This is a genomic window from Haloprofundus salilacus, from assembly GCF_020150815.1.
GTDB lineage: Archaea > Halobacteriota > Halobacteria > Halobacteriales > Haloferacaceae > Haloprofundus > Haloprofundus salilacus.
Genome location: NZ_CP083723.1, coordinates 1112906 through 1223235, shown reverse-complemented (window position 1 = coordinate 1223235; position 110330 = coordinate 1112906). Strand labels below are relative to the sequence as shown.

Here is a 110330-nt window from a genome sequence, read left to right as displayed (position 1 = left end):
CGAGTACGAAGGGTAATCGTCCGAACCGAGGTTCAAGCGCCGTTTTCATCGCCGAACCGTCCCGACCTCCTGAAATACAGTTATATCCTGACCTAGCATCGTCATTATCATGAATATTCGTGATGGACTAGTGTTCGGTGTCGTAACAATTGTCGTCCTCTCGATGTTCGGCGGGTTCGTCGGCGTCGCCGCGGGGCAGTCTGACGTAACCGAGATAGACGACTGTATGGTCCTCACCGAACCGGGACGGTACGTCCTGACGAGCGACGTGAGAAACAGCGAAGGGTTGGCGTACGACGACTACAGCGCCTGTCTGGTCGTTAACACCGACGGAACTGTCGTCATCGACGGCGACGGTCACGTCGTCGACGGGCAGGGTGGCGACGCCGACGCGGACGAGGACGACCACCGGACGGCCGGACTGGAGGCAGGCGGATACTTTGGCAACCTGACCGTCACCGACGTTACCTTCTCCGACTGGGACACCGGCATCTCCTCCGAAGGAGGCGCCGAGAATCTCACGCTCGAACACGTCACGCTGACAGACAACACCGTCGGCATGTTCGGGTACGGCGGGATTTTCGTTATCCGCGATAGCACCTTCAGAGACAACGGTGTCGCCCTGTACACGGAGTTCGCCACGACTACGGTCGAGTCGAGCCTCGTCGAGGGCAACGGCGGGGGCCTCGTAGTGAACGAGGGACAGGGAGTGATCGTCGGGAACGACGTGCAGAACAACGAACGCGTGGGAATCAGCTTCGCCGTCGGCGGCGGGAGCGTCGTCAGAAACAACGACGTCACCGACAACGGGGTCGGTATCCAGATCTGGTCGCACAACGCCGCCGTCGTCGAGGACAACCGGGTCACCAACAACGACCGCCACGGCATCCTCGTCCTCGGCGCCGACGACTTCGGCGACTCTGACGGGAACGTCATCCGCGACAACGAGGTCGTCGGTAACGGCGTCAACGGTATCTACCTCGTCGACTTCACTGTCGAGAACGTCGTCGAGCACAACGTCGTCCGCGACAACGGCAACGACGGCATCGGCGTCCAGGGCTTCAACGAGAACGGCGAATACGGTCCCGCCGAGCGTAACGTGGTTCGCTCGAACCTCGTCGAGAACAACCGCGACGACGGCATCAGCCTCGGCGAGGGTGCTATCGACACCGACGTCGTCGAGAACGAAATCAGCGATAACGGCGGTGACGGGGTCTTCGTCCGCGGCGCCGAAGGAACGACGCTCGACGGCAACGAAATCGTCGGGAACGGCGTCAACGGCGTCAACGCTGTCCGCACGTCCGACCTCACCGTCGTCGACAACGTCGTCGACGCGAACCGTAACGACGGCATCGGCCTCACGAACACCGACGGCGCGACCGTCGAAAGCAACAACGTCAGCGACAACGGTGACGACGGCATCGGGGTGGGCGAGAGCGACGGCAACGAGTTCGCCGACAACGACGTCACCGGTAACGGCGACGACGGGTTCTTCGTGCGCGGGTCCGACGAGAACACCCTCGAAGGTAACGTCGTCCGCGACAACGGTGACGACGGTATCTACCTCCTTCGCGCCGACAGTAACGACATCGTCGACAACGAGGTCGTGAGCAACGACGACGAGAGCATCGAACTCGACAACTCCGACGACAACCTCGTCGAAAACAACGACGTTAGCAACAACGGCGGTCGTGAGATACTTGTGCGTAACGGCTCGAGCGGCAACGTCGTTCGCAACAACTGAGTTCGACCTGTCTTTTCTGCTCGACGTTTGCTAAGCTGATTGTAGAAAATCGCCGCTCGCCGGTCGAACGACGCCCGCACGACCGCGTTCGACCCAAGCCACGCTCTCGCTTCCGCGGAAGCAAGAACTATGCGGACGGCCCGCACGGATACGAGCATGACGGAGTTCTCCGAGCGAGTCGAGCGAATCTCTATCAGCGGCATCCGGAAGGTGTTCGAGGCGGCGGGCGACGACGCCATCAACCTCGGCATCGGCCAACCGGACTTCCCGACGCCTGACCACGCGCGAGCGGCCGCCGTCGACGCCATCGAGTCGGGAAAGGCCGACGGCTACACCCCGAACAAGGGCGTGCTTCCGCTCCGCGAGGCCATCGCCGCCAAACACGAGACGGACCAGGGCGTGAGCCTCTCGCCCGAGCGGGTCATCGCAACGGCCGGAGGAAGCGAGGCGCTCCACATCGCACTTGAGGCGCACGTCGACGAAGGAGAGGAGGTCATCATCCCCGACCCCGGCTTCGTCTCCTACGACGCGCTGACGAAGCTCGCGGGCGGCGACCCCGTCCCCGTGGCGCTCCGCGAGGACCTGACGCTCGACCCGGCGGCGGTCGAAGACGCCATCACCGAGAACACGGCGGCGTTCGTCGTCAATAGCCCCGGTAACCCCACGGGGGCAGTTTCTCCCGAGGAGGACATCCGCGAGTTCGCCCGCATCGCCGACGAACACGACGTGCTCTGCATCTCCGACGAGGTGTACGAGTACACCGTCTTCGACGGCGAGTTCCACTCGCCCGTCGAGTACGCCGAGACGGACAACGTCGTCGTCGTCAACTCTGCCTCCAAACTGTTCTCGATGACCGGATGGCGACTCGGCTGGGTGTACGGCTCCGAGCGACGCATCGAGCGGATGCTCCGCGTCCACCAGTACGTGCAAGCCTGCGCGAGCGCCCCGGCGCAGTACGCCGCGGAGGCGGCGCTGTCGGGACCGCGCGACATCGTCGACGAAATGACGGCGTCGTTCCGCGAGCGTCGCGACCTCGTCGTCGACGGTCTCACCGACGCCGGACTGGAGGTGCCGACGCCCGGCGGCGCGTTCTACGCGATGCCCAAGGTTCCCGACGGCTGGATCGACGAGGTGCTCTCGAGCGGCGTCATCGTCGTCCCTGGCGACGCCTTCGGCGAACACGGCGCGGGCTACGCCCGACTGTCGTACGCGACGAGGACCGAGGACCTGAAGGAAGCCATTGAAATCATGACCGACGCTGCGCGCGCGGTCCGCTGAGCGCTGCGTTCCGACGAGGGGGTTTCGCCCCCGCGCGGACAGGATTTATCCCTCCGTTCGATGGCGACTAGCCTATGGCAGTCGCACGACACGGAACTGGACCGGTAGCGGCGCTTCGGGCGTTCGGGTCGCAGGTGCATCCGGTGTTTATGCTACCGCCGGTCGCCGCGTCGTGGTTCGGCAGCGTCCTCGCCGGGGAGTTCTCGCCTGTCGTCGGCGCGACGCACGCGCTCGCCGTCTTCTTCGCCGTCTACACCGCCCACGTCAAGGACGGCTACGTCGACTTCCACCTCCGCGGCGAGGACGACGACCACCCGCTGTCGGTCGGCGGCTGTCGCCTCGCGCTCGCCGGCGCGACGCTCGGGTTCGCCGCCTGTCTCGTCGCGCTCTGGTCGCTCGTCGGTCCCGTCGCCGCCGCGGTGACACTGCCGTGTTGGGTGATCGGTTACCTCCACGCGCCGCAGATGGACATGCGCGCTGTGACGACGACGCTGGGCTATCCGACCGGCATCGCGCTGGCTATCCTGGGTGGGTACTACGTCCAGACCGGCGCGTTCGCGTCGACGCCGCTGGCGTTCGCGCTCGTCTTTCTCGTGATTCTGACGGGCGTGAAGATCATCGACGACTCGAAGGATTACGAGTACGACCGCTCCATCGACAAACGAACCGTGGCGGTCGTACTCGGACGACGCGACGCCCGGCGACTCGCCTACGCGTTCGTGGTTTCGGGGTTGGGTCTCGTCGTCGGGTTCGCGCTGGTCGGCGCGTTCCCGGTCGGAACGATCGTCGCCGCCGCGGCGTTTGGCGTCGTCGCCACCGTCTCCGCTAGGACGACGGATCCGACGCTCGCGACGATGGTGTTGGTCCGCGGGTCGTACGTCTTTCTGGCGTTGCTCCTGGTGGCCGTTCGGTATCGACCGCTCTCGTGAATCACCGTCGACTCGCGAACGGTTCGTTCAGTCCGCAATCGAGGGCTCGTCGCCGAGTTGGACGTTCTCGTTGATTATCGCGACGAGATTCGCGTACGGGATGAACGCGATGAACTCCTCGTCGTCGGTGAAGATGTTGACACCGTACTCGTCGCGTTCGTAGTCGGCGCACTCCATGTCGCCGTCGGGGAGGATTGCTCTGTACATACGATAACAGCGGACGAGGAGATACTTGAAACGTCGGTCCGTGTAGCGTCGTTCAAGTTACTTTCTGTGAATTAACAGAACTATAATATATTTTACGCGTGACCGAGGGTCGTCGAATCGAAAACAGCGAGAGCGATGAGAACAGTGAGCCACGAACCGGTCGGATTGCCCCCGAGCGAGCAGACGTCGCGCGTTTGCGAACGTCGTTGGAGAGCGAACGGAGTGAGCGAATCCGACGGGAGGACACCACGTGTCGACGACTGCGATTAGAGTGATCGCGGTTCTGTTGGTTGTGATGGGCGTCGAGTCGACGGTGTACCTCTGGCAGCTAAAGGAGGTGCAACTCAGGGGGACGGAGGTCGATATCTGGGGACCATCGCGGTCGTGTTCTTCGCCTGCTGGATACTCATCTTCTCGGCGGTGCTGTTGCGGTTGGCCGTCGGTGCGGGAACGTACAACGCGTAACCGCGTTCGACGGTCGTCGTCGGGTTCGAGATCGGAGAACGGTCGGCAGCGGCGGGTGCCGACAGGAACTCCTCCTCACACCCCCCGACCACCTGAACCGATGCCGAGCGACCGTTTTCGAAAATCGCCCGACTGAACGGGGTTGAAACGGTTCGAAACGGTCGAAACGGTCCGAGACGAACCGCGACGAACGGTCGGCGACGAACGCAAGGAGTTACTAATTTCGCGGCGATTTCGGCGTCAGATTGCTTAGCAGCCCGATAACTAACATCCTGAGTGTCGTCCGCGTTGATGTGAACGACCTAACTGGCTTCCAACGAGACCTACTGTTCGTCTGCGCGGGACAGGACCACCCCTCTGGGCAGGAGATCAAAGTCCACATCGAGGAGTACCTCGGCGGCGAGGTCAACAACGGGCGTCTCTACCCGAACCTCGACATCCTCGTCGACGCGGGACTTGTCGAGAAAGGAACCTTGGACCAGCGGACGAACTACTACGAACTGACCGAGACGGGCCGTCGCGCCATCCGCCAGCGCTGGGCGTGGGAGCGGCGCCAGCACAACCGCGCGTCGGACGCGAGCAACGACACGACGGTCGGCAGCAGCGCCGACTGAGCGCGGTCTCCCGAGCCCTTTCTGAGCGTCGCAGTGGATCGAGCGAGGTGTCGGTCTCGGATTCCTCTCCTCGAAAGTCGAAGTAGCAGCTCACTGAGACCCGCTAGTGTACGTTACGCGTTTTCGAGATACGCTTCGAGTCCGTCCGCCGCTACTTCGCCGTACTGACGATTTTGATGACGTCGCCTTCCGTCAACTCGTAGGAATCCGAGATGCGTCGCTTCGATTTCGCGTCGACGGCGTGGAGGTAGCCGTCGCCGATGTCGGAGTGGACGGCGTAGGCGAGGTCCGCGGGCGTCGACCCGCGAGGGAGAAGAAACGCGTCGGGGAGGACGTTGCCCTGCCCGTCGGTCCACTTCGACTCGTTCTGAACGGGGTACGCCGTCAGGTGGTCGAGTAGGTTGTACACCGCCGTGTTTATCGCCTGCTGAACGCCGGTGCCGCCGTACTCGGCCATCACGTCGCGAATCTGCTCGAGTCCCTTCCGCTGAGCGTCATTCACGTCGCCGACGAGTTCGAAGTCCTCGTCGCCGGGGTCGTAGTCGACGATGCCCGCTTCGGCGGCGCGCCGAAGCGCGAGTTCACCGTCCGCCGTCGCCGGGACGACGAGATTCTCCGTTTCGCGCAGCCGTTCGACGTTCTCCTCGGGGGCGATGTCGACTTTGTTGGCGACGAGGACGATCGGTTTCGTGCGCGCGCGCACGTCCCGGGCCAGCGCCTCGCGGTGGTCGTCGGTCCACTGCATCGGGTCGGCGGGGTAGTCGAGTTCCCGGAGGCTGGCGGCGACTTCGTACTCCGACGCGCCGAACCCCGTGAGCAACTCCGCGAGCACGTCGTCGATGTCGAAGTCGGGCGAGCGCGACTTGCGCTCGATCGACTCCCAGTTACGCTCGATGATGCCCGCTAGCCACTGGTCCATCTCCTCCTCGATGAAGTCGACCTCGTCGAGCGGATCGTACGTCCCGACTTCGACGGGTTCGCCCTCCTCGTTCGTGCCGCCGGAGGCGTCGACGACGTTGACGATGACGTCGGCGTTCGTCAGTTCGTCGAGGAACTGGTTGCCGAGGCCCTTCCCCTCGTGCGCACCGGGAACGAGTCCGGCCACGTCGAGCAGTTCGACGGCGACGTAGCGCTTGCCGGCCTCGCAGTTGCCGCAGCGCTCGTCGTGTTCGAGACAGGGACAGTCGGTCCGCGCGTACGTGACGCCGCGGTTGGCGTCGATGGTGGTGAACGGGTAGTTCGCCACGTCCACGTCGGCCATCGTGGCCGCGGTGTAGAATGTCGACTTGCCCGCGTTCGGCTTGCCCGCGAGCGCGATAGTGAGCATACGCTCCGTTCCGTCGTCTCGGGGAATTTCCTTTCGGTTACGTCGGGAAACCTACTCGATCTCACGCGTCATGTCGCTGCGGACGAGGCGCACCTCGCCTCGGGCGCGCATCGACCCGTCGACGGTCGCACCTTCGTGGACGACGAGGTCCGAACAGACCACGTCGCCGAGGATGCGCGCGCCTTCGTCGATGCGGACGGTTCCGGTGCGGGTAGTCACATCGCCGTGTATGCGGCTCTCCGACCCGACGAAGATGTCCTCTCGCGCGCGGAGGCTCCCGAAGATGTTGTTTCGCTCGCCCACGTCGACGGACTCCGCGCGGACGTTGCCGTGGAGTCGGCAGTCGTCGCCGATGCGGGCCGGCGTCGAGACGCGCCACGCGTCGTCGGAGACGTGGCCGCCGCGGGGGACGACGAGCGGGTCGCGCTGTTCGTCGCCGTCAGCCATCGCCGCCGCGAGTTCGTTGGCTGCGTCGCGTTCGCCGAGTTTCAACAACTGCGAGAGGACGATGAAGTAGAAAACGAGCGTCGGCACCGGGTTGCGGATGACGATCCAGCCGCTGGCCTCGAACCCCTCGTCTATCTCGACGTCGTCGCCGATGTCCAAGTCGCCCGACACCATCAGCCGACCGCCGATGTGGACGCGCTCGCCGAGGTAAGCGTCGTCGCCGACGAGGACGTTACCGGCGACGTCGCACCACATATCGAGTCGGCAGTCGCCGTCCGCTTCGATGTCGCCGCCGAACGACGCGCGTTCGCCGGCAGCGAGGTTCCGGCCGCGGACGCCGAAGTCGACGGTGGCCTGGCTCCCGACGATGACGTCGCCGTCGGTCACCAAGTCGTGTTCCTCGACGGTCGTTCCGTCGGGGATGCGGAGGGCGTCGAGCGGGTCCTGACCGGGTGGCACAGTGCGCACCAGAACGTAGGGGATAATAAACAGTCCGCAAGACGCGCGGCAGACGACGAGCCACGCTTTTACGTGACGGTGGCCAACGGCGGGGTATGACCGCCCTTTCCTTCGACGAACAAGGCGTCGACGTCGTCTACGACGGAACCGAGTTCCGTCTCGAAAAGAAGCTCATCGAGGACGCGACGCAGAAGTCCTACCCCGACGTCACCGACCACGAAGTGCTGAAGATAGTCGAGAAACAACCCGAATTGAACGGCGAACCGCGACGCATTGGCGACATCCTGGCGTAAGCAACGTCTCAGTCTGTTTCCGCGACCGAAACGCCGGGTTCCGACCCGACCACGTCCTCTAACGGCGGTATCGAACGTGGGCGGACCGTCCGTTCGTCGGCGTCGAACTCGACGAGCCCCGCCTCGTCGAACTTCGGGAGGTGGACGTGATACCCTCGATCATCCGATACTGCGACGGACGTTGCAGCAAACGTCCGAGACGAAAATCGTGTGGGAACGGTCGGACGCCGTCGACGACGACCGGGTGCGTATTCTCGTGTGGGCGGAGACCGACGACTTCGAAGCCTTCGAACGGGTCGCCGAAGAGGACTCGACCGTCGGTTCGCTGTCGCAAGTCGCCACCCCCGGTTCTCGTCTCTATCAGACGGAGTTGCGCGGCGAAGGTCTCGAGTCGAGCATCTATCCGCTGTTGGTCGAGGAAGGGGACGTCGTCCACACCCTCACGGCGACGCACGAGGGGTGGCAGTTTCGTGCCGGGTTCCCCGACCGCGAATCGTTCGCCCGATTTTACGCGTTCTGCCGCGAACGCGGCGTCGACTTCGAACTTCACCGGCTCTTCGAGGAACGAGAGGTGTCGACCGTCGAGGAGTACGGGCTGACGACCACCCAACGCGAGACGCTCGTCACGGCAGTGAAGGAGGTCTACCTCGAGATTCCGCGCGAACAGTCGTTGGCGGGGCTGGCCGACGAACTGGGTGTCTCCGGAAACGCGGCGTCGGAGCGGTTCCGCCGAGCGGCGAAGACGTTGATCGAGAACACGCTCCGCCCGGACGACGAGCGCCGGCGACCCGGCGACGAACGGCGCGACGGACGGCAGGAGGACACGCGGGCGAACTGAGGTCTGCTCACAACGGGGACTGTACGTCCGCAAATACGTCGTCGTGGAGGCGGGAGGAAACGTCATCGGCGAGTGTCCGAAGGTTCACCGTGTCGTCGCGGTTGTACGAGACGAGCGTGTCGAGTGCCTCGTCGTCGCCGCGTTCGTACTGTCGCCAGAGGCGGACTGCGTCGCGACCCGAGAGGTCCGGCCGGTCGCGCTCGATACCGACGTCTTTCTCGATTTGCTTGAGACCGCCGGAGAACCCGAGTTGCTTGCAGGGGTACATGAGGTCGAGATGCGGGGCGTCGACGTCAATTCCGAACGAGTCCTCCAAGAAGGGCGCGTCAAATCGGATGCCGTTGAACGAGACGAGAAGCGGCGCGTCGGCGAGATGCTCTCGAAGCGCCTCCGCCGAGAGGTCCTGCCCCCGGACGAGCGTCGTCGTCTCGCCGCGTCGGTGGATGCTCACCGTCGTCACGTCGGCGTACGACGAGTCGAGTCCAGTCGTCTCGATGTCGAAGAAACACGCCTCCTCGCGGAAGTTCTCGTATAGTCTCCAGCGCTCGCTGCTCGGAAACGACGCGTCGAAATAGCGCGAGTCGCCGGCGTCGAGGCGGTCGGTCGCCTCCGCGATGTAGGTCTCGATGCGGTCGGCGGTGGTCTCGCCGACTGCCGAGCGCTCGAACTCGTCCCAGTGGGTGATGCCCGCCTCCCAGAGTTGGCGTTCGGTCTTCTCGCCGACGCCGCGGACGGGAATGAAGCTGTTCTCGATTCGCACGCCAGTACGACGGATACGGGCGAACCTAAACCCGTCGCACCGTCACGACGCGCGGACGGCCAGATGACCCGCACCGACCCGACGACCTAACTCGCTCGGCGTCGTCGACTAGCGTATGTGTGGTCGGTACAGCCTCTTCACCCCGCAACCCGAACTCGAAGATCGGTTCGACGTGACCGCCGAGCGCTCGCTCGACGCGCGGTACAACTGCGCGCCCGGCCAGCAACTGCCGATCATCACGAACAACGCCCCCGACGCGCTTCGGTTGGTCCAGTGGGGGTTCGTTCCGTCGTGGGCGGATTCGCGCTCGAAGTCGTTCATCAACGCCCGCGCCGAGAGCGTCGCCGAGAAGCGAAGTTTCCGTGACTCGTTCGAGCACCGGCGCTGTCTCGTTCCCGCCGATGGCTTCTACGAGTGGACTCAGCGCGAAAACGGAGACGGCAAGCAACCCTATCGAGTGGCATTCGAGGACGACCGACCGTTCGCGATGGCCGGCATCTGGGAGCGGTGGATGCCGCCGGAGACCCAAACCGGTCTCGACGAGTTCACCGACGGCGGCGCGGGCGACCCCGAGCCGATAGAGACGTTCGCAATCATCACGACGGAACCGAACGGGGTAGTCTCGCCGCTGCACGACCGGATGGCCGTCGTTCTCGCTCCGGAAGAGGAAAACGATTGGTTCACCGCCGATACAGACGTGGCGTCGACGCTGTTGGACCCGTATCCCGAAGCCGAGATGCGCGCGTATCCGGTCTCGACGCGGGTGAACAGCCCGGCGAACGACTCTTCGGCGTTGGTCGAAAAAGTGAACTCGGCGTGACGGGGGGACTGCACCAGTTTAGATATAGCGACATACAGTACATACGTTCGCGTGGCGACGGACGGTACCTTTGGATCGGCGGTGCGTTCGACAGAAGATATCGACTGGACGGGCGAAAGGACGGGTCGGAGCCTTCGAGGCCGAGTCGGTTGCAGCGAAGAGGGGATAGACTGGTCGGTGTCGCGTAGCGACCCCCGAACGTGACGACCTGCGTCGGAAGGTTCGAGAGGTGTCTCTCAGGTCCGATTCGAGAGTGCGAGGCAGTTCGTCGCCAGCTATTCTAACAAATCACCGGGACAGCCATTTAACTAGCTAGCCATACAGACAACCATCTAGAAATATATCTGCACAGATATTCAGATATCTACCGAACCTGCGGTCGAAACAGCGGTCGAGCGCGTCCGACCACCGGTTTCACGGAAAGTCGAAGGTGTCGGTCAGACTCGATGCCGACTCAGAGTATCGAGTAGATGTTCGACTCGTACGTCTCTCGAACCTGTCCACCCCAGTTGTGCGTGTAAGTGTCGATGATATCTGTGGCGACGTCGCCCCGGAGATATTTCACGATACCGCGGTCGCCGGTCCGGTCGCGGAGGTGGGTGGTGAAGAAGTGTCGAAAGTAGTGCGGGGTGACGTTCTCCGTCGCGCCGCCGCCGGAGCGGTACCACCCTGCCTCGTCGGCGTAGGTGGTGACGACGTTGTGGACGGCGTTGGGCGTCAGCCGTTCGCCCCATCCTTCGCTCGTTCCGACGAACAGCGGGTCGGCGGGCGAGACGGTGTCCGGCCGAATCGCCAACCACGACTTCAGGAGGTGTGAGAGCTCTTCGTCGATTGGGATCACTGTGTCGCGCTTTCGTTTGTTCGACGCCGACCGAACCTCGCCGTTGTGTCGTTCACCGACTGTCGGTTCGGCGGAGACGAAAAGCGAGTTCGGGCGGGCGTCCAACTGGGGCCGACCGCCGAGGTCGTAGGCGTTCGTCAGCTGGGGGTCGTCGAGCGACACGTCTCGGAGGTCGAGGTTACAGAGTTCGCCCACCCGGATACCCGTCTTGAGGAACGCTCCGACGAGCGCACGGTGCAGCGGATGTTGGACATCGGCGACGAACGCCCGCATCGTCGGCACGTCGATGTCGCGACGGGTCGGGTCTTTCTCGATGGACTCGTCCATCTCCTCGGTGACGAGTGTCATCGGATTCGACTCGAAGACGCCGACCTGGGTCATGTAGCCGTAGAATCGGTGGAGGTACGCCGCGTAAATTGCGACCGTACTCGACGCGACGGTACCGCGAAGCGAGTGCACCCACGCCATGCAGTCGCGGTGCGTCGCGTCGGCGGGCGCGACCGACCGGCCCGTCGGGTTCGTCTCGGGGTCGGCGAGAAATGACTCGAATCGACGGAGCACTCGTTCGTACTCGGTCCGCGTTCGTTCGGACTTTCCGTGGTACACCATATCTTGTAGGAAGTAGCCGACGGGGTCGTCGGTCTCCCCGGCCGACTCACTCGCCATCGGTCACCACGTACCCACCCTCGCGTCCGTTGTACCGAATTCGGTTCGCCGACTGCAACGAGTCGAGAGCGTCTTCGAGGCGACTCTCGAAGTCGCCCGAGAGCGCGTCGACGAGTTGGTCCCACGACATGACCCCGCGCCGATGGAGCACTTCTTGGACCCGGTCTTCAAGCGCGTTACCCCGGGGGTTCGAGGGGTGAACACACCCCTCCGGATTCTCGTCCGGCGCGTCGAGATCGAAGTCTCGTCGACCCGCCTGTACCATCGTCCGAACGAACTCGCTCTGGGTCATCCCGAGTCGTTCGGCGTGATCAGTCCACTGTTCTTTCTGGTACGTAGGCACGTACGTCTTCACCGACGACCGACTGGTGTCCGATTCGCTCACGGTTCGTGGTCGGACCGGCGGTACATCAACGTATCCCTACACACGAATCTTAGCCCACTAAGATTCTCACGTAGTACCCTCATTCGGCAGGCGAGACGCACAAAAGATTGAGTTATATCACTACCCTCCCCCAAAATAGCCCCATAATTCAATCTGTGTCTAGAGGTGCGTAGCTAGTGTTTCTGCGCCGAGTATCCCAAAGCAACACCGGAGTAGAGTTTCGTCGACAGCAGCTCGAGGCGGAAAGGTCAAAAATCGCTGAGGAGAGAGTCCGAGAAACGATTCGAACCACCAACGCGCCGAAAACAGCTATCGGCCGCTACACTCGAAGCGCCGTCTCCGCCGACGTTTCGGACAGCAGCGCCTTGATCTGGTCGGCCGCGCTGCTCCGCTCGGCGTCGTTCTCCATCAGCACGGTTTCGCTCGGGAACAGGTGGTCGCCGAGGACGAGACCGTGGTCGCGCGCCGTCGACCCGGTCATCGTGAGGTAAACGCCGAGACCGGTGTCGGCGATGGCGGCTTCCTCCTCCCGCTCGTCGTCGGGGTACCGGAACTCCACGTCTTCGATGGCGTCGGTTCCGAGGACGGCCTCGACGAGTCGTTCGTACCGGGGGGAGATGCACAGCGGGCCCTCGTAGTCGGCGACGAACGACCGGTCGAGCGTCGCTCCGGCGGTGAGAACCTCCGGCGTCGCCATCAGCGTGTGGTAGACGGTGTCGCCGAGCCCGGCGACGACGCGAACGTCCGACTCCATCGGATCGATGCGGGCGTTGATGTCGTCGATACTGCCGATACCGTCGGATTCGAGGCTGACCACCTCTTCGAGGACGAGGTCCGCACTGTCGAATCCGAGAGCGAACTCGTGTGTTCGAAGCGCGCGGAACGGTTCCTCGCGGCCGACGAGTTGCACGTCGACGCCGTCGAGCGAGAGCGTCACGCTGTCGAAGACGATTCGGCGCGGATGTCCGGCGCGACCGTCCCGCAGGAGGGTGTACTCGGGGCGTTTCGGGTCAGAGAGGTCGCTGTACTCGGCGAGTCGCTCGTAGACGGTTCGGTCGTCCTCGGAGTTTCCTTTCGTGACCGACTTCTCGTACCGGAGCGTTGAGGAGATGTCGTCGGCGACCGAATGCGAATGCGTGCCCGCCACAGTCGCGAGGCGTTCGAGTACCGCTTCGAGCGGGCGTCCCTTCCGTGGGACGGCGACGGACACGATCTGTCTCATTGTCCGCTCAAGGGGGTGGCGTCGTATACCGATTACGTTTCGAGAGATTCTCCGAAAAGTTCGCGACAGCTCGCGAGAGGTTACTGTTCGCCGCCGAAGGCGCTGCTGAGACGGTCGCGGAACGCGTCAAGCGCTTCGAGCTCGTCCTGAATCGCGTCGAGTTCGGCTTCCAGTTCGGCCCGCTCGTCCGCGCCGAGTTCCTCGACGGAGACGATGCGGGCGTCGAGGTCCGCGAGGTCGCCTCTCACCTCTCCCATCTCGTGGTCCAGCGATTCGACGTCGGCGGCGACGGCGGTGACGGTCTCGTCGACGCCGTCGAGCCGACCGGAGACGCGTTCGACGCGTCCGTCTACGTCTTCGACCGCCGAATCGAGATCGTCGCGCTCATCGCGAAGGCCGTCGAGTTCGGTCTCCAGTTCGTCGGTCGCCGCGGACAGCGATTCGAGGTCCGACCGGAGTTCGGTGACGAGTTCCTCGGCGGTGCCGTTCTCGTCAAGGAACGCCGCGAGCGCGTCGGAGTACGCTTCGAGGTCGTCCATCTTCGACTGGAGACGCCGGATTCGGACGTCGACGCTCCGCGGAACCCCGAGGTCGAGTTCCTCGCGGAGGAGTTCGAGGTCCTCGTCGTCGACGCTTCCGGAGCGAATCTCGTCGGCGAGCGCGGCCGCGACGCCCGTTTCCTGCCGGGGGACCGCCGCTTCGACCACTTCGGCGGATTCGGCGGATTCGGCAGATTCGTTAACTTCGACCGGTTCTGGCTCGGGTTCGGCGTCGAACTGCGCGCCGAGTGGGTCTGAATCCGCCTGATAGGAGACGACGGCGGGTGTGAGGTCCGACGAGAGCGAACGCGGCGTGGAGGCAGGTTCGTCGCCCGCGTCGGCGTCGAGAGCGTCGGTGTCGTCGAAATCCTTAGAGTCGTCGAGTGTCTCCGCGTCCGCCGCAGCGTGATCGTCGGACGGTTCGGCCGTCTCCGGCGAATCGAGCGGTTCGGGGTCCGGGTCGTCCTCGTCGGGTGCCGAAACTGGATCTTCGAGCGCAATCGGCTCGGATTCGTCGTCTTCGGCCGCCTCACCTGAGTCGCCGTCAGTCTCGACGTCCGGAACGTCGGCTAACGTGTCGTCCGCGAGCGGGTCGTTGGCTAATGGGTCGGCGAGTTCGATTGGTTCCGGAGGTTCGTCGTCGTCACCCGATTCGAGGCCGTCTGCCAGCGGGTCGTCGCCGTCCAATCCGGGTAAGCCGGTCGCGTCGTCAGCCAGAGCGTTGCGCACGGGGCGAGAACTGTCCGATCCGATCACGTCTTCGACGGTGTCGCTGCCGTCTCCAGGGACGATGGTCTCGAGCATCGGTTCGGTGAGGAACGCCGTCGGATCGTGATCGTCGTCGAGACGAATCCCGTAGACGGTCAGTACCTCTTCGGACGGTTCGAGCGAGCGTTCGTACTCGACGAACTGGTCCTCGTAGGCGGTCCAGTTCGCGCTCTCGTAGTCGGGGTGAAAACCCACGCGTTCCATCGAGAACGACTCGGGAATATCGTCGGAGAGGCGGACGTCGACGGCGTCTTCGCGTTCCGAACGGACGACGAACTTGATGGCGGGGACCGGAAATTCGTCGGCTGCGAACGTTTTCTCGACGGTCACGCCCCCCGCCGACACCGTCAGCGATTCGCCGTGGTCTGGCTCTTGACTCATATACCGGGTAATCCCATAGGTGCTACATAAAACAACCGGCGAATTTATCGGTATCAACGAAACTAGGCGCAGTCGATACGGACGGAACCGAGCGGAAAAAGGCGTCTCGCGGCGGGCGTTCAGAGGTCGACGCGGTCGCCGATGGAGACGATAGTCAGCGCCCGCGGGTACGCGTAACTCGCGGCGTGGTCGTGCAGCGCCGTCGGGTCGGCGGTCATCCCGCGCCACATGTCCCAGTGACTGGGCAGGAGGCGGTCGAACTGCAGGCTGCTGGCCGTCTCGATTATCTCGTTTTCGGTGCTGTACCACTTCGTGCGGACCATCTCGCCGGTCTCCTTGTTCGGGATGTTGCCGATGGAACCGAACGCGAGGATGCCGAGGTCGATGTCGTACTGCTCGCCGATGTCGTCGAACGCGTCGCTCGGTTTCGTGTCGCCGCCGTGGAATATCGTTCCTGCATCGTGCTCGACGACGTAGCTCACCGGGTGCGTCGCGTCCGCGTCCGCGGCCAGTTCGACGTGGACGGTGAACTCGCCGACCTCGAACGTGTCGCCCTCCGACACCTCGGTGAACTGGTCGTCGCTCACGTTCCAAACGTCGGTCCAGTTTTCCTCCTCCTGTGCGACGGCGAGGCTGTCGTCGGGTGCGTAGAACTGTGCGCCCGTGTTTTCGAGAATCGGGGCCTGACTCGGCCCGTGGACGTGGTCGGTGTGCTCGTGGGTCGCGAAAATCGCGTCGGCTTCCTCGATGTCCTCGGGGTCGAACGGAACCGGAATCATCCGGACCGTCCGCGGCGGGTCGCCGACGCCGAGGTACGGGTCGATGAGCAGCGTCGTTCCCTGATTCCCCTTTACGACGAAGCCGTTACAGCCGAGATACCAGACGGCGACGGTCTCGGGTTCGGCCGTCGCGACGGCGCGCGGCAGCCAGTCACCCCAGTCACTACCGGTCATATCTCTCCATGCGAGGGGAAACGGGCTAAGTGTTGTGGACCTGGCTGCCGGTTAGAGCGGTTCGCCGCCCTCGATGATGCGCATCGCCCGCTCGCCGAGCGCGGGCACCTGCGTCTCCATCTGCGGGTAGAGGTCGTCGTCGGAGTTGCCTTCGAGGTAGCGCCGGAAGAACATCTCGCCGAGCGCCGCGAGTTTGTACACCGCGAGCGCCCGGTAGAACCGGTCGTGCTCGTACTCGAAGCCGGTCGCGTCCTCCCACCCCGAGACGAGTTCGCGGCGCGTCGGATAGTCGGAATGTTCCATGAACGTCGTCGTCAGGTCCGGAACCGCGGGGGCGGGGTCCTTGGCGTCGCGCCAGTACGAGAGCATCCACCCCAGATCCGTCCGCGGGTCGCCGAGCGTCGACAGTTCCCAGTCGAAGACGGCGGTGATATCGGGCGGCGTGCCGGGGGAGTACATCACATTGTCCAACTTGTAGTCGCCGTGGACGAGCGTGTGGGGGTACTCCTCCGGTACGTTGTCGGCAAGCCACGACATGACGTCGTAAAGTACGGGAACTTCCCGTTCGTCGGTCGTCCGCGAGAACGCCCACGTCAACTGTTCGGACCACCGCTCGACTTGCCGCTCGGTGAACCCGTCGGGGTAACCGAACTCGTCGAGACCGACGGATTCGGGGTCGATGGCGTGAATCGTCACGAGCGTGTCGACGAGTTCCGTCCCGATTCGTTCGCGGTGCTCGGGAGTGGCGAACCGCTCGGGTTCGGACTCGCGGAGCACGTCGCCCTCGACGCGCTCCATCACGTAGAAGTCGCTGCCGAGAACCTCGTGGTCCTCGTAGGCGAGGACGGTGTTCGCCAGCGGAACGTCGGTCTCCTGCAGCGCGTCGGTGACGCGGTACTCGCGAAGCACGTCGTGGGCGTTGGAGGCCGTCTCACCCGGAGGCGGCCGGCGAATCACGAGTTCGCGGTCGCCCCACGTGACGAACAACGTCTCGTTGGAATGGCCCTCCTGGTGGTGGTCGACGGCGTACGCGCCCTCGTCAACGGAACCGAGTTCTGCGGCGAGATACTCGCGGAGGCGTTCAGTGTCGACGAGACGGGTGAAGTAGTCGCCCTCGCGTGTCATACGTGTACACGTACATCGAAGGCATGAATAACTGTGCGTTGGGGCGGTGCGAAAGCCGAACACTGGCCGGGGCATTCCTCCTCGGCGACGGTTTCCGGGAGAATCGACGTTCGTCGACGAACAGATAAACTATATTTCGCTGTATAGAATTGGGTCGACGTCTAGCCACCGAAGGTACGTTCAGAGAGGCGTTGTGGAGTGGAGTAAGAAGGCACGTGGAGCGTGTCTACGGAGTGGTCGGCAGTCGTCGCGTACAAGGCGACTCAGATCCACCCCTGACGGTGGAAGTGGACGAGCATCGTGCCGGCGAGCAGTCCCATCCCGAGCATCGTCGCCGGATAGCCGTACGTCCAGTAGAGTTCCGGCATTGCGAACGGGGTGTCGGCGAAGTTCATCCCGTAGACCCCGACGACGAAGGTCAGCGGAATGAAGATGGTCGCGACGACCGTGAGCGTCTTCATCACCTCGTTGGTCGATCGCGTGACGGCGTTCAGGTAGATATCCCGGGACCCGCCGGTGAGATCGCGGTATGTCTCGATGAGGTCGACGACCTGGACGAGGTGGTCGTACACGTCGCGAAAGTACTTCTCGTTCTGTTCTGCGACCTGCGAGATGTCACCGCGAGAGAGCTCCGAAATCGCTTCCCGAGCGGGCCAGGCGACTTTTCGGAACGCGAGGAGGTCTCGACGAACGCCGTTCAGCGTCACCAGCATTTGCGGGTTCGGGTCCTCGAGGACGCGTTCTTCGACCCCTTCGATGTCGTCTTCGATATCGTCGAGGACGTCGAAGTACTCGTCGACGATGGCGTCGATGATTCGGTACGCGAGAAAATCCGTCCCGCGGTTCGCGAACCGTGAACCGTTCTTCGTCCACTGGGGGGAAGCGGGGTCCACGACATCGACGTCGACGGTCGACATCGTGACCAACCAATCCTCGCCGATGAAGAACCCGACGGGGTGCGTTCTCACCTCTTTGTGAAATGCGACGTCCTCGCGCTGGCTGAGCTGAGCCGTTTTCATCAATATGAACGTGTGTGCGTCGTACGCCTCCGTTTTCGGCCGCGTTTTCTCGGAGAGGACGTCTTCGACGGCCAGCTGGTGAATGTCGAAGCGTTCTCTGAGCGCCTTCATCTCGGCCGATTCGATATCGTCCGCGTGGATCCACGTCTCGCCCCTCGCAGAGAGCGCGGTGTCGAGGTCGTCGTACCGTTCGACACCGTCGGCCGTGTAGACCATCGCGTGGAGGCTCATGCGTCTCTCCTTGATGCCGACTGCCGTCCGGTCGCCGCGAGTGCGATGCCGAGCATCACCGCGGTGATCGAAAACGCCCGACCGGGATACGCGGTGGAGATGCCGACGACGTACCCGGCGAGTCCAGCGACGAACAGACCGATTCCCGCGAGCGTGCGTCGATTCATGAGCGTACCGAAACCACCAGTACAAAAGAAAATACCGTGTCGACCCGCTTTTCCGGACCGAATCGAGCGCCGATACGCCAGTCGAGAGGCGGTTTCGCGCCGGTCGGAAAGTTGGGACGACAAAGCGACTCACTTCCCTCTGTCGAAGGAGGAGAAGGCGTGTGTCAGCTTCGTCTGTCGAGGGCACAGCACCCAACGGGGCAATCGCTCGCTGGCCGATGCGACGGCGTAGCTGCGGATCGAGAGGCTGACGAAACCGACGCGAGTTCAAACGAGCTGTTGGACGTCGACGTCGGTTTGTCTCGTCGTAGAGACAGTATTGCGCTGATCATGCAAACAATTTTGCACGCTCGTCCCGTACCGCCGCTAACCGATGGCTAACTCGATGGGCGAGATGCTCCGACAGGATATGCAGTGCGAGGGGCTGCTTGAGTGTTTCCACGATCTCAAGGAGATCGACAAAGACGTGTTCAGACTGCTGAACGAGACCGACGATCCGCTCACGGTCGACGAGATCGCCGACGAAATCGACCGCGAACGGTCGACGGCCTACCGCTCCGTCCAGCGACTGCTGCAGACCGGGTTCCTCCAGAAAGAGCAGGTCAACTACGAGCAGGGCGGCTACTACCACGTCTACCGCCCGCGCAACGCCGACGAGATCTCGCAGGAACTGCAGCGGATGCTCAACGCTTGGTACGCGAAGATGGGCCAACTCATCGGCGAGTTCAACGAGAAGTACGCCGAGGAACCGCCTCGCTCGCCGCCGGTCGAGAGCTAATGAAGTTCGTACTCCGTCGGTCGTCACGACGCGAGAATCCCTCTAAGCTGAATCGACGCCGGGGGCCGCCGACCAGTCGAACGCGCATCGAGTGCCACGTATCACGCAATTTTTCGGCAGCCGTTCCGTTCCGAGCGTGGCGTCTGTCGCGGCGAGATGTGCGCTTCGGTAGTTCCGTCTCCGAACAGCGATTCGGCTGATAGGGGCGAGTTCGGACGGGCGACTCAGATTCCTGAGGGAGCGACGTCTCTGACCTCTCGGAACGCTCCCTGGACGACCTCTGACAGCGCCGGGTGGACGTGAATCGTCTCGGCGATAGTTTTCGCGTCGGCGTCGGCGGCGACGGCGGTGCTCACCTCGTGGATAAGTATCGATGCGTGCGGGCCGACGATGTGGCAGCCGAGAACCGCCCCGTCGGAGCCGACGATGACCTTCGCAAAACCGCCGTCGTTGTGAAGCGCCGACCCGAGCGCGGTGTCGTCGTAGGCGTACGTACCGACCGCATAGTCGGCCCCGTCGTCGAGTTCCTCCTCGGTCTCGCCAAGGCTCGCAACCTGTGGAGAGCCGAACACCGCGTGCGCCATCCCCGGATACGCCACCTCGGCGCGACAGCCGTGAACGACGTTCTCGACGACGTACTCAGCCTCCTTGTCGCCGGAGTGTTTGAACATGTAGTTGCCCGCGATGTCGCCGATCGCCCAGACGCCGTCGACCGACGTTCGGAGGTAGTCGTCAGTCTCAACGAACCCCTTCTCGTCGGTGTCGATTTCGGCGGCGGCCACGTTCCAGCGGTCGCTGCTGGGTTGTCGCCCAGTGGCGAGGAGCACCTCGTCGCCCCGGAGTTCGACCGTCTCGCCGTCTTCCGACTCGGCTTCGACAACCGTCTCGTCGCCGTCCGCCGCCAGCGCCGTCACCGAGTAGCCGAGGCGGAGTTCGTAATTCTCGGCGTAGACGTCGGTCAGATGCTCGGCGACGTCGCGGTCCTCGCGGGCGACGAGCACGTCCCCGCGGCCGACGATGGCGACCTCGGTGCCCATCGCGCCGAAGAAGTGCGCCATCTCGACGGCGATGTATCCCCCGCCGACGACGACGAGGCGGTCGGGTCGTTCGTCGAGACGGAGCGCCTGGTCGCTGGTCAGAAACGACACCTCGTCGGTGCCGTCGATGGAGTCGGGGACCAGCGGCCGCGACCCGCCCGCGAGGACGACGTTCTCGGCGGTCAACTCCGCGTCACCGTCGTCGGTCGCTACCGCGACCGTCCGTTCGTCGACGAACCGGCCCTCGGTCTGATAGAAGGTGATGTGCTCGTGCTCGCGGGCGTCCTCGGCTTTCCGATCGGCCTCGTCGGTGACCGACGAGATTACGTCGTCGACGATATCCGCGAACGCGATGTCGTTCACTGCGGCGTCGATGCCGAGCGAGTTCGCCTGCTGGACCGTCTCGACGACGCTCGCACGGTGGATGAGCTTCTTCGAGGGGTTGCAGCCGCGGTTGAGACACGTCCCCCCGAGTCGGTCGCGTTCGACGAGCGCGACGTCGAGTCCTTCGTCTGCCGCCGCCGACGCGACGATGTTTCCTGTCCCGCCACCGAGCACAATGAGGTCGTACTCGTTCATGGGAGGCAGTATGACACAGAGGTCCCAATAAGTTCTGTGCGGCGGGGTCCGCGCCCCTCGGCCGACGCTCGGACAGCGACTCTCGCCCTGTCGGCGGCGAACGCGACGGGGCGACGCTCAGTCTCGTTCGTGGATCCCTTCCTCGAACTCCTCGACGATTTTCTCGCAGAACGCGTCCAGATCATCCGGGTTTCGGCTGGTCACCACGCCAGCATCGACGACGACTTCCTCGTCGACCCACTCGCCGCCTGCGTTGCGGATGTCGGTCTGCAGGCTGGGGTAGGAGGTGAGCGTCCGTCCATCGACGACGCCCGCCTCGACGAACGTCCACGGACCGTGGCAGATGACGCCCATCGGTTTGTCCGCCTCGAACATCTCGCGGACGAACGTCACCGCGTCGTGGTCGGCGCGGAGTCGGTCCGCTCCCACGCAGCCGCCCGGAACGACGAGCGCGTCGTACTCCTTGGCTGAGACGTCGGCGAACGTCTCGTCCACCTCGAAGCTGTCGCCCGCGTCGAGGTCGTTGTTGACGGCCTGGGCCTCGTCGGTTTGACTGCTGATTACGTCGACGTCGGCGCCGGCGTCCTCGACGGCCTGCTTGGGTTCGGTGAACTCGACCTGTTCGGTGCCCCGCTGTGCGATGAACATCGCGACGTTCGTCTCGGTGAGTACGTCTGCCATCGTGTGCTAGCGGTCTGCGTCCACATGTGTAAACGGCGTGTCGGGGAATACAAGCAACGCCGGAGGCAGCGTTTTCCGGCCGGTGGTGGATGTCGGAACAGTCGATTCATCTCACTCCGTCTCCAATGCGCCCTCGTGACCGACCGACTCGCTTCGCTCGCCTCGGAGCTCCGCGACGCAGACAAGTCCGTCGCGCTCACCGGCGCGGGAATCAGCGTCCCATCCGGAATCCCGCCGTTCCGCGGCGACGGCGGCATCTGGGGCGACCAGTTCGATCCCGCCACCTTTCACCGGTCGCGCTTCGAGCGCGACCCCGCCGGGTTCTGGGCCGATCGCCTCGACCTGCACGACGCGATGCGCCCGCCGGGCGTCGAACCGAACGTCGCCCACGAGGCGCTGGCGACGCTCGAAGGCGAGGGATTCCTCGACGCCGTCGTCACGCAGAACACCGACGGACTGCACGCCGAGGCGGGTACCCAGCGAGTCGTCGAACTGCACGGCAACGCCGAGCGCGTCGTCTGTCAGCGGTGCGGCGAGCGAACGGCCGCCGAACCGGTGCGCAAGCGAGTCCGCGAGGGCGAGAACCCGCCGCACTGCGACTGCGGCGGCGTCTTCAAGCCCGACGTCGTGCTGTTCGGCGAGCAACTCAAGAGGGAGACGCTCGGCGAGGCGCGGACGCTGGCCGAGGAGAGCGACGTGTTTTTGGCTGTCGGGTCGTCGCTGCAGGTCGAACCTGCGGCGTCGCTTCCAACGGCGGCGACGCGGAGTGGATCCCTCGCCGTCGTGAATCTCGACGAGACGCCCTGCGACGGCCTCGCCGACTACGTCTTTCGTTCAGACGTGACCGAGGTGTTGCCCACGTTGGTACGGACACTCGAAACGGCTTGAGTTTCGGCCGGTCGAACGGCGGTCGAGAACCGCGACGCGGCGAGTCAGAGTCGTCGGCGACCGACACGACCGTCGAGAGCGGATACCACAACGGCTACCGCTCCTGTCCCGGCGTCGTGAACGGGAGGGTCGCGGCGGTCCGTTGCGTGACCGTCGCCGTCCGGAGGATGAACGAGAACAGGAGGACCAACGGTACGAATCCGGCGACCGCGGTGACCGGAAGCACCGCGAAGCGGACGAGTGGCGGGATGTCGCCCGGCGACGTGGTCAGTGACAGCAGTACGAGAACCGAGATAACCTCGGCCGGAACCCCCGCGTACAGAAGGACCCGCGACAGCGACGACAGTTCCTCCTGCAGGTAGACGCTCTTGAAGTACTGCCGGGCGATGTCGACCTCCTTGAACCGGTCGACGAGTCGGTCGAGCGCTTCGTCGGTCTCCGCCGAGAGGTCGTGCGCCGACTGGATCTTCCGCGCCCGGTATATCTGCTCGGCGTAGTTGGTCGTCAACGTCGCCGAGAGCGCGCGAAACGTGCTCGACTCGGGCGACGTCAGGAGTTCCGTCACCGAGTCGACGTGGCGCGTCACCGACGTGACGAGATCGTCTATCTCGTCCCATGCGTCGTCACTGTCCGGACCGATGCCGAGACCGCCAAGTCGCTGGGGTTCTTGGCGCATGTTCTCCATGAGGAGATCCAGAAACGGCGACGGCCGCACGGGCGCGATGCGACCGGCCGCGTCCTCGACACGGTGTTTGAACTCGCCGACGTTCTGTATCTGCGATTCGAGTTCCCCCGGCGTCTGTAGTTCCCGCGACAGCAGCAGTTGGTTGATGGAGACGACGACGGTGATGAGCGTGAGATTTCCGCTTATCAACCCGCCGAAGACGTAGTAGACTGGCTGGAGGCGTCGGAATCTGACGACTCGGAGGGCGACGAGGAGGTAGAATACGGCGAGCAGTCCGAACAGGATCAGACCCGCGAGGACAACTCTGTTGCCCTGCAGCAGTAACCAAGACCGGAGGCGGATGATTCGAGACCGTTCGCTTATTTCGGACAGTGCTTGCTTGCTCGTATCTCGCTCAGTCACGACTGGAGATGGTACAACCAGTCGACGGAAGAAGCTTGGTCGGTCTCTCGACGAAGTCCGCGCTGTCACCTTTATTTACCCGGCAGCCGTGAGATTTGCTATGTCCACTGACAGGTTCAGCGTCACCGGCCAGACCGCCATCGTCACCGGCGCGTCGAGCGGCATCGGGAAGGCCATCGCGGAGACGTTCGCCGCCGACGGCGCGAGCGTCGTCGTCTGCTCGCGCGAGCAGGAAAACGTCGATCCCGTCGCCGAGGGAATCCGCGAAGAGGGCGGAAACGCGCTGGCCGTCGAGTGCGACGTGACCGACCGCGAGGCCGTCGAGGCGCTCGTCGAAGCGACCGTCGAGGAGTTCGGCGGCGTCGACGCGCTCGTCAACAACGCGGGCGCGTCGTTCATGGCCTCCTTCGAGGACATCTCGGAGAACGGCTGGAACACCATTGTCGACATCAACCTCACCGGTACGTTCCACTGCACGCAGGTCGCCGGCGAGCACATGCGTGATAACGGCGGCGGCAGCGTCGTCAACCTCTCCAGCGTCGCCGGGCAGCAGGGATCGCCGTATATGAGCCACTATGGCGCGGCCAAAGCCGGCATCATCAACCTCACCACCTCGCTGGCGTACGAGTGGGCCGACCACGACGTACGGGTCAACTGCATCGCGCCGGGGTTCGTCGCGACGCCCGGCGTCGAGAGTCAGATGGGCGTCTCCGGCGACGATATCGACCGCGACGAGGTGAAACGGCGCATCGGCGTCAGCGAAGAAATTGCAGACATTGCACAATTTTTGTCCTCGCCCGCGTCGTCGTACGTCGTCGGCGAGACCATCACCGCCCGGGGCGTTCCCCAGGTGATGGAGTCGCCGGACGTCTGAGCGGACGCGGCCGAGGCGACCTGACCCGACGGACAAAAGTCGTCAGCGCGGTTCCGTCGCACGGTTGGTCGCTGTCGGGGGCGCGTGGCTCACGTCCAATGGTCGAAGATGCACGCGGGTGACTCCTCACCTGGAAAATACAAGCGGACGAACGAGGGGCGTGGCGACCGTCGATTCGAACGAACCATGGCGATGTGTCCAATCTGTGAGTCGTTGGTCGACGAGAACAACCCGACCACACAGGGTCACTACCAGGACGAGACGTACTACTTCTGCAGCGTCGAACACCAGTCGGAGTTCGAAGACGAACACATCCAGTGAACCGAACGTGGGCGGACGATCGCCCGCGAACTACTCGCTCGTTTTCCCGTCCGTCCGGTCGCGTTCGCGCGCCTCGGGGTCGCGGTCGTCGGGTTCGCCGTAGCCGCCGCCGCCCGGCGTCCGGACAGTGACCGTCGTTCCCGCGGAGATCTCCCGAGTGGTCTTCGCCGGAATCGACTCGTCGGCGACGAGGTTCTCGCCGACTGCACCCGGTTGGCCACCGGCGACGCCCGCAGGAGCGGTGCGTCGTCGCTCGGTAAGCAGCGAGACGGTGGCGTCGACGCCGACGGTGACGGCGCGTTCGATACCGAGACCGCCGCGGAACTCGCCGTCGCCGCCGCTGTCCGGGCGGAGCGCGTAGCGTTCGACGCGAAGCGGGTACTCGGCTTCCATCGCCTCGACGGGCGTGTTCAGGGTGTTGGTCATCCCGACCTGGACGCCGTCCATCCCGTCTTTGGTCGGGCGCGCGCCGAACCCGCCCGCGATGGTCTCGTAGTAGGTAAAGCCGCCCGCCTCGCGGTTGCCGATGATGAGGTTGTTCATTGTCCCCTGCCCCTGCGCGGGGACGCGGTCAGGGGCGGCGTCCGCAAGCGCGGTCAGCACCACGTCGGTGACGCGCTGGCTGGTCTCGACGTTGCCGCCGACGACCGCCGCCGGCGGAACGGGGTTGAGGAGCGATCCCTCGGAGACGTAAACCGAAATCGGGTCGTAACAGCCCTGGTTCGGCGGGATGTCCGGGTCGGTCACCGCGCGGATGACGAAGTAGACCGCGCTCTTGGCGACGGCCAGCGGCGCGTTGACGTTGCCCGCGACCTGGTCTGCGGTGCCTGAGAAGTCGACGCGGACCTCGCTGCCGTCGACTTCGACTTCGACCTCGATGGGCACGTCGTCGTCCGTCACGCCGTCGCCTTCCATTGCGTCGGTCGCCCGGTAGGTGCCGTCCGGGAGGTCGGCAATTTCGGCCGTGATGCGCTGTCGGGAGTAGTCGATGACCGTGTCGAAGGCGGCGAGCAGGCGGTCGCGGCCGTGTTCGGCGACGAGGTCCGAGATTCGAGACTGGGCGCGGTCGTTGGCCGCGATTTGGGCGCGGATGTCGGCGCGTCGCTCGCTTGGACTCCGGACGTTCGCCAACAGGAGGTTCATCACGTCGTCGACAAAGTCGCCCTCCGAGACGAGTCGGACGGGCGGCAGGCGGAGACCTTCCTGGAAGATTTCACGCGCGCCAGCGGGCATACTCCCGGGCGTCATCCCGCCCACGTCGGCGTGGTGGGCGCGGGAGACGGCGTAGCCGAGAATCTCGCCGTCGACGGCGACGGGCGAGACCATCGTCACGTCCGGCAGGTGCGTGCCGCCCTCGAACGGGTCGTTGAGCACGAACACGTCCCCCGGTTTCGGGTCTCGGTCGAGGATGGCCGCGACGGAGGCGGGCATCGCGCCGAGGTGGACCGGGATGTGTTCGGCCTGCGCGACGAGTCGACCCTCGGCGTCGAACAGCGCCGTCGAGCAGTCGCGGCGCTCCTTGATGTTCGGCGAGTACGAGGAGGTGATGAGCACCTGCCCCATCTCGTCGGCGACGCCCTCCAGTTGGTTGCGGACGATTTCGAGCGTCACTGCGTCGATTTTGGCGTCGGGAGAACTCATCGGTTCTCACCTCCTTTCGTGAGGACGACGGTGCCGTCGACGTCGACTTCTCCACTCCACGTCGGCGGGACGACGGCGGTGCTCTCGTCCTGTTCGAGAACCGCGGGACCGTCGAACGTCGTCCCCGGAGAGAACGCCTCGCGGTCGTAGACGGTGGTCTCGCGGAACTCGCCGTCGCCGCCGAATCCGAAGAACGCCTCCCGCGTTCCGCGAACGGGGTCGTCCGCACCCTCGTATCCGACGGTGAGCGGGTCGCGCTCGACCGTCGCCGTCGAGCGGAGGTTGACGAGTTCGACGGGGTCGTCGAGGGCGTAGCCGTAGGCTTCCTCGTGCGCCGCGGTGAAGCGGTCGGCGACCGCCTCGGCGTCGAACGACCCCCCGACGGGGACGGAGAGTTCGAAGCTCTGGCCGACGTAGCGGAGGTCGCCGACGCGGTCGACGGTCGCGTCTTCGGGTCGCTCGACGTCGGCCAGCACGTCCGCCCGAAGGTCGTCGTACGCGGATTCGACACGGTCGAGGTCTACGTCGGCGAGCGGCGTCCGCACGGTTCGGACGGAGTCGTGCTTCTCGTCGGCGGCGAGAAGACCGTACGCCGAGAGGACGCCGCACGCGCGAGGGACGACGACCGTCTCGACCCCTAGGTCGTCGGCGAGGGCGGTAGCGTGCATCGGTCCCGCGCCGCCGAACGCGACGAGACCGAACTGTCGGGGGTCGTGGCCGCGTTCGACGGTGATGGTGCGAATCGCCCGAGTCATGTTCGCGTTGGCGATGCGGTAGACGCCCCGTGCGGCGGCGAGCGCGTCGTCGAGGTCCGCCTTGTCGGCGAGTCGCGAGAGCGCCTCGCGGGCGGCGTCGACGTCGAGCGAGAGCTCCCCGCCGAGGGCAGTGTCGGCGCCGATGTAGCCGAGGACGACGTTCGCGTCGGTGACGGTGGGTTTCTCGCCCCCGCGGCCGTACGACGCCGGGCCTGGGTTCGCGCCCGACGACTCGGGACCGACGCGGAGCGCGCCCCCGGCGTCGACCCACGCAACGCTCCCGCCGCCCGCGCCGACGGTGTGTACGTCGACCATCGGAACGCGGATGGGGTGGCCGTTTATCTCGACGTCGGTGGTTCGCTCCACCTCGCCGTCGCGGACGAGGCTCACGTCGCTGGAGGTGCCGCCCATGTCGAAGGTGACGAGACCGCGGAGCGAACCGGCGGCTTCGACCGTCGCGCCCGCGCCGACGACGCCCGCGGCCGGTCCGGAGAGCGCCGTCGTCACCGCGTGCTCCCGGACAGTTTCAGCCGACGCGATGCCGCCGTTCGACTGCATGATTCGCGGCGTCGGCACGCCCGCGTCGCTCGCTCGCTCTTCGAGGTGACCGACGTAGGCGTCGATGGCCGGGGTGACGTAGGCGTCGACGGCGGTCGTGGAGGTCCGCTCGTACTCACGGAACTCCGCGAGCACCTCGTGAGAGGCCGAAATCGGCACGTCGAGTTCCTCCCGAAGGACGTCCGTGACGGCCCGTTCGTTCTCGGGGTTTGCGTACGCGTGGAGCAGCGAGACGGCGACGCTCTCGGCGCCCGAGGCGTCGATGTCGCGGGCGAGTTCGCGAACCTCGTCGGCGTCGACAGCGCGTTCGACTCCCTCGGTGGTCGCGCGCTCGTCGACCTCGAAGCGGCGGCGACGCGGGACGAGCGGTTCGGGCAGTTCGGCGTCCAAATCGTAGAGGCTCGGCCGATTTTGTCGCCTGATTTCGAGCACGTCGCGGAAGCCCTCAGTGGTGACGAGCGCCGTCTTCGCGCCGTTCGATTCGAGCAGCGCGTTGACGGAGACCGTCATCGCGTGCGAGAACGTGTCGAGGTCGGCGGGGTCGATCCCCGCTTCGGCGCAGGCTTTCTCGATGCCCTCCATCACGCCGACGCTCTGGTCGTCGGTGCTGGGAACTTTCGCAGTGACGAGCGACCCGTCGTCGGTCAGCAGGACCACGTCGGTGAACGTGCCGCCCACGTCGACGCCGATGCGTGAGGCCACTCAGAGCACCCCCGCCACCGAGAGCAGCGTCCGAATCCCGAGCCAGACGACGATTGCGGTCACGATGCCGCCGAGGACGTTTGCCGTTGTCCCGTTCGTGTACTCGCCGAGCAGCGAATCGGAGTTCATCGCCACGATGAGGAAGATGGCGACGATGGGGAGCAGGACCCCGTTGACGACCTGTGCGAACAGGATTATCTGCACCGGACTCCCGCCGAGGAGGACCGACGAGACGCCGACGAGGAGGATGACCGCCCAGACGGCGCGGAACTTCGTGTCGGAGAGGTCCGCCTCCCAGCCGAGCGCTCCCGCGGTGGCGTACGCGCCCGCGAGCGGAGCGGTCGTCGCGCTCGTGAACCCTGCCGCGAACAGGCCGATGCTGAAGAACAACGTCGCGTACGGACCGGCGATGGGTCGGAGCTGTTCGGCCATCTGGCCGACGTCGTCTATCTCCGTGCCGACGGGGAACGCGGCGGCCGCCGTCACGAGGATGGCGACGGTGATGAGTCCGCCGACGACGATGGACAGCACCGTGTCCGTTCGACACTCCGAGAGCTCTCCGGGACCGGCCCAGCGTTCCTGGACGTTGCTCGCGTGGAGAAAGAGGTTGTAGCCGACGATGGTCGTCCCAATGAGACCCGTGATAAGAACCAGCGACCCGGTGGGGACGGCCGGGACGAAGCCGAGCGCCAGCGCGCCGAGGTCGGGACCGATGAGCACCGCCGAGGCGAGAAACGAGACGGCCATGAGCGCGACGAGACCGACGAGCGCCCGCTCGATGAACTTGTACTTGCCGGTGTAGAGGAGCGCGCCCGCGACGACACCTATCAGGACGCCCCACACCGTCGCGCTCACGCCTGTAATCGTCTCCAACCCCGCCGCGCCGCCGAGGATGTTCCCGGCCTCGTAGGCGGCGGTGCCGACGCCGATGGCCGAGACGACGAGCACGATGGAAGTCCACTTGGCCACCTCGTTGTCGAACTGGTTGCGCAGCGCCTCGCCGAGTCCTTCTCGGGAGACGAGACCCAACCGGGCGCTCATCTCCTGGAGGATTATCGTCGCGACGATGGAAAACAGGATCGTCCAGACGAGCGCGTAGCCGAACTGCGCGCCGGTTACGCTCGCCGTCGTTACCGTCCCCGGACCGATGAACGCCGCTGCGACCATCGCGCCGGGACCTATCGAACGGAGTCTGCGTACGAATGACATGCGAGATACACTGCCACAGTCCCCGTTCCGCCTCAAAAGGGTTGTTGAGACAGGCGAACACCGAATGCGCGTCCAGTATGAACGATTGTGAACGTCCCTGCCGGCTCCGTCGGTCGTGTCTCCGCTCCCCGCCGTCGCGTCCTCGTTACGTTCTCGACTTTCGCGTCTCCGTCAACAGCACCTTCGAGACGCCCTCGTTGATGGCGAGGTCGAACGAGAGGTCGGTGGTGGAGCGGTCGATGAACCCGAGCATGAACCACTTGACCGACTCCGAGGGGAAGACAACGTGGTAGGTGCGGCCGTCGACGCTCCCTTCGGTCCGGCGGACCGTGAGAAATCCGCAGAACGAGAGCCAGTCGAGCAGTTCGCCGAGAGAGACGAACCGCCGTTCGTACTCGTGGGCGTGGTAGTCGGCGACGCGGTTGGCGGCGGCGAGAAAGTCGGGGTCGGGCGTGCCGTCCTCGGCTTCGACGTAGTCGAGAAAACAGTGCAGGAAGTCCACGTCGAGCAGGACGTGTTCGCCCGAGGAGAGCAACTGGTGGTACGCTTCGAGGTTGGGCCCGGCGTCGGCGGTCGCCGCCTCGAAGTTCGCGGCGTAGAACGTTAGCGCCCGGCGGACGACCTCGCTTCGCGACGTGTCGGTCCGTCCGACCAGGTCGTCGAGCGCCGCCTCCGCCTCCTCGTCGAGCGAGATCGTCAACCGGTTCGTCGGCATGCCCTCCGCTACGAGTGGCCGGGGGTAAAGCTGTTTCCTCGACAGCAGCGGTGCTCCTGCCCGAGTTCTGCGGTGGCGGTCGCGCGAGCGACCCGTGGAGAGGCGTCGAAAGATCGAACGAGACCCGACAGGTCCTGACAGGTTCGAACGGAGTCGAAGGGGGGGTTGAACGGGGGTCGAACAGTGCCGAACGAGGTCAACGAGGGTCGAACGAGGGGCGCATAGACAGACCGGAGAAACGGCCCGTTGCTCGTCGAAAAACGTCGGGCTTGATAGAACCAGGGCACTATTTTTACGCTGCGTCGAACGTGTTTGTATGTGACCGACGCCGAATTAGATACAGTAGACCGCGAAATTCTCCACGCGTTACAGGATGACGCACGAAACAACACGAACGCGGACATCAGCGAGCGTGTCGGGGTGTCGGCGAGCACGGTCGGAAAGCGAATCAGGCGACTGGAGGCGAACGGCATCATCAAGGGATATCACACCGAAATCGACTACGAGAAGGCCGGGCAACCGCTTCGAGTGCTGTTCGTCTGTACCGCACCCATCGCCAATCGAAGCGCGCTCATCGAGAAGATATTCGAAGTCGACGGCGTGGTGAACGTCCTCGAGATGATGACCGGCGAGGGAAACATCCACGTGCAGGTCGTCGGCGCGTCGAACGACGATATCACTCGCATCGCAGAGACCATCGACAGCTATGACCTCGTTGTCAACGACGAGATTCTCATCCGAAGCGAGTACGCGCGTCCCTCGACGCTCTTCGGAGACTGAACCGTCGTCGACGACGGTCGACCGACGGACATCAGTTCAGATTCTGTCGTTGAAGCTGAGATACTCGACAGATTCGTTCGGTGCGCCAGAAACGAGCGTAAACCATGTTTCTTGCGACACATACTGAACGTTCCTATCGGTAAACTATTTACTGAACTGAAGTGTGATTAGTTGCTATGAGTACCTCCGCCGAACGCCATTCAGAGAGCATTTGCGAACAGATCGTTACGGCAGTCGCCGACCGTGAGGGAGTCGATCCACTAGACCTCGTTCCGCTGTACGAGGCGGTCGGTCCGGAGCCGCGCCGATCGCTGTTTGCATCGGCATCCGAAAACGTCGGCCGGCCATCGGCGTCCCACTCGTTCACCTACCACGGCTACGAGGTGACTGTCGATGGAGACACGGTAGACATCTCGAAACAGCCGGAGAGGCCGGACTCGGAACTGTCGTCGCCACGCTGATGCCGTACGAACTGGAGTGTACCGGGTGTTCGTTCGAGACGACGATAGCGGGTGACGTCGACGACGTGTACGACGCTATCAAAGGACACCAATCGAACTGCGGCAGCGAACCGATGGTTCACCTCGTTGAGTTCGTGAAGACGGACTGAAGATTTCTGAGCCGGCGGACTCGGCGGCAGCGAGTATGCCTTCAAGACCGACGGTTGGTTCGAAGGACAGAGCTACGAGAACAAGACGGGCCTCGCCGCCCGGTTCGAGTCGGTCGGGACTCGCTGGCGTTGGTACCGACCGAGGGTGTCGTCGAACTGGCCCGCGACGGCGAGACGGTGACCGTTGAACCCGAGGCGATACAGGGTGAGGAGAGTTATCGGGCCGCGTACGTCGTCTCGCGGCTGGAAGACGAAGCCGACGAAGAGGTGCAAAGAGATGTCCCCGAACAGGCGGTCCGGCGGTCCGAACTGCGTAACACGCTTCCGTTCTTCGAGGATAGCGTCGAGACGGTCCGACTTACCGGCGAAGTCGATAATGACTGGTTCCTTTTTCGACGTAAGCGGACCGTACACCGTCGAGTACGAGGGCGAACGCTACTGAGTCGAGAGGGGAAGTTCGGAAAACGGGAACTAAACCCGCGTTCAGCGGCCGTCGCGGAACTCGTTGACCATCGCGCCGCCGCCCATCATCCCGAGGACGAAGTTTACGAGGCCGCCGAGAATCGGGATGAGACCGACGAGCGAGACGATGAGAACGCCGACCACGAGCGCCTTGAACAGGCTATCGTCGACCACGCCGCCCGCGACGACCATCCCGAGAGTGACGCTCACGATGACATTACCGACGATACCGAGTATCAGCATCGCCGGAATCGTGACGATCATCGTGATGATGAGGATGGAACCGACGAGCAGCGCCACGAACGTGAGGAGACCCCAGAGAAACGTCGAGACGGGGTCGTTGCGGACGCGGGCGGTGGTTCGGCGGAGGTAGTTCGGCGCGACGGCGATGACGAGTCCGCCGATGAGGAGGTTGATGATTAGCGAAGCCGCGAAGGTCGCGAGCGGCGAGATCTGCGGTGCACTGGGAGTCGAGGGTGGCTGTTGTGCGGCGGCAACGCCGGCGAGCGCGGCGAGCGCGACCGTCACCGACCCCGCGAGACGGAGGCTGCGTCTGGAGACCATACGTGAGGAAAAGAACAGCGGGGTGAAATGTGTTGTGGACCTACGGGCAGGTGCTCACTCGACTGCGAAGGGGGAGTGCCAACCTCACCACGTGCCGTGGAACGTGTCGAACTCCAGATTTTCGAGCGGTTCGTTGCCGACGGCGATCTCGTACTCACCGGGCGTCAGCATCGGCTTGTGGAAGCGCGGGCCGTCGTCGGTGGTGATGCGCGGACAGCCGGTGTTGACGAACGCGTCCATGTCGAAGTTGCGCAGGCGGTCCGGCGTCACCTCGTCCATGGTGATGAGGTAGGCGTTGTCGTTCTCCTCGACGATTTCCTCGGCGATCTCCCAGCGACCCTGCCCGATTTTGGTGCAGAAGATGACGCCCCACTTCTCGGCGTCCATCGCGCGGTGAACCGCGCCGTAGCGCTGCTTGAGGAACTTCTCGGTGTCGGCGATGGTGACGACGTTGTTGACGGGGTCGGCGATGACGACGTTCTTGTCGGGGTGTTCCATCGCCAGTCCGAGCGGGTGGAACTTTCCGCCGCCGACGTACAGCACCTGATCAGCGTCGATGTCGGCGGAGGCGTAGTTACAGCCCAATACCTGCCCCTCGTGGGTGAGTCGGTCGTCGCCGCGGCGGGTGTGGACCTCGAAACCGCGTTCTTCGAGCCACTCGCACATGTCCCCGAAGAGGTTCATGTGCTGGGCCGTCGTGACGAGACCCACGTCGGGGTTCTCCCCGGGGTCGTCGAGTTCCTCTAGTGACTCCTCCATGATGGGGAAGGGATCGACATTCGAGAAGAGCGGCACGTAGATGATCTTGTCCGACTCCTTCATCGGCGAGTGACCGAAGTGGACGAACACGTCGGTTCGGCGCATCAGGTAGGTGTCGAGGTCGCACGCGCCGTAACACGGCTGTCCGGAGAGGAGGAACGTCACGTCGTCGTCACAGAGTTGCCGAAGGTCGTCCGCGACGGCCGGGCCGCGGCGTTTCAGGCCTTCGGGGAACTGTAACCCAACTTTCGTCGCGTCGCGTTTCTCGATTTCGTCGATGATGCGTTCGAGTTCGTAGTCCCACTCGCGGTCGTGGCGGAGGGCCATGCCTGTGTTCCGGAGGTCCCCCTCGGAGTAGGCGTCCTGGCTCATTGGCCACTCTTGCGCGTCGGGACGTTTAACCTCGGCGTTTCTGTGGTTCGAGCGCAGTCGCTGCGGTACGCTTACCCGCGCGGTCGACTACGACGGATGTTCGGCAGTGGCACCAGACACCGTGGATATCATGAGCACGCATGTCGTAGTAGTCACATGTCCACCGAACCAGTTCAGTGTCCAGACTGCGGGGCAGGCATCGAGACGACCGACGACGTCGAGCACGAACACGAAGTCGCTGATCTCGAACTCGACGACGCCGTGGACCCGCCGCGCGTGATTCTCGGCGCGGGGACGAAAGACCTCTGGCGCTGCAAGAGCTGCGGGAGGGTGCTCGGCGTCAGCTAAACTGTCGCGAAAGTCTCGCCGAGGCGTCCCCGAGAGGTGGCGACCGGTTACGTACGCGTCACTCCCCGATTGAAGGGCGGCGCGTGCATAGGTCGGCTCGATGGCCAACATTCCGTTGGAACACGTACACGTCGAACCCGAATCGTCGAGCGACAGTCCCGCGCCCGCCGTCTTCGTCCTCCACGGTCGCGGTGCCGACGAAGAGGACCTGCTCCCCATCGCCCGACAGTTGCCCGACACGCTGCACGTCGTCAGCTTACGCGCTCCGGACCGGCTGATGGGTGTCTCCGCCGAGCAGAGTGAGGCGGAGGCTCGCGGTGCTGCAGAGCAGTACCGCGGCGGGTACACGTGGTACGAACTCGATATGTCCGCAGGCGGTCTCCACCGGAGTCAACCGCACGCCGAAGAGTTCCGCCGGAGTATAGATCTGGTCTCGGAGAGCATCGACGCCGCCGTCGAGGCGTACGACCTCGACACGGGGAACCTCGGACTGTTCGGGTTCAGCCAGGGGTCGATTACGAGTCTCGCGCTGCTGTTGGAAAATCCCGACCGGTTCGCGTGGGTCGTCGCGCTCCACGGCTACCTCGCCGAGTCGCACGCGGACCTCGAACCCCCGAATCTCACCGGAAAGCCGGTGTTCGTCGGCGCGGGTAGTTCCGACCAGATAATCCCCGCACAGCGGGCCGAGGCGGCCGCAGAACGGCTGGAAGAACTCGGTGCAGACGTCTCGTTCTCGGTGTACGAGGCCGGTCACGGCGTCGGGCGCGACGAACTCGACGAACTCGTCTCGTTTGTCGAGCGACAGGTCCCGCAACAGTAAACTACTCACCTCCGAATCGTTGGGGCGATGAGCTGTCCGTTCTGTGCTATCGTCGACGGCGACGACCCCGGCGTCGTCCTCGACGAGCGGTCCGAGTCACTCGTCGTCGTGCCTCGAACGCCGGAGACGCCCGGCCACGTGCTCGTCGTCACGCGCGACCACTACCGGAATCTCTTCGATATCCCCGAGGAAGTTCTCTCGGGCGTCGTCCAACACGCCCAGAGCGCCGCCCACCGCCTGCAGACAGCGGGTTACGCAGGTGTCAATCTGCTGCACGCCAGCGGCGAGGCCGCCCAGCAGTCTGTTCCGCATTTCCACGTCCACCTCGCACCGCGGCGCGAGGTCGACGGATACGATCTCTGGCCCGCGTCGAACCAGTGGGAGGGGACGAACCGGCACGAGGTGTACGACGAACTCCGCGCGGTCCTCGGCGACGAGAGATAAGGGGAGAGACGGACGTCGATACCCAAATTCGGCAAGCCTAAACCGCTTCGGGCCCAAGCGCGGCCATGAGCATCGAGACGGCGCGAACGGACGAACTCGGCCGCGAACTCGGCGACGCTATCGCGGCCCTCCCCGAGTACGAAGCGTTCGAGGAGGCGAAAGCCGCAGTCGAGGACGACGAAGAAGTCCAACAGCAGATTTCGGAGTTCGAACAGCTCCGCGAGGAGTTCATGGTCGCCCGCCAGATGGGCGAGGCGAACCAGCAGCAGTTACAGAAAGTTCAGCGCGCCCAGCAGGAACTCCACTCGCTGCCAACGATGGCCGAGTATCTGGAAGCGCAGGACCGCCTGCAGGACCGTCTCGAAGAGATCAACGAGGCGATCTCCGAAACGCTCGCCGTCGACTTCGGCGGCGAAGCCGGCGGTTGCTGTCACGACTAAGCACCCACCATTTACGCTGCGCGGACGGCTTCGCCGTCCGCTCGGTAAAAGCTGGACCAAAAGCATTCGTCACTCACTTCGTTCGCGGCGACTCCGTTCGTTCCTCAGCCTGCTCGCTCGGCCTCACGGCCCCGCTCGCGGTACAGCGAGGGTCTCGATTTCCGCACCGCATCCGCCTTCCGCACCGCCCACTACCTCCAACACCGCCCACTCTCAGCACCGCGACGCCACCACATCCGCGCCGCCGCCCGAACGTTCAAATCCGAGAGCGCGGCCAGAGTCGCCATGCTCGCAATTGCTGGCGGGAAAGGTGGGTGTGGAAAGACGACGACGACGCTCGGGGTGGCGGCGGCGCTCGACGGCGAGGTGCTCGTCGTCGACGCCGACCGGGATATGCCGAACCTCCACGCACTCGCAGGCGTGCCTCGCGAAACGACGGTTGCCGACGTGAGCGGCGACCCGCTGTCGACTGCGCACGAGTCGTCGTGTGAGCTATCCGTCCTCCCGGCCGCGCCCAGCGGTCCCGACGGCGACACAGCGACGCAACTCCCTCGCGTCAAATCGATGGACACGACGACGCTCGTCGACTGCCCGGTGGGGGCGGGACCCGACGCCGCGGGTCCGCTGCGCGTCGCCGACGCAGCGGTGTTGGTGACGACGCTCTGCGCGCCCGCGCTGCGCGACACGGCGAAGACCGCGGCGATGCGCGCGCGCTCGGAACGCGCGTGGTCGGCGTCGTCCTCAACCGGACGCGCCTTGCCCCAGCGGGCGTCTCGGAGTTACTCGACTGCCCCGTCGTCGCGGCGGTGCCGGAACGCGAGAATCCGAAGAAGGTCGGCCGTCCGACGGACGGCGGACGAGCGGCGTACGCCCGCTCGGCCAGCGCGCTCTCTCGTGAGCAAGACATATTATGATTCGTGCCAGTGAGAGAGTATGGCAAATAGGCTTCCGACCGGTATCACGGTACTCGACCGCCAGCTAGGCGGCGGTATCCCGGCCGGAAGCATCGTCACGCTCGCGGCGACGCCGGCGAGTCAGTCGGAGCTGTTGCTGTACGAACTCACGTCGACGCGCGGCACGCTGTACCTGACGACGGTCCGCTCCGACCAGGCGGTACAGGACGCACTCGACCGGGTGAGGACCAAAGTCGGACGTCCGACGGTGCGCGACATCGGCGGCGACGCGGCGCTGGACCACGCGAACCGACTGGTTCAGGCGCTCCCGGAGGGAGCGAACCTCATCGTCGACGTCGTGGACGTACTGGAGCGCACGGAACCGACGCGCTACCGGAACTTCCTCAACGAACTGCAGACGCACGTGATGAACACCGGCGGCATCGCCGTGTTGCACGCGCTCAACGGCCGGGCGGTGCCCGACAACCGGGACATGACCGAACACATGTCCGACGCCGTCTTCGAGCTGCAGACGCAGGTGAAAGGCTCCGAAATCGAGAATCGGCTGGCGATTCCGAAGTTCCGCGGCGGGCGGGCGCTGGAGGAAACGATCAAACTCCGCCTGACCGAAGAGGTCACCATCGACACCAGCCGCGACATCGCCTGAGTCGAACTCGTCGCGGCAGAGCTATAGCGCGTAGAATATCAGCGTCGCCACCGTCACCGTGACGGTCACGGCGTACCACGTCGGCGGTTCTCCGAGCGCCGTCTCCGAGAGCGCGTCCTTCGAGAACAGGTAGACGAAATAGACGAAAATCGGCAGGAGGCGCACGAAGAGGCTCGCGTCGACGCCGAGACCGTAGCGGAGCAGCAGCGAGAGACCGACGGCACACCCCGAAGCGACGGCGGCGACTTTCAGGTCGTCGGGAACGTTCATGCTCGCCAGTGACGCGTCGGGAGTAAAGAAATCGGGGATTCGCGACGGGCAGCGCGGTTAGTGGTCGTGGTCGTGGTCGTGATCGTGACCGTCGTCGCCTTCGGCTTCGAGTTCGTCGACGATTTCGTCGGCGTCGACATCAACGTCGTCGAGTGCGTCCTCGATGTCGCCGGCGCCCATACCGCCCATGCCACCCATCATACCGCCCATGCCGCCCATCCCGTCGATGGTCTCCTGAACGATGACGCGGTCGATGTCGAGACGGTTCATCACGTCCTGGGCGATCTGCTGCTTCGAGAACATCCACTGCTGGTTCATCGTCATCTGCGGCGTGGCCTCGATGTACAGCGTCTCCTTCTCCTCGGTGACCGTCTCGGTCTCAGCTTCCTCGGGGTCGACGTCGTCGCCGCCTTCGAGCGGCATCTCCTCTTCGACCTCGTCGGTCTGAATCCAGAGCTCGGGGCTCTGCTGGAGGTACATGCCGAGCAGCCCTTTCGCCTGCTCCTCGCGGTCGTCGACGACGTCGAGAATCTCGTACTCGTACTCGAGGTCGTCGCCCGCGAGCGGGTGGTTGAAGTCGATGCGGGCGCGGCCGCCGATGATGGTCTCGATGTGGCCCTGTTCGCCGTCGACGTTGACGTGCGCGCCGGGGTAACGGTCGTCCTCGGAGATTTTGTCCGCGCTCACCGTGCGGACGTTGTCGGAGTCGTACTCGCCGAACGCTTCGGCGGCGGGCACGTCGACGGTGCCCTCGTCGCCGACTTCCTTGCCGATGAGTTCGTCGTCGACGGCCTCGAACACGTGACCCGCGCCGACGATGACGACGCGCGGTTCGAAGTCGTAGTTCTCGGTGTCGATTTCGGCCTCTTCGGCCACTTCCTGGCTCGTGGTGTCGACGACGGTGCCGTCGTCTTTCGTTCGGACAGTGTAGGCCAGGCGGACGAAGTCGCCGTCCTGTACTCCGGAGCTCTCCTCGGTCTCCGCGTCGGTGTCCTCAACGTCCTCGGGTGTGTCGGCGTCTACCGGCTCGTCGGCCGATTCCGCCTGTTGATCATCGCTCATGTAGGCTACGTCTCCCGTGCGCCCTATAAGAATCACGTTTCGTACCCACGGAACCGACAGCCTCCGTGGCGTGAGGGTTGTGACGGCGTCACAGTCGCCGCGTCAGCGATAGGCGACGGGTGCGCCACAAGGAGCGAAAGGACGAGAGACGCCGCCGACAGCCACGCTTTTGAGTCGAACCGTCGATTTTCGCCCATGTACGAAGTCGAACTGAAAGTTCGCGCCGACCACGACGACGTTCGGGAACGACTCGAAGCGCTCGACGCGAAGGAACTCGGCGGCGTCGCGCAGGCAGACACGTACTACGACGCGCCGCATCGCGACTTCGCGGAGACCGACGAGGCACTCCGCATCCGCCGGGAGCGTCGCACCGACGCCGTGGTCGACGAGGACGCCGCGGAGACGGCGAAAGTGACCTACAAGGGACCGCTCGTCGAGCGCGAGTCGAAGACGCGCGAGGAGTTTGAGACGGGTGTCGACGACGGGGAGACGATGGCGGGTGTGCTCGGGGGACTGGGCTTCGAACCGGCGGCGGTCGTCGAGAAGGAGCGGGAGTACTTCCGCGTCGACGAGTACACGGTCGTTCTCGACGACGTAGCGGGCCTCGGCGAGTTCGTCGAAGTCGAACGAGAGGCCGAGGAGTCGGAACTCGAAACGGTGCGCGAGGGGGCGGCGGCGGTGCTTCGACAGTTGGGCTTAGACCCCGACGAACAGATTCGAACCTCGTATCTCGGCTTGTTGCTCGCGAAGCGGGAGTGAATCCTCGTCCGATCTCAAGCGTCGAGAACGTCCTGTAGCGCGTCGCCGAAGACGCTGAGCGCGACGACGGTGAGCGTCAGAAACGCCACGGGCACGGTCGAAATCCACCACGTCACCGTGGGAACGCCCTGCGTGCCGCGCGCGATGGTCTCGCCCCACGAGAGCAGGCTCATGTCGTTGAGGTTCATGAACGAGAGCGCCGCCTCGACGAGAACCAGCAGGGGAATCTGCCGCGTCGCCGCGACGACGACAGTCTCGCGGACGTGCGGGAGGATGTGGTTCCGGACGACGTTCCACCGCCTCACGCCGGCGCTGCGAGCGGCGGTGACGAACGGTTCCTCGCGCAGCGACAACACCTCGCTGCGGACGACGCGGGCGACACCACCCCACCCCAGCAGGCCGAACACGAGAAGGAACAGGAAGAGACTCCGGCCGAAGACGTAGATTGCGATGAGGTAGACGACGAACGCGGGAAGCGTCTGCTGGATATCGACGTACCGCATCGTCAGCGTGTCGACCCATCCGCCGAGATAGCCCGACGCCACGCCGACGACGGTGGCGATGGGGACGACGAACATCGACGTGACGAAACCGATGACGACGGCGACACGCATCCCTTCGACGACGAGTGCGAACATGTCTCTGCCGTAGGGACCCGTCCCGAGCGGATGTCGAAGCGATCCGTAACAGAGTGCATCGGTCGTCGGTCCGACGCAGTTCGGGACGACGTAGCGCGATGCACCGACTCCGACCGGTGGTTGGAACGTTCGGGTGGGGTCCGCGGCCGACTCGAACAGCAAGGGGCCGACGAGACCCAGAACGAAGACGACGACCAGATACGCGAAACTCGCGACGGCGAGGCGGTTCTGGTGGAGTCGACGCCAGTACCGCGCTGTTCGCTCGCGGTCGGTCCACAGCGGCGCAACGACGAACAGCGCGAACCCGACGAGCGAGACCGCAAAGAGGAGGTCGACCACCGTGGGGCGCCAGTCGGCGACGAGCGGCGAGTCGGAGGGGTGCACCAGTAAATCGTAGGCGTAGACGCCGACGAACGAGATAACGGCGGCGACGAACAGCCGGAGACGGCGCGGCACGTCGACGGACCGCCCCCGCGAGAAGACACCCCGAACGTGCGAGGACTGCGTGACATCCGACGGGTCGTCGCTGGGGGGCATGTCAGGGAGTTGTCGACGCAAGAGTCATAAACTATGCTGAACGATTTGGACAGAGAGATGCGACTGGTTCCCGGCAAACGTCTCGCAGATGGCAGCTCTCGAAGCGAGAGCGATGGCTGACTGGCCGAGAGTTGCCGCGCGAGTCGCGTTCGCCCTCTTCACGGTATACCTCGTCGTCTCGCTCACGTTCGCGGTTATCTCGCTCACCTCGGACCCGAACGTCGCCGCGGTGCGGTGGGGAGTCGCCGCCAGCGGCGGCGACGCGGAGGCCCAGCAAGCCGCCGTCGACGCGTATCGGGCGTCGCGGAACCTCGACGACCCGCTCGGTGAGCGGTACGTGAAGTGGATGACCGACATCGTGACGCTGGACTGGGGACGCTCGCACAGCATGGGTGCACCGGTGACGACGCTCATCGCCGAGCGCGCGCCGTACACGCTTTTGTATCTCATCCCGGGCGTCCTCGTTAGCGTCACCGTCGGCGTCTCCGGCGGCGTGTTCGCCGCGTTTCGACACAACAGTCTCGTCGACAGGGTGGTGACGCTGCTGGCGTACCTCGCCTTCGGCGTGCCGTCGTTCTGGCTGGCGCTCGTGTTGCTGCTGCTCGTCGGTCCGGCGTTTGGGTGGGATAGCACGGGGTTTTCGCTCGCCGACGGCGCGCTGACCGAGCAGAACCTCAGGCGGTACGTGTTGCCGACGGCGGTGTTCGCGTCGGGGCTGACCGCCGGACAGTTACAGCACGCCCGCTCGCAGAGCGTCATCCACCTGAACGCGACGTTCGTGCGGCTACTGCGGTCGATGGGCGTCGGTCCGCGCCGCACGATCAAGCACGTGCTGCGGAACGCGGCGGTTCCGCTTCTGACCCTGTTCTTCTCGGATCTGCTCGGCATCGTCGTCGTGAGCGTCTACGTCGTCGAGTACGTTTTTGGAATTCCGGGTCTCGGGACGCTGAGCTACGACGCCATCTTCCAGCGCGACCTGCCCCTTCTGTTGGGAACGACGTTTCTCGTCGTCATCGTCGGCGTCGTGAGCAATCTCGTGCAGGATACGGTGTACCCGCTCGTCGACCCGCGAATCAAGCGGTGACGGGAGGAAGTGGAGAGTCGCGGAGCGCGAGCGACGAGCGACTCGGCAAACCTCGTCGCCCGCCGACACCGCGATAATAACGACCACACCCGATTACTACCGCAAGTTATAGCATCTGCCGCGAAGAACGCCGAACAATGAGCGACCGGAACATTCGAGTCGAGGGAATCGACCGACTCGCAGTCGAGGACCAGGAAGTCGAAATCGTCGAGCGGAAAGGTATCGGTCACCCGGACTCCATCTGTGACGGCATCGCCGAGAGCGTCTCGCGGGCGCTCTCCCAGTTGTATCTCGACCGCGTCGGCAAGGTGCTCCACTACAACACCGACGAGACGCAGTTGGTCGCCGGAACCGCCGCGCCCGCCTTCGGCGGCGGCGAGGTCATCGAACCCATCTACATTCTCATCGTCGGCCGCGCGACCAAGGAGTACGACGGCCAGAAACTGCCCGTCGGGTCGACGGCGCTGTCTGCCGCCCGCGAGTATCTCGACGAGAACATCCCGGAACTGGAGTACGGCCGCGACGTCGTCGTCGACGTGAAACTCGGCGAAGGCTCCGGCGACCTGCAGGACGTGTTCGGCGAGGAGGAGGTACAGGTGCCGATGGCCAACGACACGAGTTTCGGCGTCGGTCACGCGCCGCTGACCGAAACCGAGGAGATAGTGCTCGCCGCCGAGCGCGAACTCAACGGCGCGTACGCCGCCGACCACCCCGAACTCGGTCCCGACGTGAAGATAATGGGTAAGCGTGAGGGCGACCGGATAGACATCACCGTCGCCGCCGCGATGGTCGACTCGTACGTCGCCGATCTCGACGCCTACGACGCCGCGGTCACCCGGGTTCAGGAGTTCGTCGCCGGTCTCGCGCGCGAGCGCACCGACCGCGAGGTGAACGTCGAGGTCAACACCGCCGACGACTACGAGGACGGCTCCATCTACCTCACGACGACCGGCACGAGCGCTGAGCAGGGTGACGACGGCTCCGTTGGCCGCGGGAACCGCGCCAACGGTCTCATCACGCCGAACCGCCCGATGAGCATGGAGGCGACGAGCGGAAAGAACCCCGTCAACCACATCGGGAAGATATACAACCTACTATCGACGGAAATCGCAGAGAGCGTCGTCGACGAAGTCGACGGCATCCGCGACCTGCAGGTCCGACTCCTCTCGCAGATCGGCCGCCCCATCGACCACCCCCACGTCGCGGACGCGCAGGTCGTCACCGACGAGGGCGTCGACATCGACGAGATTCGCGACGAAGTCGAAACCATCGTGGACCGCGAACTCGCCGACGTGACCGATGTCACTCGATCGGTCATCAAAGGCGACATCTCGACGTTCTGAGCGCGGTTCGTTTCTCGGTGGTCTCTTCTCGCGGATTTCTCGCCGCTGCCGACCGCAACGGCCTCCGACTGCGCAGTCGCCTCACCGCCCTTCGAACGCACCGTCAGCGCCGACTCAACATCGTGCTTTCTTTGACAAGCACCAGAACAATCCCTCTGAATCCGGACTGTTATCGTGCCGAAAAGTTCGTTCGACGCAGATACTCGGTTCTCAACAAATGTCATTCGGATCATACACTGGTGGACTCCGGAGTACGGCGAAGGGGTTCTTCCAGAAGTACGGTCTCGCGTTCGTGATGGTTGCTAGTTACTTCGGCTCCGGCTCAGTGTTTATCGCGAGTCAGGCCGGAGTCAAGTTCGGGTACGCGCTCATCTGGGCCGTCGTCGGTGGTGCACTCATCGGTTTCATCGGGCAGGACATGAGCGCACGTCTGGGTATCTTCGGTGTACCCTTGATGGAGTTCGCCCGACGCAAACTGGGGAAAACGAGCTCGACACTGCTGGCTGTGCTTCTCTCGGCGGGATGTGTCGCGTGGGCGCTCGAACTCACGGCGGCCGTCGGAATGGGGCTCTCGATTCTCCTCGACGGCGCTGTCGGATGGCAACCGCTCGCGGTGGTCACCGGCGTTCTCGCCATCTTAGTCGGAGTCTTGGACTACGAAGGAATCGAGCGCGTCATGACGGCGATGATGCTCGGACTGCTCGTCGTCTACGTGACCGTCGCCGGCGTGAGCGCGCCCTCGGTGACCGGTATCGCGTCCGGGTTCGTGCCGTCGATTCCCGGCGGGTCGCTGACGCTCGCGGCCGCCATCGTCGGAACGACGGCGCTGTGGCCGAACTTCTTTCTCGAATCGAATCTAGTCGGCGAGAAGGGGTGGACAGGAGCCTCGGACCTACCGGCCGTTCGCCGCGATCTCGGACTGGGGTATCTCGTCGGCGGCGTCACTACGATCGCCATCCTCGTTGTCGCGGCGGCGGTGCTCCGCCCGGCAGGGTACACGAACCTCGACACGTTCATCACGCCAGGGCGAGCGCTCGCGGACGTGCTCGGCCGGTGGGCGATGTTCGTCTTCCTTTTCGGGACGATCGCCGCCGCGTTCAACAGTATCATTCCGATAATGTGGACGCCGTCGTACCTGGTCCAACACGCTCGCGGCCGAAGCGCGACCCCCAGCAGTCGGGAGTTCAAGCTCATCTACGTTGTCGGCGTCGGCATCGGCTGCCTCTCGCCGCTGGTCCACCAGTTCGCCGGACTCAGCGTCATCGACATGATAATCCTCTTTCCGGCGTACAACGGCATCATCAGCCTCCCGATCGCCGCGGCGTTGCTGTTCTGGGCAGTCAACGACCGGGAGACGATGGGCGAGCACAAGAATAGCCTCCGCTTGGCACTGGTGAACGCGATGCTCGTGCTGCTCTCGATTTACCTCGCCGCCACGTCGCTGCCGGGGTTCATCGACACGCTGACCACCGGCGGAATCTGAACACAGAGAATATATGCTCTCTACTTCGACGCTGGTTCTCCTGGTCGGCGTCGCGTTTCTGTCAGGGATCGGTATCACCGCCGTCGGGCCCGGCGGCGTCTTCGTTACCGTCGCGCTGTTCGCGTTCACGGACGTCCCATCGTCGACCGTGGCGGGAACGGCGCTGACGACGTTCGTCGTCACAGGGCTTCTCGGGAGTTACACCTACTACCGGTCCGGCGAGTTACGGACGCGGGCGGGGAAGCGGCTCGCGACCATCGTCACGGTGCCGAGTGTAGTCGGCGCGGTGGTCGGTGCGCTCGCGAACGCAGCCCTCTCAACAGCCGCATTTGGATCGCTGCTGACCGGGTTCACCGTGCTCGTCGGGACGAGCATCGTCTACCGCGAGCGACGATCACTCGGCGCGAAGTGGTCGGTCGACCCCGACCTCCCAGCGGGCGCGTCCGTCTTCGCCGCCCTCGCGTTCGCCATCGGCGTTCTCTGCGGGCTGCTCGGGGTCGGCGGACCGGTCGTCACCGTGCCGGTGTTGGTACTCCTCGGGGTCACGATGCTTGACGCGCTCGCCGTCGCGCAGGTGCAGTCGGTGTTTCTCTCGGCGTTCGCGGCAGCGACGTATGTGACGCAGGGGGCCATCTCGCTGCCCCTGGTCGCCCTCGTCGGGGTTCCGGAGCTCGTCGGCGTCGTCGTCGGTTGGCGGGTCGCCCACCGAGTCGACGCGTCACGCCTGAAGGCCGTCCTCGGGGTGACGCTGGTCGCGGCGGGCGTCGGCCTCGCCGTGACGTAACGGACCTGACTCGGCGGCGACAGACGGGGAACTCGAGGTGCGAACCCTCTTATCCTCCGACCGGATAGCCTCCGGTAGTGGAACCCGTGGCCCTCGAACGCGACACCGTCGTCGTCTCCTACGGCGAAATCGGCACCAAGAGTTCGAAAGTCCGCGGCCGGATGGAGCGGACGCTCGTCTCGAACCTCGCGGCGATGCTCGACGCCCGCGGCGTCGACGCCGAGGTGGAGCGCCGATGGTCGCGGCCGCTGATTCACCTCCGAAATCCCGAGCAGGTGGAGGCCGCCACCGACGCCGCCACCGACACCTTCGGCGTCGTCACCGCCCGACCTGCGGTCACCTGCGCACCCGACCGAGAGACGCTCGTCGGCGTGCTGGAGTCGCTTGCGGGCGAACAAACGGAAGAAAGATCGTTCGCTGTCCGCGTCTCTCGCGCCGGAGCGAAGTCGGCGCACGACTTCGGCAGTCGGGAACTCGAACGCGTCGGCGGCGCGGCCGTCGAGGAGCGAACCGGCGCGTCGGTCGACCTCGACGATCCCGACGTGACCTACCGGATCGAAGCGCGGGAGGACGAGGCGTTCGTCTCGACGAATGAGCGTGGCGGACCCGGCGGCCTCCCGCTCGGCACGCAAGGCAAGGCGGTGGCGCTCGTCAGCGGCGGTATCGACTCGCCCGTCGCGGCGTGGGAGGTGATGAAACGCGGCTGCGTCGTCGTCCCCGTCTACGTCGACCTCGGGGAGTTTGGCGGGCCGGACCACGAGGCTCGGGCGGTGTCGACGATGCGCCGCCTCGCGGCGTTCGCGCCCGAATTCGACGTTCGTCCGCGAGTCGTCCCGGCGGGCGGCCTCGTGGCCGAACTCGCCGCCGAAGTCGGGGCGACGCGGATGCTCTCGCTCCGCCGGACGATGCTCAGAATCGGCGAGACGGTGGCGAAGGAACTGGGCGCGCACGCCGTCGTCACCGGCGAGTCGCTCGGACAGAAGTCGAGTCAGACCGGACCGAACTTCGCCGTCACGGACGCGGTGACCACAGTTCCGGTGTATCGGCCGCTTCTGACGCGCGACAAATCCGACATCGTCGCGCAGGCGCGGCGAATCGGAACGTACGACGATTCGACGCTTCCCGTAGGCTGCGAGCGCGTCGCGCCGTCGCGCCCGGAGACGAACGCCGCGCTCGCGGACGTAGAGGCGGCGGAGCCGGAGGCTCTGTTGTCGCGGGCCGAGGACGCGGCGCGGGAGGCGCGCGTGGTCGAGGTCGAACCGAGACGGGACCCGGAACGGCCGGAGCTGGGACCGGAATCCCTATAGCCGTCACGGGGTACCTACAGCCGTGACGCGGGTTTGTCTAATCGGCGCGCCCGAGGTAAACCTCCGGTACGAACTGCTATCGCGGGAGACTGCGCGGGCGGCGCTCGCGACGTACGACCTCCACGAACCGTACCGCAACAGCCTCGAACTGGAGACGGTGAGCGTCGGCGCGGCTGTCTCGCTGCTCAACGACCTCAACTGGTACCTCGTGCGCTTCGCCGACGACGCGCTGGTCAAATCGCCGAGCATCAGCGAGACGGAGTGGCTCTCGCGGAAACTCGCGACGGCCGTCCGCGAGGGCGATATCCGACCCGAGGAGACCGACCGCTACCTGAAAGTGTACGGCGTCGACGACGACGAACTGCTCGACCCGATGTACCTCGCGCGTGTCGACGGACGGGTCCCCGACTACGACCTCTACGACGTGGACGAGACGCTGAGGGTTCGCGTGACCGAATCCGAGTTCGGCGAGTAGTCCGAAGCCGAGCAGTCGAGCGCCCGAACCGGTACGGCAGCTCGTCGGAGTCGGAGCCAACCGGCGAGTTCTGCGGCGAAAGCGGCCAGTAAGCGCGACATAACCTTGGGTGGTTTCGCTGTACGAGTGTCGAGAGCAAACTGTGAGCACGAACAGACGAGAATTCATCCGACGCGGTACAGCGGTGGCTGCCGTCGCGCTCGCCGGGTGCACTAATCGGGACGACGCCTCGGGAGCGACGGGCGCGCAGTCCGACAAACCGGACGGGACCGACGGGTCGGGACAGTCCGACCAACCGGCACAAACCAACGCGCCGACTCAGGAGACAGCGAGCGCGGGAGAGCTGCGTTGGACCGAACTGACGCCGATGCCGGGACCAGAGCGGACGGAAGTCGAAGCCGTCGCGCTGAACGGTGAACTGTACGTCATCGGCGGCTACGTCCCCGACGGCGTCACCGGCGCGGTGGCCGTCTACAACCCAGAGGAGGACTCTTGGCGGAGCGCCGCGGCGCTGCCGCGGGCGCTACACCACGTCAAGGCAGTCGCCCATCGAGGACGGATCCTCGTCTTCGGGGGATACACGGAGGCCGAAAAGTCGGTGGCGACGACGTACGCGTACGACCCCGAGAGCGACTCGTGGGCGGAGCGAGCGCGGATGCCGACGGGGCGCGGCGCGCCGACGGCCGAACTCGTCGGCGGGAAGACGTACGTCGCCGGCGGCTACACGAAAGGTGGTATCGTCGGCGGGGTGAAAGCGACGCTCGAAATCTACGACCCGAAAGCGGACGAGTGGTCGAAGGGACCGGACATGCCGACGGCTCGAAACCACCTCACCTCGGGTGCGGTCGGTGGCAAGCTGTACGTCGTGGGCGGTCGCAGGGAGTTCGGCGAGGAGCTGAGCGCCAACGAATCGTACGACCCCCGGAGCAACGAGTGGACGGAGTTGACGCCGATGCCCTCCGAGCGTGGCGGCGTCAACGGCGCGGCGATGGGCGGCAAGGTGTTCGTCCTTGGCGGCGAGAAACCCGAGGGGACGCAGGCGACCGTCGAAGGGTACGACCCCGAGAGCAACTCGTGGGAGCAGTATCCCGACATGCCGGAGGGGAGACACGGACTCGGCGTCGCGGCCATCGACGGCCAGTTGTACGCCGTCTCCGGCGGCCCGGAACCCGGCAAGGAGTACTCCTCGACGCTGTGGCGGTTGTCGTCGGAGTAGGGAAACGTGAGACAGAGAGGTGGGAGGTTACGGCGACCCACCGTCGGTGGCGCGGGGTCCACCGTCGAACATCCCCGTCGACATGTAGCGCTCGCCGCTGTCCCAGAAGACGGTGACCACGAGCGGGCAGTCGTCGTAGTCGGTGGGGGCCGCGGTCCCGCCGTCCGCCTCGATGCGCTGCGTCACCGCGTCCGGAACCTCCGGACAGTTCAGGTCGGGTCGCGCGAGGCGCTCGGCGACCTGCTGGGCGGCGAGATTCGACGCGCCGCTCGACTGACCGACCAAGATTCCCTCTTCACGGGCGAGGCGGCGACACTCGGCCTCGGCGTCGTCGAGCGAGACGGTTATCACGTCGTCCAGAAGGTCGGTGTCGAGGTTCGGGCTAATGAAGCCCGGACCCATCCCTTGAAAGCTGTCGCCCTCCGGCTCTCTGCCGGAGAGGACGGCGCTGTCTTCGGGTTCGACCGCGACGACCTCCATCGCGGGGAACTCCTCGCGGAGGCGGCGGCCGAGGCCCGACAGGGTGCCGCCGGTGCCGACGCCGGCGACGAGCGCGTCGACCTCGCGGCCCTCGACCTGTTCAAGAATCTCCTCGGCCGTCGTGCGGTAGTGCGCCTCCGGGTTCGCCTCGTTCTCGAACTGGCGGAGCTGGACCATCCTGCCTTCGGCTTCGAGTTCGTCGGCGCGCGCCTTCGCGTCGGAGATGTCGCCGTCGACGAGTTCGAGGCTCGCGCCGTAGGCTTTCATAATCCGGCGGCGCTCGGGCGACTTCGACTTTGGCATCACGATAGTGATGTCGTAGCCTTTCGCGGCGGCGACGACCGCCAGACCGATACCCGTGTTCCCGCTCGTTGGTTCGACGAGTTCGTCGCCGGGCGAGAGCGTTCCGTCGCGCTCTGCGGCCTCGACCATCGCCAGCGCCGGCCGGTCCTTCGCCGAACCGCCGGGGTTCTTCGACTCTATCTTCGCCGCCACCGTCGCGCCCTCTGGCGACTGGAGTTGTACCAGCGGCGAGCCGATAGTATCGAGGATGCTCGCGTCCATTGGCGTCAAGTAAGCGATTGTGACGTAAACCGCTGGCGGACACCGGCAACGTTCGACACTGTCTCCGCCGCACGAATCACCAGCCCGGGTTCCTGGAGCGGTCGTGCGCGCAGAATCTCCGCCAGCGAGGCGATTAAACCCCTCCACCGCCAACGACCAGCCGATGGAACTGAACACGATGGAGCCGAACCCGACGTGGAGTCCCGCGGGCTACGAAGACGCCGTCGCCGCGCTCGGGCAGGATGGGTTGACGTTCAAAGTCTGGGGCGGCGACTGGTGCAAGGACTGTCGCCACCAACTACCCGACTTCGCCGCGGCGCTCCGGGAGGCGGGCGTCCCCGAGGAGCGAATTAAGGAGTTCCCCGTCGAGAAGAACGACGACGGCAGCAAGCGCGGTCCGCAGGTCGAGGAGTACGGCATCGAGTTGATTCCGACCATCGTGGTAGAGAAGGACGGCGAAGAGGTGGCGCGGTACGTCGAAGACGAGCCGGTTCCGGCGACGGCGTACCTCGGTGAGCGACTCGAAGAAGTCGAACAGACCGCGTAAGTCGTCCACGACCGCCCGAACGACGCGTCGCTCAGTTCTCGTTCGCCAGTGCCCAGTCTAGCGCCGACCGGATATCGGTCTGCGGCGGCGAGCAGGTGAAGTTCTCGCAGGCGTACACCGTCGGGTTGCCGTCGACGGCCTCGCGGCCGGCCCAGATGGGCGGCGCCTCGTCGACGCCGAGCGTTTCGAGCCACGAGTCGAGTTCGGCGTCCGTCTCGGGGCGGCGCGTCAGAATCGTCGCCGGGAGGTACCTCCCAGCGAGGACCTCCCACCAGTCGTCGGGCAGTTTGTCGGCCGCGACGGTGAGTTCGAGCGCGCCTCGGCGGTGTTTCTCGGCCGCGAGCACGAGCGAACCGTGTTCGAGCGGACTCCCGCGGAGGCGGTTCGCGTGCGTCGCCAGCACCTCCTCGGCGATACGCCCGAACTCGGCGTCGGGCGCGAAGTAGTCCAGATCGAGCAACACGTCGACGGCGACACCGAGACTCGACGGCGTTGACTGGTCGCGGCGCTCCTGCGGGCGGGCGACGAGCGCCTCGCCGCTCTCGGGCGTGAAGTAGAGCGTCTGCTCCTCGGCGTCCCAGAACTCGGCTTCGATGGTCCGCGCGAGGTCTAGCGCGAACGAGAGCTGTTCCACCTCGCCGGTCGCCTGATACAGGTCGAACGCCCCGCGGGCGAGGAACGCGTAATCTTCGAGGTAGCCCGGGCCCTTCACGTCGCCCGACTTGAACCGCCGCGAGAGTCGTTTCTCGTCGTCGTCCCAGAGATGTTCGCGGACGAACGACAGCGCCGCCTCGCCCGTCGCCGCGAGCGCCGGATCGAGAGTCTGCGTGCCCGCGGCGAACGCCGATATCATCAGTCCGTTCCACCCCGCGAGAATCTTCTCGTCGCGGGCAGGGCGTTCGCGCTCCTCACGGGCATCGTACAGCGCCGTTCGCGCGTCCAACAGTCGTTCTTCGACCTCGTCCTCGTCGATGTTGTACTCCTCGGCGAGTTCCTCGATGCGAGCAGAGAGCGTGAGGACAGTGGTGCCGTTCTCGAAGTTCCCACGCTCGGTGATGCCGTAGCGGTCGCAGACGAGGTTGGCCGTCGTCTCGTCGTCGACGGCGTCGCGGACCGCCTCGGGCGTCCACACGTAGAACTTACCCTCTTCGCCTTCGCTCTGCGCGTCGAGCGTGCTGTAGAATCCTCCTTCGTCGTGGGTGAGTTCGCGCTCGACGAACGCGAGCGTCTCCTGGGCTACCGTCGCGTAGCGGGGGCGGCCGGTGAGGCGGTAGGCGTCGAGGTAGACGCGCGGGAGTTCGGCGTTGTCGTACAGCATCTTCTCAAAGTGCGGGACGGTCCAGTCGCGGTCGGTCGCGTAGCGGTGGAAGCCGCCGCCGACGTGGTCGTACAGGCCGCCGGTCGACATCGCGTCGAGCGTCTCGGTGACGACGGCGAGCGCCTGGTCCCGACCGGTCCGAGCGTACGTCTGCATCAACAGGCCGAGGCGCGTCGGTTGGGGGAACTTCGGGCCGCCGCTGCCGAAGCCGCCGTACTCGCGGTCGGCGCTCCGAAGCGCTGCCTGCGCCGCCGTGCCGAGCAGTTCGTCGTCCGGCATCTCGCCCGGTGAGTCGGGGGTATCCTCTAACTCGTCGCGGACGGCCGCAGTCCACTGATCGGCGCGGTTCTCGATCTTCTCGCGGTCGTCCTCCCACGACCGCGAGAGGTCGCGCAGGAGGTCGAGGAAGCCGGGCATCCCCTGACGCGACTCCGGCGGGAAGTAGGTGCCGACGAAGAACGGTTTGCCCTCGGGGGTGAGCCAGACGGAGAGCGGCCACCCGCCGCGCCCGGAGACGAGCTGGCAGATGCTCTGGTAGACGCCGTCGAGGTCCGGCCGCTCCTCGCGGTCGACTTTGACCGGGATGAACTCCTCGTTGAGCAGTTCGGCGACGGCGTCGTCTTCGAAGCTCTCGTCGGCCATCACGTGACACCAGTGGCAGGCGGAGTAACCGATGGAGAGGAAGATGGGCACGTCGCGCTCGCGGGCGGCCGAGAGCGCCGCGTCGTCCCACGGCTGCCAGTTGACGGGGTTTTCCGCGTGCTGCCGGAGGTACGGCGACTGTTCCTCGTCGAGGCGGTTTCGGCCCGTCGGGTCGGTCATACGTGTTGTACGGGCCACGAGAGGGAAAAGCCGTGCGCTCCGGCGAACAAAGCGTCGCCTGACGTAGGCGGTCGACTCGTTCGAAGAGTATACACGAAAATGCATACACCGCGGCGTGCGAAGCAACAAGGTTTACACTCTCGTGCGTAGCACGTCGTCGTATGACGGAGACGGTGCTTCTCATCGGCGGAGGCGGCCGCGAACACGCAATCGCCCAGTCGCTCGCCCAGGACTGCGACCTGTACGCCTGCGCGAGCAACCGAAATCCCGGTATCGACGCGCTCGCCGAGGGCTTCGAGCGAGTCGACGAGGCGGACGCCGACGCCATCGTCCACTACGCCGAGGACGTGGAGGCGACGCTCGCCGTCGTCGGTCCCGAATCCGCGCTCGCGGCGGGCGTCGTCGACGCGCTCGAAAACGTCGGCGTCTACGCGTTCGGCCCGCGGAAGATGGACGCCCGCATCGAGACGGACAAGGCGTTCCAGCGCCGGTTCATGGTCGAAAACGACGTTCTCGGCTGTCCCGACTTCGAAACGTTCTACGACATCGAAGCAGCCTGCGCGTACATCGACCAGTACGATGGCGACGTGGCAGTCAAGCCCGCCGGCCTCACCGGCGGGAAAGGCGTGAAAGTGACCGGCGACCAGGTGACCAAAGAGGAGGCGAAAAAGTACCTCCGCACCGAGAAGTACGAACAGGTCGTCATCGAGGAGCGGTTCGTCGGCGAGGAGTTCACCGTGCAGGCGTTTGTCGCCAACGGCGAGGTTCGGCCGACGCCCGCCGTCCAGGACCACAAGCGCGCCTACGAGGGCGACGAGGGACCGAACACCGGCGGGATGGGCAGTTACAGCGACGCCGAGCGATTCCTGCCGTTCATGGACGACGGCGACTACGACGAGGCCGTCGACGTTCTGGAGTCCGTCGTCTCGGCGCTGCCCGACTACCGGGGCGTTCTCTACGGGCAGTTCATGCTCACGGCCGACGGCGTCCGCGTCGTCGAGTTCAACGCCCGGTTCGGCGACCCGGAGGCGATGAACACGTTGCCCGTACTCGAGACGCCGTTCCTCGACGTGCTCGTCTCCGCTCGCGACGACAACCCCCTTCCCGCGCTTGAGTTCGCGCCGACGGCGACGGTGTGCAAGTACGCTGTGCCGGAGGGCTACCCGACCAACCCCGAGTCGGGCGCGCGAATCGAAGTCGACGAAGAGAGCGTGACGCGGGCCGGCGACGGCCTACTGTTCTACGCGAGCGTCGAGGAGCGCGAGGACGGACTGTACACGAGCACGTCCCGGTCGTTCGCCATCGTCGGTCTCGGCGACACCATCGCGGCAGCGGAAGCCGTCGCGGCGGACGCGCTCACGGCGGCGGGCGATGGACTCCGCATCCGCCACGACATCGGCACCGCGGAATTGGTCGAGCGGCGCGTCGACCACATGTCCCAGTTACGGGGTTGATAAACCGGCTGGGAGGACGATTTCGTGGCGGAGGCGGGCCGATGATGAGAGTTCCAACCCGCCGTTCATGCACCCGCTTACGTTCGGTACGGAGGACATAACAAAACCGTTAGCTGTGAAATGCGAGGCCACATGGGACACGTATCGCCTCAAAGTAAAGCGACACCGGCGGAAGACGGCTACGTCGTCCGTCGGTACGAGCCAGCCGACCGCGACCAGTTTCTCGACCTGTACGAAGAAGTGTTCGAGAAAGCTCGCACGCCCGAGTGGTTCAACTGGCGCTACGGCGGCCCGCACACCGACGAGGTTCGGATGTTTCTCGCAGAGAAAGACGGCGAAATCGTTGGCGCCGAGCCGTTCATCTCCTTCGAGATCTGCGGCGGCGGCGAGACGGTGTCGGCCCTCCAGCCCGCAGACGCGATGGTCCACCCCGACCACCGACGCAACGGCCTGCTGACGCGCATCACGGAGGCGGCCATCGACCACTATACCGACGCCGGTCCCTCGTTCATCTTCAACTTCCCGAACCAGGCGGCGATCGGCGCGTTTCTCAAACTCGGCTGGGTCCAAGTCGGCGAGGTGGCGACGGCGTACCGCATCCAGAAACCCTCGGCGTTCCTTAAATCCGACCGCGCGAAGCGGATGGGACCGCTCGCCGACGCGTTCTCGGCGGCTGGCTACCGCGCACGCGACGCGGCGACGCTCGCCGCCGCGCGCCGAAGAAGCGACGACGAGGTGACCGTGACGCGGCACGCCGATATCCCGTCGAAGCGCCTCGCCGCCCTCTACGAATCCGCCGTGTCGCCGCGACTCCACGCCCCGCGGACCGAGGCGTTCTACGACTGGCGTTTCGCGAACCCGCAGTGGGACACCGTGGCGTACACCGCCAAGCGCGAAGGCGAACTCGTCGCGAGCATCGTCACCTGTACGCAGGCTTCGCACGGCATCACGACGACAAAGATTCTCGACGCGCTGCCAATAGTCGACGCGGAGGCCGAAAGTGAGGCGTTCGACCGTCTTCTCCGCGTCGCAATCGACGACCACGACTACGTCGACACCGTCGCCGTCGCGGAAGACACCATTCCTCCGACGGTGCTCTCTCGGCTCAACTTCTTCCGCAACGACCGCTTCCCGATGTCGATCAGGGGGTCCCCGACGCCGGTCGTCGCTCGACCGTTGGTCCCCGAAGACGAGACGCAGTGGACCGTCGGCGGTCGGCATCTCGCCGACCGCGCCGACTGGTGCCTCTCGTTCGCCGAACAGGATACGAGCGTCTGAGCGGACGAGTGGTCAACTGGTCGGACGGTTAAATGACCGACTGGCCGAGTGTTCGAGCGCACCGGTCGGTCGATAACCCGAATGTTCCTACCGCTTTATTAGCCGCCGAGCGAAAGCACGCGCCGTGACGGACGCAGAATCACGGCACGACCGACTCACGAGACATCCCACGCCGGGACCGCGCAACTCCCTCCAGTCGTGGACGGACGCGCGCTCACCGCTCGTCGTCGCTCGCAACTACGCTGCCATCGTCGCCGCGCGCGTTTCGCCGAGCCTTCGGCTCAAAAACTGGCTCCTCCGACGCATCGGCGTCACCGTCGGCGACGGCGTCTCGTGGGGGTTGGAGTCGACGCCGGACGTGTTCTGGCCCGATCTCGTAACGGTCGAAGACCACGCCATCGTCGGCTACGACGCGACGCTTCTCTGCCACGAGTTCCTCCAAGACGAGTATCGAACGGGTGAGGTCGTCGTCGGCGAACGGGCGATGATCGGCGCCGGTGCGGTCGTCCTGCCGGGCGTTCGCATCGGTGCGGGCGCGCAGGTGGCGGCGAACTCGCTCGTCGCCGACGACGTCCCGCCCGGGGCCACGGTCGCCGGGGTGCCCGCGGAAATCGTCTCGCGGAGCGGCGTCGGTGACGACGCGACGAAAGAAGAGAACGAGTCAGACGAATCGAAGGAGCGTGAGTCCGGAGACGACAGTCAGTCGTAGACGCGGACGATGCCTTCTTCGAAGACGGCGCGGTTGGGGATGATGTACTCTCGGTTGTCGGTTTCGACGCGCGTGACGAGCATGTCGACCTCCTGGACGATACCGGACTGGTCGCCGAGGCGGACCTCGTCGCCGATGGTGTACGGTTGGTTCAACAGCAGGTAGATGCCCGCCGCCGCCGACGAGAGCATGTCCTTGAACGCAAGGGAGGTGAAGGCGACGAGCGCGAACGCGTAGGCGGCGAGGAGGACGACGAGCGCGAGCGTGTTGATGTTCACTTGGCTGAGCGCGACGAGGACGGCGAGATAGAAGACGCTGTACTTCGCGAGCGTTGGGATGAGACCGATTTCGGGGAGTTTGACGCCGCGCAGGCGTTCGGCAACGAGCAATTCGACCTTGTCGCCGACGAGGATGCCGCCGATGAGGATGAGCAGCGCGACGAACAGGCGGGGCAGAAACGCCACGAGACGCGTCCAGAAGGTGTCGGTGTAGCCGACGTCGGCGACGGTGAGCGCGACGACGATGGTAAGACCGATGAGAAAGTACGTGCTGAGCTGCGAGACGATGGAGATCGTCGAGGTGCCGAGACCCTGCGCGAGGCGCTCGAATCCGGTCCCCTCGATGACGCCCGCCAGCCCCGCCCGTTCGAGCAGGCGGCGGTTGACCGCTCCGACGATGATACTGAGCATGATACCGAGCGCGAGCACGCCGAGCGCGAGCCAGATCCGGGGTCGAATCGCGTTGAGTATCTGTCCCACCTCCAGTTGCATCTCAGTAGTCCTCCGGGTCGAGTTCGAGTATCAACCGACCGCCTTTGAACGCTCGGACGAGCCCGTCCGACTCCGAGAGCACGATGGCCGTCGCGTTCGTGTCGCGGGTTATCGCGCCACCCGCCATGTGACGTGCACCGAGACCCTTCGGGATGTCGACGCCCTCCGCACCGGGTTCGAGGTAGCGGTACGCGGAGACGATTTTGCCCGAGTCGGAGATGACGAACGCACCGTCGAGGCGTGAGAACTCCTTGAGCATCACGTTGACGATGGGGTCGCCGACGTGGACGTGGCTCTTCTCGAAGGGGTTGTAGCTGAGCGGTCGGGATTTGTTCATCACCTTCCCGGCATCGCCGACGACGAACAGCGCGCCGACGGGGCTGCCTTTCTGGCCTTTCTTCCCGAGTTCGATGGCGACTTCGAACACGTCGCGGATGACGCTCGGGTCCGCCCGCGAGTTCGTGAACAGGTCGTACATCCCCGAGTGCATCTTCTCGTCGGCGCGGACCCGGATCAGCGTGTCGCTGTCCTCGCCGAACGTCCCGAGCGCGCAGGCGATGACGTCGCCGCCGTCGACGAGTCCCTCGTCCATCGCACCCTCGATGCCGAAGCGAACGCGGTCGCGGACGTTCTCGAACTCCAGCGGCAGTTCGACGAACTGCTCGGCGTCGACGGCGTTCTGCGGCGCGACGACGACGAGACCGGTCTCGACGTTCTCGAATCGTTCGTAGAACGAACTGCTCGGAGAGAACAGAAACAGGCCGTCTACGTCGGCGACGAGGTCGTTCAAGAAGTCAGCCAGCATTGACATTGAGCGATACCTCTCAAGGAGCACCTATAGAAGTTGTGGCGCGTGCCTGCCGCCGTTTGGTGATTCGACCCCGACTCGGCTCAAAAGTCGCTCCCTCACTCGTCGGGGGCGAGGAGAAAACCCGCTTACGGCGGGGAGCCGGCGACGGCGCCTCAGCAGTCGCTGTACGGCGGTTTCTGCGTTCGAGAGACCGCTTGTTCGCCGTCTCGACGAGTCAATCGTCGAATGATTCGTCGGCTTGCTCGTAGACGATTGTGAGCGTGCCGGGCGATTGGCGTCTCGCAGCCTCGCGTAACGTCTTGAACTGTTCGAGCGTCTCGTTCGAGGAAGTGTCGCCCTGGTAGATTTCACGCGATTCCTCGCGGAGCGTGTCGTACATTCTGTCGATGAGGCGGCGAACGGCGTTGGCGTCGCTTTTCGAGTTGATGTCGAAGGTGGCTTCGTACCGAGACATACACACAGTCAACGCCGGGGATGCAAAGAGGTGGCTACTGACGCGGGGAAGATTCGGCTCGAAAGTCATTCCGTCCCGTTCGGCACCCTCGGACGAGAGAACGGAGAAACTGACCGAGAGAAACGCTCGAAGCGAAGCGCTATCGGAACGTTGCGTCGATAAAAAAGATGCGTTGCAAGCGTCGCCGTGAGGCGACGATGTATCAGTTTATGCGCGAACGACGTTCGTTGCGCGCGGGCCCTTGGGGGCCTGTTCGATGTCGAACTCGATTTCAGTTCCTTCCGTCAGATCCTCGCCGCCGACATCTTCCATGTGGAAGAACACGTCGTCGTCAGAGTCCTCAGTCGTGATGAAGCCGTAACCGCCTGTGTCGTTGAAGAAATCAACCGTACCGTTTGCCATTATGATTCAACGAAGACGGGTAACACTCATAAGCGTTTCGTGTTCGTCTACATAATTCGGGTTTTGTTTCAATTTTGTTCTCCAATTCGTCCCTAACGTAGGTATTTGTCCGGGGGAAGTCGGTTCTACGCTAGTTCGGTGTCGAGTTCGTCACAACAGGCGCGAAATTCTTTGGTATCCGTAGTTCTCTCGGAGCCGACGGGGGTTTCGCGGTTCGTCCGCCTTCCAGACCGGCGTCACTGAGCGTCTTCCGGGTTTCGACCGCTCTGCGATTGAATGGTCCTTTTGTTGAGAGTATCCCCTTAAGTGAGCTTTCTATCAAATCGTCTATATTATTTATCTCCAGGGCTTGTGAAACTATTCTCGAGGAAGGTCATGACATCCCACACACACAAACCGACGAACGGCGGTGCTACGACTACTTCTGATCGTGAGTGTCATGCTACCCGTACTCGCAGCAATTGCTAATCCGGCAACAGCGGTTCGGATACTGGTGAAGAGAATTCCGAATATAGCCGAGAAACTGGCATAAAAGAAGAGTGACGGGAAGGCGAATCCACTCGGCGCTGGCGACGGTGATGGAGATCCCAGCAATAACCGAACCGACTAGCTACCTGAGGAACTGTTCACGGTAGCCGTGATAGTCCACATACTGCTTTTCAGACAGCCACTCTTTGGCGCCAGATGGGACAATGACGATGTGCCGACCGGGGTCTAAATCGGCGTCTATTCTATTGTCGCTGGGGTTCGTTGGATTCCCTGACATGGTCGATGTGTCGGGCGAAAAACCGCATGGCTGCGCGGGTGTAGAGATGCGTGGAACCGGATTTTAACCTCGGTCGTTCCACTCACTACGTTCGCTTCACTCCCTGCTTCAAATCCTCAGACAACAAAACACGGCGCTCGTGTTCACTCGCGCCGGTTTATGCGTAGGACTGGATTTGAACCGGAGCAAGACGTGCTCGCTCACGTGGCTCGCTGCGCGCGACTTGCAGGGTTCAGAATCCGCTCTGAACGGTTTTCGCCCTCACTGCGTTCGGACAGAAAATGCGTGGGACCGGATTTGAACCGGCGGACTCCTACGAGACAGCGGTCTGCCGCGCTCAACACAGTTGGGCCGCCTACGGTCGCCAGTGCGACTTTGTGCTCACAGTCTGTTCACGGTGGACGTCTGCCGGGCAGTCGCACTCAGCAGGAAGTGCCCGGCCATCTCGCTCCTCGACACTGACCACATACCGGTTGGTTGTCCTTCAGGAAGCCGTAGCTGGCGTTTGTAACCTCAACTTGGCGCGGGCCGACAATCGTAAATTCCCAACTCTCCCACGCTACACGGCGAGCCGTCTTCGCGTTCAGCCCGCCAGATGGTTTCTGGGGAGGATGTCATTTGTTCAGTCTATTTCCATGTGCCGAGCATGTTCAAGCCACTCTTCAAGAGAGGGTGAGTGGTAAAAGCGGAGTTCATTTTGTCGGGAATCGTAGTCAATGATTCCGGCCTCGTCAAGACGGGGTAGCTTCGAATGGTGTACATCAAGTTTGACCTGCTCCCGTGATGGGGGTTCGTCTGGTTCTGTGCCAGCAACCTCGTACGCACATACTGCATGAACTACATCTTCAAGCTCGGCAACCTCGTCGTCCATACTATAGAGGTAATAGAGGACGTATCGGAGCCGTGTGATACTTAAGAGTTCAAATATAGTATCAAGGTTCTCAGTGACCCTCGAATCGCGTAGCAACTGGGTCGCGTACCCGCTTCCCCAATTATATTCTCCACCATCTGACTCGAACACATCGTCAGACATTCTATAGTAAAGTCAACGACTTTCAATATAAGTGTTAGTGGTGTCACACTAAATTCCCGGTTCCCAGCAGACAGGAAAGTCAACTCTTACTAACCCCCTTTATGTCTCATACGTCGAAAGTAACCTACTCGACGGCTTCTCGCTGTCCATGAATTTCCGGCAAGAATTGACCGACAGCTACAGGCGGTCCACCAGCGCCTTCTGAATCACATGCTTGCCTTCTTCATCGTCTTCGTCCAACCGCTCGTAGAGGGCCATCAAGTCGTCTCTTGACAGCGTGAACTGGCCGCCGTTGTCTCCGCGTTCGGCCCGCCAGACCGTTTCCCCGAGCACTTCATTCTCGATGGTGCGCTTCTCGCTGTTCGAGGTCGCCCGGTGGTAGTCGCCAATCAGTTCCTCAATTCGGTTCGGGTTGAACGAGTAGGGTTGGTTTTCGTGCATGGTTATCCCATCCGGTTGAGTGCGTCGCGGCGGTCTTCAACCGGCACTTGGTCGTATTTCATCGTCGTCTTCGCGTTCCGGTGACGGAGCTGTGCTTTCGTCGCGGCAAGGTCGCGTTCCTTGGTCATGTACGTCCCGACCGAGTGGCGAATAGTGTACCACGACATTTGCCGGTGTGTGTGGTCTATCTCGGCGTCGTCACAGAGCTTGTGTAAGAGTCTCCGGAGTTCGTTCGCACCGTACTTGTTCCGGTGGCGGGTGAGCCACAACTGGTCCGTATCCTCGTAATGGGGGTGTTCGGCCCGCTCCTCAAGCCAGCGACTCAACGCTGTGGTGGTTCGGTCGGTCAGGCTCACCGTCCAGTTCCCTTCGTTCTTGCTGGACTCTTCACGCGGGATACGGAGCACACCGTTTTCGGTATCCACCCATCCAACTTTCGCCCGCCCAACCTCAACTGGACGGAGCGCGGCGTCAAGACTCGTCCATACGATTGAGGTGAATTTCCAGCTACAGTCCGTGACAGCGAGTGCGTCTGTGTCCTCCACACCGTAAGCTGGGTTACCATCCATAGCGAGAGCGGCTTGGCGAATCTTCCGGCGTTCATCGAGGGACAGGAAGTCTCTGGGTGCGTTGTTGCCGCCCCCGCTCGTGAATGTCCACGGGAACTCCCATTTGTCGGCCCCGTGTTGCTCCTGAAGCCACTTGGAGTACCGCCGAAGCATTTCTAACTGCTTGCCTTTTGTGGAGTCAGAGACGTCGCTGTAGGCGGTTTCTTCCATGAAGGCGCTCGCGTGCTCTTGCGTTGGTGGAGCGACGTAGTGGCCGTCCTGTTGCCACACCCAGCGGTCGAACGCGGCGGTACGATACCCGGTACTGTAGACTGAGTACGGTGAGTACCCACTGGCCCGCTGGGGGTTCTTGCCGAATTTCAAAAGCCACGTCAGGAGCGATTTACGGTACTCGTAGTAGTCGACGTGCTCCTTCTCAGTGAGCAGTTCTCGGTTGGGTTCGGAGACGATGATGATGTTCCGATTGGGTTCAGTTTCGTCTCCGTCCATTACGGGACAGCGTTGCAGTGAATTTGGTCTATCGAGCGACATTTTGTGGGTTTTCTTCCGATAGACGCTCCAAGAGAATTGTACGACGGTACGCCGAAGGCGTATGCGTGGGACCGGATTTGAACCGGCGGACTCCTACGAGACAGCGTCCTAAGCGCTGCGCCGTTTCCTGGCTTGGCTACCCACGCGCACCTTGTAGTAACGGAAAGTGCAGTAAGAAGTTGTCGTTCCCCGGAGCGTCGTCCCGCCCCCACGCGGTCGGTTTATATCCACCGAGAGGGAACACAAAGACATGTACCGCGCACGGGACCGCGTCGACAACGAGGAGTGGCTGACCCGCCTCGAACGGGCCGCCGACAGCCTCGACCTCGGCTCGGAATCGCGGTCGAACGCGACCGACCTGTTTCTCACCCACGTCCCGGACGAGGACCGCTCGAAACCCGCGACGGCCGCCGCGAGTCTCTACGCCGGGGCACTCATCGCAGGGGAGGAACGCTCCCAGACCGCCGTCGCCGACGCAATGGACGTGACTCGGCTCTCGATACAGAAACGCTGGAAGAACATCCTGGAAGACGCCGGATTCCGCCCGCCGTCGTGGTGAGGTAACTACTCCGGCGGCGTCTTGCCGCGGCCCTCGCGCTCGGGCGTGAGGTTGCCGTGACGGTCGATTTCTCCCGAGACGATGCGCGTCGAGGAGATGCGCTCGCCGTCGGCGGCGGCGACGTGGTCGACGACTTCGATGTCGAGCGGGTCGAGACCGCGCTCTCTACGGATTTCGTTGACTTTCTCGCCGCCGTCCTCGGTCTCCGGTGAGACGATGAGCACGTCGAAGCCGGGTTCGGTAGCGATGCCGGTCGGTTCCGACAGTTCGCGAACCTCGAACTCGCGATCGTGCTCGGCCGCCAGCGGTTCGAGTTCGGCCACCAAATCGCGTTGTCGCTCCTCGAACGAGCGGACGTACCGGTCGATGTGGCGGGTCTGCGGCGCGAGTTCGTCGGACGTGAGTCCGACCGTCAGGTCACCGAGTTCGAACGCACGCTCGAACAGGGCGCGGTGGCCATCGTGGACCGGGTCGAATGTCCCGCCGAGCGCAACGTGCATAATCTCCGTGTTGGCGTCGGTTCACTTAAAAAGGTCGGCTTCGCCGACTTACTCCGAGTCGGCGTCCGAATCGCTCGACTCGATCGACCCCCCGTCGACGGTGATGGTCACCGGCGTCGAACCGTCGTCGGCAGCGTCGGCATCTGCCCCGTCGCGGAGTTGATGGTCGAGGTTGAACACCGTGTTCAACTCCGACTGCACCTGTTCGGCGACGCTTCGAACGAGTTCGCTCGGCGCGATAGCCTCGTACTCGTAGGGGTTGTTCCCCGCGCCGGCGCTCTCGCGCTTCTGCCGCGTCACCCGGTCTTCGTCGTGGAGTTCCGCGAGCGCTTCGCGGACGGTACTCGGGTACAGTTCGGTTCCCTCAGCGACTTCGTCGCTCGTACTGTTCGGATGCTGACGGAGGTACACGTAGATCCGCGCCCGCGTTTCGGTGTCGAGCACCCACGCGAGCAGGTCGACGACGTTCTGGTCGAACTCGCTCGCAGCACGGTCTGCGCCCTCGCCGAGTCGTGCCCGAGTTGCCGGCTGGTCGTCCTCCTCAGCCGTTCGCTCGTCGCTGCGCGAATCGTCGGGGGGTTCCTCGGCAGACATGTGTTTAGGTCTGAACTCGGGACTACAGTCAGAAAAAGCGTTTGGCCAGATCAGTTGCTGTGAATTACGAGCGGCTCAGAGCAGGAGCGACGCGCAGAGCGCATCCATATCCGCCTCGCGGAGTACGCGTCGCTGCCGACTCGCACCGCTCTCATCGTCGAGTATCGAGCGCAGGCCCGAGACGTCGAGTCGGTCGCAGACGCGGTCGACGGCCGTTTCGAGGTCGACGAGCGACTCCGCGTCCCGGTCGACGAACGAGGCGTCGTGGCCGTGTCGAATCGCCCGCCACTTGTTCTCGTCGAGGAGTTCGCGGCGGATGTCGGTGGCGGATTCGCTGTCCTCGAACCGTTCCGCGATGTCGACGACCAGCGCGTGGACGAACTCGACGAACGCCAGCACTACCTCGGGGTCCCGCTGGGCGTCGGGCGTCCGGACTTCGACGGTGCCGTGGCCGGTGTGGGGTCGAACGTCGTACCAGAGTTCCCCTCTATCGTTTATCGACTCAGTTTCGACCATCCGGCGCTCGAAGCGCGCGTACGACTCGAAATCGTCGAATCGGGTCGGCATCCCCGTGTTCGGAAGCCCCTCGAATATCTTCGCCCGCGCCGAGGCAAGCCCCGTGTCGAAACCGTTCCAGAACGGCGAGTTTGCCGACAGCGCGAGCAGGAGCGGGAGATACCAGCGGAGTTCGTTGGCGACCCAGACGGCTTTGTCGGCGTCGTCAACGCCGACGTGGACATGCAGTCCCGCCGTCGTGTTGCGGTGCTGCGGATACTGGATTCGGTCGAGTTGTGCGCGGTAGCGCGGTTTCTGCGCGTGGTCGAGTTCGCGCCACTTCGCCGCGGGGTGGAGTCCGGCGGCGGCGACGCTGAAGCCGTGGGTCTCCGCGTGGTCGACGAGCGCCTCGCGAACCGAGCGGAGCGCGTCGCTCGCCTCGGCAGGGCGTTCGATGAGCGGCGTCTGCGTCTCGACGATGAACTCAAACAATTCGTGGTCGATGCGGCCGCCGAGCGGGTCGGGCGGGTCGTCGCCGTACACCAACTCGTCGATGGCCGACGCGGGGCGCCCGGCGTCGTCGACGACGAAAAACTCCTCTTCGATGCCGAGGGTCCCCATCCGGTCGAACGCCTCGCGCGTTCCCAACTCCTCCATTGGCCGCCTTTCGGAACCTCGAAGTAAATAGTTCGTGAAGTCGGCCGCTGACGCCGGGTGTGCGCCGGTCGCGCGCTACCGCATCTGTGTGTGACTGTCAACAAACTCGCACGCGACCCCGCCATGCTCTCGAACTACCGCGGTCAAGCTACCGCGGCCGAGCTACCACGCCGAGGTGGTCGCTGTGGAAGCGGTCGAGGCGCGCCGTCTCCAACACCTCATAGGCGTCGCCGAGTCGGGAGACGACGCCGTCGAACACGTCGCTTGGGTCGCTCGTCACGTCCTCGCTCCGCGCCTTGACCGCCATGAGCAGTCGTCCGTCGTCGGCGAGGAACTGCCGATTACGGACCGCCACGTCCGCCTGCCCGCGCGTCGCCACGTCCTGCACGAGTACGTCGAGATTCGATTCGACGACGTGGGCGTACGTGTCCGGTTTGCGGGCGTCTTTCAGTAGCGGAAATAGGTTCTCTCTGTCTTCGGCAACGCCGACGAGGTCACGGACCGTCCGAGGGGCGAACTCGACGGCGTACGTCGGTCCGGCGAAGTCGGCGACGTGGCTCACCGTCGTTCCCGACGCCGCGCCGAGATAGAGGACCGACTCGCCGCCCGAGAGACCGGTCTTCATACCGAGTTCGAGCATCGCGCCGAGCTTCGAGCGCCCGGCGTCCCAGAGTCTCCAGCCGTCGTCGGTCGGTTCGCCGTACACCGTCTCGCCCCGCGTGGCGAGTCGCTCGCGCCCGTCGAACGAGCGGCGTTCGACGCCCTCGGGGAGTTCGCGTCGGCTCATTCGCCGTCTCCCTCCTCGGCGCGGGCGCGAATCGTCTCGATCCGCTCGCGGAGTTCGTCGTGAATCTCCGGCTTGAGGTCGCCGCTGTAGTGGTCGATGCGGGCGGCGATGACGAGTTTGCCCGCGAGCGCGCGGGCGGCCGACCCGTGGTCCTGCGGTCGGGTCCCGCGGACAGCCTCGTGGACGTAGATGACGCCGTGTTTCGGCGACGACGCGCGTCCGGCGAGGTGGGCGAACAGCGCGTCCTCCGCGCCGAGGACCTGCACCGTGCCGCTCGGTTTCTTCGCCAGCGGCTCAAGGCCGCCGGCTAACGAGATGAGACGGGCGGTGAGCACCGGTCCGGCCATCTCGGCCATGTTCGGCGCGACTTCCGGCGCGCGGCGTTCGACGTACTCCCGAAGCGCGTCGCGCTCGGCGGCCAGTTCGGCCACGCGCTCGGCGAGCGAGACGACGCGCTCCTCGGTGGCGTCTTCAGGCTCGATCTCGGCGAGTTCGCGGGCGTAGTCGACCCCAGTTCCACCTCGGCGGCGGTCGGTGTCGCCTCCGGTTCCGTCGCCCTCGAAGAGGCTTCCGGCCCACTCGCCGAGGCGCTCGGCGAGTTCGTTCGCGGTTCGTTCGACATCGTCCATCGCGCGGACGGCGTGCATCAGCTGCTTGTCGTCGGCACGTTCGGCTTCCGCGGCGGCGCTGCGTGCGGCCTCGATGCTCGCTGCGCGGAGCCTCTCGTAGTACTCGTCTTCGTTGGCGACGAACCCGCTCTCGACGGCCGCTTCGGGCCAGTCGGCGGGCGCGTCGGCGCTCCCCTCGCGGATACGCGACGCCGCCGTCTCGGTGTCGCCGGGGTCGACGCCGACGAACCACGCGTCTTCGGTCATGGTCGGAGGTGGACACGCCGAGGATTAAAAGGGGACGACTCCGCCGTCAGCCGAACTGCTCGAACGGCTGTTCACAGTCCTCGCAGTAGTGCATCGACCGGCAGAGGCCGGGCCCTTTCGGATGGTCGCGCACCGTGTTCGTAGACCCGCAGTACGGACACTCGACGCCCGTTTTCGGCCCTTCGCCGCGGGTGCTGGGGTCGAAGCGCATCAGACGCTCAACCCGAACTCCCGCAAGTCTTCTTTCCCCTGTTCGGTCACCATCTCGACGTTCCACGCCGGCGAGTAGCGGAGCGTCACCTCGGCGTCGGCGACGCCGGCGGCGAGCGTGGCGCAGCGCACGTCGTTGAGAATCATGTCGCGCGCCGGACAGCCGGTGTAGGTGAGCGTCATCTCGACGTGCGCGACATCGTCGACGACGTCCACGTCGTAGATGAGACCGAGGTCGACGATACTGACGGGCATCTCGGGGTCCTCCACCTCGTACAGCGCGTCCCACACGTCGCGTTCGACGCCGGTCGCACCGTCGCCAGTTTTGGGGTACTGGTCGTGCGCATCGCCGGGTTCGTAGTCGGTGTAGGCGCACGCTTCCGACTCGAACTCGCCTCCCTCGACTTCGAACTCGTCGGTGCTCACGCGCCCTCACCCCGCAGCGTGGTCGGCCGGTCGAAGTCGAGTTCGCGGTACGTCGCCGTGAACTCCTCGTAGAGGTCGAACCAGTCGTCGGTGTGGCGGCCGTCGCGACCGGTCGCCTCCGGGCGCGCGACCTCGTCCGGCTCGGGAACGTCGAGACCGAGCGATTCGAGGTACGGCACGACGATTTCGAGCCACTCGGTGCGGAGGTCTGCGAGCGTATCGGTCCGGAGTCCGAGGTCGACGATGTCGTCCTCGCGGGGGCCGGAGGCGAACAGCGTCAGCGCGTGGGGGAAAAGGCGGTCGAGGGCGGTCTGGACGCGGGCGCGGCTCTCCTCGCTCCCCTCGTCGGCGAGGCGGTCGAGCCAGTTCTGGGCGTGTTCGCGGTGGTACGACTCCTCGGCGAGCACCTTCTCCACGCGGTCGCACAGCGGCGCGTACGACGAGTCGACGATAGCTTCCATGCGCAACTGCTCGGCGACGTCGTAGAGGTACGTCCGGACCATCGTGTCCGCCCAGTCGCCGGGTTCGGTTTCGAGTTCGACGAGCGTCGCGTGTCGCCACTTTTCGGGTTCTCGCTCCCAGATGAGTTCCTCCTCGCTGTGGCCGAGGTCCGAGAGGAGGTCGTACCAGAGGCGGGCGTGACCGTACTCGTCCTGAGCGACGTTTGCCAGCGCGAGGTCGGATTCGAGCGTCGGCGCGAAAATCTGCCACTCGATGTAGCGCTCGGCGGCGACGTACTCGTCGTCGGCCATCCGGAACAGCAGTTCTTCGAGCGTCGCCCGCTCGCGGTCGCTGAGGTCGGTGGGACCGTCGAATCGGCTCACGACCGCGCCTCCTCGCGCTTCTTCGCGGCTTCGCGCTGTTCGTCCTCGCTCTCTTCGACCTCGGCGGCGAAACTGGCGTCAACGTTGTTGTACGTCATCGCCCAGCGGTACGCCTTGTCGGTCGTGCCGCCGAACTTCGCCTCGTCGGCGTCGACTTCGCCGATTTCGTCGCGCGGGACGACCCAGAGGCTGTTGGTCTGCATGCGGCGGCCGTGCTGAATCTGCGCGAACATCAGCGCCATCTCGCGGTCCGGCGCGTGGACGTTGCCGCAGTGCTGGTGGTACTTCCCGGGTTTCTCCTGTCTGAACACTTCCCAGATCATCCTAATCGGCCGCCTGCGGGGTCGTACCCGCCGATTCGTTCTCCCAGCCGTCCATCGCCTCGCGCACCCACGCCACGGCCTCGTGGCGCTGGCGACGCGACCCGATCTGTTCGTAACTGCCCTCGTAATCGTTCTTGGCGATGGTCCAGAACTCGTCCCAGTCGAGGTCCTCTTCGACCACGGTGTACCTCCCGGTCTCCTCGTCGTACTCGATTCGGGGTTCGTCGGGGATTTCGAGGCCGTACTTCTCGGCTTTCGGGATGTAGGCGTTCAAGAACGCCTGCCGGAGTTCGGAGTTCGAGACGGTTTTCAGCCCGACCTGCTGGGCGAAGTCGTTGTGCGTGCTCTCGCTGTTCATTGGCCCGAAGAACTGGAGGATGCGCGGCCACCACGTGTCGAACACCTCCTGAGTACGCTCCTGGTTCGCCTTCGAGGACCGCATGAGTTCGCGGAGGATGTCCTCGCCGTGTTTGACGTGGAACCCTTCCTCGAAGCACACTTTGTCCATAGCGTGTGCGTACGGCTCCCACGAGGTGCTCTTGAGCGTCGCCTGCCGACGCATCGCGCCGCCGTCGACGAAGAAGTCGATCATCGGCGCCTCGTACCAGGAGTTCACCGGGTAGTGGAAGCAGTTGAGGAACTTCCCGTCGCCGCGTTCGAGTTCGTCTAACATCTCCTCGCGCGTCTTCACGCCGAGCGTCTCGGCAGCGCGGTACAGCAGTTGCGCGTGGCCGATCTCGTCCTGCGTCTTCGCCGTACACGCGAGCTTTCGGTCGAGGCTTGGAGCCATGCGCGTGAACACCTTGTCGAGGTACCCGCCCATCACCTCGGAGTTGGCGTGGAACTGAATCATCCGCGTCGCCGCCTTCCGGTACTCCTCCGGCATGTCGTCTTTCGGGCTGAACTGCCGAGGTCCGGCCCGTTCCTTGACGGTGTCGAGGTCCATGGTCGTTCGTTATAGATTGGCGAATATACGATTTGACCCGTCTATAGGCGGTGTTTATATGTTGCCGCCCGCCGATTCGCCGACGATGCGCGAGGAGTGTCTGGTGGTGGAGTTTCGAGTGACCGGGGACGACTGCCCCTTGGCGGCGGCGTCACGGACGACGAGCGTGACCATCGAATGCGAACCGCCGCAGATGCGCGGCGACGGGAACGTCCTCCTCCGGTTCGGCGCGCCGACGAGCGACGAACTCGCGGCGACGCTCGACGCAGACGGGCGACTTCGCTACCTCCACCGCGCGACGGCCGAAGGGCGAGACACGTACCGCTGCCTCTCGAAGCACCCCTGTATCGTCCACGAGTTGACCGACGTGGGGTTCGTCGCCGAGACGCTGACCTACCGCGACGGCGAGGAGCGGTTCACCGGCGCAGTCGTCGGCTACGACGTGCTACAGGGCGTATTGGCGGCCGCCGGCGAGGCTGTCGGCGTGACGCTCGAACGCGTCTACCCACTCGGTCCGCAGGCCGATTCGGCTGCCGCGCGGTGGGACGTGACGCCCGCCCAGGAGGCAGCGTTGCGGGCGGCGCTGGAGATGGGATACTTCTCGGTCCCGAAGGCGGCGACGGCGGTCGAAGTCGCAGAGGAGTTGGGAATCAGCAAGTCGGCGTTTCTCGAACGGCTCCGACGCGGGCAGGCGGGGTTGCTCGGACAGGTGCTCGGCCGCAGTTAGTCGTCGGCGGGCGTCGACGACTGGTCCGAGGGGTTCGTTTCTGTCGTCTCGTGAGGACGCCCCTCGACTCGGACGTCGTCCTCCTGCGTTCGCCACCGGAGTCGCACCTCGTGAACTCGCTCGTCGTCTTCGTACAACGCCCGTTCGGTGACCTCGAGCGTTCCGGTCTCCGGCATTCGGGCGCGACCGAGCGTCCCATCGGTCCGTGTCGGTTCCATTCCCTCGTACCGACGGGTGACGTCTTCGCGAAGTCGCCGCAGATAGCCCGCCGCCTGGTCGCGGTTCAAGCGGTCCTCGCGCAGCACCTCCCGATTCGCGGCGCGGTCGGCCGCGCCCGTTCCGACGCCGCCGGACGCGCCGGTCGCGTAGCCGCCGACGACGGCGTTGACGACTGCGCCGAGCAGGAGGACGAGGCCGCCGAAGTAGAGCCACGTGACGAGGACGATGACGCCGCCGAGCACGCCGTACGCCTCCGACTTGTCCGAGAAGGCGATGTAGAACTGGAACACCCCTTGGAGGAGCGCCCACCCGACCGCCGCGGTCAACACGCCGGGGAGGATGCTGCGGACCGAGAGGTCGGTGTCCGGAAACACGTAGTACAGCGGGAGGAAGGCGATGCACAGGCCGAGAATCAACACGAGCGGGTTGAGCAGGCCGATCCACGGGAGCGACTCGAACGCGGCGAAGACGGTGCTCGCGGCGACCATCCCGGTGATGCCGACGAGGAGTACGACGAAGACGACGAGTCCGTCACGGAGTTGGTCGGTGAACTCGTTGCTGTCCTCCGTCTCGTAGATCTCCGAGAAGGCGGTGTCGAGACCGCGGAATATCTTCAGCGTCCCCCACAGGAGGACGACGACGCCGACGATGGAGAGTCCGGTGCCCTCGCTCGCGCTGTCGAGCGCGCCAGAGACGAGGTCGCCCGTTGCGGGCGTCAGCGACGACGCGACGAGCGTCGAGACCCGTCCTTCGAGTTGCTCGGACCCCAGAACCGACGTCAGGAGCACGATCAGGAGCAGGAGCGGGATGAGTGAGATGAACGCGTTGTACGCGAGGCTCCCGGCCATGAACGCGACGTTCTTCGAGCTGAACTCCTCGAGGACCTGTTTGCCGACCGCGATAGGAGAGCGTCGGGTACTCATACCGTCGGGTCAACACCGCGGCAGAAAGTGTTTCGCCGGGTCGGCGAATGCGGCAGCCTCGGTCTCGTTCTCGTCGTCGTCAGTCCTCTTCGGCGCGGCGCGCGTCGACCGCCGGTGACTCCTCGGCTTCGCCTTCGTCGTCGCCGTCGGCCTCGGAGTCTCGCTCGGGGAGACGCCATCGGAAGCGCGTCTCGTAGACGTGCTCGTCGTCGGTTTCGAACGACCGTTCGAGAAGCCCGATTTCGGTCGCCCCCGACAGGAGGTTCGGGGTTCTCTCGCCGTCCGTCGGTCGCATTCCGTTGTACCGACCGGTCAGGTCCTCGCGGAGGCGACGAAGGTACGCCGCCGCTTCGTCCGGGGAGAGCCGCTCCTCCCGATGCGACTTGACGGGTGTAGTGTCCGAGGCGGTTCGGGAGTCGGCGAAAATAAGACCGCTCGTCTCCGTCTCGTCGGCGTCTCCGCCGATGTAGCCGCCGACGACGGCGTTGACGACCGCTCCGAGCAGCAAGAGGAGACCGCCGAAGTAGAGCCACGTGACGAGGAGTACGATGCCGCCGAGGATGCCGTAGGCGTCCGTCTTCGCGGAGGCGGCGACGTATAGTTGGAACAGCGCTTGAAGCGTCGCCCAGCCCGTAGCGGCAGTGAGGAGGCCGGGAAGCACCTCTCCGAAGGTGACGTCGACGTTCGGAAAGATGTAGTAGAGCGGGAAGAAGGCGATACTGAGTGAGACGACGAGAAACAGGGGGTTCAGGACGCCGATGGCGAGTCGCTGCGTCAGCGCCGCGAAGGCCGACCCGGCCGTGACCATGGCGACGACGGCGACCAGAAGCGCCGCGAAGACGACGACTCCGTCGCGGATTCTGTCGACGAAGTCGTCGGCCTGCGCCGTCTCGTAGATTTCGGCGAACGCGGTGTCGAGACCGCGGAATATCTTCAGCGTCCCCCACAGGAGCACGACGATGCCGACGAGCGAGAAGCCGGTGTTGTCGTTGGCCTCGCGGAGCACCTCCCGGAGCGTGTCGCCGACGCCGGGAGCGAGATACGTCGCCGCGAGTTCGATGACGCGACGTTCGAGCGCGCCGCTGCCGACGACCGACACCGAAAGCACCAACAACAGCAGCAGCGGAAGCAGCGAGACGAACGCGTTGTACGCGATGCTGCCGGCCATGAACGCGACGTTCTTCGTTCGGAACTCGTCGGCGGTTCTCGTCAGCGTCCGGCGGACTGTCGTCGGTTGGGGTGTCATCTCGAAGCGTTGTTGAACGAAGGAAAGGTCCTGCGAGTCGGTGCGTTCGTCGTCCGGGTCGACGCGCTCACCGCCTCGGTACGGTCGAGTGGCGGACGACGCCGTTCATGTCGGGCCGCGCGCTCGGCACGGTCGAGTGCATCGTCGGTCGCCCGCGGGAACGATCGTCGTCGCCGACGTCGACGAGTCCGTCGTCCTCGGCGTCGTCTTCGCTGGCTTCCTCTTCTTCGACTTCCGCCTCGTCGCTCGCCGCGGAGTCGTCTGCTTCGTCGCCCGTCTGCATCTGTTCGACGCTGGCTTTGAGCGAGTCGGCCGCCTTGTCGAGTTGCGACTGCAGCGACTTCGTGAGCGGAGAGCCGTCGTCGTCGGCTTCTTCCGCCTCGGCTTCTTCCGCCTCTGCCTCGTCGGTCGCCTCGGAATCAGCGGCGTCACCGGTTTCGGTCTCGTCCTCGCTGTCGCCCTCGCCGGTCGTTTCGCTCTCGGCGGTCGGTTCGGACTCGGCGGTGAGGTCGGAGAGGCGCTCCCGGAGTTCGCTCATCGCGTCGCCGTCCTCCACGTTCCCGGCTTTCGACAGCGCGAGAATCGTCTTGAGGTCGAGCACCGACTCCTCGCCGCCGGCGGCGAGGGCGTGCGGAATCGTCTCCACGTGGTCGCCGTCGTCGTCGGTGAGACCGACTGCTTTGATCAGTTCTTCGGTCGTCGTCTCGTCGACGAATGTCGCCGCCTCGTCGGCGAGTTCGCGGAGTCGGTCGTCGCGCTCCTCGTCGGACGCCGAGAGCGCCTGTCTCACCTCGCCGAGGATTCGGTCGGCGGTCTCGGCGGCGTCCGTCATTCGCCTTCGTCACCTCCGTCGTCGGACTGGTCGGCCGATTCTTTCTCCTCGTCGAACTGCTCGACGAGGTCGTCGACGAGGTCCTCGTGGCTCTGGTTCGCCTTGATGTCCGCGTCTTTCGCCATCGACTGCAGTTCGCGGTACGAGACCGTCTCGAGCAGTTCCCGGTACGTCTCCCGACGAACGTTGCTCAGATTGTCCGGCAATGCGTCCGACGCGCGGGATTCGACTTCGTCGGCGACGTCATCGGCCGTCTCTTCGGCGTCCTCGGCGGTGTCTGTCGCCTGTTCCTCGGCCGTCTCGGCGGCGTCTTCCGCCTTGCCGGTCGCCTTTTCGGCGGCGTCCGTTGCCTTACCGGTCGCCTTTTCTGCGGTGTCGGTCGCTTCGTCTTTGGCGCTCTCTGCGGACTCCTTGGCCGACTCAGCGGTTTCCTCGGCCGCCTGTTCGATTTCGCTCGGTTTGGAGACCGCGGCGCGCAGCGCTTCGGCGCTCTCCTCGACCGCATCACGCGTTCCGAGTGAGTTCAAGATCGCCTGTTTGAGCGTTTCTTTGACGTCTGCGAGAATCTCGAACGGTTTCTTTCCCGCTTCGACGCCGTCGCGGACGGTTTCGTCGACCGTCCGGCCCAGCCGTTTCCCGAGTTCGCGCCCTAACCGACTCCCGATTTTCCGGCCGACGCTCTCGCCGACCTCGCGGCCGTCTATCTGGTCTCCGACTTCGTCGGCGACGACGTTCTGTAGCGAGGAGGACGATGACGAGGAGGACGACGAATCACTCATCGTCGCCACCCCCCGTGAACCGGTTTAGCGCGCCTCCGACGACGCGTTCGCCGAGGAGCGCGCCGAGCGCCGACCCGACGAGTGCGCCGAGTACTTCGCCGCCTCGGCCGCCGAGTCGCTCGCCGAGAGCGTCGTCGTCTTGGATGCCGCTCCACTTCGTATCGGCAAGCAGTTCGTCGTAATCGAGGTTGGTCAGTAGTTCGGTCACGTCGATGCGACCGAGAAGCGACGACTGGCTCACGATTCGTCTTCCTCCTCGGAGTCGGACGGTTCGCTCTCCTCGTCGCTCTCGCTCTCGTCAGCGGACTCACCCTCCTCGTCGCCTTCCTCGGCCTCCGAGCTCTCTTCACCCTCGCCCTCCTCGTCTTCTTTCTCGTCGGCGTCACCGAACAGTTGGTTCACCACCCCGACGATGAGCTGGACCGCGATATCCTTCAGCGGAAGTTCTTTCGCTGCGGATTTGAGCGTACTCTTCGTGGCGTCCGCCACCGAGGAGAGGCGACCACCCTCGCCGTCTTCGCCCCCGCCGCCGAGCGACGGCAGTTCCGGAAGCATGTCCTTGAGATCCGGTAGCTCCGGCATCCCCGGCAGTTTGTCTAAGATTTTGCCGAGGCCGTCGTCGAGCAGTCCGGCGACGGCTGCCAGCAGGTTGCCGACGAGGTTCCCCTCGCCCTCCTTTGCGGAGAGGTCGAGGACGACGTCGTCGAGGTCGACCTGCAATCCGAGAAGGTCGAGATGGAGGCCTTCGAGGTCCAAGAACAGTACTCCCGTCTCGTCCTCGCCTCGCATCGCCTCCTGTCGCTGGTCGGAAGTGTCTTTCTTCTCTTTGGCCGTCTCGGAGGGGAACTCCTCCTCCTCTTCGCCTTCCTCAGACTCTTCTGCCTCTTCGCCTTCCTCGGACTCTTCTGCCTCTTCGCCTTCCTCGGACTCTTCTGACTCCTCTGACTCTTCGCCTTCGGCCGACTTTTCTTCTTCCTCTGATTGCTCGGCTTCCTCCGATTCTTGCGATTCCTCGGACGATTCGGACTCGTCGGCCTCCTCCGATTCCTCGGCCTCGGCACTCTGCCCGCCGTCTGGCAGTACTCTCCGTTCGACACTATCAGTTGCCACCTGTCCAACGCGCTCGGGTGAACGTTCCGAATCCATTGCTTTGTGAGAGGTCCACAGCGTCGTCCATGGTGGTTCGCCTTGCTATAGCAAGCCGACACGTTCGCTCCTGCGTACAAGTTAAATCGAGCGAAAATATGAGGAAACGTTAGTTCGAACATGAGTACATTTCGTCGGTGTACGGAACGATTCGAGAACGGCCCCGTCGTCGCAAAATCGGACCGAAGACTGTCCTCAAAAGCAGTTAAACGCGAATGCGTCTCAACGTCGCCCGAGCGCTCCTCAACGACCCGGACCTGTTGTTTCTCGATGAACCGACCGGAGGACTGGACCCCGGCAACGCCCGGAACATCAAAGACATGCTTCTCGACCTCCGGGCGGCGGGGACGACGGTGTTCGTGACGACGCACGACATGACCGTCGCCGACCAACTCTGTGACCGCGTCGAGACGATTCACACCGAGGAGGCGACGCTGGAGGACGTGTTCCTCGAAATCACCGGTGAGGAACTTCGATGAGCGTCCGAGTCGGTGCAGGGCGTCGCCTCGATGCTCCGATGGGACGTTCGACTCCAGGTTCGCTACGGCTTCTACGCCGTCTACGCGGTCATCGTCACCGCGTTCACGCTTGGTCTCACGCAGGTCCCGTCGTCGTTCAGAGCGACGGCACTCGTGCTGGTCCTGATGGGCGACCCGGCGTTTCTCGGCTTCTACTTCATCGCGGCGCTGGTGCTGTTCGAGAAGCGCGAAGGCGTCGTCGACGCGCTGACACTGTCACCGCTTAGCGGTGTCGAGTATCTGGCGTCGAAGACACTCTCGCTGACGCTTCTCGCTCTGCTCGCCAGCAGTATCGTCGCGGTGTTCGGCTACGGCCTCGATTTCGCCCCGCTGCCGTTTCTCGTCGGTATCGTTCTCACTTCGGCGCTGTTCGTCCTCGTGGGTTTCATCGCCGTCGCGCGATTCGATGACCTGAACGCGTACTTCATGACCCCGCTCGTCTACCTCCTCCCGACGAGTCTTCCGATGCTCGACTATCTCGGACTCGTCGAAAACTCGTTGGTCTACCTCGTCCCGACGCAGGCGTCGCTCGTGCTCATCGACGCCGCGTTTCGACCGGCGCCGACGTGGGAACTCGCCTACGGTGTCGGCTACCTCTCCCTCAGTGTCGCCGTCGCGGCCGTCTTTGCTCGACGAGCGTTCGAGCGTCACATCGTTCAAGGACTCAGCAGCGGCACTTCCGAGAGCGGCGCGGCCCGCGGCAGCATCGTCGGACGCGGACGGAGCTACGGCCCGGTCGTCAGCCTCGCCATCGCGGACCTGAAAAACTGGCTCCGCGACCCGATGCTCGCGTTCTTCGCGGCCGTGCCGCTGTTTTACGCGGTGCTCGGACGACTCGCGGTTCCGTATGTCGCCGACCTCTTAGCTCCGGGGTTCGAGTTGACGCCGTACTACCCGTTGGTCCTCGGCGTGTTCCTCTTCCTCGCGCCGCTGACGTTCGGATTCGTCACGGGCTTTTTTATCCTCGAAGAGCGCGACCAGAACGTCCTCGCCGCGCTGTTGACGACGCCGCTCACCGGCCGCGGCTACTTGCTCTACCGGTCGATTTCGGTCACCGTCGTCACCTTCGCGCTGATGTTTTTAACTGTGCCGCTGGTCGGACTTCTTCCCGTACCGGTTACGCTGCTCGTCGGGATCTGCGCCGTCGGGTCGCTCTGGACGTTCGCCTGCGCGCTGCTGCTGTCGGCGTTCGCCTCGAACACGGTGGAGGGCGTCGCGGTGAGCAAGTTCTTCGGTCTCACGGTGATGGTTCCGGTAGTCGGAGTCCTCGTCGCCCCCGAACCGTGGCAGTTTTTCGCAGGTGTGTTCCCGGCGTACTGGCCGCTGAAGGCGTTCCTCGTCGGCGTCGACGGCGGGTCGACGGTGGCGGTCGTGGGACTACTCGCGGTGGGTGTGGCAGCGCATCTCGTCGTCATCGGCGCGTTCGTCCGCCGATTCCGCGTGTGAGGTCTTGAGAGTGAGAGAGACGCGTTCGACGAACGCGAGAAAGAGTGCTACTCCTTCGTCTTGATCATGAACTTCATGTCGCCGGAGAACACCGTCTCGCCGTCCTGATTCGTCATCTCGGAGTCGATGACCACAAGTCCGGCGTCGTCACGGCTAGAGAACGATTTCGTCTCGACGACTTCCATCTCCAGGGAGATTGTGTCGCCCATTTTGACTGGCGCGGGGATGTCCATGTAGTTCATCCCGAGGAAGGCGACGACGGTGCGTTCGAGGAAGCCGCATCGGAAGACGAGTCCTGTCGCGAGGACGAACGTCATCGGCCCGTGGGCGACGCGTTCGCCGAAGTACTCGTCGTCGGCGTAGTGGCGGTTCGTGTGGAGCTCCGTCCAGTCGCCCGAAAATGCCGAGTGCATGACGAAGTCCGTCTCGGTCACCGTCCGCCCGGCGCTCTCGAACGTCTGTCCGACCTCGAAATCTTCGAAGTGGTGGGGTTCGTAACTGTAAGGCACGTCTTCCGGTTCTCCTATCGATGATAAAAATTTGTGTACTATTACGCGACGTACTTCACGGTAACATTTAACAAGATACGGTGACCACTGAGAGCGATGACAGAACGTTCAGCGTTCGTGTGCGAGCAGTGTGACCAGCGAGTGACGCCCGGCTCGTACTACGCGCTCTGTCCGGAGTGTGGCGGCGGCCTCCGGTCGGCCACCTCGTAACGTCGTCGTGGCCCGCGCCGAGAAGTCGGAGAAAGCGCCTTCCGTCTCACCGTTGAACCACCAGCGATGACTTGCGACGGCGACGGCGGGAACGTCAACGGCGGGAGTCTGGCGCAGATTCGCTCTATCGCGGTCACCGCCGACGTCGTCGTCGCCGCGGTGGAGGCTCGGCGACGGGATCGCGCGCCCGCCGTGTTGCGCGTGACGCCACCGTTCGCGGGACGGATGCGCGCCCGCCTCCACCTCGCCGGGAGCGAAGGAACCTACGACGGCCCGACCGAGCCGATACACCTCGACCCCGAGCGTCTCGTGACGCGCGTCCCCCCGTTTCCGACGCCCGACGAGGCCGAGGACCGCCTGCGAGAGGCGGGGAGATACTCGGTGGACACACACCGCGACGAGCACGTGAACGCGGTCGGGGCGTGGCGCGAAACCGTCCGCGACGCTATCGTCGAGACGGTGACTATCGAGACGGATGAGGGAGAACACGAGGTTGCGGTGAAGCGACTCGGATAATCGGCGAACGATTCGAATAACCGACGGGCGACTCGGAGAACTGACGAACGATTCGACGAGTCGAATCGAAGTTAGTAACTACTCGACCGGTTCGAAGCAGTGACGGACGACTTCCGTGTCGTCGTCCCACTCGAAGTCCTCGTGGGCCTGTTCGAGGCGTTCACGGTAGGCGTCCAAGTTCTCCGAGCCTTCGGCGCGGGCGTCTTCTTCGGTCAGATCGCCGAGCGTCCGAGTCTCGACGGCGACGACCTCGAAGCGCTTGCCGTCGACCTCGAACGTGTCGCCTTTCTCGGCGTAGGCGTGACCGCGGTGCAGTTGGGTCACCCGGCCGTCCGCGACCATCGACTGTAATCTCTCGGTCGGAAGCACGTTCGCGGCGTCGATTGCTGCCATACGCTCCTCGTTGGGGCGGGGCGAAGAAAAGCGGCGGGGCCGTCGCCTCGGCGTCCCGACATCCCGATGTCTCGGCGTCCCAGCGTTTCAGTGTCTCTGCGTCCCAGCGTCTTGGGGAACGAGGGATGGGGGCGGGAGTCGGGAGGTACTCAGTCGGTGGCACGGGCGAACCGCTTTTGCTCCGGCGGTGGCCATTCTGACGCATGGACGGTTACAGACGCGGACACGACGCCGACCGCGGCGGCGACGGGTGGAGCGAGCGCCGGTTGGTCGCGCCGTACCGAAAACTGGTGCTTCTCATCTGGCTGCTCGGCATCCCGCTTCTCGTGCTCTCGGTTCCCATCGGCAACGGGTCGGGACTGGTCGTAATGCTCGTCACGCACCTGTTCATCGCCGGGTTCCTCCGCTCGGACATCAAGGCGATGCGGCGACAGGGGTTCGACTGGGGCTGGACGCGGCACCTCTGGTTCGGCGCGGCGTTCGCGCTTCCGTTCGTCGCACCGGCGTACTACCTCTACAGCGAGCGGCGCATCCGCGACGAGAACGAGCGGCGACGCGAGAAGTACGCCTCCGAGGGCGGAAGTGCCCCCGAGAGACCGGAGAGCGTCGACGACGAGGAGGCCACCGAGCAGACGGCGGCCGTCGACTCCTGAAAGCTCGAAACACGAAATCGGGCGTACGCGGCGTCAGCGGTGGTCGAAGACGCGCTTTACCTTCCCCGTCTCGGTACGCTCGATACCGTCGGGGTCGGCGACGGTGAGCGTGTCTGGCGACAGCGAGAGCACCGTCTGGAGGCGGTCGCGGAGGCGGTCGGCCAACTCGTCGGCGTCGCCGTCAAAGGACTCGGTACGCTCGACGGTGATCTCGATGGTGTCGAGTTGGCCGTCGCGCCGCAGGTCGATGCGGTAGTACGGCGCGACGGCGTCGAACTCCAGCACGACGGACTCGATCTCGCTCGGGTAGACGTTGACGCCGCGGACGACGAGCATGTCGTCGCTCCGGCCGGTGACATGCGACATGCGCACCATGGACCGTCCGCAGTCGCACGGTTCGCGCGTCAGCGTCGCTAAGTCGCCCGTCCGGTAGCGAAGCACCGGAACCGCTTCCTTCGTCAACGTCGTGAAGACGAGTTCGCCTTCTTCACCTTCGGGAAGCGGGTCGCCGGTGACGGGGTCGACGACCTCCGGGTAGAAGTGGTCCTCCCAGACGTGGAGGCCGTCCTTCGCCTCGCACTCCATCGAGACGCCGGGACCGACGATTTCGGAGAGACCGTAGATGTCGAGCGCTGTCACGTCGAGAGCCTCCTCAATCTCCCTGCGCATCGGTTCGGTACAGGGTTCAGCGCCGATGACGACCGTCGAGAGGTTCCACTCGTGAGGGTCGATGCCCCCTTTTTCGGCCGTTTCGGCGAGGTAGAGCGCGTACGACGGTGTACAGGTCAGCACGTCGGAGTCGAGGTCCGAGAGCAGTTCTAGCTGTCTCCCGGTCTGGCCGCCGCCGATGGGGATGACGTTCGCGCCGAGCGTCTCGCAGCCCATGTGGATGCCGAGACCGCCGGTAAAGAGACCGTAGCCGTAGGCGTTCTGGACGGTGTGGTCGGCGTCGACGCCGGCCGTTTCGAGCGACCGTGCCACGACCTCGCCCCAGAGTTGAAGGTCGCCCTCGGTGTAGCCGACGACTTTCGGCTTGCCCGTCGTTCCCGAAGAGGCGTGGATGCGTCGCAACTCCGCTCTGTCGACGGCAACGAGTCCGTCCGGATAGTGGTCGCGGAAGTCCTCTTTGGCGGTGAACGGCAGCAACGAGATGTCGTCGACGCCGCCGATATCGCCGGGCGAGAGGTCCGCCTCGTCGAAGGCGTCGCGGTAGAACGGGACGTTCTCGTAGGCGTGTTCGACGGTCGTTCGGAGCCGCTCGTCCTGCATCGACCGTAGCTCGTCACGGTCGGCGCGTTCTACCTCATTGTAAACCATGATACTTCGCTCGGAGAGGCGGTACAAAACGGTTACTCCGAGCGGTCGGGTTGCGGTCGCCGCTCGGCAGTGGACGAATGGGAATGATTTAATCGGCGACCCGAGCCACATCGTTCATGAACGTCTGTGTAGTTGGTGCGGGGACGATGGGCCACGGCATCGCACAGGTGAGCGCGATGGGCGGCCACGACGTGACGCTCCGAGACATCGAAGAGGACTTCGTCGCCGACGGACTCGCGGCCATCGAGGCGAACCTCGACGGCGGTGTCGAGCGCGGAAAAGTGACCGAAGAAGCGCGGGAAGCGACGCTCTCACGACTCACCGGGACGACGGACCTCGCCGAGGCCGTCGCCGACGCCGACCTCGTCGTGGAAGCGGTGCCGGAGGACGAAGAGCTCAAAAAGCGGGTACTGTCGGAGGTGGCCGACCACGCGCCCGACGACACCGTGCTGGCGACGAACACCTCGTCGCTCCCGGTGACGAGCATCGCGAGCGCGCTCTCGGACCCCTCGCGCTGCGTCGGTCTCCACTTCTTCAACCCGCCGCACATCATGCAGTTGGTCGAAGTCGTCTTGGCCGAGCAGACGAGCAACGAGACCCGCGAGTTCGCCGAGACGTTCGTCGACTGCGTCGACAGAACCGCCGTCGTCGTCGAGGACACCCCCGGATTCGCCACCTCGCGGCTGGGCGTCGCCCTCGGCGTCGAGGCGGTTCGGATGGTCGAGTCGGGCGTCGCCAGCCCTCGCGACATCGACGCCGCGATGGAACTCGGCTACAACCACCCGATGGGACCACTCGAACTCGGCGACGTTGTCGGGTTGGACGTTCGCCTCGACATCCTCGAACACCTCCGCGAGGAGTTGGGCGAACGGTTCCGCCCGCCGACGCTCCTCCGAAAGAAGGTCCGTGCCGAGAAGCTCGGCAAGAAAACGGGAGAGGGATTCTACGTCTGGGAGGACGGCGAGATAGTCGGCGTCTCGGGGGAAGACGATGAGTGACGACGACAACCGGGACGTAGAGGCTGCGGCGGCGGACGCCGAGTTCGTCCGCGTCGAACGCGGTGGGTACGGAGACCACGTCCTCACGGTCACCATCGACCGGCCGGACGCGCGCAACGCGTTGAACGCGCGGGTACGGACGGAACTCGCTCGGGTTTTCGCCGCTGTCGAGGACGACGACGAGGTCCGGGTCGTCGTCCTGACGGGGTCCGACGAGGCGAAAGCGTTCGTCGCCGGGGCCGACGTGAGAGAACTCCGCAAGCGGACCGCCGTCGAACAGCACGAGGCGAGCGAGCGTCCCCGCATCTACGAGACGGTCGCCGACTGCTCGAAGCCCGTCATCGCCCGCGTCAACGGCCACGCCCTCGGCGGCGGCTGCGAACTCGCGCAGGCGTGCGACGTGCGTTTGGCCCGCGACGACGCCAAACTCGGCCAACCCGAAATCAATCTCGGCATCATCCCCGGCGGCGGCGGTACGCAGCGCCTGACGCGACTCGTCGGGACGGGCCAGGCGCGAAAGCTCGTGCTCTCGGGCGAACTCGTCAGCGGCGCGGAGGCGGCCGAGATCGGGCTCGTCGAGGAGGCGCATCCGGCCGACGAACTCGACGAGCGCGTCGCCGACCTCGCCGGGAAGATGGCGTCGAAGAGCCCGCTCGCGTTGGCGCGGGCGAAGCAGGCGCTTCAGGCCGCGACGCGAATGGAACTCGACGCGGGACTGGACTACGAGTCCGAACTGTTCGTCGGCCTGTTCGACAGCCACGACAAGAACGAGGGCATCGACGCGTTTCTGGAGGGGAGAGACCCCCAGTGGCGCGGCGAGTAACGATGACACCGAACCGTCACCTCTCGGAATCGTCGTTCGGATTGACAGTCCGGCCGAGAGACTTATAACGCTGAGTGAGAGAGACGGGGGCGATGAGACACACGAGACGCGAGGTAGCGACTGCAACACTCGGCGCGCTGGTCGCGTCGAGCGGTTGTCTCGGCTTCGTCACGGGCCAGGAATCGCTGACGTTCGAGGCTGACCCCGCCGTAGCCGAGGAGTCCGTCGCGAACGACACCGGCTACGAACTCGACGGAACCGAAGCACAGACCATCACGCGCGAGTTCAGCGCCGCCGGGCAGACTCGAAGCGTCGAGGTGACGAACCAGATATCGACGTACGAGAAGCGCCTGGAGATGAGCCTGCTCGGCGAGCAGAAACTCGGCGTCTTCGCCGCGATCTCCTCGCCGGCCGTCGAGATCGCGGGCCGGACGTTCAACCCTATCGCGGATTACAGCAACGAGGATCTCGTCCAGTTACTGACGAGCCAGTACGAGGGGTTGAGTAACGTGAGCGAAGCGAGTTCGCAGACGCTGACGATGCTCGGAACCGACACCGAGGTGACGAAGTACGAGGCCACCTCGAACGTCGAAGGCGAGCAGATAGACGTGTTCGTCCACGTCACCAAGGTACGTCACGAAGACGACTTCGTCATCGCCCTCGGCGTCTACCCGCAGCAGTTGGACGGCGAGGAGTCGAACATCGTCTCGCTCGTCGAGTCGGTCCAGCATCCAGCCTGAGCGTCACAGTCGCAAATTCGGCCTGAGCGGCCGGTTTCGTAAACGTCGAGTGGCGGATTCACGGGGTGAGTCCGGCAACAAGAGTCGCACGACCGAATTTTTCGGACGAGTCTCGGGGCAGTCTAGCCGCGCATCTCGCCGTGGGGTCGAGACGACGATGAGCGCCGCGTCGTCCCGAGTCGAATATTCGTAAGGTTTATTTTGTATGGATTTCCGTGTCGACTTTTTTGAAAAACAGAAACTCACGCGTTCGGCCGTTTCGAGGCGTCAGTCGGCCGTTTTCTGCGAAACATTTATAAGAGTTGCGGCCTTACTGTGGGTAAGGACCGACTCCGGCGAATTCTCCATATTTCTCCTTCCGGATAGCGGTCCGCCACTATCACGAGGACCATACCATGACCGACACAACCATCCGTACATACACCGGCGAAACGGAACCAGAACGAGAGCAAGAGAGCGAGTCGGTACGCAGCTGTCCCGAATGTGGCGGCCGACTCGTCACCGACGAAGGACACGGCGAGACCGTCTGTACCGACTGCGGTCTCGTCGTCGAAGAGGACTCCGTCGACCGCGGTCCCGAGTGGCGCGCGTTCGACAGCGCCGAGCGCGACTCGAAGTCCCGCGTCGGTGCACCGACGACGAAGATGATGCACGACAAAGGGCTGTCGACGAACATCGGCTGGCAGAACAAAGACGCCTACGGCAACTCGCTGTCCTCGCGGCAGCGCCAGCAGATGCAGCGACTGCGGACGTGGAACGAGCGGTTCCGCACCCGCGACTCGAAGGAGCGCAACCTCAAGCAGGCGCTCGGCGAGATCGACCGTATGGCGTCGGCGCTCGGGCTTCCCGAGAACGTCCGCGAAACCGCCTCGGTCATCTACCGCCGCGCACTCGGCGAGAACCTGCTTCCCGGCCGCTCCATCGAGGGCGTCGCCACGGCCAGCCTCTACGCCGCCGCCCGACAGGCGGGGATGCCGCGCAGTCTCGACGAGATTGCGACCGTCTCCCGCGTCGAGAAGATGGAACTCACCCGGACGTACCGCTACATCGTCCGCGAACTGAAACTCGAAATCCAGCCCGCCGACCCCGAGCAGTACGTCCCGCGGTTCGCCTCGGCGCTCGACCTCTCCGACGAGGCCGAACGCCGCGCCCGGCAACTGCTGAAGACGGCCAAGGAGAAGGGCATCCACTCCGGTAAATCGCCGGTCGGACTCGCCGCCGCCTCGGTGTACGCCGCGGCCCTGCTGACGAACGAGAAGGTGACTCAGAGCGAGGTCAGTGACGTCGCCAACATCAGCGAAGTCACCATCCGCAACCGGTACAAAGAGCTACTGGAAGCCGAAGAGACGGGACTGTTCGCCTAAAGTGTGCGAGAGCGGCACAAACATTTATTGAAGCCGCTCCCGTCGGTCAGTCGTATGGTCGAAGCGTTCGTCCGCTTGTTGTGCCCCGAGTGTGGAAAAGACTGGGAGTCCGGTCCCAGCGAGTTGCCCGGCCATCGCGCAAACTTCAGTTGTCCGAACTGTCACGCGACGCGCCGGTTAGCCGAGTTCATGCGGACCGAATCCGACCTAAACACCGTCAAACAGCTCCAGTAGCGGCCCAGCACTGCGCGATTTTTTCCGACTCCGTCCGACGAGTGACGACTACTGCCCCGTCGACGACAGCGCACCGCAGGCGTCGCACTTCAGCATCATGGTTCCGCGTTCGTCGACGAGGCGCGTGTCCGGAAGCCCGCACTCCAGACAGAGAACGAACGCGTCGGTGTACTCCTCGACGGCGCGGGCGACGCGGTCCTCGCGGAAATCGCCCGTCAGACGGGCGCGCCCGCTCTCGTCGATGTGACCGCTCGTCCCCAGTTCGGTCTGGAGGAACTTCAGCACGTGCGCCTCGTCGCGCCCGAGTCTGTCGACTACCGGTTGAAAATTTTCGAACACTGTCACGTTCCCCTCCGGACGGACATTCGGGTCGGGGACCTCGAAGCGACTTCCACTGCTTTCGATGTCGGGCGACTCCGCGAGCGCCTTGTCGAGTTGGTCGTCGTAGTCCATCGTTCACAACTGAACGCGCGGTCCGTATAACGTTCACGACCGTTTTTTAGGCCGTTTCGTGGAACCACCGGTATCGAGGGGTAGAGACTCTCACTCACAGTACTGTGTTAACTAGACTCAAGATAATACTATAAGCATCGAGTATCAACGAGAATTTGCTCATGAAGAAGCAGGAGCTCATTCACCTTCACGGCCTGCTTGCAGAGGTACGTAGCCAGCAGGAACACTGGAAAGGAACCGAACTCGACCTCACCGAATACAACGAACTCGGCGTCCGGCCGACATCTATTCACAAGTCGAAAACTGACCACAAGGCGGCCGTCTTTAAACTCGCGAAAGGGATCACGTCCTCGATGGAAGAGACAGAGCCGGAGACAGTCGCACCAAAAGCCGACTGAGATCTCGACTGCAGTTCTCCCTAAGTACGACCGATCAGCCGTCGCTCTCCTCGTCGACCATCTCCTCGAACTCCGGCAACAACTCGTCGTCCGTCTCTTCGCCGCCCGGATCTCCGTCGGGCTCGTCACTCTGCTCACCCGCTCCTGCTTCTTCGTCCCCCTCCTCCGGAATGACGGTCACTTCGAGCACTTTCAGCGGGATGTTATCGAGACGCTGACCGATCTCTTTGCGAGCGATTCGCGACGCGTGCTCCTCTCGTTCGACGTTGAAGACGGTCATCTCCAGTTCGAGCGCGACGAGCGCCTCGTCCGCGGCGATGAACGCCGGGGGGAGCTCCTCGCCTGACGGGGAGTTGCGGGTCCCCATATTTATCTCGACGTAGTTGAGGTCCGGATTCAGCATCTCGCCGGTTTTGGAGATCGCGATGCGGACCGCTTCGTCCGTCGTCCCCACGTCGTAGACGGGCACGGCCGCCTCTACGACGACTCTGCAGTCCATAGTGACTAGTCGTAACCCATCGAAACGCATAGATGTTCGCCCGTCGCAACGTGTTCGTCACGAAAAACGGACAGTCCGGCGGAGTCGGCGGAGAAGCCGACACGAGTCGCGACAAGCGTCACCGGGGTCGACGGGTCGTTTCGTCATCGAGGCCATCAACTCCCGCCGTCACCGCCGGCGCGCAGGTAGTAGAAGACGTACGTCTGAGCGTAGCCCGCGTAGTCGCCGCCGAACCGCTCGCGTATCGCCCGCGACGTCTCGCGGTAGCTCCCCCGCTCGCAGTCGGGGTAGTGGTCCGCGATGGCCGTCTGAATCCACGTATCGAGCGGCACCGCCTGCAGGAAGCCGAGCGAGAACAGCAGCACGCAGTCGGCCACCTTGTCGCCAACGCCGACAAACCGGGTCAACGATTCGCGGGCGTCCTCGTAGCCAAGTCCGAGCGCCTCGTCGGGGTGAGCCTCTCCGGCGGCGACCATCTCCGCACTCCGCCGGACGTAGGGTGCGCGGTAGCCGAGGCTCAGGTCGCGGAGTTCGTCCTCGGTCGGCTCGGCCAACTGTGCGGGCGTCGGGAACGCGTGGTACGTCTCGCCGTCGAACTCCACTCGGTCGCCGAACGCGCGGGCCATCGCCGTCTGCATCCCGTGGATGCGCGAGACGCGCATCTGCGCCGAGCAGATGAACGAGACGAGACAGGCGAAGGGCGGGTCGCGGACCAGACGCATCCCGCGGTAGGCGTCGTACGCCCGCCGGAGGAGCGGGTCGTCCGGCGTCGCTGCGAGAATCGCGTCTAAGTCGTCGTCGAGGCGGAGCAGGTGGGTGAGCAGCGGGACGGCGTCGACGTTCGACTCCCACTCCAGTCGTCCGGTCGACGGGTCGCCGACCTGTCGGACGCGGACGACGGCTCGCCTATCGCTCACGCCATCCATCGGCGGGACGACCGTCTCGTACCAGTGGTCGCCGCCGTAGGCGACCAGTTCGTCGTACATGCCGCCGTCGGCGCGGTCCCAGAGATACGACTGACCGCTCTCGACGGTCGCTTGCAGGTCAAACTCGCCGGCCAGCTCGTCGAGCGGAATCGCCCCTCGCTCCATCGTTTCGTCGTTAGTTCCCGCGGGCTTGCTGGTTTCGATGTTCGGCGACTCTCCCGACCTACCGGTTTCGACCCAGCGGGAAACTGACGCGGTTGGGATGCTCGTTGAACTCGTCGATGATGCGACGGTACAGTTCGTTTTTTACGCGCTGGCCGCGGCGAGGATGGGTCAGATACCGGAGTCGGAGAACGACCCACGACTCCTCCTGAGCGAGGTTGACCGTCGGGCGGTCCTGCACGTCGAGTTCGACCGGCGTCTCGGCGAGTCGCTCGCGGTACGTCGCGACGCCGGCGGCCATCTCGTCGCCGAGGTAGTCGTCCGCCTCCGTCGCCATCAGCTCGCAGGCGAACGCGAGGTCCGTCTCGTAGGAGACCTGAACGGGGAGTTCGTTCCAGACGTGCGGAAACGCGGCGACGCCGAAGTTCACCACCTGCGAGGAGAGCACGACGCTGTTCGGCACGGTGACGACGCGACCGGACGGTTGGTTCGAGGAGACTAAATCGCCGTTTATCTCCCAGAGCGTCGTCACGAGAAAGTCGACCTCGATGACATCGCCCTTCGAATCCTCAATTTTCACGCGGTCGCCCACCTCGTAGGGGCGTTTGGTCATGATGTACCCCCAGCCGAGAAGCGACAACAGCGGTTGTTGGAGCGCGAACGTGACGGCGAAGCCGACGACGCCGAACGAGAGCAGGAACCCGAACCAGTTGTCGGTGACGATGCCGAGAACGCTGACAAGACCGAGCGCGCCGAAGAGCAAGCGAAGGACGTTCCGCACGTCGTGGACGCGGCGCTTGTTGACGCCGCGGCTCAGCACCCACATCAAAAGCACGTAGCACCCGTTGAGCCCGAACACCAGCGCGACGACGAACAGCGCTTTGACCACCAGCGGTTCGACGAGAACGTCGGCGACGACCAACTCGCCGAACGGGTGAACCGCGTCGACGACGGCCGCCGCGAGCGAAGCGAGCGCCGCGAAAACGAGCGAGAGATAGCCGAGCGGACGTTTCACGGCCGATGCTCAGACGGCGGCCTGAAAACCGTTGCGTTGTCTCTCGTCGCGACTCGGTCACCTACATGTTCGAGTCGCCGCCGGCCGCGTCGGCGACGGCTCCGGCGAGGACGCGCGCCGCCGCTGCGCAGTCGTCCCAGTCGGTCCACTCGCGGGGGTTGTGCGAGATGCCGTCGCGCGACGGCGCGAACAACAGCGCCGCGTCGGTCACGTCGGCGACGTGCATCGTATCGTGGGCCGCCCCCGAATGCATATCTATCGTCTCGATACCGGCGTCCGAACCGGCCGAATGGGCCGCCTCGCGCAGTCGGTCGGCCATCGGCGTCGGTTCGAGGTCGAACGGGCGCTCGAAGGCGGTGTCGACGCCGCGTTCGGCTTCGAGGCGGTTGAGGCTCTCCCGCGCCGCGCCGACGATGGTCTCCATCGACTCGTACACCACGTCGCGCACGTCGATGCCCATCTCGACGCGCCCCGGGACGACGTTCGTCGCGTTCGGCGAGACGTTGAGCGACCCGACGGTGCCGACGGCCGAATCGCTGGAGTCGTCGACGACGTCGTTGGCCGTGCGTTCGACGTCGAGGACGAACTCCGCGGCGGCCGCGAGCGCGTCGGTCCGTTCGTCCATCGGCGTCGCGCCCGCGTGGTTCGCCTCGCCGAGAATCGTCGCCTCGCAGTGCGTGATGCCGGTGATGGTCGTCACGACGCCCACCGGAACGTCGGCGCGTTCGAGCTGGGTGTCCTGTTCAATGTGGAGTTCGTACCACGCGTCCCACTCGTTTGCGTCGAGCAGCCCCTCGCCGCGGAAACCGACGTCGGCGAGCGCGTCTTCGAGCGTAGTTCCGTCTTCGTCTTCGAGCGCGAGCGCCTCCTCCACCGACCGCACGCCGACCGAGACCGAGGAACCGAGGAGACCGTCGGCGAACCGCTGGCCCTCCTCCTCGGTGAAGGAGACGACGACTACCGGGCGCTCGGGGTCGACGCCCGCCTCCTGCATCGCGCGGACGCCTTCGAGCGCGGCGTAGACGCCGAGGGGGCCGTCGAAGATGCCGCCCTCGGGCACGGAATCGAGGTGGCTACCGAAGGCGACTGGCGCGGCGTTCTCGTCAGTGGAGTCGGGCGTCCACGTGCCGGATACGTTGCCGACGGCGTCGATTTCGACCGCGAGTCCGGCGTCTTCGAGTCGCTCGACGAAGTACTCGCGGGCCTGTCTGTTCGCTTCGGTTCCGCAGAGGACGGTCCGGCCGTGACCCTCCTCGGCGTCGATGTCGCCGAACTCGGCGTTCGCTTCGATGTCCGCCCGGAGGCGAGCTGCGTCGACGTGCATGGCTGGTGGTTGCGGCGGAGGTCCATGTGAGTTGCCCCCGCGGCTATCTGTGCGGTAGGGCGAGTCTCGAAAGGCGTGCAGTCGTCGGAGCGTCGCAACGATGATACCCCGTGCCGCGAAACGGAGGCCATGCGCGCAGGATTCGTCACCTTCGACGGGATGACCGCACTCGACTTCGTCGGCGGGTTCGACCCGGTGACTCGCCTCTCAACGATGGGCTACGTGGACCTCGAGTGGGACGTGTGCGCCTCCGCGGCGGCGCAGACGGAGACGGTGACGGCTGCCGCGAACCTCCGGTTCGAGGTCGATTCGGCGGGCGAGTCGCTCGCGGGCTACGACCTGCTGTTCGTCCCCGGTGGGAGCGCCACGCGGGAGTTACGCCGCGACGACGCGTTCGTCTCGTGGCTCGAAACGGCCGAGGAGTGTCCGGTGGTCGCGTCGGTCTGCACGGGGTCGTTGTTGCTCGGCGCGGCCGGATTCCTCGACGGGAGACTGGCGACGACCCACCCGAACGCCTTCGACATGCTGGAGGAGTACTGCGAGGTGGTCGACGCCCGCGTCGTCGACGAAGGTCCCGTCGTCACCGCCCGCGGCGTGGCGTCCGCGCTCGACGTCGGACTCCACCTCGTCGAGCGACTGACAGACGTCGAGACACGTCGGGAGATCGCGGCGCAGATGGATTACCCGGACCCGTTCGTCGAGTAATCGACTGGCTCGGAACTCCGCTCTTTCGTCGCTGAGGTCCGTCTGGGCGCGCCGACGCGTCAACCTCACCGACGCAGTAGCTGCCCCGACTAACCAGCGTGCCTGTTGAGCTTTGAGACAGACAGAAGACTCATACTGTTCTACAAGACTACCATTTGTCATGGGAACGACGGAGGTCACCCGCGTCGGGTCGATGCGAAAGCGCGTCGCCGCGGGCGTCGCCGTCGTCGTCGTGCTCGCTGCGCTGGTCGGTCTCTCGGGCGTGAGTTGGCAGAAAATCTTCGCCGAGTTGCGGACGATGGACCCGATTCTATTGGGCGCGGCGCTCGTCGCGAGTCTCCTCGCGCAGTTGGCGTGGAGCAGTTCGACGCTGCTGTTTCTCCGGACCGTCGACCCCGAAGTGCCGACCGGACGCGTTCGCTTAGGGTATCTTACAGGGACGTTCGCGAAGCAGATTCTCCCGTTCGGCCACGCCGGGGGCGTCCCGCTGATGGCGTACGTGTTGGCCGAGGAGATGAAACTCGACTACCGCGGGACGTTCGCTTCGGTGACCGCGAGCGAACTCGTCGTGTTCGTCGCGTCGCTCGTCGTCGCCGGTGTCGGGTTCGGGTGGTTCGTCGTCGCCGACGGCGTCGCCTCGGGAGCAGAGCTCGTTGTTCTCGGACTGGTCGGCGTCCTGGCGCTCGTCGCCGTAGCAATCGTTGGGTTCGTCAAGCGACGGACGGCGTTCCGCCGCGTCGTCCACGGCGTCGCACTGGTCGGACGGGCGTTGTTTCACCGCACCGGGCCGCGGATGCAGGACCGACTCGCTCCGGCCGCGGTAGACCGCGATCTCGACGAGTTCTTCGCGACGTTCGACCGCGCGACCGGCGACCGCTGGATGGTCGTCCAGGCGGCAACGTACGCCGCCGTCGGCTGGGTGCTGTTCGCGCTTCCCCTCTATTTGGGGTCGCTGGCCGTCGGGCAGTCGCTGCCGTTTGCGCTCGTGCTGTTCGTCGTCCCGGCCGCCGGGTTGGCGACGCTGTTGCCGACGCCGGGGGGGTTGGGCGGAACCGAGCTCGGTCTTACGGCCGCCGTCGTGCTGTTCGCCGGGATCGGATTGGAGACGGCTGCGGCGGCGGTGCTGGTCTATCGACTGTGTTCGTACTGGTTTCTGTTGCTCGTCGGCGGCCTGAGTTCGCTGTTTCTCTCGGTCGGATTTCGCGAATTTCGGTGACCGCGACTATCGAATCGTGTAGTCGGTCACGTCGCGAAGCCGCTCGGCCACGCTGTCTTCGAGATCCTCGTACGTACACCGCCACGACCAGTTGCCCTCGGCAGTGCCGGGCGTGTTGAACCGTGCTTCCGAACCCAACCCGAGCAAATCGGGCACCGTCGTCATCGCGAGCACCGCTTCGGAGTTCCACACCGCCTCGATGAGCGACCAGTTGATCTCGCTGCCGTCGACGCCGAGATTGTAGTGCAGACAGTCCTTCTGGTGGTCCGGTAAACTCCGATAGTAGCTGACCGTCGTGTCGGTGTCGTGGGTGGCGGTGTAGCCGATGCTGCTGTGCGGATAGTGCATCGGCTGGTTCATGTTGCCCTCGCGGCACCAGTCGGCGTAGTGCGGGACGCGCATCCCGGGGAACTCGAAGTAGTCGCGGAGGGCGACGAGCTGCTCGTCGATGAATCCTAAATCTTCGACGACGAACGGCAGGTCGCCGAACTCTCGCTCTATCGTCTCGAAGAAGTCGTAGCCGGGCGCGTTGCGCCACGACCCCGCGGCGGGGTCGTCGGCGTCGGCGGGAATCGCCCAGTACTCGTCGAATCCCTTGAAGTGGTCGAGGCGCGCGACGTCGACGAGGTCGAAAAGCCGAGAAAGGCGGCGACGCCACCAGTCGAAGTCGGTCTCGCGGAGGTAGTCCCAGTCGTACAGCGGATTCCCCCACCGCTGGCCGCTGTCGCCGAACTGCGGCGGCACGCCGGCGACGGCCGCGGGTTCGTGGTTCTCGTCGAGGGCGAACGCTTCCGGCGACGCCCAGACGTCGGCGCTGTCGAGCGCAACGTAGATGGGGAGGTCGCCGACGAGCGAGACGCCGTTGGCGGCGGCGTACGACTTCAGGTCGCGCCACTGTTCGTCGAACAGGAACTGACAGAACGCGTGGTAGCGGCGCTCGGCTTCGAGTTCGTCGCGGGCGCGGTCGAGCACGTCCGGCTCTCTCGTCTTCAGTTCCTCCGGCCAATCGATCCACGCGACCTGGTCGTGGTGCTCTTTTAGCGAGATAAAGAGCGTGTAATCGTCGAGCCACGACGACTTGCGCTCGCGGAACGCTTCGAATGCCTCGTGGTCGGCGTCCGAGGCCTCCGACTCGAACCGCTCGAACGCCGTCCGGAGCAGGGGGCGTTTGTACTCCGAGACGCGCTCGTAATCGGTCTCGTGGGGGTCGAACTCGGGGACGGGCTTCAGGTCGCCGTCGGCGAGCCACCCCCGGTCGAGCAACTCCCGGAGGTCGACGAACAGCGGGTTGCCGGCGAACGCTGAAAAGGACTGGTACGGAGAGTTACCGTGCGCCGACGAGGTGGGTCCGAGCGGGCAGAACTGCCACAGCGACTGGTCCGCTTTCGCGAGAAAATCGACGAATGCGCGCGCGCCGTCGCCGAGATCGCCGATGCCGTGCGGGCCGGGGAGCGAAGAGACGTGGAGAAAGACGCCACTTTGTCGGTCGAATCGCATGCGAGAAAGTTCCGTCTTCTGTGATTTAACTGTGGGGACCGAACGGAGCGAATCCGTCGGGTGGTAAGCACGACCAGACCTGCCGCCCGAGCGTACGCTGTCCTCCGGCCGTAATCAGGCTCAACTACTACTTCGCTGGCGGCAGTACCGTATCGAGCATCCGGATGAGCCGAAACAGCCAGAAGACCACCAGCGACGAGGTGGACCAGCGGCAACTAAAGTTGGCCGCGTAGGCGGGCGACGCGTGCCTCGAAGCGCTCGAGTACATGGCGACCGAGGGCGTCGACATCGAGACCGGACGGGACTGAGAACCGCTCGCCGAACTGTCGGCGAAGTGGTGGATAAATCCGTTTCGCTACCCCGGTAGCGCGTCTCAAAAACACTTATCCCCATCCTCTGGTTTCGTCCTTCCATGAGTGATATCGTAGTGACTCTGCCGGACGGTTCGGAATTGTCCGTCCCGGAGGGGTCCACGGTAGAGGACGCCGCCTACGAGATCGGACCGGGCCTCGGAAAGGACACCGTGGCGGGCGTCGTCGATGGCGACCTCGTCGACAAGGTGACGGAACTGGAGGAAGGTGCGGAACTCGTCATCGTCACCGAGGGGTCCGACGAGTATCTCGACGTGCTTCGCCACTCGGCGGCGCACGTCTTCGCGCAGGCGCTGCTCCGACTCCGCCCCGAGGCGAAACTGACCATCGGCCCGTGGACGGACGAGGGCTTCTACTACGACGTGACGAATGTCGACCTCGACGAGGACGACCTCCGCGAGATCGAAGAGCAGATGGCCGACATCGTCGCCGAGGACTACGAGATCGAACGGTTCACGATGAGCCGCGAGGAGGCGTTCGACTACTACGAGGAGAACCCGTTCAAGCAGGACATCCTCGACACCGAAGCCGCCGACGAGGAGGAGATCAGCTTCTACCGACAGGGCGAGTTCGAGGACCTCTGTAAGGGACCGCACGTCGAGTCGACGGGCGAGATCGGCGCGTTCAAACTCCTCAACATCTCGTCGGCGTACTGGCGCGGCGACGAGGAGAACGAGACGCTGACGCGCGTCTACGGCACGGCGTTCACCGACGAACAGGAGTTGGAGGAGTTCGTCGAACGGCGCGAGGAGGCCGCCGAACGCGACCACCGCAAACTAGGCCGCGAACTCGACCTGTTCTCCATCGACGAGGTGACGGGACCGGGCCTGCCGCTGTACCACCCGAACGGGAAGCGCATCCTCGACGAACTCGCCGACTTCGCGAAGGGGCTGAACCTTGACGCGGGCTACGACCCCGTGGAGACGCCGCACCTCTTTCGCACCGAGCTGTGGAAGAAGTCGGGCCACTACGAGAACTACGTCGACGACATGTTCCTCCTCGATGTCAACGACGAGGAGTACGGCCTGAAGCCGATGAACTGCCCGGGGCACGCGACCATCTTCGACCAGCAGTCGTGGAGCTACCGCGACCTGCCCGTCCGCTACTTCGAGGACGGCAAAGTCTACAGGAAAGAACAGCGCGGCGAACTCTCGGGCCTCTCGCGCGTGTGGTCGTTCACCATCGACGACGGCCACCTCTTCGTCCGCCCCGACCAGATAGAGGAGGAGATCAACCTCATCATCGACAACATCCTCACGGTGTTCGAGACGTTCGAACTCAACGCCGACGTGGCACTGGCGACGCGCCCCGAGAAGTCCGTGGGGAGCGACGAAATCTGGGAACGCGCGGAGAAACAGCTGAAAGCCGTCCTCGACGACGGTGACATCGACTACTACCTCGAGGAGGGCGACGGCGCGTTCTACGGCCCGAAGATAGACTTCGGCTTCGAGGACGCCCTCGGCCGGAGCTGGGACGGCCCGACGGTCCAGCTCGACTTCAACATGCCCGAGCGGTTCGACCTCACCTACACGGGCGAGGACAACGAGGACCACCGCCCGGTGATGATTCACCGCGCGCTCTACGGCAGCTACGAGCGCTTCCTGATGGTGCTCATCGAGCACTTCAACGGAAAGTTCCCGCTGTGGCTCGCCCCCGAACAGGTGCGCGTCCTCCCCATCAGCGACGACAACCTCGACTACGCCGAGCGGGTGGCCGACGAACTCCGCGAGGAGGGTCTCCGCGTCGGCGTCGAGAACCGCTCGTGGACCATCGGGCGCAAGATTCAGGACACGCACACCGACCGCGTGCCGTACATGCTGATCATCGGCGACAACGAGGAGGAGGCGGGCACCGTCTCCGTCCGCGACCGGAAGGAGCGCGAGGAGAACGATGTGGACCGCGACGCGTTCCGCGCGCACCTCCGCGAGGAACGCGACGAGAAGCGAGTCGCTCCCGACTTCCTCGACTGAAAAGTCACGAGAACTCTCCGTTCTGACTAGTTCTAGAACATAACTGTCTGACTAAGTTATATGTAGTGGTCGGCCCACTACCGACGTGTGTCGCAGCGTGTCCGCTCTGCAGTCGTAGGAACTAACGAGACGCTGACGTATCGGATGAGCGTCGTGTCAGTCACGCTCGCCGTCGTACTCGTTAGCTACGGCTTCGTCGACGCGACGGCGTTCGACGGCGTGACGCTGTTCTCCGTACCGACGTTGCTCGGCGCGACCGTCGGCGCCGGCGGACTGCTCCTCTACGCCGTCCGCGGCGGCGGGGTCGGCGGCGCGTGGGTCGCCGTCTTTTCGGTACTCTTCGCGCTCTCGGTCCACAGTCGACGACTGCTCGCCGTCGGCATCGACGCCGGCATCGCCGACGCCTCAACGGCGCACGTAGTCGCCAGAGCGGTCGGTCACGCCGGAGGCCTCGCGGCCGTCGTCGGCAGTCTAGTCTTCGCCGTCGGCGTCGCCGTTCGGCGGCGCAACGAGTCGGTCTCCCGAGGCGACGCGACGCCGTTTTCGTTCCTCCTCGACGTACGGGAGGGCAACGCGCCGGCGGCCCACGACCGAGTGACGAGCGCCCTCGCCGTTTTCGGCGTCGCGTCGTTTATCCTCGCCGGGTCGCTGCTCCCGTGGAGTACGGCCATCTACGCTTTCGGTATCGCCGGACTGCTCGCGGCCGCGTTGTACGCCCGAGCACAGGCGTGGGAACCGAGCGCCCGCGTCGGGTTGCTCACCCTCGTCGCCGTGTTGGTCGCGGCGTACCTCTCGGAGTTCACCCACGGCGCGCTCCTGAACGGGGTCGTCGTCGTCGCGGTCGTCGGCCTGCTCGGCTACGTCTCCTGGCGTGGCGAGAGCGCGTTCGCCTGTCTGTCGCTCGGCGTCGAAGCGTCGGTTCTCCTCGGCATCGTCCGGGGCCTTCAGACTGCGGAACCGACGCTCGGCGGCGCGGTCTCGGCGGGCGTCGGAAGCGGACTCGGCCTCGGACTCGTCGTCGGCGCCGTCGGCTACGCGCTCGGGTGGGCGGTTCGGCCGGACAGCGGGTCGGGAGAGAGACCGGAGGCGGAGCGGCGACTCGACGTCGAGACGCGGAGTCGACGCCGCATCTCCGGCGACGACTGAGGAAGTCGGCGGCGCTACCACTCGGTCAGCGCGCGGACGCCGGTTCCGTTGTGGTAGGCGAGGACGCCCAACATGGTGAGGACGCCCGTGATGGCCGACGCGCCGCCGACGTAGAACACCCACTCCATGCCGACCTCCGCCATCAACCACCCGCCGAGCAGCGGTCCCACAACGCTCCCAGGTCGCCAGACGAGTTCGCGGATGCCGAAACTGGAGGCGACGCCTTTGCCGCCGCTGCCCTCGTCGGCGAACAGCGCCATGCTCGCCGGTTCGCGGAAGCTGTCGGCGATTCCGAGTAGCCCCGAGAGGACGGCCAGCGGGAGGAATGCGGGCGTCAGCGCCCCGAGGAATGGGAGTTCGGTCGGGGCACCGAGCGACGCACCGATTGCGGGCGAAAAGGGAACCGCGAGCGCGATGAGACCGTAGAGACCGCCGCCGACGAAGACGAACAGCGCGCGGCCGTATCGGTCCGAGAGCCGACCCGTGTGCGGCTGCAGCAGCATGTTGCAGAACTTCTCGGTGACGACGGTGACGCTCACCGCGAGCGCGCCGTACGCGAGACCGCCGCTCGCGGCGGAGACGCCCGCGTAGATGGGCACCCACGTCCGGACGAGCGTCACGGCGACGGCGTACTGTGCGCGGAAACTAGAGACCGTAATGATGCGGCGGTTGAGCGCGAGGTCCGAGAAGGGAAAGCCCTTCACTCGGGTGCGATCGGGTGAGACGAAGAGCCAGACGATTCCGGTCGCCACCGAGAGGAGGACGACGATGAGCGAGAAGATGGGCGTGAAGCCGAGCAGTTCGTACAGCGCGCCGGCGCTGAGACTGCCGAGGACGGAGGACGCGAAGTTGGCGGCGTTGGCCTTGCCGATGTGGTTCGCGCGCGTTCCCGCGTCGGCGAGTTCGCCGACCAGCGACAGCGACATCAGCGACGCGCCGGTGACGGCGACGCCCTGCAGCGCGCGGGCGAGGATGAAGAGCAGACTCGCGCCGGGAGCGCCGGTGTCGAGGAGCGGAAACAGCGCGTAGGCGACGACGCCGACGAGGAGCGACCCCAGGAGGACGAGCCGTTTGTCGTAGCGGTCGCCCGCCCACGCCAGCGGAACGACGGCGACGGTCTGGGCGAGCGTGAATCCCGTCGTGTACATCCCGATGACGAACCCGGCGCTGAGCGTAAGACCGAGAAATGGAAGTGCGAAATCCTGCGGGTCGATCAGGTTGATGTACTCCGGCAGGAGCGTGATGAGCGTGATGAACCCGAAACCGCCGGCGAACCGCGTGAGATAGAGTCCGTAGAACTGGAGTCGCTTGGATTCCACGGAGAGCGATGGGACAGACCGGCGAAAAGGAGTTTCGGTTCGTAGGTTCGGCGTCGACGTGACTGGAGGCGTCGGGCGCTACCGAGACAGCGACGGGAGGATCTACCTACCGCGGAGACACGTTTTTCGCATCGTGTGAACTGCACCCATGGTATATACACGACACTGCCGTATGCCTCCGTAATGGCGGTCGACGAGCAATCGATGGTCGAGGCGTTCGAGGCGTACCGCGCATCCGAATCGGAGATAGCGGACGTAGACGAGTACGCCGCTCTCGCGGCGGCGTTGCGCGACGCCGTCGCCGGAGAGGTCCGATTCGACGAGTACAGCCAGCTGCTGTACGCGACCGACGGCAGCATCTACCGGGCGCGTCCGGCGGGCGTCGTCCTCCCGCGCACCGTCGAAGACGTACAGGCGGCGGTGCGAATCGCCGCCGAGCACGACGCGCCGATACTCCCCCGCGGCGCGGGGTCGTCACTGGCGGGGCAGGCGGTCGGACCCGGCTGCGTCGTCCTCGACTTCTCGAAGTACATGGACGGAGTCCTCGAGATCGACCCCGACGCCCGGCGGGCGCGGGTGCAACCCGGCGTCGTCCAGGATGATTTGGACGACGCGCTCGCGCCGCACGGACTGAAGTTCGCTCCCGACCCTGCCTCCTCGAATCGGGCGACTGTCGGCGGCGGCATCGGCAACAACTCGACGGGCGCGCACTCGGTCCGCTACGGCATCACCGGAGCCTACACCGAGGAACTCGACGTGGTGCTCGCCGACGGGTCGCTGATTCGCACCCGAGACGTGGTCGTCGACGGCGACGAGTGGGAGGAGATAGTGGCGAAAGACGACCTCGAAGCCGATATTTACCGAACCGTTCGGCGTCTCGTCGAGGAGAACGCCGAGGAGATAGAGAGCCGGTACCCGGACCTGAAACGCAACGTCTCGGGCTACAACCTCGACAAGGTGGTCAGAGAGACCGACGAGGGCGAGCGGGTGATGAACCTCTCGAAACTCGTCGTCGGCGCGGAGGGGACGCTCGGGGTCGTCGTCGAGGCGGAGCTGTCGCTCGTGAGCAAACCGGAGGAGACGGCGCTCGCGGTGTACTGCTTCTCGGACCTCGTCGACGCGATGGCGGCCGTCCCCGCGGCGCTGGAGTTCGACACGAGCGCCGTCGAACTGATGGACGACGAGGTGTTCCGGCTGGCCCGCGAGTCCAGCGAGTTCGCCGAGTACGCCGCGCAGATGCCCGAGAGCACGGCGGCGGCGCTGATGCTGGAGTTCGACTCGGAACTCCACGACGACTTTCCGGCCGCAATCGAGCGGACGAACGACCGCTTCCTCGCCGAGGGGGAGGCGTTCGACGTCGTGGAGGCGTACACCGACGAGGCGCAGGGACGACTCTGGAAGCTCCGGAAGGCAGCGATTCCGCTGCTCATGTCGCTGCCGGGCGACGCGAAGCCCTATCCGTTTATCGAGGACGCGACGGTGCCGCCCGAGGAACTCGCCGAGTACGTCACGCAGTTCGAGCAGGTGCTTTCAGACCACGGCACGTCGGCGGCGTACTTCGCGCACGCCGGGGTCGGCACGCTCCACATCCGCCCCATCCTCAACCTCAAAGACGGCGAGGACATCGAGACGATGCGTTCGATCTCGGACGCCGTGACCGACCTCGTGCTGGTACACCATGGCTCTTTTTCGGGCGAGCACGGCGACGGTCTCGCCCGGACCGAGTTCAACCCGAAGATGTACGGGCCGCAACTGTGGTCGGCGTTTCAGGAGCTGAAGACGGCGTTCGACCCCGACTGGCGGATGAACCCCGGGAAGGTCGTCTTCAGAGAGGAGAACCCGACCGACATGCGGCAGTCGCTGCGCTACGGGACCGAGTACCTCTCAACGGAGTGGGAGACGAGCCTCGACTTCGACGAACACGGGAGCTTCTCCGAACTGGTCGAACTCTGCAACGGCTGCGGCACCTGCCGACAGACGGGCAGCGACACGATGTGCCCGACGTACCGGGCGACGCGCGACGAGGCGGCGACGACGCGCGGACGGGCGAACCTCCTGCGGGCGGCTATCACCGGCGAATTAGACGAGGAGGAGCTCTATTCTGAGAGATTTCAGTCGGAGGTACTGGACCTCTGCATCGGCTGCAAAGGCTGCGCGAACGACTGTCCGACCGGCGTCGACCTGGCGAAGCTGAAAGCCGAGGTCAAACACCAGTACCACGAGCGGGAGGGCGGCGGCCTGCGCGAGCGACTGTTCGCCAACATCGACTGCCTCGCCGCCGTCGGGAGCGCGACCGCGCCCGTGTCGAACCTCGCGCCGAAGTTCCCGGGTGCGCGACTGCTTTTGAAGCGGACGCTCGGTATCGCCCCCGACCGCGAGTTGCCGACGTTCACCCGCCAGTCGCTTGAACGGTGGTTCGACGCGCGGGAGGCCGGGGCCTCGGCGACGGAAGCCGACGAGAAGGTACTCCTGTTCCCCGACACCTACTCGAACTACATCTATCCGGAGGCGGGGAAAGCCGCGGTCCGGGTGCTGGAGGCGGCGGGCGTCTACGTCGAACTCGCGTCCGACACCGCGCCGAGCGGGCGGGCGGCGTACTCAGGCGGCTTTCTGAACCTCGCTCGAGAGCGGGCGAGACAGAACGTCGACGCCCTCTACCCGGCTGTCGAATGCGGGTGGTCTGTCATCTTCGTCGAACCCTCCGACGCGGTGATGCTCCAAGACGAGTACGCGGACCTACTCGACGGCGACGACGTGCTGGAACTGGGAGCGAACGCCTACGGCGTCCTCGAGTATCTCGACACGTGCCAACTGAGCGAGAGACTGTCGGCCCGACCGGTCGGCAAGCGGCTCACCTACCACGGCCACTGCAATCAGAAGGCACTGAACAAGGACCACCACGCGGCGAACGTGCTCCGGAGCGTCGGCTATGACGTGGACCATCTCGACTCCGGCTGCTGCGGGATGGCCGGGTCGTTCGGTTACGAGGCCGAACACTACGACCTCTCGCAGTCCATCGTGGACATCCTCGTCGGGCAAGTCGATGAGAGCGACGGCGACACCGTCGTCGCCCCCGGCGCGTCGTGTCGGACGCAACTCGGCGACCGCGACGACACAAGAGAGCCGGCACACCCGGTCGAACTGGTCGCGGCGGCGCTCGACGACCGGCCGTAGTGACCCAAGGGCGGTCGTGGTGACCCGACGACGGTCGTGGCGATTCGACGACGGCGATACGCGAGGAACCGGCATCGTGCGACGAACACCCATGGATTTTTCTCGCAGTCCGCGGAATCGGGGGGTATGTCGTATGCTCCCGTCGTCGACGAACTGACGCCGCCGCAGCGAACGCTGATGGGTCCGGGACCGAGCGACGTCCATCCCCGAGTGTTGCGGGCGATGAGTACGCCGCTGGTCGGTCACCTCGACCCGTCGTTCATCGAGATAATGAACGAGGTACAGGAACTGCTGCGCTACACGTTCCGGACGGACAACCAGTGGACGATTCCCGTCTCCGGGACGGGATCGGCGTCGATGGAGGCGGCCATCGGCAACCTCGTCGAACCGGGCGACACGATGCTCGTGCCGACGAACGGCTACTTCGGCGGTCGGATGGCGAGCATGGCCGAGCGTGCGGGCGGAGAGGTCGTCGAAGTCGACGCGCCGTGGGGCGAACCGCTCGACCCCGCGGACGTACAGGGCGCCTTCGACGAGCACCAGCCGGACGTATTCGGCTTCGTCCACGCCGAGACGAGCACGGGCGCGCTGCAGCCGAACGTCTCCGAACTGACGAGCATCGCGCACAGCCACGACGCCTACGTCGTCGCCGACACCGTCACGTCGCTCGGCGGCGTCGAGTTCCGCGCCGACGAGTGGGACGTCGACGTGGCCTACTCGGGGCCGCAGAAGTGTCTCTCCTGTCCGCCGGGCGCGAGTCCGCTGACGCTCAACGACCGAGCGATGGACAAAGTGCTCTCGCGGGAGGAAGAACCGCGTTCGTGGTATCTCGACCTTTCGCTGCTCGAGGGCTACTGGGGCGAGGACCGCTCGTACCACCACACCGCGCCCATCACGAACGTCTACGCGCTCCGTGAGGCGCTTCGGCTCGTCGCCGAGGAGGGCATCGAATTGCGGTGGGATCGTCACCTGCGCGTCGCCGGCGCGCTCAAAGCGGGCGTCGAGGCGATGGGACTGGAGATGAACGCCGCCGACGATTACTGGCTGCCGAGCCTCAACGCCGTGCGCGTCCCCGACGGTATCGACGACGGCGCGGTTATCTCGTTTTTGCTCGACCAGTACGACCTCGAAATCGCTAGCGGGCTCGGCGACCTCGAAGGGGAGATATTCCGCATCGGCTGCATGGGTCACTCCGCGAACCCGAAGAACGTCACCTACCTGCTCGCGTCGCTGGCAGACGCCCTCGACGCGCAGGGTGCAGACGTCGCGGGCGACGAGGCGCTCGACGCGGCGGCGGCGCTGCTACGGGAGTAATCGGCTACGGAAGGAGTCGCGAAATCGGTTACGTTCCTCGGAGAAATTCGGCGGGCCGTCAGAGCGAGATCTCCGAGAGGTCGGCCTCCAACTCGGCGACGTGGTCATTGTACGCGTCGACGAACGCGACGAAATCGTCGGCGTTTTCCCGGACATCGGGGGCCGACGGCGGTTCGTACTGCGAGACGAGGTACGTGCCGCTCTGCCCGCCGACGCGGAGGTAGGAGACGCGCGAGTTCTCCCGCTTCAACTCCCACCGCGCACCGTTGACGCGCGCAGAGAACGTCCCGTAGTCGGTGCCGTCGTAGCGGTGGAGTTCGCCCGCGATGGCGTCGGCCACGTCGCGGATGCGCTCGACGATTCGATCCCGCTCGGTGACGACGGAGTCGGTCGTCTCGACCTTCGGAAACTCGCTTTGCACGTCGTCGAGAACGCCGTCGAGCGACCGGACGTACTGGTTGTACGACTCGACGAATGCGTCGTAGTCGGTCATCGCCCGCCGGAGGTCGGTCGGTTCCGGCGGCTGTTTCGTCGAGACGACGTAGACGTCGTCGCCGGAGCGTCCGCTGAACCGGAGATACTCCAGGTCACCTGCTTCGTACTTCAGCGTCCACTCGCCCTCGTCGGTGTTGAACGTCCGCTGGCCGTAGTCGCCACCCTGTAGGAGGGCGAGTTGGCGGGCGATCTGGCCTGCGTGCGAACGGACGGCCTCGACGGTCTCGTCGCGTTCGGTCACGAGGTCGTCAGTGGTGTCGGCGTCGGGGAACTCGGTCACGGTAACCCGGATAGGGAGGTTGTGCGTATAATGTAACCGCTGTGCGTCGGGTCACGAGCGCCGCGTTACGCGACCGGGCTACGAATCGGATGGCGGCGACGAGTACGCTCGTTCCGCGCGCGCTTTGATTCCGAACAGCATCTTCCGCTCCATCAGGAAGTGCGCGGGCTCGTAGAGGAGGTAGTGCGAGAGACGGCCGACGCGGCGGCGAATCGGGGCCGCCCGCGACCGGACCAGAAGGCGCGTCGTCCCCTCGGCGATGGGTTCGAGGACGAACGCCCACGTCCCGCCGTCGAACCCCTGGAGGACGAGGATTCGCTCGGCGTCGAGTTCCCGGACGGTGAGCGTCGTCACCGGCGGTCGAACGAAGTAATCCTCGGGGGCGAGTCGGACAGTGTCGGCCGGCGCGAGACGCTGTTCGTCCGGGAGAATCCGGTCAGCGTTGTGGATGTCGGCTCCGACGAGGTTCTCCAGCCAGTCGTAGCTGTAGAAGCCGGCGCGGCCCTGCCCGAGCTGGACGAGCCACGGCCACACCTCGCTCGGCGGCGCGGCGATAGTCACCGCTCGCGTCGACTCGGCGTGCACATCGTCGAGCAGTTCATCGCCGGGAAGCGGTGCTCGACGTTCGGCCGTCGTCGCACCCCACGACAGGTGCCACGGGCGAATCACGTATCGGTAGACGGCCGTCGCGAACGCGAGTGCGGCGAGCGCGACGGCGCGGCGGAGCGTCGGAAGGCGGCGCGAACTGTCTGTCACGAGGGGTCACCCGTGAGGGAGTCGACGGGTAGCGGCAAAAAGTTTCGAGGGACCGAGATGGAGTGAGCGAACGCGAAGCGCTCACGAACCACAGCGACGGGGGCGACAGATCAGCGACACCGACGCGTTCCGTCTGACCGAGAGCGATATCTGCGGGAAGATACTCGCAGAAAGCATCCTGCGCTTCGCTCTACGTTTGCGAACGGGTGAAGGTCAACCAAAAGCCTTCGACTGACTGGATGAAAGTGATGAAATCCTCGATTTCGACCGGTTTTTGAATGAAGTTGTCGGCGTCGAATCCCTGCGATTTCAGGACCTCCTCGCCCATTTCCGAACTCGTGAGAACGATGACCGGGATTTCGTCTAGTGTCGGTTCGTCGTTCAACTCGGACAGCACTTCTAGACCGCTTGGTCCGAGTGAATGAGGGTCGAGTAGTACGAGATCCGGGAACGGTTCGTCGCTATAGTCGCCGCGCTGATGAAGGAAATCGAGCGCGGAGTCGCTGTCGGAGACAGTGTGAATCTGATTCGAGATAGTAGCCTCCTTGAACGATTCGGTGAAAAGACGGACGTCACCGGGATTTGGTTCGACCAACAGTATCTCGATAGGGTCGACCAACTGTTGGTCTCGCGAAGTCATCGACACGGGGTCTGTGCAACGGAGTAATAAAGACTCTGTTTGGTCGTATCACGGATTTGAACCACGCCTGGACTCGCGTTGCTCGTCCAGTCTAGTCCAAAATCCCTCTCAGGTCGCATTACTCCTCACGAGCGACTCGCACACGCGACGCGGTGCTCGTTAGTTGGTGCGTCGTAGAAGCGGGCCGGGAGGGATTTGAACCCCCGACCGACGGATTAAGAGTCCGTCGCTCTCCCTAACTGAGCTACCGGCCCTCAGTAGCTCATTTCGAGGGTACGCTAAAAGGCGTTTCCTTTCGGAACGGTGACCACGACGCGTGGAAGAGCGAAGCGACAGTCGAATAACGAGTGTCGCGGCGGCGCCGAATCGCCGGAAGACGCCGGGTAGAACTCAGTGTTACCACGACACATATCAGATGGTTTAGCAAGCGTATTGATTAGTACGTCTCTCCACAGTGTAGATGGCGAGCGGGTGTCCGTTCGCTCGCTCTGCGGTGGCCGTGGTGCCGATGTAAGTGTGTGTCATCTCGCCACGGCCGTCGTTACGGAACACCGGTGTGTCAAGGTCGAGGAATTTTCGCGGCCGAACCCGCGTGGTAGCCTCGCGGCCGGAGGAACATCGAGCGGGAAACAAACGGATGCTGTTAAGTGTCGTCCGTGGGTACAGAAGGTACTAATGAGTTCTGAGGTCAGCATCTCTTCGATGTCTACGTACGCTATTTTGGGGTGCGGGAGCGTCGGGCATGCAGTGGCGGACGAACTCGTGGCCGGAGGAAAAGACGTCCTCATACTCGACAAGGACGAGAGTCGGGTCGAAGCCCTCCGCGATCAAGACTTGAACGCACAGAGACAGGACATCCGCGAACCCGAGGTGGCCTCGGCCGTCTCCGACCGAGACGTCATCCTCATCCTCTCCTCGGATGTAGAGGCGAACAAAGCCGCGGTGTCGGCGATTCGCGAACGCGGCGGCGACCAGTTCGTCGTCGTGCGCGCCTCCGACCCCGTCTCCGAGGACGAACTGACCGAACTCGGCGCGGACGTGGTCATCAACCCCTCGACGGTCATCGCCGACTCGGCGCTCCGAACGCTCGAATCGGGCGAGTTGGAGTACAAGGCCCGACAGTTGGCGGACGTGCTCGTGGCGACCGACGGCGAGTTGGCAATTCTGACACACGACAACCCCGACCCCGACTCTATCGCCAGCGCCGCGGCGCTCAAACAGATCGCCGAGGAGTACGGCGTCGACGCCGACATCCTCTACAACGGCGACATCGGCCACCAGGAGAACCGGGCGTTCGTCAACCTCCTCGGTATCGACCTGCTCTCTCGCGACGAGACGAAGCCGCTGTCGGAGTACGCGGCAGTCGCCCTCGTCGACCACATGAAGTCGGGCGCTTTCGACGTTGAGGTTCCCATCGACATCTTCATCGACCACTACGAACCCGACCGCGAGTTCGACGCGACGTTCACCGACGTCAGGCCGAACGTCTCCTCCACCTCGACGATTCTCACGAAGTACATCCAGGAGTTCGACCTCAGCCCCAGCGAGGAAGTCGCCACAGCGCTTCTGTACGGTATCCGCGCGGAGACGCTCGACTTCAAGCGCGATACGACGCCCGCGGACCTGACGGCGGCGGCGTATCTCTACCCGTTCGCGAACCACGACACGCTCGAACAGGTCGAGTCACCGTCGATGTCGCCGGAGACGCTTGACGTGCTCGCCGAGGCCATCCAAAATCGGGAAGTGCAGGGCAGCCACCTCGTCTCGAACGCGGGGTTCATCCGCGACCGCGAAGCGCTCGCGCAGGCAGCCCAGCACCTCCTCAATCTGGAAGGCATCACCACGACAGCCGTCTTCGGTATCGCCGAGAACACCATCTACCTCGCCGCGCGCTCGAAGGACATCCGGATGAACATCGGGAACATCCTGCAGGACGCGTTCAAAGATATCGGCGAGGCCGCCGGTCACTCTACGCAGGCGAGCGTCGAGATCCCGCTCGGCATCTTCACCGGCATCGAGACGAGCGAGGACAACCGGGACACGCTGCTGGCGCTCACCGAGGAGGCAGTACGACGAAAACTGTTTCAGGCGATGGGCGTCGACGGCAGCGAAAGCGGAAACGGCAGTTAGACCGCGATTTCCGTCTCTTCTTCCGGTTGTTTCAGGCGTTCGATAACGTCGTTGATGAGGATGACGTCGCCGACGGCGCGAACCCAGCGGTAGGGGATGAGCACTCCCTTGCCGCGCTGGATGCGACCTTCGAACAGTTCTCGGTTCAGTTCGGCGAGCGCGAGTCCGGTGACGACCTCCTGGTCGAGGTCCAATCGGACGTCTTCGACCTCGCCGACGTACACCCCGTTATTGGAGTAGACCTCTCGGCCGACGAGCGTCGTGATTTCTTGTGGCGTCCCGTCCATGCTCATCCTCATGGAGGCCCGGGTCTTTAATGTTCGTAGAACGTGAGCGTCAGCGTCAGACACCGGATGGACTCCGGTCAGACACGTCCGCAACGGCCCCTCTATCGCGGTTTGCGGTTCGGTGTCGACGTTTCGGCGGTCGTCGCTCGACGCCCGACCGTTCTCGGTCGGCGAGTCTCGGGGTCAGCGGCTTTCGTTCGGATTCCGACGCACCGATCCCGTTCCCAGTTGTTGGGAATCATCGTCCTGGATTATTCTCGAGGCCTCACAATCACCGAGTGTAGCATGACGGGAGAGATAGGCGCACCCGGTAACGGCGTATCGCGACGTGAGTTTCTGGCGGCGACGGGTGGCGCGGGTGCGTTGACGCTCGCCGGTTGTTCGGCCCCAATGAACGACCCCGCGACCGTTAGCGGCAGCGGGGGAGAAACGAACGCCGCCGAGTCATCGCTCCCGTGGACGAGTCCGCCCGAAGTCGTGCAGGTCGACGAACAGAGCGGGAAGGTGACGCTCTCCTCGCAACCGGCGCGGCACGCCGCCCACCCGCTCGACTCGATGGGCATCCCCGTCGAACTGCCGCAGGTGTGGGCGTTCAAAGCCGACGACGGCGAACCGAGCGTCCCCGGACCGATCCTCTGGACGACCGAGGGCAACGACATGGAGGTGACGTTCGACAACACCGAGGGGATGCGGCCTCACACACTGCACTTCCACGGGGTCCAGAAGGTGTGGAAGGACGACGGCGTCCCGACGACGACGGGTATCCTCATCGACCCCGCGAGAAGCACACCTACACCATCCCGGCGAACGTGCCGGGGACCCACCTCTACCACTGCCACTACCAGACGCACCGCCACATCGAGATGGGGATGTACGGCATCTTCCGCGTCGACCCGAAGGGGTACGAACCAGCCGACCGCGAGGTGTTCATGACCGTCAAAGAGTGGGACTCGCGGCTTCCGCGTCAGATGGCCGGCGAGAGCGCGCAGTACGACCCGCGAAACCGTCGCCCGGACGTGTTCACGGTCAACGGCAAGAGCGCCCTCCGGACGTTCCACCCCGAGGACGGGTCGCCCATCATCGTCAGCCGCGGCGACACTGTTCGCGTCCACTGGGTCAACGCGGGCTACATGAACCACCCGCTGCACATCCACAACCACCGCTTCTGCCTCGTCGAGAAGGACGGCGGGCAGATACCGGAGGCCGCGCAGTACGAGCAGGACGTGTCGAACGTCGCGCCCGCCGAGCGACGGACCATCGAGTTCACCGCCGACGCCGAACCGGGCATCTACCTGATGCACTGCCACAAGGTGAACCACGTGATGAACGGCGACTTCTACCCCGGCGGCATGCTGGGTGCCGTCGTCTACGAGGAGGCGATGGACACCGACATCTTCCGGAGTCTCATGGAGTACACCGGCTACGATGGGGCGGAACGATGAGCGTCGACGCACCCCGCGACGTCGAGGCGGGCGCGTCTGTGCCGCGGGCCACCCGACGGACCGTCCTCCGGGGGCTGGCCGTCGGTGCGGGCGTCACTGCCGCCGGAGCGGGGTCGAACCCCGTCGGCGTCGCCGCCGCGTCCAAGCCGGACTACGGCGGCTGGTTCGACGGCGTCGATAACTTCGACGGCACCGTCGACAAGCGCGGAGAGTCGACGGTGACGGTGACCGTCGGTGCGGAGGGCAACGGGGGCGCTTTCGGCTTCGCGCCGGCCGCGGTGCGCGTCGACCCCGGAACGACGGTCGTCTGGAAGTGGAGCGGCGAGGGCGGCGTCCACAACGTCGCCGCCGAGGACAGGAGCTTCGAGAGCGAACTCGTCGGCGACGCGGGTCATACCTTCGAGCAGACGTTCGACGAGGACAGTATCGTCAAGTACGCCTGCGTCCCCCACCAGGCGATGGGGATGAAGGGTGCCGTCGTCGTCGACGGCGGGCCCGGGGGAACATCGTCCGGCAGCGGCGCGTCCGGCGGGTCGTCGCTGATTCCGGAGGGCGACGGACTCTGGTTCGGGGTCCTCGGCGGCAGCCTCGTCGCGGGCGCTCTCTCGCCGACCCTGTTCGGGTTGTTCCTCCTGTTGAGAAGCGAACTCGACGAATCACCGCCGAACGAGGGCGGCGACGACGAGAGCTCGGCGACGTACGGGTTGACCGACGACTGACCCTCGCCAGCCGTCGCGGTCGGTAGCGTCTCGGGGCGAGGACCGTCAGAACGGGTCAGCGCGGCGCGACGAGTTCGATGGTATGTCGCGTCGGTCGCGACAGCAGCGCGTCCAACTGTTCGAGACAGGAGGTACCGGAGGCGACGACGGTTCGGTCCGCCGCGTCCGCGGCCTCGAACTGCTCGCGAATCGGCTCCCCGACGTCCATGCTCAGTTCGTAGTACTCGGATTTGTAGCCGAACGACCCGGCCATCCCACAGCACTCCGTCTCGGAGGTGACCACGTCGTAGCCGAGGTCTTCGAGGACGGCGACGGTGTGCGACTCCAGACCGAGCGTCCGCTGTTGGCAGTGGCTGTGGTAGGCGACGCCCGAGTCGCCCTCGTCGGGCGTCGAGAGGAGGGTCGGTTCGGCCCCCGCGTGGAGCAACCCGTAAACGTACTCCATCACCTCGTAGCTCTGCATATCGAGTCGCTCGAACGACTTCGGCGCGAGGAACTTCTCGTACTCCCAGCGGAACATCGCGAGGTCGGAGGGCTCAACGACGACGACGTCCCGGTCAGCGTCGAGGTGTTCGGCCAGGGCCGAGTACACGTCGTGGGCGTGCCGCTCGGCGGTCGAAATCATCCCCTGCGAGAGCGGCGCGCGGCCGCTCGACGGCACGTCGGGCACGACGACGTGGACGCCGAGCGCTTCGAGCGTCTGCACCGCCGCCTTCCCGCGCTCGACCTGCACGTGGTTCGTGTAGAGGTCGGGGTAGACGACGGCTTCCCGCCTCGCCTTCGCGGGCGGCACCTGCGATCCGCCGCGCTTTTCGAACCAGACGCGGAACGTCTCGCGTTCGAACGAGGGGAGGTCGCGCCGGGGGTCGACGCCGACCGTCTCGGCCATGAGTCGGCGCGCGGGGCGCGTCTTCGCGACCCAGTTCGAGACGGGCGCCGTCGCACTCCCGAGTTTCGCCACCGTCGAGAAGTTGCCGAAGAAGCGCTTGCCGAGGTCCAGACCCCCAGGTTCCTCGTCGGGGATGAGTCCTTCGACGAGGAAGTCGAGTTTTCCTCCTTCTCCTCGGTTGATGCGGTCTCTGACGACCGTGTTTATCCACGGAATATCTATCTTCACCGGACAGGCGTTCACGCAGCGCGAACAGCCGGTACAGAGGTCGTTGAACTCGGCGGCCACGTCCAGCCCCTCGATGCCGGCCTCCCACCCGGTGGCAATGCCGCCGGAGTACGTCTCGCCGCCGAAGGCGTGCCCGCCGACGCTCTGGAAGTTGCCGCAGGAGTTCGCGCACGCCGAACAGCGGATGCAGTAGAGCGTCTCCTTCAACTGGTCGTCCTCGCGCATCGCCATCCGCCCGTTGTCGACGAGCACGAGGTGGAACTCCCGGTCTACGTCGCCGTCGGTCATCGGGACGTCCGGTGCGTCGAACTCGACGGTCGGCGAGTCGACCGGCGGCGTGAAAAGCGAGATGTACGAGGTGATGTCCTGTCCGGTGCCGGAGCGCCCGATGAGTTCGACGAACGGCTGGAAGTCGCTGACCGAGGGGACGATCTTCTCGACGCCCGCGACGGCGACGTGCGTGTCGGGGACGACAACGGATTTTCTCGCGTTGCCTTCGCTCGTGACGAGCATGAGCGTCCCGGAGTCGGCGGCGATGAAGTTCGCGCCGGTCATCCCCACGTCGGCGTCGGCGATGCGCTCGCCCAGTTTCTCGCGGGCGAACATCGTCAGTTCCACGGCGGTTTCGAGCGGTTCGTCGAGGTCGAACGTCGCCTCGAACAGGTCGGCGATACCCTCGCGTGATTTGTGGATGGCGGGCGCGACGATGTGCGACGGCGCTTCGTCGGCCAGTTGGAGCACCCACTCGCCGAGGTCGGTCTCGACTACGTCGACTCCCGCCGACTGGAGTTCGTCGTTGACCTCCAGTTCCTCGGTG

The 110330-nt window shown here is 64.8% G+C and carries 119 protein-coding genes, 2 tRNA genes and 2 pseudogenes (2 of these 123 running past the window's edge); 55 read left to right on the top strand and 68 right to left on the bottom strand.

Annotated features, from left to right (window positions below; genetic code table 11):
- The 4 genes from LAQ58_RS06285 to LAQ58_RS06270 all read left to right on the top strand — a co-directional run.
- Positions 1–16, top strand: the 3' portion of a protein-coding gene (locus LAQ58_RS06285; RefSeq protein WP_224449749.1) for a hypothetical protein. It extends 137 nt beyond the left edge of the window; 16 of the gene's 153 nt are visible here — the last part of the coding sequence; the start codon falls outside the window, past its left edge; it ends in the stop codon at positions 14–16.
- A gap of 93 nt (positions 17–109) precedes the next feature.
- Positions 110–1744 (top strand): right-handed parallel beta-helix repeat-containing protein, encoded by a 1635-nt coding sequence (locus LAQ58_RS06280; RefSeq protein WP_224449748.1) that lies wholly within the window; start codon positions 110–112, stop codon positions 1742–1744.
- A 156-nt stretch (positions 1745–1900) separates the two neighbouring features.
- Positions 1901–3022 (top strand): pyridoxal phosphate-dependent aminotransferase, encoded by a 1122-nt coding sequence (locus LAQ58_RS06275; protein WP_224449747.1) that lies wholly within the window; start codon positions 1901–1903, stop codon positions 3020–3022.
- Positions 3023–3096: 74 nt separating this feature from the next.
- Positions 3097–3951 (top strand): UbiA family prenyltransferase, encoded by an 855-nt coding sequence (locus tag LAQ58_RS06270; protein WP_224449746.1) that lies wholly within the window; start codon positions 3097–3099, stop codon positions 3949–3951.
- Between the two features lie 27 nt (positions 3952–3978).
- On the opposite strand, the gene LAQ58_RS06265 is transcribed toward LAQ58_RS06270, so the two are convergent.
- Both LAQ58_RS06265 and LAQ58_RS06260 read right to left on the bottom strand, forming a co-directional pair.
- On the bottom strand, positions 3979–4158 hold the full coding sequence (locus tag LAQ58_RS06265) for a hypothetical protein (RefSeq protein WP_224449745.1): 180 nt from the start codon (positions 4156–4158) through the stop codon (positions 3979–3981).
- 344 nt (positions 4159–4502) lie between these two features.
- Entirely contained in the window at positions 4503–4715 is a 213-nt protein-coding gene (locus LAQ58_RS06260) for a hypothetical protein (protein WP_224449744.1), read from the bottom strand.
- 201 nt (positions 4716–4916) lie between these two features.
- Between LAQ58_RS06260 and LAQ58_RS06255 the strand changes: the two genes are divergently transcribed.
- On the top strand, positions 4917–5237 hold the full coding sequence (locus LAQ58_RS06255; RefSeq protein WP_224449743.1) for a PadR family transcriptional regulator: 321 nt from the start codon (positions 4917–4919) through the stop codon (positions 5235–5237).
- Positions 5238–5388: 151 nt separating this feature from the next.
- On the opposite strand, the gene LAQ58_RS06250 is transcribed toward LAQ58_RS06255, so the two are convergent.
- Positions 5389–6564, bottom strand: coding sequence for a redox-regulated ATPase YchF (locus tag LAQ58_RS06250; RefSeq protein WP_224449742.1), 1176 nt, complete (start codon positions 6562–6564; stop codon positions 5389–5391).
- Between the two features lie 51 nt (positions 6565–6615).
- A complete protein-coding gene (locus LAQ58_RS06245; RefSeq protein ID WP_224449741.1) occupies positions 6616–7470 on the bottom strand; it encodes a polymer-forming cytoskeletal protein in 855 nt (284 codons plus the stop codon).
- 95 nt (positions 7471–7565) lie between these two features.
- On the opposite strand from LAQ58_RS06245, the gene LAQ58_RS06240 reads away from it, so the two are divergent.
- Together LAQ58_RS06240 and LAQ58_RS06235 are read left to right on the top strand one after the other, a co-directional pair.
- Positions 7566–7763, top strand: a complete 198-nt coding sequence (locus tag LAQ58_RS06240; RefSeq protein WP_224449740.1) for a DUF5800 family protein — start codon at positions 7566–7568, stop codon at positions 7761–7763.
- 76 nt (positions 7764–7839) lie between these two features.
- A complete protein-coding gene (locus LAQ58_RS06235; RefSeq protein WP_224449739.1) occupies positions 7840–8601 on the top strand; it encodes a helix-turn-helix domain-containing protein in 762 nt (253 codons plus the stop codon).
- Between the two features lie 7 nt (positions 8602–8608).
- Here LAQ58_RS06235 and LAQ58_RS06230 read toward each other — a convergent pair whose 3' ends face one another.
- Positions 8609–9361, bottom strand: coding sequence for a ribonuclease H-like domain-containing protein (locus LAQ58_RS06230; protein WP_224449738.1), 753 nt, complete (start codon positions 9359–9361; stop codon positions 8609–8611).
- 115 nt (positions 9362–9476) lie between these two features.
- Between LAQ58_RS06230 and LAQ58_RS06225 the strand changes: the two genes are divergently transcribed.
- The gene (locus LAQ58_RS06225; protein ID WP_224449737.1) at positions 9477–10181 is read left to right on the top strand and encodes an SOS response-associated peptidase; all 705 of its coding nucleotides are present in this window, start codon (positions 9477–9479) and stop codon (positions 10179–10181) included.
- A 454-nt stretch (positions 10182–10635) separates the two neighbouring features.
- On the opposite strand, the gene LAQ58_RS06220 is transcribed toward LAQ58_RS06225, so the two are convergent.
- The 8 genes from LAQ58_RS06220 to LAQ58_RS06185 all read right to left on the bottom strand — a co-directional run bounded on the left by LAQ58_RS06220 (position 10636) and on the right by LAQ58_RS06185 (position 18478).
- On the bottom strand, positions 10636–11688 hold the full coding sequence (locus LAQ58_RS06220) for a tyrosine-type recombinase/integrase (RefSeq protein WP_224449736.1): 1053 nt from the start codon (positions 11686–11688) through the stop codon (positions 10636–10638).
- The gene (locus LAQ58_RS06215) at positions 11678–12073 is read right to left on the bottom strand and encodes a DUF5805 domain-containing protein (protein WP_224449735.1); all 396 of its coding nucleotides are present in this window, start codon (positions 12071–12073) and stop codon (positions 11678–11680) included. Before LAQ58_RS06215 ends, LAQ58_RS06220 begins: the two co-directional genes overlap by 11 nt.
- Positions 12074–12392: 319 nt before the next feature.
- A complete protein-coding gene (locus LAQ58_RS06210) occupies positions 12393–13295 on the bottom strand; it encodes a phosphoribosyltransferase HisG-related protein (protein WP_224449734.1) in 903 nt (300 codons plus the stop codon).
- 80 nt (positions 13296–13375) lie between these two features.
- Entirely contained in the window at positions 13376–14983 is a 1608-nt protein-coding gene (locus tag LAQ58_RS06205) for a coiled-coil domain-containing protein (protein ID WP_224449733.1), read from the bottom strand.
- 119 nt (positions 14984–15102) lie between these two features.
- Entirely contained in the window at positions 15103–15936 is an 834-nt protein-coding gene (locus tag LAQ58_RS06200) for an MBL fold metallo-hydrolase (RefSeq protein ID WP_224449732.1), read from the bottom strand.
- A gap of 51 nt (positions 15937–15987) precedes the next feature.
- Positions 15988–17061, bottom strand: a complete 1074-nt coding sequence (locus tag LAQ58_RS06195; RefSeq protein ID WP_224449731.1) for a phosphotransferase family protein — start codon at positions 17059–17061, stop codon at positions 15988–15990.
- 263 nt (positions 17062–17324) lie between these two features.
- Entirely contained in the window at positions 17325–18311 is a 987-nt protein-coding gene (gene corA, locus LAQ58_RS06190) for a magnesium/cobalt transporter CorA (RefSeq protein ID WP_224449730.1), read from the bottom strand.
- Positions 18308–18478, bottom strand: a complete 171-nt coding sequence (locus tag LAQ58_RS06185) for a hypothetical protein (protein ID WP_224449729.1) — start codon at positions 18476–18478, stop codon at positions 18308–18310. The genes corA and LAQ58_RS06185 overlap by 4 nt, the downstream gene beginning before the upstream one ends.
- A gap of 373 nt (positions 18479–18851) precedes the next feature.
- Here LAQ58_RS06185 and LAQ58_RS06180 point away from each other — a divergent pair, with 373 nt between their 5' ends.
- Positions 18852–19256 carry a helix-turn-helix domain-containing protein gene (locus LAQ58_RS06180; protein WP_224449728.1) on the top strand — a complete coding sequence of 135 codons (405 nt, stop codon included), beginning with the start codon at positions 18852–18854 and terminating at the stop codon, positions 19254–19256.
- A gap of 224 nt (positions 19257–19480) precedes the next feature.
- On the opposite strand, the gene LAQ58_RS06175 is transcribed toward LAQ58_RS06180, so the two are convergent.
- Positions 19481–20872, bottom strand: coding sequence for a dihydrolipoyl dehydrogenase family protein (locus LAQ58_RS06175; protein WP_224449727.1), 1392 nt, complete (start codon positions 20870–20872; stop codon positions 19481–19483).
- A gap of 117 nt (positions 20873–20989) precedes the next feature.
- On the bottom strand, positions 20990–21553 hold the full coding sequence (locus tag LAQ58_RS06170) for a type 1 glutamine amidotransferase domain-containing protein (RefSeq protein ID WP_224449726.1): 564 nt from the start codon (positions 21551–21553) through the stop codon (positions 20990–20992).
- A 135-nt stretch (positions 21554–21688) separates the two neighbouring features.
- On the opposite strand from LAQ58_RS06170, the gene LAQ58_RS06165 reads away from it, so the two are divergent.
- Positions 21689–22441: an NAD-dependent protein deacylase gene (locus LAQ58_RS06165; RefSeq protein WP_224449725.1), complete on the top strand. Its 753-nt coding sequence runs from the start codon at positions 21689–21691 to the stop codon at positions 22439–22441.
- Between the two features lie 94 nt (positions 22442–22535).
- Here the strand turns inward: LAQ58_RS06165 and LAQ58_RS06160 are convergent, their stop codons facing one another.
- A complete protein-coding gene (locus LAQ58_RS06160; RefSeq protein WP_224449724.1) occupies positions 22536–23528 on the bottom strand; it encodes a DUF7972 family membrane protein in 993 nt (330 codons plus the stop codon).
- A gap of 100 nt (positions 23529–23628) precedes the next feature.
- Here LAQ58_RS06160 and LAQ58_RS06155 point away from each other — a divergent pair, with 100 nt between their 5' ends.
- Both LAQ58_RS06155 and LAQ58_RS06150 read left to right on the top strand, forming a co-directional pair.
- Complete coding sequence (locus LAQ58_RS06155; RefSeq protein WP_224449723.1) at positions 23629–24402, top strand: SDR family NAD(P)-dependent oxidoreductase; 774 nt, start codon at positions 23629–23631, stop codon at positions 24400–24402.
- 84 nt (positions 24403–24486) lie between these two features.
- Positions 24487–24723 carry a hypothetical protein gene (locus tag LAQ58_RS06150; RefSeq protein WP_224449722.1) on the top strand — a complete coding sequence of 79 codons (237 nt, stop codon included), beginning with the start codon at positions 24487–24489 and terminating at the stop codon, positions 24721–24723.
- Between the two features lie 30 nt (positions 24724–24753).
- Here LAQ58_RS06150 and LAQ58_RS06145 read toward each other — a convergent pair whose 3' ends face one another.
- The 4 genes from LAQ58_RS06145 to LAQ58_RS06130 form a co-directional block, all read right to left on the bottom strand.
- On the bottom strand, positions 24754–26364 hold the full coding sequence (locus LAQ58_RS06145; protein WP_224449721.1) for a hydantoinase B/oxoprolinase family protein: 1611 nt from the start codon (positions 26362–26364) through the stop codon (positions 24754–24756).
- Positions 26361–28379, bottom strand: coding sequence for a hydantoinase/oxoprolinase family protein (locus tag LAQ58_RS06140; RefSeq protein ID WP_224449720.1), 2019 nt, complete (start codon positions 28377–28379; stop codon positions 26361–26363). The genes LAQ58_RS06145 and LAQ58_RS06140 overlap by 4 nt, the downstream gene beginning before the upstream one ends.
- Positions 28380–29588: an Nramp family divalent metal transporter gene (locus LAQ58_RS06135; protein WP_224449719.1), complete on the bottom strand. Its 1209-nt coding sequence runs from the start codon at positions 29586–29588 to the stop codon at positions 28380–28382.
- Between the two features lie 145 nt (positions 29589–29733).
- On the bottom strand, positions 29734–30303 hold the full coding sequence (locus LAQ58_RS06130) for a ribbon-helix-helix protein, CopG family (RefSeq protein WP_224449718.1): 570 nt from the start codon (positions 30301–30303) through the stop codon (positions 29734–29736).
- Positions 30304–30621: 318 nt separating this feature from the next.
- Here LAQ58_RS06130 and LAQ58_RS06125 point away from each other — a divergent pair, with 318 nt between their 5' ends.
- The 3 genes from LAQ58_RS06125 to LAQ58_RS06115 all read left to right on the top strand — a co-directional run bounded on the left by LAQ58_RS06125 (position 30622) and on the right by LAQ58_RS06115 (position 31693).
- Positions 30622–31083 carry an Lrp/AsnC family transcriptional regulator gene (locus LAQ58_RS06125; RefSeq protein ID WP_224449717.1) on the top strand — a complete coding sequence of 154 codons (462 nt, stop codon included), beginning with the start codon at positions 30622–30624 and terminating at the stop codon, positions 31081–31083.
- A 176-nt stretch (positions 31084–31259) separates the two neighbouring features.
- Positions 31260–31544, top strand: a complete 285-nt coding sequence (locus LAQ58_RS06120; RefSeq protein WP_224449716.1) for a HalOD1 output domain-containing protein — start codon at positions 31260–31262, stop codon at positions 31542–31544.
- Entirely contained in the window at positions 31544–31693 is a 150-nt protein-coding gene (locus LAQ58_RS06115; RefSeq protein ID WP_224449715.1) for a hypothetical protein, read from the top strand. The genes LAQ58_RS06120 and LAQ58_RS06115 overlap by 1 nt, the downstream gene beginning before the upstream one ends.
- A gap of 72 nt (positions 31694–31765) precedes the next feature.
- Here LAQ58_RS06115 and LAQ58_RS06110 read toward each other — a convergent pair whose 3' ends face one another.
- From LAQ58_RS06110 to dph2, 3 genes are all read right to left on the bottom strand, one after another.
- Positions 31766–32107: a hypothetical protein gene (locus LAQ58_RS06110; protein WP_224449714.1), complete on the bottom strand. Its 342-nt coding sequence runs from the start codon at positions 32105–32107 to the stop codon at positions 31766–31768.
- Positions 32108–32176: 69 nt separating this feature from the next.
- Positions 32177–32719, bottom strand: a complete 543-nt coding sequence (locus tag LAQ58_RS06105; protein ID WP_224449713.1) for a DUF8173 domain-containing protein — start codon at positions 32717–32719, stop codon at positions 32177–32179.
- Between the two features lie 84 nt (positions 32720–32803).
- Positions 32804–33850 carry a diphthamide biosynthesis enzyme Dph2 gene (gene dph2 / locus LAQ58_RS06100; protein WP_224449712.1) on the bottom strand — a complete coding sequence of 349 codons (1047 nt, stop codon included), beginning with the start codon at positions 33848–33850 and terminating at the stop codon, positions 32804–32806.
- A gap of 156 nt (positions 33851–34006) precedes the next feature.
- Here dph2 and LAQ58_RS06095 point away from each other — a divergent pair, with 156 nt between their 5' ends.
- The 6 genes and pseudogenes from LAQ58_RS06095 (at position 34007) to LAQ58_RS06070 (ending at position 37462) form a co-directional block, all read left to right on the top strand.
- Positions 34007–34198 carry a hypothetical protein gene (locus LAQ58_RS06095; RefSeq protein WP_224449711.1) on the top strand — a complete coding sequence of 64 codons (192 nt, stop codon included), beginning with the start codon at positions 34007–34009 and terminating at the stop codon, positions 34196–34198.
- Positions 34199–34298: 100 nt separating this feature from the next.
- Positions 34299–35018 (top strand): alpha/beta hydrolase, encoded by a 720-nt coding sequence (locus LAQ58_RS06090; protein ID WP_224449710.1) that lies wholly within the window; start codon positions 34299–34301, stop codon positions 35016–35018.
- 27 nt (positions 35019–35045) lie between these two features.
- Positions 35046–35462 carry an HIT family protein gene (locus LAQ58_RS06085; RefSeq protein WP_224449709.1) on the top strand — a complete coding sequence of 139 codons (417 nt, stop codon included), beginning with the start codon at positions 35046–35048 and terminating at the stop codon, positions 35460–35462.
- Between the two features lie 65 nt (positions 35463–35527).
- On the top strand, positions 35528–35902 hold the full coding sequence (locus tag LAQ58_RS06080) for a YlbF/YmcA family competence regulator (RefSeq protein ID WP_224449708.1): 375 nt from the start codon (positions 35528–35530) through the stop codon (positions 35900–35902).
- Positions 35903–36187: 285 nt separating this feature from the next.
- Positions 36188–36816: pseudogene (locus tag LAQ58_RS06075) on the top strand (MinD/ParA family ATP-binding protein).
- Between the two features lie 19 nt (positions 36817–36835).
- Positions 36836–37462 (top strand): RAD55 family ATPase, encoded by a 627-nt coding sequence (locus tag LAQ58_RS06070; protein WP_224449706.1) that lies wholly within the window; start codon positions 36836–36838, stop codon positions 37460–37462.
- Between the two features lie 21 nt (positions 37463–37483).
- Here LAQ58_RS06070 and LAQ58_RS06065 read toward each other — a convergent pair whose 3' ends face one another.
- Positions 37484–37732 (bottom strand): DUF8049 family protein, encoded by a 249-nt coding sequence (locus LAQ58_RS06065; protein WP_224449705.1) that lies wholly within the window; start codon positions 37730–37732, stop codon positions 37484–37486.
- 57 nt (positions 37733–37789) lie between these two features.
- Positions 37790–38794: an FKBP-type peptidyl-prolyl cis-trans isomerase gene (locus tag LAQ58_RS06060; protein ID WP_224449704.1), complete on the bottom strand. Its 1005-nt coding sequence runs from the start codon at positions 38792–38794 to the stop codon at positions 37790–37792.
- 195 nt (positions 38795–38989) lie between these two features.
- Here LAQ58_RS06060 and cyaB point away from each other — a divergent pair, with 195 nt between their 5' ends.
- The gene (gene cyaB, locus LAQ58_RS06055; protein WP_224449703.1) at positions 38990–39553 is read left to right on the top strand and encodes a class IV adenylate cyclase; all 564 of its coding nucleotides are present in this window, start codon (positions 38990–38992) and stop codon (positions 39551–39553) included.
- A 14-nt stretch (positions 39554–39567) separates the two neighbouring features.
- Here cyaB and LAQ58_RS06050 read toward each other — a convergent pair whose 3' ends face one another.
- Entirely contained in the window at positions 39568–40728 is a 1161-nt protein-coding gene (locus LAQ58_RS06050) for an ABC transporter permease (RefSeq protein ID WP_224449702.1), read from the bottom strand.
- Between the two features lie 88 nt (positions 40729–40816).
- Here LAQ58_RS06050 and LAQ58_RS06045 point away from each other — a divergent pair, with 88 nt between their 5' ends.
- From LAQ58_RS06045 to LAQ58_RS06015, 7 genes are all read left to right on the top strand, one after another.
- On the top strand, positions 40817–41812 hold the full coding sequence (locus LAQ58_RS06045; protein ID WP_224449701.1) for an ABC transporter permease: 996 nt from the start codon (positions 40817–40819) through the stop codon (positions 41810–41812).
- A gap of 137 nt (positions 41813–41949) precedes the next feature.
- The gene (locus tag LAQ58_RS06040) at positions 41950–43155 is read left to right on the top strand and encodes a methionine adenosyltransferase (RefSeq protein ID WP_224449700.1); all 1206 of its coding nucleotides are present in this window, start codon (positions 41950–41952) and stop codon (positions 43153–43155) included.
- A 217-nt stretch (positions 43156–43372) separates the two neighbouring features.
- Positions 43373–44638, top strand: coding sequence for an NRAMP family divalent metal transporter (locus LAQ58_RS06035; RefSeq protein ID WP_224449699.1), 1266 nt, complete (start codon positions 43373–43375; stop codon positions 44636–44638).
- A 13-nt stretch (positions 44639–44651) separates the two neighbouring features.
- A complete protein-coding gene (locus LAQ58_RS06030) occupies positions 44652–45422 on the top strand; it encodes a sulfite exporter TauE/SafE family protein (protein ID WP_224449698.1) in 771 nt (256 codons plus the stop codon).
- Between the two features lie 77 nt (positions 45423–45499).
- On the top strand, positions 45500–46729 hold the full coding sequence (thiI, locus tag LAQ58_RS06025; protein WP_425490692.1) for a tRNA uracil 4-sulfurtransferase ThiI: 1230 nt from the start codon (positions 45500–45502) through the stop codon (positions 46727–46729).
- A 22-nt stretch (positions 46730–46751) separates the two neighbouring features.
- Entirely contained in the window at positions 46752–47204 is a 453-nt protein-coding gene (locus tag LAQ58_RS06020) for a DUF5804 family protein (protein WP_224449697.1), read from the top strand.
- Positions 47205–47388: 184 nt separating this feature from the next.
- A complete protein-coding gene (locus tag LAQ58_RS06015) occupies positions 47389–48420 on the top strand; it encodes a Kelch repeat-containing protein (protein WP_224449696.1) in 1032 nt (343 codons plus the stop codon).
- Positions 48421–48447: 27 nt separating this feature from the next.
- Here LAQ58_RS06015 and LAQ58_RS06010 read toward each other — a convergent pair whose 3' ends face one another.
- Positions 48448–49464, bottom strand: coding sequence for a PLP-dependent cysteine synthase family protein (locus tag LAQ58_RS06010; protein ID WP_224449695.1), 1017 nt, complete (start codon positions 49462–49464; stop codon positions 48448–48450).
- Between the two features lie 163 nt (positions 49465–49627).
- Between LAQ58_RS06010 and LAQ58_RS06005 the strand changes: the two genes are divergently transcribed.
- Positions 49628–50011: a TlpA family protein disulfide reductase gene (locus LAQ58_RS06005; protein ID WP_224449694.1), complete on the top strand. Its 384-nt coding sequence runs from the start codon at positions 49628–49630 to the stop codon at positions 50009–50011.
- A 31-nt stretch (positions 50012–50042) separates the two neighbouring features.
- Here LAQ58_RS06005 and LAQ58_RS06000 read toward each other — a convergent pair whose 3' ends face one another.
- On the bottom strand, positions 50043–52151 hold the full coding sequence (locus tag LAQ58_RS06000) for a thioredoxin domain-containing protein (RefSeq protein WP_224449693.1): 2109 nt from the start codon (positions 52149–52151) through the stop codon (positions 50043–50045).
- Positions 52152–52312: 161 nt separating this feature from the next.
- Between LAQ58_RS06000 and purD the strand changes: the two genes are divergently transcribed.
- From purD to LAQ58_RS05985, 3 genes are all read left to right on the top strand, one after another.
- Positions 52313–53605, top strand: coding sequence for a phosphoribosylamine--glycine ligase (gene purD / locus LAQ58_RS05995; protein WP_224449692.1), 1293 nt, complete (start codon positions 52313–52315; stop codon positions 53603–53605).
- Positions 53606–53737: 132 nt separating this feature from the next.
- Positions 53738–54883, top strand: coding sequence for a GNAT family N-acetyltransferase (locus LAQ58_RS05990; protein ID WP_224449691.1), 1146 nt, complete (start codon positions 53738–53740; stop codon positions 54881–54883).
- A gap of 124 nt (positions 54884–55007) precedes the next feature.
- Entirely contained in the window at positions 55008–55592 is a 585-nt protein-coding gene (locus tag LAQ58_RS05985) for an acyltransferase (RefSeq protein ID WP_224449690.1), read from the top strand.
- On the opposite strand, the gene LAQ58_RS05980 is transcribed toward LAQ58_RS05985, so the two are convergent.
- From LAQ58_RS05980 to LAQ58_RS05945, 8 genes are all read right to left on the bottom strand, one after another.
- Positions 55583–56362: a mechanosensitive ion channel domain-containing protein gene (locus tag LAQ58_RS05980; RefSeq protein WP_224449689.1), complete on the bottom strand. Its 780-nt coding sequence runs from the start codon at positions 56360–56362 to the stop codon at positions 55583–55585. The two genes, LAQ58_RS05985 and LAQ58_RS05980, sit on opposite strands and share 10 nt — an antisense overlap.
- 1 nt (position 56363) lies before the next feature.
- Entirely contained in the window at positions 56364–57173 is an 810-nt protein-coding gene (gene dacZ, locus LAQ58_RS05975) for a diadenylate cyclase DacZ (protein WP_224449688.1), read from the bottom strand.
- Between the two features lie 214 nt (positions 57174–57387).
- Positions 57388–57627, bottom strand: coding sequence for a hypothetical protein (locus tag LAQ58_RS05970; protein ID WP_224449687.1), 240 nt, complete (start codon positions 57625–57627; stop codon positions 57388–57390).
- A gap of 207 nt (positions 57628–57834) precedes the next feature.
- Positions 57835–58029 (bottom strand): cold-shock protein, encoded by a 195-nt coding sequence (locus tag LAQ58_RS05965; RefSeq protein WP_224449686.1) that lies wholly within the window; start codon positions 58027–58029, stop codon positions 57835–57837.
- A 1388-nt stretch (positions 58030–59417) separates the two neighbouring features.
- Entirely contained in the window at positions 59418–59828 is a 411-nt protein-coding gene (locus LAQ58_RS05960) for a DUF7344 domain-containing protein (RefSeq protein ID WP_224449685.1), read from the bottom strand.
- A gap of 177 nt (positions 59829–60005) precedes the next feature.
- Positions 60006–60269 carry a hypothetical protein gene (locus tag LAQ58_RS05955; RefSeq protein ID WP_224449684.1) on the bottom strand — a complete coding sequence of 88 codons (264 nt, stop codon included), beginning with the start codon at positions 60267–60269 and terminating at the stop codon, positions 60006–60008.
- 2 nt (positions 60270–60271) lie between these two features.
- Positions 60272–61327 carry a tyrosine-type recombinase/integrase gene (locus LAQ58_RS05950; protein WP_224449683.1) on the bottom strand — a complete coding sequence of 352 codons (1056 nt, stop codon included), beginning with the start codon at positions 61325–61327 and terminating at the stop codon, positions 60272–60274.
- Between the two features lie 104 nt (positions 61328–61431).
- A tRNA-Leu gene (locus LAQ58_RS05945) sits at positions 61432–61515 on the bottom strand.
- 104 nt (positions 61516–61619) lie between these two features.
- On the opposite strand from LAQ58_RS05945, the gene LAQ58_RS05940 reads away from it, so the two are divergent.
- Entirely contained in the window at positions 61620–61928 is a 309-nt protein-coding gene (locus LAQ58_RS05940; RefSeq protein ID WP_224449682.1) for a cyclin family protein, read from the top strand.
- A gap of 5 nt (positions 61929–61933) precedes the next feature.
- Here LAQ58_RS05940 and LAQ58_RS05935 read toward each other — a convergent pair whose 3' ends face one another.
- From LAQ58_RS05935 to paaA, 10 genes are all read right to left on the bottom strand, one after another.
- Positions 61934–62428: a phosphopantetheine adenylyltransferase gene (locus tag LAQ58_RS05935; RefSeq protein WP_224449681.1), complete on the bottom strand. Its 495-nt coding sequence runs from the start codon at positions 62426–62428 to the stop codon at positions 61934–61936.
- 48 nt (positions 62429–62476) lie between these two features.
- Entirely contained in the window at positions 62477–63022 is a 546-nt protein-coding gene (locus LAQ58_RS05930; protein ID WP_224449680.1) for a helix-turn-helix domain-containing protein, read from the bottom strand.
- Between the two features lie 75 nt (positions 63023–63097).
- Positions 63098–64174 carry a glutamate--cysteine ligase gene (locus LAQ58_RS05925; protein WP_224449679.1) on the bottom strand — a complete coding sequence of 359 codons (1077 nt, stop codon included), beginning with the start codon at positions 64172–64174 and terminating at the stop codon, positions 63098–63100.
- Positions 64175–64322: 148 nt separating this feature from the next.
- A complete protein-coding gene (locus LAQ58_RS05920) occupies positions 64323–64961 on the bottom strand; it encodes a fibrillarin-like rRNA/tRNA 2'-O-methyltransferase (RefSeq protein ID WP_224449678.1) in 639 nt (212 codons plus the stop codon).
- Positions 64958–65836, bottom strand: a complete 879-nt coding sequence (locus tag LAQ58_RS05915) for an NOP5/NOP56 family protein (RefSeq protein ID WP_224449677.1) — start codon at positions 65834–65836, stop codon at positions 64958–64960. Before LAQ58_RS05915 ends, LAQ58_RS05920 begins: the two co-directional genes overlap by 4 nt.
- A gap of 46 nt (positions 65837–65882) precedes the next feature.
- On the bottom strand, positions 65883–66050 hold the full coding sequence (paaE, locus tag LAQ58_RS05910; RefSeq protein WP_317988546.1) for a 1,2-phenylacetyl-CoA epoxidase subunit PaaE: 168 nt from the start codon (positions 66048–66050) through the stop codon (positions 65883–65885).
- Positions 66047–66472, bottom strand: coding sequence for a 1,2-phenylacetyl-CoA epoxidase subunit PaaD (gene paaD, locus LAQ58_RS05905; protein ID WP_224449676.1), 426 nt, complete (start codon positions 66470–66472; stop codon positions 66047–66049). Before paaD ends, paaE begins: the two co-directional genes overlap by 4 nt.
- Entirely contained in the window at positions 66469–67296 is an 828-nt protein-coding gene (gene paaC, locus LAQ58_RS05900) for a 1,2-phenylacetyl-CoA epoxidase subunit PaaC (protein WP_224449675.1), read from the bottom strand. Before paaC ends, paaD begins: the two co-directional genes overlap by 4 nt.
- A complete protein-coding gene (gene paaB / locus LAQ58_RS05895; RefSeq protein WP_224449674.1) occupies positions 67293–67619 on the bottom strand; it encodes a 1,2-phenylacetyl-CoA epoxidase subunit PaaB in 327 nt (108 codons plus the stop codon). The genes paaC and paaB overlap by 4 nt, the downstream gene beginning before the upstream one ends.
- Position 67620: 1 nt before the next feature.
- A complete protein-coding gene (gene paaA, locus LAQ58_RS05890; RefSeq protein WP_224449673.1) occupies positions 67621–68565 on the bottom strand; it encodes a 1,2-phenylacetyl-CoA epoxidase subunit PaaA in 945 nt (314 codons plus the stop codon).
- An 85-nt stretch (positions 68566–68650) separates the two neighbouring features.
- On the opposite strand from paaA, the gene LAQ58_RS05885 reads away from it, so the two are divergent.
- Complete coding sequence (locus LAQ58_RS05885) at positions 68651–69292, top strand: helix-turn-helix domain-containing protein (protein WP_224450130.1); 642 nt, start codon at positions 68651–68653, stop codon at positions 69290–69292.
- Here LAQ58_RS05885 and LAQ58_RS05880 read toward each other — a convergent pair.
- The 6 genes from LAQ58_RS05880 to LAQ58_RS05855 all read right to left on the bottom strand — a co-directional run bounded on the left by LAQ58_RS05880 (position 69289) and on the right by LAQ58_RS05855 (position 74401).
- Positions 69289–70434 (bottom strand): YihY/virulence factor BrkB family protein, encoded by a 1146-nt coding sequence (locus LAQ58_RS05880; protein WP_224449672.1) that lies wholly within the window; start codon positions 70432–70434, stop codon positions 69289–69291. The two genes, LAQ58_RS05885 and LAQ58_RS05880, sit on opposite strands and share 4 nt — an antisense overlap.
- Before the next feature lie 79 nt (positions 70435–70513).
- Complete coding sequence (locus LAQ58_RS05875) at positions 70514–71680, bottom strand: YihY/virulence factor BrkB family protein (protein ID WP_224449671.1); 1167 nt, start codon at positions 71678–71680, stop codon at positions 70514–70516.
- Between the two features lie 67 nt (positions 71681–71747).
- A complete protein-coding gene (locus tag LAQ58_RS05870) occupies positions 71748–72512 on the bottom strand; it encodes a hypothetical protein (protein ID WP_224449670.1) in 765 nt (254 codons plus the stop codon).
- Positions 72509–73291, bottom strand: a complete 783-nt coding sequence (locus tag LAQ58_RS05865) for a hypothetical protein (protein ID WP_224449669.1) — start codon at positions 73289–73291, stop codon at positions 72509–72511. Before LAQ58_RS05865 ends, LAQ58_RS05870 begins: the two co-directional genes overlap by 4 nt.
- Positions 73284–73532 carry a hypothetical protein gene (locus LAQ58_RS05860; RefSeq protein ID WP_224449668.1) on the bottom strand — a complete coding sequence of 83 codons (249 nt, stop codon included), beginning with the start codon at positions 73530–73532 and terminating at the stop codon, positions 73284–73286. The genes LAQ58_RS05865 and LAQ58_RS05860 overlap by 8 nt, the downstream gene beginning before the upstream one ends.
- The gene (locus tag LAQ58_RS05855) at positions 73529–74401 is read right to left on the bottom strand and encodes a hypothetical protein (protein WP_224449667.1); all 873 of its coding nucleotides are present in this window, start codon (positions 74399–74401) and stop codon (positions 73529–73531) included. The genes LAQ58_RS05860 and LAQ58_RS05855 overlap by 4 nt, the downstream gene beginning before the upstream one ends.
- A 251-nt stretch (positions 74402–74652) precedes the next feature.
- Here LAQ58_RS05855 and LAQ58_RS05850 point away from each other — a divergent pair, with 251 nt between their 5' ends.
- A complete protein-coding gene (locus LAQ58_RS05850) occupies positions 74653–74916 on the top strand; it encodes an AAA family ATPase (protein WP_224449666.1) in 264 nt (87 codons plus the stop codon).
- A 12-nt stretch (positions 74917–74928) separates the two neighbouring features.
- Entirely contained in the window at positions 74929–76401 is a 1473-nt protein-coding gene (locus tag LAQ58_RS05845) for a fluoroquinolone export ABC transporter permease subunit (RefSeq protein WP_224449665.1), read from the top strand.
- Positions 76402–76448: 47 nt separating this feature from the next.
- Here the strand turns inward: LAQ58_RS05845 and LAQ58_RS05840 are convergent, their stop codons facing one another.
- Positions 76449–76910, bottom strand: coding sequence for a MaoC/PaaZ C-terminal domain-containing protein (locus LAQ58_RS05840; protein ID WP_224449664.1), 462 nt, complete (start codon positions 76908–76910; stop codon positions 76449–76451).
- A 96-nt stretch (positions 76911–77006) separates the two neighbouring features.
- Between LAQ58_RS05840 and LAQ58_RS05835 the strand changes: the two genes are divergently transcribed.
- Both LAQ58_RS05835 and LAQ58_RS05830 read left to right on the top strand, forming a co-directional pair.
- A complete protein-coding gene (locus LAQ58_RS05835; RefSeq protein ID WP_224449663.1) occupies positions 77007–77120 on the top strand; it encodes a hydrogenase maturation nickel metallochaperone HypA in 114 nt (37 codons plus the stop codon).
- Positions 77121–77186: 66 nt separating this feature from the next.
- Positions 77187–77636, top strand: a complete 450-nt coding sequence (locus LAQ58_RS05830; protein WP_224449662.1) for a DUF8009 family protein — start codon at positions 77187–77189, stop codon at positions 77634–77636.
- Positions 77637–77714: 78 nt separating this feature from the next.
- Here LAQ58_RS05830 and LAQ58_RS05825 read toward each other — a convergent pair whose 3' ends face one another.
- Positions 77715–78029 carry an ASCH domain-containing protein gene (locus tag LAQ58_RS05825; protein WP_224449661.1) on the bottom strand — a complete coding sequence of 105 codons (315 nt, stop codon included), beginning with the start codon at positions 78027–78029 and terminating at the stop codon, positions 77715–77717.
- A gap of 203 nt (positions 78030–78232) precedes the next feature.
- Here LAQ58_RS05825 and LAQ58_RS05820 point away from each other — a divergent pair, with 203 nt between their 5' ends.
- Positions 78233–78682: a hypothetical protein gene (locus tag LAQ58_RS05820; protein WP_224449660.1), complete on the top strand. Its 450-nt coding sequence runs from the start codon at positions 78233–78235 to the stop codon at positions 78680–78682.
- A 33-nt stretch (positions 78683–78715) separates the two neighbouring features.
- On the opposite strand, the gene paaK is transcribed toward LAQ58_RS05820, so the two are convergent.
- Positions 78716–79999 carry a phenylacetate--CoA ligase PaaK gene (paaK, locus tag LAQ58_RS05815; RefSeq protein WP_224449659.1) on the bottom strand — a complete coding sequence of 428 codons (1284 nt, stop codon included), beginning with the start codon at positions 79997–79999 and terminating at the stop codon, positions 78716–78718.
- A 116-nt stretch (positions 80000–80115) separates the two neighbouring features.
- On the opposite strand from paaK, the gene LAQ58_RS05810 reads away from it, so the two are divergent.
- From LAQ58_RS05810 to LAQ58_RS05790, 5 genes are all read left to right on the top strand, one after another.
- Positions 80116–80997: a 3-hydroxyacyl-CoA dehydrogenase family protein gene (locus tag LAQ58_RS05810; RefSeq protein WP_224449658.1), complete on the top strand. Its 882-nt coding sequence runs from the start codon at positions 80116–80118 to the stop codon at positions 80995–80997.
- Positions 80990–81820 (top strand): enoyl-CoA hydratase/isomerase family protein, encoded by an 831-nt coding sequence (locus tag LAQ58_RS05805; RefSeq protein ID WP_224449657.1) that lies wholly within the window; start codon positions 80990–80992, stop codon positions 81818–81820. Before LAQ58_RS05810 ends, LAQ58_RS05805 begins: the two co-directional genes overlap by 8 nt.
- Before the next feature lie 92 nt (positions 81821–81912).
- Positions 81913–82560, top strand: a complete 648-nt coding sequence (locus LAQ58_RS05800) for a DUF6517 family protein (RefSeq protein ID WP_224449656.1) — start codon at positions 81913–81915, stop codon at positions 82558–82560.
- A gap of 395 nt (positions 82561–82955) precedes the next feature.
- Positions 82956–83924 (top strand): transcription initiation factor IIB, encoded by a 969-nt coding sequence (locus tag LAQ58_RS05795; protein WP_224449655.1) that lies wholly within the window; start codon positions 82956–82958, stop codon positions 83922–83924.
- Between the two features lie 54 nt (positions 83925–83978).
- Positions 83979–84158 (top strand): DUF7836 family putative zinc-binding protein, encoded by a 180-nt coding sequence (locus LAQ58_RS05790; protein WP_224449654.1) that lies wholly within the window; start codon positions 83979–83981, stop codon positions 84156–84158.
- A 48-nt stretch (positions 84159–84206) separates the two neighbouring features.
- Here the strand turns inward: LAQ58_RS05790 and LAQ58_RS05785 are convergent, their stop codons facing one another.
- Positions 84207–84611, bottom strand: a complete 405-nt coding sequence (locus LAQ58_RS05785; RefSeq protein WP_224449653.1) for a translation initiation factor IF-2 subunit beta — start codon at positions 84609–84611, stop codon at positions 84207–84209.
- Positions 84612–84772: 161 nt separating this feature from the next.
- Between LAQ58_RS05785 and LAQ58_RS05780 the strand changes: the two genes are divergently transcribed.
- Positions 84773–85009, top strand: coding sequence for a UPF0058 family protein (locus LAQ58_RS05780; protein ID WP_224449652.1), 237 nt, complete (start codon positions 84773–84775; stop codon positions 85007–85009).
- 34 nt (positions 85010–85043) lie between these two features.
- On the opposite strand, the gene LAQ58_RS05775 is transcribed toward LAQ58_RS05780, so the two are convergent.
- The 4 genes from LAQ58_RS05775 to LAQ58_RS05760 form a co-directional block, all read right to left on the bottom strand.
- Positions 85044–85508 (bottom strand): DUF555 domain-containing protein, encoded by a 465-nt coding sequence (locus tag LAQ58_RS05775; RefSeq protein WP_224449651.1) that lies wholly within the window; start codon positions 85506–85508, stop codon positions 85044–85046.
- Positions 85509–85663: 155 nt separating this feature from the next.
- Positions 85664–86599 (bottom strand): DNA-3-methyladenine glycosylase family protein, encoded by a 936-nt coding sequence (locus tag LAQ58_RS05770; protein WP_224449650.1) that lies wholly within the window; start codon positions 86597–86599, stop codon positions 85664–85666.
- Between the two features lie 58 nt (positions 86600–86657).
- Entirely contained in the window at positions 86658–87611 is a 954-nt protein-coding gene (locus LAQ58_RS05765; RefSeq protein ID WP_425490691.1) for a mechanosensitive ion channel family protein, read from the bottom strand.
- A 61-nt stretch (positions 87612–87672) separates the two neighbouring features.
- Complete coding sequence (locus LAQ58_RS05760; RefSeq protein WP_224449649.1) at positions 87673–88935, bottom strand: M20 family metallo-hydrolase; 1263 nt, start codon at positions 88933–88935, stop codon at positions 87673–87675.
- 129 nt (positions 88936–89064) lie between these two features.
- Between LAQ58_RS05760 and LAQ58_RS05755 the strand changes: the two genes are divergently transcribed.
- Both LAQ58_RS05755 and LAQ58_RS05750 read left to right on the top strand, forming a co-directional pair.
- On the top strand, positions 89065–89640 hold the full coding sequence (locus LAQ58_RS05755) for a DJ-1/PfpI family protein (RefSeq protein ID WP_224449648.1): 576 nt from the start codon (positions 89065–89067) through the stop codon (positions 89638–89640).
- A 160-nt stretch (positions 89641–89800) separates the two neighbouring features.
- On the top strand, positions 89801–90856 hold the full coding sequence (locus tag LAQ58_RS05750; RefSeq protein ID WP_224449647.1) for a lysylphosphatidylglycerol synthase transmembrane domain-containing protein: 1056 nt from the start codon (positions 89801–89803) through the stop codon (positions 90854–90856).
- 6 nt (positions 90857–90862) lie between these two features.
- Here the strand turns inward: LAQ58_RS05750 and malQ are convergent, their stop codons facing one another.
- Positions 90863–92353 (bottom strand): 4-alpha-glucanotransferase, encoded by a 1491-nt coding sequence (gene malQ / locus LAQ58_RS05745; RefSeq protein WP_224449646.1) that lies wholly within the window; start codon positions 92351–92353, stop codon positions 90863–90865.
- 412 nt (positions 92354–92765) lie between these two features.
- On the opposite strand from malQ, the gene thrS reads away from it, so the two are divergent.
- Positions 92766–94694 carry a threonine--tRNA ligase gene (gene thrS, locus LAQ58_RS05740; protein WP_224449645.1) on the top strand — a complete coding sequence of 643 codons (1929 nt, stop codon included), beginning with the start codon at positions 92766–92768 and terminating at the stop codon, positions 94692–94694.
- A 144-nt stretch (positions 94695–94838) separates the two neighbouring features.
- Positions 94839–95840 (top strand): hypothetical protein, encoded by a 1002-nt coding sequence (locus LAQ58_RS05735; protein WP_224449644.1) that lies wholly within the window; start codon positions 94839–94841, stop codon positions 95838–95840.
- Positions 95841–95854: 14 nt separating this feature from the next.
- Here the strand turns inward: LAQ58_RS05735 and LAQ58_RS05730 are convergent, their stop codons facing one another.
- Positions 95855–97159 carry an MFS transporter gene (locus tag LAQ58_RS05730; RefSeq protein WP_224449643.1) on the bottom strand — a complete coding sequence of 435 codons (1305 nt, stop codon included), beginning with the start codon at positions 97157–97159 and terminating at the stop codon, positions 95855–95857.
- A gap of 183 nt (positions 97160–97342) precedes the next feature.
- Between LAQ58_RS05730 and LAQ58_RS05725 the strand changes: the two genes are divergently transcribed.
- Positions 97343–100333 carry an FAD-binding and (Fe-S)-binding domain-containing protein gene (locus tag LAQ58_RS05725; protein ID WP_224449642.1) on the top strand — a complete coding sequence of 997 codons (2991 nt, stop codon included), beginning with the start codon at positions 97343–97345 and terminating at the stop codon, positions 100331–100333.
- Positions 100334–100459: 126 nt separating this feature from the next.
- On the top strand, positions 100460–101647 hold the full coding sequence (locus LAQ58_RS05720) for a pyridoxal-phosphate-dependent aminotransferase family protein (protein ID WP_224449641.1): 1188 nt from the start codon (positions 100460–100462) through the stop codon (positions 101645–101647).
- A 58-nt stretch (positions 101648–101705) separates the two neighbouring features.
- Here LAQ58_RS05720 and LAQ58_RS05715 read toward each other — a convergent pair whose 3' ends face one another.
- The 4 genes from LAQ58_RS05715 to LAQ58_RS05700 all read right to left on the bottom strand — a co-directional run bounded on the left by LAQ58_RS05715 (position 101706) and on the right by LAQ58_RS05700 (position 104072).
- A complete protein-coding gene (locus LAQ58_RS05715; protein ID WP_224449640.1) occupies positions 101706–102422 on the bottom strand; it encodes a profilin-fold protein in 717 nt (238 codons plus the stop codon).
- Positions 102423–102500: 78 nt separating this feature from the next.
- Complete coding sequence (locus tag LAQ58_RS05710) at positions 102501–103178, bottom strand: SRPBCC family protein (RefSeq protein ID WP_224449639.1); 678 nt, start codon at positions 103176–103178, stop codon at positions 102501–102503.
- A gap of 190 nt (positions 103179–103368) precedes the next feature.
- Complete coding sequence (locus LAQ58_RS05705) at positions 103369–103818, bottom strand: response regulator (protein WP_224449638.1); 450 nt, start codon at positions 103816–103818, stop codon at positions 103369–103371.
- A gap of 180 nt (positions 103819–103998) precedes the next feature.
- Positions 103999–104072, bottom strand: a tRNA-Lys gene (locus LAQ58_RS05700).
- Between the two features lie 421 nt (positions 104073–104493).
- Between LAQ58_RS05700 and LAQ58_RS05695 the strand changes: the two genes are divergently transcribed.
- Positions 104494–105948: a DHH family phosphoesterase gene (locus tag LAQ58_RS05695; RefSeq protein ID WP_224449637.1), complete on the top strand. Its 1455-nt coding sequence runs from the start codon at positions 104494–104496 to the stop codon at positions 105946–105948.
- Here LAQ58_RS05695 and LAQ58_RS05690 read toward each other — a convergent pair.
- Positions 105945–106235 carry a PRC-barrel domain-containing protein gene (locus tag LAQ58_RS05690; protein WP_224449636.1) on the bottom strand — a complete coding sequence of 97 codons (291 nt, stop codon included), beginning with the start codon at positions 106233–106235 and terminating at the stop codon, positions 105945–105947. The two genes, LAQ58_RS05695 and LAQ58_RS05690, sit on opposite strands and share 4 nt — an antisense overlap.
- A 285-nt stretch (positions 106236–106520) precedes the next feature.
- Between LAQ58_RS05690 and LAQ58_RS05685 the strand changes: the two are divergent.
- A pseudogene (locus LAQ58_RS05685) lies at positions 106521–107677 on the top strand (multicopper oxidase domain-containing protein).
- Positions 107674–108396: a halocyanin domain-containing protein gene (locus tag LAQ58_RS05680; RefSeq protein ID WP_425490690.1), complete on the top strand. Its 723-nt coding sequence runs from the start codon at positions 107674–107676 to the stop codon at positions 108394–108396. The pseudogene LAQ58_RS05685 and the gene LAQ58_RS05680 overlap by 4 nt, the downstream one beginning before the upstream one ends.
- Positions 108397–108451: 55 nt before the next feature.
- Here LAQ58_RS05680 and LAQ58_RS05675 read toward each other — a convergent pair whose 3' ends face one another.
- On the bottom strand, positions 108452–110330 hold the 3' portion of the coding sequence (locus LAQ58_RS05675) for an LUD domain-containing protein (RefSeq protein ID WP_224449635.1). The gene runs 335 nt beyond the window's last position; the window shows 1879 of its 2214 coding nt (coding positions 336–2214); its start codon lies beyond the right edge, outside the window; the stop codon is at positions 108452–108454.

Coding starts and splice junctions, on each gene's coding strand:
- LAQ58_RS06280 (WP_224449748.1), top strand. CDS start 110: ATGAATATTCGTGATGGACTAGTGTTCGGTGTCGTAACAATTGTCGTC.
- LAQ58_RS06275 (WP_224449747.1), top strand. CDS start 1,901: ATGACGGAGTTCTCCGAGCGAGTCGAGCGAATCTCTATCAGCGGCATC.
- LAQ58_RS06270 (WP_224449746.1), top strand. CDS start 3,097: ATGGCAGTCGCACGACACGGAACTGGACCGGTAGCGGCGCTTCGGGCG.
- LAQ58_RS06265 (WP_224449745.1), bottom strand. CDS start 4,158: ATGTACAGAGCAATCCTCCCCGACGGCGACATGGAGTGCGCCGACTAC.
- LAQ58_RS06250 (WP_224449742.1), bottom strand. CDS start 6,564: ATGCTCACTATCGCGCTCGCGGGCAAGCCGAACGCGGGCAAGTCGACA.
- LAQ58_RS06240 (WP_224449740.1), top strand. CDS start 7,566: ATGACCGCCCTTTCCTTCGACGAACAAGGCGTCGACGTCGTCTACGAC.
- LAQ58_RS06225 (WP_224449737.1), top strand. CDS start 9,477: ATGTGTGGTCGGTACAGCCTCTTCACCCCGCAACCCGAACTCGAAGAT.
- LAQ58_RS06220 (WP_224449736.1), bottom strand. CDS start 11,688: ATGGCGAGTGAGTCGGCCGGGGAGACCGACGACCCCGTCGGCTACTTC.
- LAQ58_RS06210 (WP_224449734.1), bottom strand. CDS start 13,295: ATGAGACAGATCGTGTCCGTCGCCGTCCCACGGAAGGGACGCCCGCTC.
- LAQ58_RS06205 (WP_224449733.1), bottom strand. CDS start 14,983: ATGAGTCAAGAGCCAGACCACGGCGAATCGCTGACGGTGTCGGCGGGG.
- LAQ58_RS06200 (WP_224449732.1), bottom strand. CDS start 15,936: ATGACCGGTAGTGACTGGGGTGACTGGCTGCCGCGCGCCGTCGCGACG.
- LAQ58_RS06195 (WP_224449731.1), bottom strand. CDS start 17,061: ATGACACGCGAGGGCGACTACTTCACCCGTCTCGTCGACACTGAACGC.
- corA (WP_224449730.1), bottom strand. CDS start 18,311: ATGAGCCTCCACGCGATGGTCTACACGGCCGACGGTGTCGAACGGTAC.
- LAQ58_RS06185 (WP_224449729.1), bottom strand. CDS start 18,478: ATGAATCGACGCACGCTCGCGGGAATCGGTCTGTTCGTCGCTGGACTC.
- LAQ58_RS06180 (WP_224449728.1), top strand. CDS start 18,852: ATGGCTAACTCGATGGGCGAGATGCTCCGACAGGATATGCAGTGCGAG.
- LAQ58_RS06175 (WP_224449727.1), bottom strand. CDS start 20,872: ATGAACGAGTACGACCTCATTGTGCTCGGTGGCGGGACAGGAAACATC.
- LAQ58_RS06170 (WP_224449726.1), bottom strand. CDS start 21,553: ATGGCAGACGTACTCACCGAGACGAACGTCGCGATGTTCATCGCACAG.
- LAQ58_RS06155 (WP_224449723.1), top strand. CDS start 23,629: ATGTCCACTGACAGGTTCAGCGTCACCGGCCAGACCGCCATCGTCACC.
- LAQ58_RS06145 (WP_224449721.1), bottom strand. CDS start 26,364: ATGAGTTCTCCCGACGCCAAAATCGACGCAGTGACGCTCGAAATCGTC.
- LAQ58_RS06135 (WP_224449719.1), bottom strand. CDS start 29,588: ATGTCATTCGTACGCAGACTCCGTTCGATAGGTCCCGGCGCGATGGTC.
- LAQ58_RS06130 (WP_224449718.1), bottom strand. CDS start 30,303: ATGCCGACGAACCGGTTGACGATCTCGCTCGACGAGGAGGCGGAGGCG.
- LAQ58_RS06120 (WP_224449716.1), top strand. CDS start 31,260: ATGAGTACCTCCGCCGAACGCCATTCAGAGAGCATTTGCGAACAGATC.
- LAQ58_RS06115 (WP_224449715.1), top strand. CDS start 31,544: ATGCCGTACGAACTGGAGTGTACCGGGTGTTCGTTCGAGACGACGATA.
- LAQ58_RS06105 (WP_224449713.1), bottom strand. CDS start 32,719: ATGGTCTCCAGACGCAGCCTCCGTCTCGCGGGGTCGGTGACGGTCGCG.
- dph2 (WP_224449712.1), bottom strand. CDS start 33,850: ATGAGCCAGGACGCCTACTCCGAGGGGGACCTCCGGAACACAGGCATG.
- LAQ58_RS06095 (WP_224449711.1), top strand. CDS start 34,007: ATGTCCACCGAACCAGTTCAGTGTCCAGACTGCGGGGCAGGCATCGAG.
- LAQ58_RS06090 (WP_224449710.1), top strand. CDS start 34,299: ATGGCCAACATTCCGTTGGAACACGTACACGTCGAACCCGAATCGTCG.
- LAQ58_RS06085 (WP_224449709.1), top strand. CDS start 35,046: ATGAGCTGTCCGTTCTGTGCTATCGTCGACGGCGACGACCCCGGCGTC.
- LAQ58_RS06080 (WP_224449708.1), top strand. CDS start 35,528: ATGAGCATCGAGACGGCGCGAACGGACGAACTCGGCCGCGAACTCGGC.
- LAQ58_RS06070 (WP_224449706.1), top strand. CDS start 36,836: ATGGCAAATAGGCTTCCGACCGGTATCACGGTACTCGACCGCCAGCTA.
- LAQ58_RS06065 (WP_224449705.1), bottom strand. CDS start 37,732: ATGAACGTTCCCGACGACCTGAAAGTCGCCGCCGTCGCTTCGGGGTGT.
- LAQ58_RS06060 (WP_224449704.1), bottom strand. CDS start 38,794: ATGAGCGATGATCAACAGGCGGAATCGGCCGACGAGCCGGTAGACGCC.
- cyaB (WP_224449703.1), top strand. CDS start 38,990: ATGTACGAAGTCGAACTGAAAGTTCGCGCCGACCACGACGACGTTCGG.
- LAQ58_RS06050 (WP_224449702.1), bottom strand. CDS start 40,728: ATGCCCCCCAGCGACGACCCGTCGGATGTCACGCAGTCCTCGCACGTT.
- LAQ58_RS06045 (WP_224449701.1), top strand. CDS start 40,817: ATGGCAGCTCTCGAAGCGAGAGCGATGGCTGACTGGCCGAGAGTTGCC.
- LAQ58_RS06040 (WP_224449700.1), top strand. CDS start 41,950: ATGAGCGACCGGAACATTCGAGTCGAGGGAATCGACCGACTCGCAGTC.
- LAQ58_RS06035 (WP_224449699.1), top strand. CDS start 43,373: ATGTCATTCGGATCATACACTGGTGGACTCCGGAGTACGGCGAAGGGG.
- LAQ58_RS06030 (WP_224449698.1), top strand. CDS start 44,652: ATGCTCTCTACTTCGACGCTGGTTCTCCTGGTCGGCGTCGCGTTTCTG.
- LAQ58_RS06010 (WP_224449695.1), bottom strand. CDS start 49,464: ATGGACGCGAGCATCCTCGATACTATCGGCTCGCCGCTGGTACAACTC.
- LAQ58_RS06005 (WP_224449694.1), top strand. CDS start 49,628: ATGGAACTGAACACGATGGAGCCGAACCCGACGTGGAGTCCCGCGGGC.
- LAQ58_RS06000 (WP_224449693.1), bottom strand. CDS start 52,151: ATGACCGACCCGACGGGCCGAAACCGCCTCGACGAGGAACAGTCGCCG.
- purD (WP_224449692.1), top strand. CDS start 52,313: ATGACGGAGACGGTGCTTCTCATCGGCGGAGGCGGCCGCGAACACGCA.
- LAQ58_RS05990 (WP_224449691.1), top strand. CDS start 53,738: ATGGGACACGTATCGCCTCAAAGTAAAGCGACACCGGCGGAAGACGGC.
- LAQ58_RS05980 (WP_224449689.1), bottom strand. CDS start 56,362: ATGCAACTGGAGGTGGGACAGATACTCAACGCGATTCGACCCCGGATC.
- dacZ (WP_224449688.1), bottom strand. CDS start 57,173: ATGTCAATGCTGGCTGACTTCTTGAACGACCTCGTCGCCGACGTAGAC.
- LAQ58_RS05970 (WP_224449687.1), bottom strand. CDS start 57,627: ATGTCTCGGTACGAAGCCACCTTCGACATCAACTCGAAAAGCGACGCC.
- LAQ58_RS05965 (WP_224449686.1), bottom strand. CDS start 58,029: ATGGCAAACGGTACGGTTGATTTCTTCAACGACACAGGCGGTTACGGC.
- LAQ58_RS05960 (WP_224449685.1), bottom strand. CDS start 59,828: ATGTCTGACGATGTGTTCGAGTCAGATGGTGGAGAATATAATTGGGGA.
- LAQ58_RS05955 (WP_224449684.1), bottom strand. CDS start 60,269: ATGCACGAAAACCAACCCTACTCGTTCAACCCGAACCGAATTGAGGAA.
- LAQ58_RS05950 (WP_224449683.1), bottom strand. CDS start 61,327: ATGGACGGAGACGAAACTGAACCCAATCGGAACATCATCATCGTCTCC.
- LAQ58_RS05940 (WP_224449682.1), top strand. CDS start 61,620: ATGTACCGCGCACGGGACCGCGTCGACAACGAGGAGTGGCTGACCCGC.
- LAQ58_RS05935 (WP_224449681.1), bottom strand. CDS start 62,428: ATGCACGTTGCGCTCGGCGGGACATTCGACCCGGTCCACGATGGCCAC.
- LAQ58_RS05930 (WP_224449680.1), bottom strand. CDS start 63,022: ATGTCTGCCGAGGAACCCCCCGACGATTCGCGCAGCGACGAGCGAACG.
- LAQ58_RS05925 (WP_224449679.1), bottom strand. CDS start 64,174: ATGGAGGAGTTGGGAACGCGCGAGGCGTTCGACCGGATGGGGACCCTC.
- LAQ58_RS05920 (WP_224449678.1), bottom strand. CDS start 64,961: ATGAGCCGACGCGAACTCCCCGAGGGCGTCGAACGCCGCTCGTTCGAC.
- LAQ58_RS05915 (WP_224449677.1), bottom strand. CDS start 65,836: ATGACCGAAGACGCGTGGTTCGTCGGCGTCGACCCCGGCGACACCGAG.
- paaB (WP_224449674.1), bottom strand. CDS start 67,619: ATGATCTGGGAAGTGTTCAGACAGGAGAAACCCGGGAAGTACCACCAG.
- paaA (WP_224449673.1), bottom strand. CDS start 68,565: ATGGACCTCGACACCGTCAAGGAACGGGCCGGACCTCGGCAGTTCAGC.
- LAQ58_RS05885 (WP_224450130.1), top strand. CDS start 68,651: ATGCGCGAGGAGTGTCTGGTGGTGGAGTTTCGAGTGACCGGGGACGAC.
- LAQ58_RS05880 (WP_224449672.1), bottom strand. CDS start 70,434: ATGAGTACCCGACGCTCTCCTATCGCGGTCGGCAAACAGGTCCTCGAG.
- LAQ58_RS05875 (WP_224449671.1), bottom strand. CDS start 71,680: ATGACACCCCAACCGACGACAGTCCGCCGGACGCTGACGAGAACCGCC.
- LAQ58_RS05870 (WP_224449670.1), bottom strand. CDS start 72,512: ATGACGGACGCCGCCGAGACCGCCGACCGAATCCTCGGCGAGGTGAGA.
- LAQ58_RS05865 (WP_224449669.1), bottom strand. CDS start 73,291: ATGAGTGATTCGTCGTCCTCCTCGTCATCGTCCTCCTCGCTACAGAAC.
- LAQ58_RS05850 (WP_224449666.1), top strand. CDS start 74,653: ATGCGTCTCAACGTCGCCCGAGCGCTCCTCAACGACCCGGACCTGTTG.
- LAQ58_RS05835 (WP_224449663.1), top strand. CDS start 77,007: ATGACAGAACGTTCAGCGTTCGTGTGCGAGCAGTGTGACCAGCGAGTG.
- LAQ58_RS05830 (WP_224449662.1), top strand. CDS start 77,187: ATGACTTGCGACGGCGACGGCGGGAACGTCAACGGCGGGAGTCTGGCG.
- LAQ58_RS05825 (WP_224449661.1), bottom strand. CDS start 78,029: ATGGCAGCAATCGACGCCGCGAACGTGCTTCCGACCGAGAGATTACAG.
- LAQ58_RS05820 (WP_224449660.1), top strand. CDS start 78,233: ATGGACGGTTACAGACGCGGACACGACGCCGACCGCGGCGGCGACGGG.
- paaK (WP_224449659.1), bottom strand. CDS start 79,999: ATGGTTTACAATGAGGTAGAACGCGCCGACCGTGACGAGCTACGGTCG.
- LAQ58_RS05810 (WP_224449658.1), top strand. CDS start 80,116: ATGAACGTCTGTGTAGTTGGTGCGGGGACGATGGGCCACGGCATCGCA.
- LAQ58_RS05805 (WP_224449657.1), top strand. CDS start 80,990: ATGAGTGACGACGACAACCGGGACGTAGAGGCTGCGGCGGCGGACGCC.
- LAQ58_RS05800 (WP_224449656.1), top strand. CDS start 81,913: ATGAGACACACGAGACGCGAGGTAGCGACTGCAACACTCGGCGCGCTG.
- LAQ58_RS05795 (WP_224449655.1), top strand. CDS start 82,956: ATGACCGACACAACCATCCGTACATACACCGGCGAAACGGAACCAGAA.
- LAQ58_RS05790 (WP_224449654.1), top strand. CDS start 83,979: ATGGTCGAAGCGTTCGTCCGCTTGTTGTGCCCCGAGTGTGGAAAAGAC.
- LAQ58_RS05785 (WP_224449653.1), bottom strand. CDS start 84,611: ATGGACTACGACGACCAACTCGACAAGGCGCTCGCGGAGTCGCCCGAC.
- LAQ58_RS05780 (WP_224449652.1), top strand. CDS start 84,773: ATGAAGAAGCAGGAGCTCATTCACCTTCACGGCCTGCTTGCAGAGGTA.
- LAQ58_RS05775 (WP_224449651.1), bottom strand. CDS start 85,508: ATGGACTGCAGAGTCGTCGTAGAGGCGGCCGTGCCCGTCTACGACGTG.
- LAQ58_RS05770 (WP_224449650.1), bottom strand. CDS start 86,599: ATGGAGCGAGGGGCGATTCCGCTCGACGAGCTGGCCGGCGAGTTTGAC.
- LAQ58_RS05760 (WP_224449649.1), bottom strand. CDS start 88,935: ATGCACGTCGACGCAGCTCGCCTCCGGGCGGACATCGAAGCGAACGCC.
- LAQ58_RS05755 (WP_224449648.1), top strand. CDS start 89,065: ATGCGCGCAGGATTCGTCACCTTCGACGGGATGACCGCACTCGACTTC.
- LAQ58_RS05750 (WP_224449647.1), top strand. CDS start 89,801: ATGGGAACGACGGAGGTCACCCGCGTCGGGTCGATGCGAAAGCGCGTC.
- malQ (WP_224449646.1), bottom strand. CDS start 92,353: ATGCGATTCGACCGACAAAGTGGCGTCTTTCTCCACGTCTCTTCGCTC.
- thrS (WP_224449645.1), top strand. CDS start 92,766: ATGAGTGATATCGTAGTGACTCTGCCGGACGGTTCGGAATTGTCCGTC.
- LAQ58_RS05735 (WP_224449644.1), top strand. CDS start 94,839: ATGAGCGTCGTGTCAGTCACGCTCGCCGTCGTACTCGTTAGCTACGGC.
- LAQ58_RS05725 (WP_224449642.1), top strand. CDS start 97,343: ATGGCGGTCGACGAGCAATCGATGGTCGAGGCGTTCGAGGCGTACCGC.
- LAQ58_RS05720 (WP_224449641.1), top strand. CDS start 100,460: ATGTCGTATGCTCCCGTCGTCGACGAACTGACGCCGCCGCAGCGAACG.
- LAQ58_RS05705 (WP_224449638.1), bottom strand. CDS start 103,818: ATGACTTCGCGAGACCAACAGTTGGTCGACCCTATCGAGATACTGTTG.
- LAQ58_RS05695 (WP_224449637.1), top strand. CDS start 104,494: ATGAGTTCTGAGGTCAGCATCTCTTCGATGTCTACGTACGCTATTTTG.
- LAQ58_RS05690 (WP_224449636.1), bottom strand. CDS start 106,235: ATGGACGGGACGCCACAAGAAATCACGACGCTCGTCGGCCGAGAGGTC.
- LAQ58_RS05680 (WP_425490690.1), top strand. CDS start 107,674: ATGAGCGTCGACGCACCCCGCGACGTCGAGGCGGGCGCGTCTGTGCCG.